Here is a 115,343-nt window from a genome sequence, read left to right as displayed (position 1 = left end):
TGCTTGACCTCAACTTGCCTGACATGGGGGTGGGCGAACTGATCGAGATGATCCAGGGCAATGCGTTGACCCGGGAAGTGCCGGTGATTGTGTACGGCGCGGAAGAGCCACAAAAAAAGGACCAGGAACATCTGAAATCCCTGGCACTTAAGGGTATCGTGAAGGAAGTGCGGTCGCCCGAACGCCTGCTGGATGAGACCTCACTGTTCCTGCATCGCGTGGTTGCCAAGTTGCCGGAGAACAGGCGAAAGATGCTGGAGAAGCTTTACGTTGGCAGCGATAGTCTGACTGGTAAAAAAGTCCTGGTGGTGGATGACGACGTGCGCAACATTTTCGCCCTTACCGCCGCGCTGGAGCACAACAAGCTGGAGGTATTCTCTGCCGAGAACGGTAAGAGCGCCATCGAATTACTGAAAAAGAATCCCGAGGTAAATATCGTGCTGATGGACATCATGATGCCGGAAATGGACGGCTTTGAGACCATGCGCCAGATCCGCAAGATAAAAAAATTCGAATCCTTGCCCATGATTGCACTCACTGCCAAAGCGATGAAAGGTGACCGTGAAAAATGCATAGAAGCCGGTGCTTCCGACTATGTCTCCAAACCCGTGGATGTGGATCAACTTCTGTCGCTAATGCGGGTGTGGCTATATAGGTAAATTGATCCCTTCCGTATAGCGGGTTTAAATAAGGAAGCCACTATGACAGATCACTATTCTGCATCCGTGCGTGAGGCGATTCACGAGATTGTTACTACCCAGTTACAAGAGAACTCGCCGCCGCAAGTCAGGCGAACCAGCGAACGTTTGATCGCATCAGGCTATACCTCTGAAGAAGCGTTCACCTTGGTGGGGTGTGCCCTGTCGCGCGAAATGTTCGAGGTGCTCGGTTCGGAACAGGGCTTCGATGAGGAGCGCTATATTGCGAGCCTGGAGCGCCTTCCCGCCTCGCTGTGGGATTGATGCCATGAAGCAGGTCGGCAGATTCGAGATCACGGATGCCGAGCGTGACCAGCCCATCAGGAAAAACCATCGAGGCGTTCATTTTCGCACCTGAGCAGAATGATGACAATTGCCAAAAGAAACTAATAATACGGGGCCATGGAAACCATAGAACTGCCGTTACTTCTCGAAGCCATGGTTCAGCGCTACGGCTACGATTTTCGTGACTACGCCCCGGCCTCGTTGAAACGGCGTGTACATCTAGCCATGCAGCGGGAGCAAGGAGTACATACCATTTCCGCTTATCAGGATCGCGTCCTGCACGACCCGGAAACCATGGCACGCTTTCTCGATGTGGTGTCGGTAGATGTCACCGCCATGTTCCGGGACCCGGCCTTTTATAAGGCGTTGCGCGACAAAGTGGTGCCGGCATGGCGGGAACTTCCTCTCCTTCGGGTCTGGCATGCCGGGTGCGCCACCGGCGAGGAGGTTTACTCCATGGCTATTATGCTGCATGAGGAGGAGTTGTTGGACAAGGCCAGACTCTACGCTACGGACATTAATCAACGCTTACTGGAACAAGGCAAGGGGAGAATTTTTGCCATCAAAAAGATGAAGGATTACACCAATAACTATCAGAAAGCCGGTGGCAAGTCGGTCTTCTCCGATTACTATACGGCAAGACATGACGACGTAATTTTGCGTGCCTTTCTGGGTAAGAATATTGTCTGGGCGGAGCATAATCTGGTCTCGGACAGCTCTTTCAACGAATTCCATATGGTGCTGTGCCGCAATGTAATGATTTATTTCAACCGCAAGTTGCAAGACCGGGTGCACCGGTTGATCTACGACAGCCTGCCGGTGGGCGGAGTGCTCGGCCTCGGACATGGCGAATCGCTGCAACTTACCCCTTATGAGAACTGCTACGAGGTGGTAGACCGGGCAGTAAAACTATTTCGGAAAATACGATGAAATACGGGCTCGTCGTGATCGGCGCATCGCTTGGCGGACTCAATTCCCTCCGGGGTGTATTGTCTGCGCTGCCTGGCACATTCCGCCTGCCGGTGGCAATCGTGCAGCATCGCAGTTCTGATGCCGACGATACGTTGCAATTCCTGCTGCAGAAAGAATGCGCCCGCCTGGTGCGGGAAGTGGAGGACAAGGAAGCCATTATACCGGGAAAGATTTACCTGGCGCCTGGCGGCTACCACCTCATGGTTGAGGAAGATCATTTTGCACTTTCTACGGAAGCAGCGGTGAACCATGCGCAGCCATCAATAGACTTGCTGTTCAAAACCGCGGCAGAGCACTTCGGGCCTCGTGTCATCGGCGTGGTGCTTACCGGCACCGGCACGGACGGTGCACTGGGCTTGGCGGAAATAGAACACGGCGGCGGCGTGGCGTTGATCGAATCACGGCAGACGGCATTCGCTCAAGAGATGCCAGCGGCCGCCATCGAAGCAACGCGACATGCAATCGAACTCAAACTGGAAGAAATCGGGCCATATCTGGTCAAACTGGATCGAGAGCAGGAGGCGGGATGATGGAGTTGCCCAAAATCGAAATACCGGCGCTGCACAATGGTGGCATTCCATACCATATCGAGATACCGGCGGGCAATCTCGCTTGCGTACTGATCGTGGACGACAATCCGGCCAAGCTGACTTCACTGGCTTCGGTCGTTTCGGGTATGGCGTTGGAGGTGGTGACGGCCACCTCGGGGCGAGAGGCGTTGCGTCAATTACTCAAGCTGGATTTTGCTCTGATCCTGCTGGATGTTTACATGCCGACGATGGATGGTTATGAGACGGCCCAGATCATCCATAGCCGGCCGCGTTCGGCGCACACCCCTATCATCTTCATCACCGCCGAGGCGGTGACTGACGAAGATCGCTTTAAAGGCTACGCGGTCGGCGCGGCGGATTGGATTCTCTCGCCAATCATGCCCGAAATCTTGAAAGCCAAGATCAAGGTATTTGTGGACCTGTTCTACCTCAATCGCGTTGTGCAGCATCAAACGGAGGAGTTAAAAAAACTAAATAATGAGCTGGAGCAGAGAGTTATCGAGCGCACCGCGAAACTTGCATTATTCGCACGCATCTTCGACAGCGTCACTGAAGGTATTACGGTCACGGGTGCTGATAGAAATATCCTGTACGTCAATCCGGCTTTCACCGCCATTACCGGTTACGCTGCGGAAGAGGTGACCGGCACACGCGCGTCGATGCCCCGTTTTATGGATGAGGCATGCTACAGCGAGATATGGCGCAATATCAAAGAGATCGGCCATTGGCAGGGTGAGATGGTGGATAAGCGCAAAAACGGCGAGAATTATACCGAATGGTTGAGCATTAGCACGATGAGGAGCACATGTGGCGAGATCAGCCATTATATCGCGGTGTTTTCCGATATCAGCGAGCGCAAGGCGGTGGAGGAGCGAGTAGCCTTTATGGCACAACACGACTTTCTCACCGGTTTGCCTAATCGTCTCCTGCTACAGGACCGTCTAACGCAAGCGATTGCCCATGCCAAACGTAAACACGGCAAGTTGGCGGTGATATTTCTTGATCTTGATCATTTTAAAACCATTAACGATTCACTAGGCCACCCAGTCGGCGACAAGCTGTTGCGGGAAGTCGCCGATCGCATCAAGGGAGCGGTGCGCGCCAGCGACACAGTGAGCCGGCCGGGCGGTGACGAGTTCATCATCATGCTGCGGGAACCAGAAACGACCGACGCTATTGCCATGATTGCGGTCAAACTGCTGACAGCTATTGCCAGCTCCTATTTGATAGACGGTAGCGAAATCCAGGTAACCACCAGCATCGGTATCAGCGTGTTTCCCGAGGATGGGCGCGACAGCGATACCCTGATCAAACATGCCGACAATGCGATGTATCAGGCCAAGGGAAACGGTCGCAACAATTATCAGTTTTTTACCGAGGAAATGAATCGCCGTACACTGGAACGCATATCACTCAGGACCAAGTTGAGCCACGCGCTGGAGCGCAAGGAGCTTTCACTTCATTATCAGCCGCAGGTGGATTTGCAGAGCGGTCGTATCATTGGCGCCGAGGCACTGCTGCGCTGGCATCAGCCCGTGTTGGGGATGGTCTCGCCGGCGCAATTCATTCCCATCGCGGAAGAGAACGGCCTGATCGTCTTGATTGGCGAATGGGTGCTTCGTGAGGCATACCGCCAGAACCGGGAATGGCGCAAGATGGGGTTGCCGGAAATTACCATGGCGGCCAATTTGTCGGCGGTACAGTTCCGTCAAAAAAATTTCGGCAAAATGATCATGGTCATCGTTAATGAAAGTGGCCTGGCTCCATCCGCCTGCGAACTGGAGATTACTGAGAGTGTTGTCATGCAAGATGCTGGAGCGGCGATTACGCTGCTGCAACAACTTAAGACATTTGGGCTGAAACTATCAATGGATGATTTTGGTACTGGCTATTCCAGCCTGAGCTATCTCAAGAAATTCCCGATCGACAAACTCAAGATCGACCAGTCGTTCGTGCGTAATATGATGACAGATCCAGACGACGCGGTGATTGCCAGCACCATCATCAGCATGGCGCAAAGCCTGAGGCTGAAAGTCATTGCCGAAGGAGTGGAAACGCCGGCGCAGTTGGCCTTTCTAAGGCAGCAGGGTTGCGACGAGATGCAAGGCTACTACTTTAGCAAACCCCTGGCCGCGGAAGAATTCGCGTGCCTGCTGTCCGGGTCGAAGAAATAAGAAGTTAGCCCCATTACCGCTGCACATATCCGTTTCATTTATTACCGTCGTACATGATACGCAGCATGTGAAACATCATGAGCGAGCTAATTCTGACAAGTATGGCTGTCTAGCTCGCTGTGTGTCCCGCATGACTGGCATCGACGTCCCAGAGAAGATTTTCCCGGCCATGATAAGCTATCCACATTTTCTTGGTTTGATGCCGGGAAAATGAGTGCTAGATTTCCTTCCTGATTGTCAGCATTGGAGGAAATCAAAATGTCTTTCATTAAATCCCACAAATCCCACATCGCGGTTATCGTATTGATATCCCTGGTTAGCCTGGGCGCGGCGTATGCCGCATTGCAAACGTTTTCTCCTGGCTCCGTTCGCGATCCTGCCCGCGAATTGTATGCGGATTTGAATGATGCCTTCGCCACCCACTGGAAAGCACGTACGGGCGTAGACATTAATGTCAGATCCGCCCAGAGCAAATCAGGAAAACCGGTACGTGCTGTACTTGATGGTCTCAATATCACAACGCTTACCCTGTCTTATGATGTGGATAAGCTGCGCGAAAAAAACCGGTTTATTGCGCCTGCCTGGAATCAAACCTCATCACAGAACCTGCACGATGTCTCATCGCATGCCTCACCCTACACTTCAACCATAGTATTTGTGGTGCGCAAGGGCAATCCCAAGAAATTGCGCGACTGGGATGATCTTTCGCGACCTGGCATAGAAGTGGTCACGCCTAATCCAAAGATTTCGGACAGTGGCCGCTGGAATTATTTGGCGGCCTGGGGATATGCGCTCAGGCAACCGGGCGGCGACGAAGCAGCCGCACTTGAATTTGTCAGGAAATTATTCGCCAATATCAGATCGCCGGCGACTACCGACTTTGTCGAGCGAGGTATCGGCGACGTGCTGCTGGTGTGGGAGAATGAAGCCCATCTTCTGATCCATCAAGCGAGCGTAGAAGGAGCTGATAAATTTGAAATTGTTACGCCATCCATGTCGATAGTGGCCGAACCCACGGTCAGTGTGGTGAATGCGTCGGCTGATAAGAACGGCACGCGTGAAGTAACTACCGCTTATATCAATTACCTTTATACACCCCAGGCCCAGGACATTGCGGGCAAGCACTATTATCGCCCGCGCGATGCGCAGGCGGGAGCCAAGTACGCAAATCGGTTCCCCCCTCTGGAATTATTTACCGTAGACGAGGTTTTTGGCAGCTGGCAACAGGCCCGGAAAATCCACTTTGCCAAGAATGGAATTCTTGAGCATATTCAGAGAAATTAGCGCTAGTTTCGATTACATATGAACTAATGGGTTCAGGACGAACGATTACCATCTCACCGTGGGTCTTTCCACTTCCACCGTAGCAGCACCCGCAATTGCCTGAATTCCTCCGCATCTATTCCGTCCGGCAGAATCGTTACGCTGCAACCAGAGAATATTCGCAGCGGAGATCGGGAAACTGGAGGAGTCAAAGATTGCATGGATCCGCCGGACTCCAGGATTCTCAGGGGCTTTAGTTCGAGCACTGTCAGATAAGGCGCAACGAAGCTGCTGCCGAGCAGAGTGCAGGTAATTCGCGCCCCGCGCCGGAGTTCGAGCGCACAGATCATTTCGTCCGATAATTCTAGTCCCGTCACGGATGCCGGCGAGCTTAGCAATGCGTAACGTCTTAAATGAAAAACAAGGCTGAGCGCCAAGATAGCGCTTCCTGCCAGTTGCGCTATGGCGGGCAACGTTAGCGGCCACAGTAGCCCGATAGCGGAAAAATGGGCAAGACTCAATGTCATGGCAAGGCGCATGGAGGGTTTCAGCCGGACAATCAGCAAAGGAGAAGAGGGTGATGAAGGGCTAGCCATAGTCCGATTATCTCATTTTGGGCAATTAGCGGTTTATCCGGCGTGCGCATTGGCCGTATAATTGATTCTCGTTCACAGACGGCCTTGATTTGCATGAATCCCCTATGGCAATCCTATCTGCAAAGCCGCAATGCGGTCATCCAGGATGGCCGCGTTGTCAGCTATGGGAATGCTACCGCCGAACTTGCGAGTGTCCGCTCTGATACGGTATTGGCTGACCTTTCGCACTTTAGCCTGATTCATTTTTCGGGGGAGGACGCGCAATCTTTTCTTCAGGGGCAGGTGAGTTGCGACATCAAAGCGATCAATCCCTCTACTAGCGGCGCCACCGCACTCTATGGAAGTTATTGCAACCCAAAGGGCAGAATGCTGGCAAGTTTCCTGATGTGGCACGATGGCAGCGGCTATGTCATGCAATTGCCGTCAGGGTTGCAAGCGGCCATCCAGAAGCGTCTATCCATGTATGTCTTGCGCGCTAAAGTCAAGCTGACCGACAACAGTGATGCGATAGTGTGCGTCGGCACCGCAGGAGAGCATGCCGAGACATTGGTGCGGGAATTCCTGGGAGTGGTGCCTGCTTTGCTTCTAGAGGTGACGCACACTCAACGGGGAAGCGTAATCCGCCTTGGGCAAGATCGTTTTGAACTCCTTGTACCCATCGAGCAGGCGCAAACAGCGTGGGAGCGTTTGAGTAGAAACGCCGCGCCGGTGGGAGCATACTGCTGGGACTGGCTGGATATTAAAGCCGGTATTCCGGTGATCACCCTGCCGACGCAGGAACAATTCGTGCCGCAAATGGCGAATGTGGATATCATCGGCGGGATAAGCTTCCACAAAGGCTGTTACCCCGGTCAGGAAATTGTCGCTCGTACCCAATATCTGGGCAAAATTAAACGCCGCATGGTCCTTGCCAACATCAAGCCGCCGCCGGAAACGACGATTCAAGCGGGAGACGAATTGTTCAGCGCTGATATGGGGGAGCAGTCAAATGGCATGATAGTCAACGCGGCTCCTGCACCTGATGGCGGATTCGATGTGTTAGCTGTCATACAGACAAGCAGCATTGAGGCCGGTAAAATCCAATGGATGTCCTTGGATGGGCCTGCGCTGGAGATCATGCCACTACCTTATTTGGTACCTCACTAACCTAACAGTTTGCCGGATTTGAAGAATCGTAGCAAGAAAGTAATACTTTTCAGCCGATCTCCTTGTTGTCAAATCCACTTCTGCCGGGCGTACGCCAAGAATATCTTGCCGTCCGCCTAGCGCATGTTGAGAAATAAATTGAAATCCTTAAACCCGAATCCGGCGTTGATTACTTATTCTTTCATTTAAAACTATGGTCCATAAAATTTTTACCATTTGATCTCTACTTCTTTGATGGGCTCGTCGCAGGGCACGCACTTCATCGTATCCAACTACCGGATTTGGGTTAAAAGCAAAATGTTATTTCTTCGTTTCCTATTGCTGCCATCAATATTTATGGCATCTACTGTACTAGCCGATACCCTGGAACAACGTGACATCGTGTTCTACTACGGAAGCCGTCCGCCGGTGGAAGATTTGCGTCATTTCGACCAGATCGTCATTCAGCCTAGCCAGATCTTGCCACATGAGAAAGCAGCATTGTTAAATCTGGATTCACTGATATTTGCCTATATCTCATTCGGTGAGATTGCGCGTAATAGCGAGGATATGCCGCACGTCAAGACGAAATGGTCGATTGGCGTAAATCCGGCATGGAATAGCCTGGTGATGAACATGAATGATCCTGCTTGGCACGATTATTTGCTGGAGCACCATTTCGGCCGCCTGTGGCGCGACGGTTACCGCGCGTTTTTCCTTGATACCGTTGATAGCTATCTGATTGTAACGAGTGAAGGCAAACAGCGCGAGGAACAGGAGAAAGGGTTGGTTGCACTGCTTGCGGAAGTGAAACGCCGCTTTCCCGGTTGCAAGCTCATTCTCAATCGCGGTTTTGAAGTGCTGGATCGCGCAGCCCAGTATGCCGATGGTATGGTTGCAGAATCGCTTTTTCACGGTTTCGATCCCGTTACCGGCAAGCACGCACCGACGAAGAAAGAAAACCGGGAATGGCTTCTCAAGCAATTGAAGCGTACGCAAGATGAATTTAACGTACCTGTTACCGTACTGGATTATGTCGAACCGGGTAACTGGGCCGAAGCGGAAAAAACGGCGCGTCAAATTGTTGAACTCGGGTTCATGCCCTGGGTCGCCAACGGCGATCTCACCTGGCTGGGCCAGGGGCGCATGCGTCTGGTGCCGCGCAAACTGCTGGCCATCATAAATGGCACACCCTCGCAGCAGATGGATCATGAACTATTCAAACACGCGGCAATGCCTTTGGAATATCTAGGGCTAGCGCTCGACTACTGGTATATCGATCAGCTTCCCTTGCCCATAGAGCCGCTGGTAGGACGGTATGCCGGTGTAATCACATGGTTGCCTGAAGACAGCCGTGGCCGTTATGACAGCATCTGCGCGCGTTTGAAGTCGGAAGTCGATGCAGGTTTGCCGGTAGTATTCATGGGTTATTTGCCGGCGGGCGCCGCTTGCCGGAACGTAGTCAATTATCAGGGAGAGCTGCAACCCACAACAGATAGACTCAAGCTCGGTACTGTCGATGAACGTCTGGGCCGGCCAGGCACAGCACCCATCGTGGGTAGTGGTACGCCGGATATCCGGGTTCACGATAATCATGAGGCCTGGTTAACGTTGAACAATGGCGCCAACATATTCCATCCGGTTGCTGTGGGCGCATGGGGCGGGTATGCGTTGCATCCTCACATCATGAGCGAGACAGTGTCGGGCCGGCATGAATGGCTGCTCGATCCCTTTTCTTTTTTCAAGGCCGCGCTGCGCCTGTCGGCACAGCAGCCAATATTTGATCTGACGACGGAAAATGGCCGCCGATTGGGAATTATCGAGGTGCGTGGCGACCGTCTGTTCGCCAAAGACGAGCAAGGTGTTGAAGCCATCGATCGGCTCAGGGCATGGATCGAAAAAATTACCACGCCGGTAACATTGGGCGTGATCGAGGCTGAAGTCAGCAGTGAGGAGCAGCGCAACAAAATCCGGCAATTGGCCGCCCTGCCGCAGGTTCGATTGGCGAGCCACACGTATAGTCATCCCTTTTACTGGGGAATATTCGAAGGAAAAACCGACGCGGACCAGCAACCTTATCGCTATAGCGTATTTATGGAGGGTTACGCGGCGGAGATGACGCGCGAGAGCACGGGAACCATTGGATTTATGCAATCAGTGGCGCCCAACTCTCCTCTATTGCTGATCTGGTCTGGCGATGGCAAACCTGGTCCCGCCGCGCTGGCGGCAGCTGAGAAGGGCGCATTGCCACATTATGGCGGAGGGGGGTTGTACTGGCAGAGCGGCACGCTATCCGTTGCGGATCTTTCTCCGGCACTGCGCCCCACTCAGTGGGGCACGCAAGTGCTGACGCCACTGACCGGCGAGCCGCTGTTTGCACAACTCTGGTATGGGGAGGCGCTGAATTTTGGCATAATCAGCGATTGGAACCAGGAGCTCGATCGCGCACGCCGCTTGCGTGCCGCGTCCCTTTCGTTTCACGCCGATGCGCTGTTGCATGCAAATGGCGCCGACCTCCTGGATCGGCTCGCGGACGAGCAGCGTGCGGAAAATGTACTGAATGTGTGGCTCGATGAATACGTCTGGCGTGGACGGGCTTTTCAAACGGCGAGTATCGCGCGCGATCTCGATGGGGATTGGCTGCTTTTCGGGGATACGCTCAGAACGGTGCGATTACCTGTCGCGGAAATGACACCGCAGATCTCAACAGATGTTGTCGGATATTCCGACCGGGATACCATTCGCTATATTCATCTGGCGCGCAATCATGCCGTTCTCAGGCCTGCGCGCGATGGCGCCCCGGCTTTGCGGTTGATTGATGCCAGTGCACCGCTAAAATCATGGCACCTGAATGCCGATGGTTCCGCTACCTTCTTATTTGAGCCACGTGGGGATTTGACGCTCGGGATTCCCGCATCTTGCACCCTAAAAGTAAACGGCGAGGCCTTGAGCTCCCAGCGGCGGAATTCACATTCCGTATATGTTATACCTGAAAGAAACGCCGCAGGGGAATTCAGCCTTGCGTGTTGAAACCCAGCGTGAATCCTTGCTAAACGCACCCGCATTGATGTTCATGAGCGCGGTGCTTTTAATCGTTTTCTGGGTATTGTTTCCCCGCCAGCCGGCATTCCGGGATCCATCCAACCTGTCGGCAAAGGATGCCTTATCGGTTGCCTATCTTCGTGTTTTGGTCCAGTCCGATCCAAATAACGCCCCTTTGCGCTTGTCATTGGTGCAGGTATTGACCGAAGCGGGCCTGACCGATGAGGCGGTCCGCGCCATTGATCCGCTGAAGCAGGCTCCCGAATCCAACCTGAGCTACGAAATCCGCCTTGCTGAGCTCAAGCTGGCATTGCAGCAACTTTACAGGCAGCCTCCCAAGGATGTTGAAGGAACGCTGCGTGCCCGTATCACCGAGCTTATTCCTTCATTGCTACACATGGCGAACAATGACAAGGAACTGGATCAGGTGATCACATTGGCGGAGCAATTTGCCGAACCTTCGGTACTCGCCGAAACTTTTGAGCAGTTGCTTCTCATATTGAATGAAAGTGATGATAGAAAATCGGCTTGGCTGGTTTCAGCTGCAAAACAGCGTATCGCGGCAAATCAGCCGCGGTTGGCCGCACAAGATCTATTTAAGGCTTTTTCGCTTGCGGGATCGGTGACGAAAAAGACGAGGATCGCGAAATCCAGTTTGCGTGCCTATCTTCAGGCAGGCATTGACAACGAGGCTTTGAAGGCCGCAGCGCAGATGTTGGACAACCTCAAAGATAGAGGCGAAAGCGATGCAGAGCTTTTGTTGCTTGGCTCCAATATCGCCGAGCCGCTTGGCGATCGCGAGCAGGCATTGGCGTGGCTGGAAGAAGCGAGCCGTTTATCACCCGGCGATCGGTCGGTCGTTGAACGTATTATACGGCTGCAGGTATCGCTAGGATTGTTGAAAGAGAGCCTCGAACGTGCGGCACAACTGAAAACTTCCGTGGTTGCCGGGAGCGAGCGCCAACGGTTGATTGCTCACATTTATGACTGGAATGGACAGCCCGATGAGGCTCTGGAAATATGGTCGTCTTTTGCGCGCGCCCGGGCCGACAACGAAGCGGAGACACGAGCTTTTGAGCTTGCCCGGGCAAAACCGGATCAAAAAGCCCTGGTGCAATTGCTTGAGGCCATCATGATGCGCCGCAAATTGACCGGTATCGAAGCAGAGGCTTATGTCACCGCCGGCCTTGCCACGGCACAACCCACTCATGTGGAGCAACAATTGCGTGCCCACGCCGAACGTTTCAATAATCCCGTGGAAACGCTGAAAGCGCTCGCCCAGGTGCTGCTTCTTCAAGGGAAACCCCGCGCGGCGCTTGCCATACATCAGGAGATGCCGACCACGCAGGTGGGACAGCAGAGAATGGAATTGGCCCGCCTGTATGAAGAAGCGGGAGACGCGCAGAAAAGCTTTGAGTTACTCCGCGATTTCAACTCGCCTGATCCCGCTTACGCGGAAGCGTACTGGTTATTGCTGGGCAGAGTATCCACCCAATTAGGCCAGGATGCGTATGCCGAGAAAGCCTATGAAAAGGCGCTGACTTTTCGTCCCAAGGATGCGGAGATACTGGAAAATCTGCAACGGTTGGCGACACGTCATCGCGACGATAAAAAAAGCGAGCGTCTTGCGCATTATGGATGGGATCACTTGCGACGCATTGAAGATTTGCAACGCCTCATGCGTTTTTCTTGGAATCGTAAAAATTGGGGAGAACTTGAGCATTGGCTATCGCTGGCGGATGCGATGCCAGCAGCGACGCTCGCACAGGCCCCCGACTACTGGTACTTTCAGTCGATACGCAAAATGGGTAATGGCGAACGTGACGCGGCTCGCCATGCATTAGGTCAGCTTTTGCGCCTGCGGGGTCCCGATCCGGAAATTGCCGAAGCGATGATCTGGGTGTTGCTGTCGGATAAAGTAATCGATAATCCATCGATTGACGCACTCGTTCAACCCTATCGCAATCAATCCGGCAGTCAATCGGCGGTAGGTCCGCCCCTGGCGGAAGCATTGGCGGCGGCGGAGCATACGCTTGGCAAATCTATGCAGGCAGGGGAGTGGTATCTGCGATCGTTGACCACCCGGCCCAGGGATTTCCTATGGACGTTGACATTAGCCGATAATATGGAATGGGCGGGGTGTCCCGCAAATGCCAATCATGTCCGGTTCAGCGCGCTGGAAATGTTTGTTTCGCAGCACTTCAATCAACCGGAAGTGCAGTACCCTGCACGTTTGGCCGAATACTTCCTCGGATCGAAAGACCAGCGGGCGCAATCCAGTAATCTGGATGAATCAAAGAAATGGCAATCAATAAGAGAACGTTGGGGTTTCACAAAAACCATGGATAATGCCCGTCATTTTGCACTGAGGCGTCAACGTGAGCGTCTTCAGTTGCCGGGCTGGGTCACTTTTGCCGATGCATTAAGAGACGGTAACCAGAAAGTTATATCAGCGCAGCTGGCGGCGGTTTCTAATCACTTGCGGCAACAGCCGGGTGGGCCTGTAGCCGGGAATACGCTGCCGTTATCCATTGATGATATTGACCGGGCCGCCCGATGGCTTGGGGGAGAAGCCGCGCCGAATCAAAGTTCGTTAAATGATGAATTGGATATCTGCCGTCAGACATTGGCAAAAATTCGGGAATTACAAGCGGTATCCATCCAGAATCAGGAGCAGACAAAGCCATGAAAAAACCCTGGCTGGAAGGTATTGAAGTCGTTAATGTCAGCAATCCAAGCTCGGCATGGGCGGGATGGTTTGAAACCATTGCGCTGACAGCGATCATGATAGTGGCGTCGTTTGTCACCCAGCAACAGGATCCGTTCCGGCTGGGCGGAGGGTTCCCCTGGCCGGTATTGGGTCCCTTGCTTGCCGGTCTACGATATGGGTTCGTCTATGGTTTTATGAGCGCATTGCTGATATTGGCAATATTGGGCGTTGCCATTAACCAGGAGTGGCAGGCCGCATCCGGGTTTCCGCTGGCATGGGCGATCGGCGTTGTGGTCGTGGCGATGGTGGCGGGAGAGTTTCGAGACATGTGGGGGCGCCGCTTGCACCGGCTTGAAGGCGCCTATCAATACCGCGCAGAGCGTCTTGAGGAATTTACGCGCAATTATCAGTTATTACGCCTGTCGCATGACCGCCTAGAGCAAACCGTGGCGAATAGCGGGTTCTCATTGCGTGAAGGCATTATGCATTTACAATCCGCCCTCGATGCCATCGATGGGCTTACCGAATCTTCGTTGCAAGAACTCATCGAATTCGTGGCGGAATACGGCGCGCTGACACAAGCATGTATCGTGGGTCTGACTGCCGACCGTATCGATACAGCCAGGGTTTTGGCCCGTATTGGGGAAGATTTTACGATCGATGATAATGATCCTGTATTAAAAACCGCGCTCGAAAGCGGTGAAATGGCTGCGGTAAACCTCATAACGGAAAACGCGGTGGATCAAAATGAATTGTTGGCCGCCATTCCGGTGATCGACTCAACGGGCGAAATTCACGCCATACTGCTGGTGAGATCCATGCCGTTTTTTGCATTTAACGAGAATAATCTAAAACTTATCGCGGTACTCGTGGCGCATGGTGTGGACCATCTTCGTTTCGGTGCGGCGACCGCCTCCATCACGCGTTTTATGGTCTCGTTTGAGCGGGTGCATCAGGATTATAAAGAATTCAAGCTCGATGCAACGCTCTTGAGGTTGTCGGGAGATAATGCTGATGTCATGGTTGCTTACGAAAAACTCAGGTCTTCAATACGCGCTATCGACATGATCTGCATGATCCAGGATGAAGGACAGCAAGTTATCTGGATCATGCTGCCATTAACCAATGCCGCGGAGACGCAAGCATGGATGCAACGGGCGGATGGCGTTCTTGCGAAAGTAAGGAGCGAGTTGCTGCCCATCAATGAAATCGATCCGCAAAGAATTCGCTCTCTGGAGCTGCACTGATGGTTCGACTGCCTGTAGTTTTGGGATTAGGTGCCGAGATGCTGGCAGGCATGCTGCTCTGGTGGAGCGCGAGTTATTGGCTTGTACTGGCCGCTGTCATATTGCATGTTGTTTCATCCTATTATCTGGCGCAGGGTTTTTGGCAGTTGCTGCCGCGCCGGTATAAGTTGCCGGTGCGAAGAAGCTTAAGTTTGTTATTCATTTTTCTATTGATTTTACCCATATTCGGCGCACTGGGTTTGCTGTGGAGCATTATCGGTGCCTTGAGACGCCCTCGCAACCGCTCTTCGCACAATGTAAAGCTCGTTATCGTACCGGAGCTGCCATTCACTCCGCCCGTGATCTTTCCGGTGCCGCCCTATAGCCAAGGCGCATTACGCCAGATCGTGCATTTTGCCGGCCGGCCGTTGAAACGGCTCAAGGCGGTGATGGCAACGCGGTATATGCTGCCACGCGAAGCCATGATTGTGTGGTCGAAAGCGACTCGGGACCCGGTGGATGACGTGCGGTTGCTGGCTTACGCCATGAAGGACGATAGCGAAAGAAAGCTGGCGGAGCGAATTCTGGCATTGACCGACGCGCTGCCGGACATTCCGGTTCGTATGCGAAATAGCCACCATAAAACGATTGCCGCGCTATGCTGGGAATTGGTATACCACCGCTTGGCCCAAGGCGCAGTAAGGGAGCATTGGTTGCAGACTGCGCGATATCATATGGAGTTAGTGCTCGGTCCATTGGAGGCCAAGCCCGTGGCTCCCTCTCTTCCCGATAAGCGCGATGGCGACAGCTGGCTGTTATATGGCCGGATCCTGTTGGATTCCGGCAACCTCGCACCGGCGCGGGAGGCTTTTTCCTATGCAAAAGTGGCCGGCATTGATGAGCAGAAGATCCTGCCATGGCTTGCTGAAATTGCTTTTAATGAGCGGAAATTTCTGGAAGTGAGGCGCTGTCTGTCTGCGCTTAAGCGGCCCGGCGAAAAAGGGCGGGAACTGGCGCAGGTGAAAGTATGGTGGGCGCATGAGTAGCGGTGGAAAGACAATGGCGCGACAAAGGGCACAGGTAATGCAAACGAACGGACCAGTGGCTGATATTGCCTTGTTGCTCGAAGGCACTTATCCCTATGTCCGGGGGGGGGTATCCGCATGGGTTCATCAGATTATCAGCGGCTTGCCGGAGATCAACTTTGCCGTTGTTTTTATCGGCGGGGATCAAAAAATGTACGGCCCTCCACAATATCAATTTCCATCCAATGTAACCCATGTCGAAACGCACTATTTGCTGCGCCCCCCCAAAGCTTTAAAAACAAGCGCACGTAAAGGCAATCGCAGGGCTTTCTCAGAAATGGCCGAACTGCATGCGCATATGCGTCAATCGGTTCAATTGTCAGGCGAGGAAATGATCAGCGCATTTTCCCGGCTGGGTTCCGTGGAAGGTGTCAGCGAGGAAGATTTTCTGTATAGCGAAGCTTCGTGGGACTATATTACGCAGCAGTACCGGGAGCGCTGTACGGAGCCTTCATTCGTCGACTATTTCTGGGCTATACGCGCCATGCACGCACCGCTGTTCATCCTGGCGGATATCGCGGCTAAATTACCACCCGTCAGGGCTGTGCATGCCATTTCCACCGGTTACGCCGGATTGCTGGGCGCGATGATTCGACTGCGGCGTAATATCCCATTTGTGCTCACCGAGCATGGTATCTACACCAAAGAGCGAAAAATCGATCTCGCCCAGGCAACATGGATTCATGATCACAGTGATGACGTGTGCAATACCCTGCATGACGAAATGGGGTATATCCGGGGGCTGTGGATCAAATTCTACGAGCAGATCGGCCGCATGGCCTATGCACACGCATCACCCATTGTCAGCTTGTATGAAGGCAATCGCCAGAGACAGATTGCGGATGGCGCCGTGCCGGAAAGAACGCGCGTCATCACCAACGGCATCGACTTGCAAAGGTATCAGACCGCACTCGAGAAACGGCCGGATGGGATTCCACCGATTCTGGGATTGATTGGACGCGTGGTGCCCATCAAGGACATTAAGACGTTTATCCGCACCATGCGAATGCTGGTCAATGAACGATCCGACGCGCTCGGTTGGATCGTGGGTCCGGAAGACGAAGACCCCTCGTATGTGAATGAATGCAAGGAATTGGTCGCGAGCCTTGGCTTGCAGGACCACGTCAAATTCCTGGGTTTCCAGAACGTGACGGAAATTCTTCCGCAACTGGGATTGATGGTGTTGACTTCGATCAGCGAGGCGCTGCCCCTGGTAGTGCTGGAGGCATTTGCCAGTGGCGTGCCATGCCTGGCAACGGATGTGGGGTCTTGTCGCGAGCTCATCGAGGGCAGCGGCGAAGAAGATCGCGCACTCGGTGCAGCTGGAAGCGTGGTTTTTATCGCCGATCCGGAAGGGGCAGCAAAAGCGGCGCTTGAACTGCTCAATAACACGGCACGTTGGCACGCGGCACAACAGGCCGGACTTGAGCGCGTGAAGCGTTACTATAACGACAAACTGATGTTTTCCTCCTATCGAAACCTCTACATGCAGGCGCTTGATGCCGCCGCGCCGCCTTCGCTCATCACTGTACCCGCCTGAACATGACGAGTATCGGTTCTGAAATTCGCAAAATCCTGGAGCGTGACAGCTACTGGTCGGTATTGCGTGCCTATGGCTACGCGGGTCTGGTCAGCGGCGGTCCCTGGGTGCTTTCGATCCTGAGTATCATGATGATCGGCATCCTTGCCGTTACCCTGGGTGTCGCCCAGGGAGAGGTTAACGCTTTCCAGATTTGCGTGACTTACCTGATGGCGGCTTCATTAATCTGGACCGGTGGCATGCAATTGATGTTCACGCGTTTTGCCGCAGATCAGACTTATGCAAATAACAAAGTTGAGGTGCTGCCGAACCTGTTTGGGGTACTGCTGGTCACGATGGGAGGAGGTTTCTTATGGGCGGCGCCTTTCATTTTCTGGTTTTTCGAAGGGCCGTTTGCCCAGGAACTATTGTTGCTGAGTAACTTCATTGTATTGAGTGGCCTGTGGATCACGCTGATCTTCCTGTCAGGAATGAAAGCTTATCGGCGTATCGTCTGGACATTGGTCAAAGGCTATTCTCTTGGCATTGTCGTGGCGCTCGCGGCATCTTCATGGGCATTGAGTGGCTTGTTGCTGGGCGTGCTGGTCGGTCATAGCTACCTGTTATTTTCATTTTTGCACCATATCGTGCGCGAATATCCGGGACACTCCCTGCTCAAATTCGATTTTTTCCGGAATCGCCGCAATTTTTATATCTTGCTTGCGGTCGGCACACTTTACTATCTGGCCATTTGGGTAGATAAATTCATTTTCTGGTTTGTCCCAGTTACCTCCGAGGCCGTCATCGGGCCGCTGCGAGCATCCATTATTTACGATCTCCCCATCTTTCTTGCCTATCTGTTCATTCTGCCGGGTATGGCGGTATTTCTGGTGACCATGGAAGCCGACTTTGCCGAACAGCATGAACGTTTCTACCGTGCCGTGCGCGAGGGCGACACTCTTATGCATATCGAGTATCGGCGCGACCAGATGGTGTATGCCGCGCGGCAGGGCATCTACGAGATTTTCAAGGTGCAGGGATTAACGGTAGTGCTGTGCCTGTTATGGGGCAGGGAGCTGTTGCATGCGGTAGGCATCTCTCCGCTCTACATACATTTATTCTATATTGATGTCGTTGCGGTCAGCGTGCAGGTCCTGCTGATGGCGATACTCAATGTGCTTTTTTACCTTGATGCGCGCAAGGAAGTGCTGCTCATTACGGCGTGCTTCTTCATCACGAATTTGATATTCACCTTTGCCACATTGCATCTGGGGGCGGAGACATTCGGTTATGGCTTTGCCGCCTCGGTAACGCTATCCGCCTTTCTCAGCCTGTTTATCCTATCACGTAAATTCAATCGGCTGGAATATGAAACTTTCATGTTGCAGAACTAATATGTGCGGGACAGGTATTTTTAATACCTACGAGAATGAGGATCAGTAGCCGTGACAACCTGCATTTGAAACCGCCCCCGATCAGCATTTAGCGCGGTTTTGGGCCAGGAATAACTGCGACTATCCGTCCCGTAAACTAGGATTAACTGCCAATAGAAACTGTGTTCTTCCCCATCGACCTGCACTTGATTTTCGCGAATCGGGAATAAGTGTGACTGACGTGTCATTCATTCTAGATCGGTAATCCCGCCGCCAATATGGGATGCCGTAACTCTGCCCTGCGAACGGGGGTCAAGCTGGTCGCTAAACAATGCCTTGCTTTCTGCTAGCTTTGCGTCGAACTGCTCCACCATGTCTTTAAGCCGATAACCATGGCGCATCAGCGTTGTCTCCAAATCGTCGAGTTGCTGCGATAGTACGGTTTCTACAAACCAGCCAGCGTGTCAGTGACTGTTAGCGTTCGTATTACAGATTGCCCAGCCTTCAAGAAATTCGCATGTCTCCCCCTTGTAACATCTTTTTTCAGGGTATAGAATGAAACTAGACTGATCGGTCTAGTTTCTGATGTCTCCCTGGATGTATGAAAACCAAGTGGCATCAGTATTCTCGGTGCCAAGAATGATAAGGAGATGAACGATGACGATGAAACGCGTGAATGGAATCGACCTCGACAGATTGCATGCAACGCGGGACCTTATCCAGGCGGATGCGGATGGATTTCTCGCCACCCCCCAATACGAATCGACTATTGTCTGGGACAACGCCTATCACACAATATCGTGCGTTACGGGCGGTCAGGAAATCATCGGCGACGAACCGGAGCGCTACGGTGGTAGCGGAGCCGGCCTAGCTCCGCAGGATTTGTTGCTCACTGCGGTCGGCAATTGTCTTGCCGCCACCTATGTCGGCGGATTATCGGCTGCCGGCATCGCGGTAAAATCCCTGCGGCTCAACGTGTCCGGTCGCGTTAATTTCCGTGCCGCCTATGGTCTTGAAGCCACCAATTCCGGGTTTGATAGCATCCGGATAAGGGTGGATATCCAGACTGATTCCTCTCCGGACAAGGTGGAGGGGATCCTGGACAAGTTGCTGAAGACCGCGCCCATCCCGGATACGATCATCCGCCCGGTCCCACTCAATGTCGAGATCGCTTGCAAGCAGACCGAACTGGCGGCTGAGCTTTCATAATCACCGAAGGGGAATGGAGATGACCGGTGTATATGATGTCGCAGTGATCGGTGCCGGTCCAGCGGGATTGTCAGCAGCGTATGAACTGAAAAGGATGGGTCTCGATCCGCTGGTATTGGAAAAGACCGACGTGGTGGGGGATGTCTGGCGCAATCATTATGATGGAGTGCGCGTGAACACGGGGCGTTTCTTTTCCCAACTCCCGGGAAATCCGTTTCCCCGCTCGGCCGGCAGCTGGCCTTCGCGTGATGAAGTCGTGCAGGTCCTCGAAACATTTCCCGAACGAGGAGGATTCAAAGTTCGAACCGGAATCGACATCGGGAAAGTGGCGTATGACCGCCAGCGCGGCACCTGGGCCATCTCTAGCCGGGGCGAGGAGACATTCGAATCGCGTGCCGTGGTTGTCGCGACCGGATGCGCGTGCATTCCCGTCATCCCGACATGGGAAGGCATGGAAACCTTTACTGGAGAAATCATTCACTCCTCGAAATTCAAGAATGCTAGAGCCTATGAGGGAAAGGATGTGTTGGTCGTCGGCAGTGGCAATTCCGCTGCGGAAATTGCAAGTAGGCTCGCTGAATACGCAAAATCCGTGACCCTCTCTGTCAGGACGTCGCCCCATATTCTCCACAAGAGTGTTTTTGGCATTCCGCTGGTTGGAATCGGTGTGGCGACGCGCGCGCTACCGGTTGCATGGGTTGATAGCCTCCTATATGCACTACGACGTCTCTTCATAGGGGACCTGACATCTCGCGGTCTTCCATTTCCTACATCCCGAGTATCGCAGCAGTTTGCCCGGACACAGGTAGTGCCGATTCTCTACTATCCCTTTGTGGAAGATATTCGCGCGGGCCGCATCCGCGTCGTTGGTCCGATCAGGAACATCAGTGGGCAGACCATACACGCCTTTCATTCCGTTGAAGCTCAATCTCGGGAGCCGGTAAAGGAAACGATATTGAGCGTGGACGCGATCGTTGCCGGGACAGGTTTTCGCACTGGCATCGCCGAACTGGTCCAGGTTCCCGGTATCACTACCCGGGAGGGCAGACCCGTAGTGCTGGGAGATCAGGAATTTCCGGCCGCGCCCCGTCTTTACTTCATCGGACAGCTCAATCCCCTTAGTGGTCAGCTGCGGGAAATTCGCCTGGAAGCGGGCAGAATCGCGAGAAGAATCGGGAAACAACTGGCCGCCAGAAGCATCTCCGGTCGACAACATCCGCATCAACCCATGCAAGCCGTGGAGGAATAGGGTGACGAAGACAGCACGCAAATCGCCGGAGGAGAAGTTGCTCCTGGCCGCGCGCCGCTTGTTCTGCCGGGCCGGGATACATGCGACCGGCATTACACGGATTCTTGAGGAAGCCGGTGTGGCCCGCGGCAGCCTATATATGCATTATGGCTCCAAGGAAAATCTGCTCAAGGCGGTGCTCGATACGGAAGCGAACATGTGGTTTCACTGGTTCGACCAGGACCTGCCGGCTCTGAAGTGTTCTTCCCAGGAGCGCATCCTTGCCCTGTTCGATCTGCTCGAAAAATGGTTCGCGAAGGAGGATTTCTTCGGCTGCATATTCGTTAATGCCGTGGCGGAGCATGAAAAGGATAGCGGCTGGGTAAGGGATATGGCAGGCACATACCGGGACCAAATAATTGATCGGCTCAAGGCACTGGTCGTGGAAAGCGGTGCCAGGGATCCAGATGTTGTCATCCAGAAACTGGGCCTGATCATCGAGGGTGCGATCATCACTGCGATGGTCACTCAAAGCAGCCAGGCCGCCCATATTGCACGGCTTGCCGCAGAGGATGTTCTGCGGTGCACGGAGTGTTCCCCCTCCCTGGGGAAAGAATCGACTTAGTCGGAATCTTTACAGGAGAAATCTAATGGACAGCATCTGGGCGAATTTATCGACGGGAATGCGGCGTTTCCTGGTCCTGACCGGGGCCCTCGCGTTGATCGTCGCAGTTGGCTTACAATTTCACGTGAGCTCACAAGGGGATCTGTCAAATACCTATCCGAAGGGTTTCCGCGGCGGCACGTGCACCATAGAGTCCGAATTCCTGGTGATTGGCTATTCGGGTTATTTCATTCCTGGAGACTACGAAATTCCCGAGAATGCAAGCAGCGCGATGTCCGTTCCTGTCTTGTGTGGAAATATACCGGGTCCCGGAATACTGGATGTCACGATTGATCTTCTTTACCCCGAATCCGCGCGCAAGTGGCCGCTGGCCATGAGGCTTGCAAAAATGGAAGGCAGCACGCCGTCGAAAACACTGGTGACGATTCCTCCGGGAATTCACGAATTAGGCATCATCACTCAGGTATTGAATATCGGTGAAACCGGTGAATACACGCTTTATCTATCCGGAAAAGATGAGAATCAGGCTGATTTCATGCTGGAAATCCCCATCACGGTGGGAACGACATGGTACGAAGGCATCACTCAATTCTGGCCCATGCTTCTTCTGATCGTGGCAGCAATTCTTTATCAAGTTTTTAGAAGGCTTTGACTACTCAGATTCCTTGTCCTTCATTGGTTGCATTTATTTACAGGAGAATTGTTAATGGCAGCAGGCTATGTTGGCGATGTCGCCATCGCTTACGATCGTGATCTCGGATACGTGCTTTTCGAGCACCACGCCGCGGATATCGCACGACGTGCAACGGAAAGATCGGTCCGCCACATGCTCGAAATTGCGGCAGGCACAGGAATAGTCACCCGGCAATTACGTGACGCACTTCCCAAGAATGCGTTGCTGACTGCGATCGACATCAGTGATTCCATGATGGATGTAGCACGCACAAAGTTTCTTCCCCACGAGCAGGTCACGTTCCAGATCGCCGACGCCACGGCGCTGCCTTTCGACGACGAGGCGTTCGATGCGGTGGTCTGTCAGTTCGGGGTAATGTTCTTCGATAAAGAGGCGGGGTTTCGCGAAGTGCGCCGGACGCTGAAGCACGGAGGACGGTACTTGTTCAGTGTCTGGGACTCCCGGCGCTACAATCCGTTCGCCAGCCTGACTTTTGAGGTGATGAAGCAATTCTTTCCCTCGAACCCGCCCCAGTTTCTCGAGCTTCCCGTTTCCTGCTTCGAAATCGACCCTATCAAGGAAGCGCTTATTCGTTCAGGCTTTGCGCGAATTGTCATCTCGGTACAGCGACGGGAATACGATATTATGGATGTGGCAGCCTTCGCGCGGGGACTGGTGTTCAGCCCGGTCATCGAGGAAATAAGGGAGCGCGGCGAAGTCGAGCCGGAAAAGATAGTCGCGGCGCTGGCGGAAGCGCTGACGAGGGAGTATGGCTCAAATCCCACGCGCTATCCGATGCAAGCCATACTATTTGAAGCAGAAAAACCTTGAGATTCCAACCTGGAGAATGTTGTTCTCATACTTCCTTCAAAATTATCCCTTAGTTGAGAATTGGCTAAGAGTAGCTCGTTTCAATAAATTCCATTTGATCTTTTTCTAAGCGGGGGCGACGGGACAGAGCGAGTCGCGCGAACGGATATTGACGAACCAGATTGGCGCGACCGCAGTCTCTTGTTGGATTGCACTTTGTTAATTCACTCCGCTATTTCTAGTAGTCATGATTGGTTTAGGTCGCGGGTGTATACGAATAAGTCATAATCTCCCACCGGCCAATCGCGGTCCGGTTGTCTGGTAAAACCCAATTTCTCATAGAGCTTATGGGCACTGGACATGGGTGTCTCGGTTGACAGGACGAGAGCCCTCACCCCAAGACTTTGTGCGTGCTTCATGGCGGCGGACATAAGCATTTCGGCGATGCCTTGCCGCCGTTCTTCGGGAGAGACCGCCAGCATCCGCACTTCAAGCTCGTCAGGCTTGGCGATTTCGGAGAATGGGCTTCCATGAATTGCAAGGGTTATCGTGGCGACGATCCGGGCATCCAGTTCGGCAACCAGCAGGGTGGCGTCATTTATTCTCGTGGCTGCATCCCGAAGCCGTGCGGCATACTTGTCGCTGATCGGAAACCCGTCCGCACGATATGCTCTTTCGGTCAATTCGCCTACGGTTGCCGCATCGTTCTCAGTCGCGGCTCGTATAATCAGCGCCATATCATTTCGTCCTCATGTCCTTTATCCCACAACCATTCCGGCGTGAACACGGTCCATCAATCTCCTAAATCTGGCAGTTGTCCAGTAGCGAACTCACCCAAAGGGTGAGGCCCAAAAACAGTAGGCCGTTGTTATTAATCATAACGCTACCCTAACAAATACGCGATCAGGTGCTGGATCGCGGATCATGGCGCCAGACTGACAAATGAGCGGCCAACCGGCGGATCTAGAATAATATCGGCCCTGTCGACTTGTCCGAGGACATATAGTACGCTGTACTCAAATGACACACAGGGCGGATCAGAGAAGGAGGACTCAAAATGGGGTTACTGGTCAATGGCAAGTGGATCGATGAGTGGTACGATACAACGTCGACGGGCGGTAGTTTTGTCCGCACCACCGCGCAATTCCGCAACTGGATCACGTCCGATGGGCACGCCGGACCAAGCGGCGTGGGTGGCTTCGCAGCCGAGCCGGGACGCTATCACTTGTATGTATCGCTGGCCTGTCCCTGGGCGCATCGTACGCTGATTTTTCGTGTGCTGAAAGGGCTGGAGGGCATGATTGGGGTGTCGGTAGTTAATCCCTATATGGGCGATCATGGCTGGACATTCGAACAGGCGCCGGGGGTTGTGGCGGACCCGGTACAGCAGACTCACTATCTCTATAGAGTCTATCTGCGCGCCACCCCCGATTATACGGGCAGGGTGACCGTGCCGGTGCTGTGGGACTTGCGGCGCGATACGATTGTCAGCAATGAATCGAGCGAGATCATCCGTATGCTGAACGAGGCTTTTGACGGAGTAGGCGCTACGGAAGGGGATTATGCGCCCACTCCACTGCTGCCGCAGATCGATGAGATCAACGCGCGCATCTATGACACCGTCAATAATGGAGTGTACAAGGCAGGCTTTGCCACCCAGCAACGAGTTTATGAGAATGCCGTGGAGGCACTGTTCGAATCACTGGATGAGCTTGAGCAGCACCTGTCCAGCCAGCGCTATCTGCTGGGTGATCGCATTACCGAAGCCGATTGGCGGTTATTTACCACGCTGCTTCGTTTTGATGCGGTTTATCATGGCCACTTCAAGTGCAATCTCAAGCGGTTGGTGGACTACCCGAACCTCTGGGACTTTACCCGCGAGTTATATCAATGGCCAGGCATCGCCGCGACAGTAAATATGCAGCACATCAAAGAGCATTACTACCGCAGCCATTCCACCATCAATCCCAATGGAATAGTGCCGGCGGGACCCATTGTGGACTTTAGCCAGCCTCATGGTCGCGATAGACTGCAGGGGTCAAACCCGACCTCATGAGAGGGCGGAATATACGGTCCCGTTCCGATCTCTATAAATACTGCATTATCTCAGCTTTGCCCAGAGCGTGCCCCAGGCGCCACCGCCGCCTCCCCAATTTTCCACATCTACCGAACGCCCCAGAAGCTTCCTGTAAAGAGGAGAAAACCGTCTCGAATTCGTTTTATCCATTACCAGTTCTACACAGTCGGCCAGGAAATAGAGTATGTGCGAACCGGCAAAGCCAATAATTTTGCGCATTTTAAAGTTTCCGTTTGAGTTATGGCTGCCTTTTTACCGACTAGATCAAGAAAAGAGCCCGGGGCGGGATCTCCGCCACCGGGCTGGTCCCCCTTGTAGGGGAGTACTGTCCCCCGCTTTGATTGAATGCATAACTCGTGCCAGAGGTTGCCATTGAATTAAATATTGTTATATAAGAAGTTCTTATGTAAGTTTTTGGGATTTATTCGATTCGTCTTCCAGAAACAGTGTAAATATTCTCGTCATTAATGCTTTTTTAAAATGAGGTGCCTTATCGGAAGCTGCGGTTAGCAAGCCAGAGAATAGAAGCATTAGTAATGAAGGCAGAAACGTATCTGCGCGCGTTGCCTGACTAGAGCGACGAACTCCATATTGAATGCTGCGGCACATTCACGAAGATATTCATTACTGCAACTTCGGCAAGCACACATAGTCTCATCAGAGCAATCCATACAAGAATAAATAGCGAACCAATGAGAGCACTCGTTTTATTGATATTGATATTGATATGTAATACCGGCATCGCCACCGCTACCGGACTCGCCACCGCCGCTGCCCCGCTCGATGTGCCCGATACGATGGAGGAGAGGGTAAAAGCCTGTGTCGCTTGTCATGGAGCGGAAAACAAAGCGGGAAGAGACGGCTATTACCCTCGGATCGCGGGCAAGCCCAAAGGTTATCTTTTCAATCAACTGCGCAATTTCAGGGATGGCAAACGCTACTATCGGCCCATGGCTTTGCTGCTTGCCAATGTGTCGGATCAGTATCTGCTCGATATGGCTATCTATTTTTCAGCACTCAAGCAACCTTTCCCACCGCCGGAACGTCCGGTTTCCTCGCCTGCCGAAATCACGCTGGCTCACAAACTCGTTACTCAAGGCGATCCAGCCCGGAAAATTCCCGGCTGCGTTGAGTGCCATGGGAAGGAGTTGATGGGTACGGCGCCATCCATTCCCGGTTTGCTGGGTTTGCCACGCGTCTACATGATTGCCCAGCTGGGTGCCTGGCAAAGCGGCGGAGTATTGCGCGGGCAGACTGCGGACTGCATGTCCGAAATCGCAAAGCAACTAACTCCCCAGGAGACTAACGCTTTGGCAGCATGGCTGGCCGCACAGCCCGTTCCGGAGAATACCGGCCCGGCTGACGCTCTTTCCCCTGAGATGATTCGGCGCTGCGGCAGCGCCATGCAAAAAAGTGGAGAGGAAGCGGCCATTCCGAAAGCAGCGGCCGCAGCATCCACGCGCCAGACGACGGGAGCTTACCTCGCGCAGGCAGCGAACTGCATGGGTTGCCATACGGCCCAGGGTGGCCGCCCCTATGCTGGAGGCCGCCGGCTGTCTACGCCCTTTGGCACATTTATCTCGCCTAATATCACGCCGGATAAAACAACAGGAATCGGACATTGGAACGAGCAGGATTTCTGGAAGGCGCTGCATGATGGCAAATCGCGCGATGGCCGGCCTTTATATCCAGCTTTTCCCTATACTGAATATACGAAAATCACGCGCGAGGATTCGAATGCCATTTTCGCCCATCTTAAAGCGCTCGCACCTGTTGCGCAAAATAACCCGCCGAACAAGATTGATTTTCCCTACAATTTTCAGCCGCTATTGAGCTTGTGGCGCGCCGTGTACTTCAAGCAGGGCGTCTATCAGGCGGAATCCACAAAAAGCAAGGAGTGGAACCGTGGTGCTTATCTGGTGCAAGGACTCGGTCATTGCAATGCCTGCCACGCGGAACGTAATCCTCTGGGAGCCACTACCGGGGATGATGATTTGGGAGGCGGACAGATCATGGGCTCAAACTGGTATGCGCCATCTTTAACGGCGCGCGTGGAAGCCGGTTCCGCCGACTGGCCGATCGACGAGATCGTGCAGCTGCTCACTACGGGCATTTCCCCGCGGGCCACCACATCCGGTCCCATGGCCGATGTGGTCAGACATGGCCTTCAGTATCTGACGAAGGAGGATGCGCGTGCGATGGCTGTCTATCTGAAATCATTACCCGAAAGCGCGCCGCGTAAACAGCCCGGCCCCCCCGCGCTAACCGAGCAGGTGCAACAATGGTTTCAACAGGGCGCCAAAATCTACGAAAAGCATTGCCAGGATTGTCACGGGACTTCCGGCCAGGGTGCCCCTGGCATTTATCCGCCCCTGGCCGGCAATCGAGGCGTCACCATGACTCCCCCCATTAATGCTATTCGCAGCGTTCTCAATGGGGGTTATCCGCCATCCACAAGAGGCAATCCACGCCCTTATGGCATGCCGCCATTTGCCCAGGTACTGCGCGACGATGAGGTCGCGCTGGTGTTGTCATATATCCGCAATGCATGGGGTAACCGTGCAAGTCTGGTCACCAAGGCCCAGGTCGACAGGAGCCGGGAAGGTATACACTGAAAACTGGAGCAATTCGCTCGAAGCAAAAGCTCGTGCTAGGTCAATATTGGAGCAGAGGCTCGTCCGCAGGATCTATGATCGGATCGCCGGGAGACGGGTCGGGGTCGAAGGGTCGTGGATCCACAGGCTTATCCGGATCGAAGGGCTGGGGATCTTCTTTTCTGGGCTTATCCGGATCAATGGGGCGAGGTGGCACATCCGCAGGTTTGCCAGGTGAACGTTGGGCCGACGGGTCTAAGCAGGTGCGAGAGTATTGGGTCATGGGCAGACGCTGTGATGGGAACAATGAGCAGGCAAACGGGATCACCCCGCCGGCTGACAGGGGGCGCGGCTTAATTAGAGTCCACCTTGCGTTTCAATTGACCACGTATTTCACCGGACTTATTGGCGTCGCTATGGACGTTAATATAAAGGCCCCCTGCCTTGAAGGCATCGTATTGCGCATCGGTCAATTTTGCATCGGGCGGAACTGACCACTCATTTTCGCCAGTCTTCTTGAGCGTAATAATATCAGAGCCGGTCTTACCAACTGCCCCTTCGTGAATATGCGCACCGGTGGCCTTGATATCAGAAGTGGTGATCTTGCCTTTGATGGACTTGTCATCCTCAACTATTATCGTGCCGCTACCGCTGGCAGAAGTCTGGACAGCGGGAACTTCCTGACCGCCGCTCAGATTAACCTTGATTTCACTCGCTGTCGCCATGCCAGCAAAAGCACTGGCTATCAACGCGACAATAACTAGAGTGAATCGCGATTTCCGAATAATTTTCATTTGTGTACCTCCATCAGGTTGAAAAAATTTGTAAATGGTTGTTGGTCGGTTATGGGCTCATTCTTTCTTTTTGTTATTCGTTATCGCCAGTGCCGACAATAATTATATTTCACCCTTAAGGATGAGTCCGTACGGTAGCGTACGTAAGTTAACGATTCTCATTTCTCAAAACTCGCATGCGGCGATTCGATGAGATACCGGGTTTATGCTGGAACTCGAATCCGGTAGTCAGGGGCTGGGGTCAGACGCGATGCTATCGCATACTCCCTGGTTGATAGCTATTTGACCATTTATTTATTTGAGTGGAATGGAAGTCCCCTGGGTCACGGGGACAGCGGTAACGCTATTTTGCGGGTTTCCATCTATCAGCTTGTCTGAATAGGTCAGATAAATAAGAGTGTTGCGCTTGGAGTCGACCACGCGGACAATATGCAGACGCTTGAATAAAATCGACATGCGTTCGGTAAACACATCCTCTTGCCGGGGAAGTTTCTCGGTAAAGTGGAGCGTCTCCTTGACTTGCCGGCAAGCAATTGAGGCTTCCGCCCGATCTTCCGCCAGGCCTATAGTGCCTTTTACTCCGCCTGTCCTCGCGCGGGATACGTAGCAGGTTACTCCGTGGACCTTGGGATCGTCATACGCCTCGATGACTACCCGGTCATCCTTACCCAGCCATCGAAAGGCGGTGTCCACTTCACCGACGAGTTCGGCTTGAGCAGGCATTGAAAATAGTATGCAGAACAATATCGTGGTTATTGCCTTGAGTACGGACTGAATTCGCGTCATTTGATGCTCCTTTTTCAATTATTCTTACGTTACCCGTAGCGAACTTATCAAGAGGATGAAGGCCAGGTTTCGAAATCGCATGTGCCAAATCTTCTAAATACCCTATCAGCTCTAATCCCTGGCTCCTGTGGCAGGTATGACGGATAAATTGGCGATATAGCGAATTGCCGTGGCGCTGGGGAGAAAACAATAGGCCGCACCGCGGCAGGTAACGAAATTGGAAAGACCGGTAAGTTCGATGGGGCGTTTCTGACCTTTGCTCGGGATTAGAAAAGTTGCGCCCGGCATTGAATTATCTCCGATGATCGGGTCCCTGGTATTGCGCAGACCGGGGGCAAAATTTCCCTTGTTGCCCCAGTCTGACATCAGAAATTCGAACTGGTCCTTGAGACTTACGCCGATAAACAGGCCAAGCAGCCCGCGCTCGACATCGTCATCGGGATTGGCTGGATCATAGGGAGGGCCGTAGGGCAAGCCGCGGCGGATTATGCGATGCTTGAGGCCGCCGTTTCCCGCCACCGTCGAGTTGCGTGGATTCATGCGGCGAATGTGCGACCCGAGCGGACAGCGATAGCCACGGTGATCATCAAAGGCGTCGGGTACCGCGTCGCTCGGCACATAGTCGAAACTATTGCGTTGCTCCAGCAGGATGCGTTCGTCCGCGGAATCCGGCGAGAGAGAAAGCGGCACGCCATTTCGCCACCGGCCACAAAGCTTGGCGGCTATCAGTTCCCGGTCAAATCCTGTTTGATGAGCCGCATCCGTCAGAAATTGCTCGAAGCCATGACAGTCCTGCGCAAGAATGCGAAACGCCATAAAGCTGCCATTTCGGCCCAACTCGGGAGGTACCGGCACCAAGTAGGTGAAGTCCGTGTACTGGCTGGGGTACCCCAGCAGAAATTCTCCGGCTGGCGCTTTCGGCAATACATCCGGCATCAGCGGTGGAAGGCCGCCATCAATGGTAGGCTGGGCGAAGCCATCCCGGTAGCCGAAGTGCGCGGTGCTTCCGGGCAGACTTCGGCCGTCATGCAGGGAAAGTTCGCTCATCGCGCCGTCGCTGGAATAATCCGCGCGAAGCTGGCGGGTAATCTGCTCAAGAATGTCTTCCGTTTCGGTGAAGAGGAAGAGCAGGATATGCAGATCGGGACTGGCGAACTGGCCTTTCCAATGTTGAGGGCTGCTTTCGCCCGTATCGCCAACCCGCTCGGCACGGGCCGCTGCGCCGGCCAAAAATTCTTCCGGAAAAGAGCCAAGCGAAGATGCAGGAAGCTCAAGCGCAGCAAGACCCAGATAGGTGAGTCCAACATTCAGGCAGTATTGTGGTTTCGTCGTCCAATCGATGGCGGTGGCAAGCTGGAGATCGCTCTCGCCGCTCACAAGTTTGCCGAGAAACCGCCTGGCGGCTCCCGGCTGCTCAACCTTTAAGGCGAATACACGCAGAACCGGCATGGCATAGGTGCGAAGGATAAAGCCCTGAATATCTGCGTGGGGTAGGTCAGCCATGGTATCAACTCAAGTTTCCATCATATCTCGCCGAGCGCCGCCTGAATGTCCAGCACCGTAGCTTGGGGGTAGGCGCTATAGAAAGGTTCAATACCACCCAGGTCATTAGCCTTGACGTAATTTCCAAAAGCCTCGCGATTCTGTTGAACAGGCAAAGGGGGTGCGCCGTCCATATGTTGGAGCAGCGCGTTGAAAACGTCGCCGATCTCGTCGATGAATTCATTGAGATAGTCTTCGAAGGATCCATCGTACGTGGTGATGATGGCAAGCTTGGTGTTATTTTCGAGGAACACAAAACGTGCGAAGTGCACGATCCTGAGCTTGTCGAGAGCAATCCAGATGGGATTTCTTTCCGGCGGAGCGGCTTGAATTTCAAGTATGCGCGCATTGAGCGCCTGGAAGTCCTCGGGCGAGCGGATGGTCATGATCAAGGTGAGTGGGCTCTGCACCGTTTTTCGAGCGAGCGCGGTGTTAGCGCCCTGTCGAGCGGTATCGGTGCTCCGGTGAAATAATCCCATGAAATTTTCCTCCTGAAGATAGTAATATGCATTCTGGTTGATAGATTGCTTGAACCGATAATCGACCCAATTGCCGGTTTACACTATACCGTCGCGAGCTTTATCAGGGTGCGCTTCGGCGGGTATTTCAGAGGGAGAATCACGGTGCTGCTCGGAAGCCCCGGCAAGCGCTTCTTCGGATGGTTCATCGCGCGATAGGAACGGTTCGATCTTGTCATCCATTCTATCGGAGGCGCGGCGGTTCTGGGTACTTCCATGCAAATGGTATGCCTGGATCAGCAGTGCAATCCCGATCCACCCCGCGATCAGTATGAAGGGGGCCGCAATCAGCAATGGCTCCAGCGATGCGGCGATAGCCAGGCCCAACAATATCACGCCGCCGGACATCATGATTTTAGCTTCCGCCGCGCCGAGAACAAGTCGGCTGGTAAGGGCCGCCCCGACGGTGTTGCTGACGCGGATGGCTCCCGCCGTCAGCTGGCTTGCGCTGCCGCCTTTGCGTCTACCCATGCCACCCCTCAAGGCAGGGGCGGTTGCGGATGATTCGGGCATAGCCACCGGCCGGACACGGTTTTTTCTACCGAGCACGATCTCTGTCGCGTTATCCAGATCCTTTAGATACATTTGCTCCATCTCATACGCAAATCCAGGGTCTTCCACTGCCACATCCAATTCCCAATTGCCAAGCCAACTGGCGATGTTGAGGTTGCTGGATCCCACCCGTGCCCAGCGGCTATCGGCCACAGCCGTTTTGGCATGCAGCATCGATCCATTCCACTCAAATACACGCACCCCGGCTTCCAGCAGCGGACGGTAGCCGGCACGCGAGATAGGGCGCAGAAACTTCAGGTCGCCGTTCGACCCGGGAACCAGTAACCGTACATCCACGCCATCCATCGCCGCGCCTCTCAGCGCTTGCACATAACTGGTGGTGCCTACGAAATAGGCGTCGGTAAGCCAGAGCCTTTTTTGTGCGAGGACCGTGATCAGTTGTTCCAGGCGGTACAATCCCGCCGTTGCCGTGACGCTGGCCAGCACCCTTAAATCAACCGCGCCGGTCGCGGGAATCGATTCCCGCTCCGGCATTTCATCTGCCGGTAATTCGGGCCCGGTTTCGGCCCAGGCCCGGAAAAATGCCTGTACCACGTCGGCTACAATTGGGCCGCTTACCTCCACCCCGGTGTCGCGCCAAGGCGGTATACCGCGTTCGGCGTAGCCCGCCCACATTTGACCCACACATAATCCGCTGATAAACGCGACGCAATTATCCACGCAAAGGGATTTCCGGTGAAGCCGGCTCACCCAGCCCAGCGGGCTATCCAGGCGCGGCGGATTAAAGCATCGAACCTCCACGCCTCCATCGCTCAAGCGGCGCCAGAAGCCGCCGGATGCTTCCGGGAACGATCCCATCCAGTCATAAAGGACTCTTACCCTAACGCCTTCTTTCGCCTTGGTAATAAACGCATCAGCAAACTGCTGGCCGATTTTGTCGTCACGGATAATATAATTTTCGAAATAGATGGTTTCTTCGGCTAAATAAATCGCATCAAGCCATGCGGAATAATTTTCCCCGCCATCCTTGAGAAGACGGATGTTGTTTCCATGGACGAGCGGGGCACCGGCTGCGCGGGAGAAGGCCTGCGCAGCCAGGACGCGTGTTGCGGGCATCGCCTCGCGTGAATGTTCCTTGGGCTTTAATTTGGCCATGTTTTCTTCTTCAGTCCTGGGTGATCCTGCGGCATACCTGTTCCATATTTCCCGGATTCAGCTAATCAGTAACCTCCTCACCGAATTTGAAGTCGACATAGCAACGCATGGCGGCAATCAGCGGAGTGAGCCCCTTTTGCCGATTCCTGCCCGATCGCATATAAGCTGTGCAGTGTTCCGAGCCTGGTTCCAGGCTATGGCTAAGGTTAATGCACTCTTTTTCAATGATGGGTCCGCCTTGACACCAATTGACCGACGGTTCCCAGCGGACGTGATCGATGAGGCAGTGCGAGTCCACTACATGTACTTCCGTCACTTCATTGGCTTTCGCCACCCAATAATCAAGCAATTCGTCTTTAAGCTCGGATACTTTCATGTTTTGCGCTCCGTATGGAAATTCTTAAAATTATTAATCTAAATCCGGCAAGCTTGCTTCCCGACGGAACTACAGCCGTTTTGCTTCCAGCGTATTGCACTGCGCTACATTTCCGCTTTGCAGACCGCGCGTGAACCAATCCATGCGCTGGCTGCCTGTGCCGTGCGTAAAGCTTTCGGGTACCACCGTACCCTGCATCTTGCGTTGCAATGTGTCGTCCCCGATTTGTGCGGCGGCATTAAGTGCCTCCTCGATATCGCCTTGTTCTAGCCATCCCTTGGATCTTTGGGAATGATGTGCCCATACCCCCGCATAACAGTCAGCCTGCAGTTCAACCCGAACCGACAATGCATTTGCCTGTTTTTCAGGCAAGTGTCCGCGCATTTGGTTTACCTCCCCGGAAATGCCAAGAAGGTTCTGCACGTGATGTCCAACCTCGTGGGCGATTACATAAGCCTGTGCGAAGTCGCCGCTCGCTCCCAGACGAGTTGCCATTGTGTCAAAGAAATCAAGGTCGATGTAGATTCTCTGGTCCTCGGGGCAATAGAACGGACCCATGGCGGCACTTCCCTTTCCGCAGGAAGTCATGACCGCTCCACGAAACAGGACGAGCCTGGGGGGGCGATAAGTACCTCCATCCTGTTGCATCACTCCTGTCCATACATCTTCGGTGTCGGCCAGAACCGTCGAAACAAACGCTGCACGCACATCGCCGGGTGGAGGAGAGGATATGGGGCCTTGCTCCTGGATTGAGTTGCCCCCGCCGGACATGATGCTGAGCATGGTGAGTGGATCAACACCAAATATTAATCCGCCTACCAATGCCACAACAATGGTGCCGATTCCAATGCGGCGTCCGCCCAGGCCGAAACCGCCCATGCCGGAGCCTCGGCGGTCCTCGACGTTGTCACTCCGACGGTGGCCTTCCCATTTCATATTTCGAGTCCTAAGTGAGTGTGCCGGTGGCCGGCAGCATGGATGGAAGAAATCTGAAAATTAACATCATATGAAAACTCATAATCACGCATCTGCCCGCTGCATACGCGAATAAAAATATTGGCGCAACACGTGCCGATATGTAAAGAGATATTTTGGAGTGAGACGAGCTTTCATTCCTTGAGGCAACTGGCCGGCTTACCGCGGAAAACAAATCTGTTTTAATTCTTGCGATTATTTTCGCTATTATATGAATATACTCTGGCTCAGCTTGAGTGTGATATCGTGGGCTGATGTGATGGTTATCGCGGGCTCACTTTTTCGTTGGATTTTTCAGGAGGTATAATGAAAGCAGGAAAATTGATTCGTATGGGAATGCTCTTGCTCGTGGTTCCGATGCTATCGGGTTGCTGGCTGCTCGCGGCGGGTGGGGTGGGCGCATATGGTGGCTACAAGATGAAAGAGGAGGGCTACAAGGTGCAGAGTCCCGTCAAAAAAGAGGGTACGGAAAGTACGGAGAAAAAGGACTAAGGATTATCCGGCGATCAGGATTTGGTTTGTACGTGCCGCCCCCATGCCGTAACCCACGCTTCAAAGTCGCCTGCCTCCATGGGACGGGCGTAGAGATAACCCTGGCCCTCCTTGCATAGAACGCTTTGCAGAAACTTCGCCTGCGCTTCCGTCTCCACACCTTCGGCGATGATACGCAAGCCAAGGCTGAGTCCCATGGCTACGATGGCAGTTGCAATGGCTTCAGCGTCGATATTGCCTGGCAGGTCGCGCACAAAGGACTGATCGATCTTAAGGCGATCAACCGTAAACTGCCGTAGATATGCGAGACTTGAGTGGCCGGTGCCGAAATCATCGATTGCAACCTTTACGCCCAAGGCATCCAATTCCCGCAACTTCTGCACCGTAGTGTCGATACCCTGCATCACCACACTCTCGGTAACTTCAAGTTCCAAGCAATTGGGTGGCAACCCGGATTCATTGATCGCGCGCTCCACGACTCTGACGAAATCACTCTGGCGGACCTGCACCGCAGAAACATTTACCGAGACGCATGCATCAAGAATTCCACGGTCACGCCACTGTCGCGCCTGCCGGCAAGCTTCGCTCAGTATCCATTCGCCGATCACGAGAATCAATCCACTATCTTCCGCGATGGGAATAAAACGTGCCGGTGCAATCAAACCCTGCGTCGGATGTCGCCATCGCATTAACACTTCCGCGCCGATGATCCGCTTGGTAGCAAGGTCTATCTGCGGCTGATATACCATATAGATTTCGCCGCGCTGGGCGGCCCCGCGCAAATCGCGCTCAAGACTGAGACGTTCCATTGCCTGCACTGTCATGTCGTCGGAGTAGAATTGATATCGATTCCGGCCTGATTCCTTGGCGCTATACATTGATGCGTCGGCATTGCGTAGCAGCACGTTGGGCTGCGTGCCATTATCCGGATAGATGCAGATGCCGACGCTTGCGGTCACCTGCAGTTCGTGCCCCTCGATTCCATACGGCTGTGATAGCCCCATGATAAGCTTATCGGCGACACGCGCGGCATCCTCCGTAGTCTCGATTTCGCTCAGGAGAACCACAAATTCGTCGCCGCCCACGCGGCTTACGGTATCAACGCTGCGCACCGATGTTTGCATGCGTTGCGCGGCTGCCTTCAGCAACTGGTCACCAATATCATGACCCAAGGAATCGTTGATTGGTTTGAATCGATCAAGATCGACGAATAATACAGCGAGACGGGTGGATTGCCGTTCGGCGCGTTTAATCGCAACCCGCATGCGGTCTGCGAGTAATGCGCGGTTGGGTAGGCCGGTGAGCGAATCGTAGTGGGCGAGATTCAGGATGCGTTGTTCCGAGGCCTTGCGCTCGGTAACATCGCGCGCAAGGACAATGAAACGGGGCTCGTGCCCGGGATCAACATGCTTGCGGGAAACCGAAAGCTCAAACCACAACTTGCCTTGCGCAAATTCCAATTCCAGCTGCTTGCCGGCCGACAGGCCTTTTTCTTGCGCTTCCAGCAACGCCGATACGATAATGTCTACCGCAGCGGAAGGAAGGATATCTGAAATTTTTTTTCCGAGAAGATCTCCAATCGGCATGGTTGGCAGGTCGGTGCGTGCGGAGTGGTAATCGTGACAGCGTCCATCCAGATCGAGCTCGAACAGCAGGTCGGGTATGGCGTCCAGCGTGGCCTGCAATTGGCTTTGAGCAGCCAGGGCCTCGGTCTTACGGCGTTCTTGTTCGGTGATATCGCGGATCATGGCGACGAAGTAATTCACTTTGCCGTCGTCCGTGCGCACACATTTGACACTCATATTGGCAATGACAACGGAGCCATCCTTGCGGATGTAACGCTTGTTCATCGTGTAACCTTCCGATTCCCCGTGCATGACCTTTTCGAATTCCACGATATCTTTTTTGATATCGTCGGGGTGCGTCATTTCCATCCAATTCTTGACAGCAAGTTCTTCGCGAGAATAACCGAGAATCTCGCATAAACGGTCGTTAAACCGCAGCCAGCGCTTGCTGTCGGGAGAGGTAATGGCCATGCCGATAAACGGCAACTCATAGAAATACTTGAGAAGCTTGTCCTGCTCGGCGGTACGGACGAGCAGCGCCAGTTGATGAGCGCGCCGCTGTTGACGCCATAACAACCATACGGCCCCACTTACCGCGGCAATGGCTAATAAAATGGCCATACTGACCCAGAATACCAGGGTCCAGAGATGAGCCAATACTTCGCTGCGATCAATTTTGGATACCAGGTGCCAGCCGGTGCCTGTCATGGGGCGGAACGCGGCCAAGACGGGCTCCCCGCGATAGTCGATTCCGTAAGTCGTACCGCCATGCTGCTCGCGCGCGGCAGCGGCTGCCGGCGCGTCTTTGCTGGCGATCACTGAATGGTGGCCTGGAGTGGTTGTCTGCCCTCCAGTGTCTTTTTGATGGCGCCTGGTATTAAGATAAATAATGGTTTCACCTTGCTGACGTACCAGCAGAGTTTCCGCACTGAGGCTGTCGACCGGCCATTTTCCGACAAGAGGTAGCAGGAATCGTCCCAAATTAGCACGCAAAACCACGACAGCGACAGCATTCTGACTGATTGCCTCGGGAACCAGGGGCACTGCAATATCCAGCCGGGCTGTCCCCTGTTCATCCAGGAACAAGTCACTGCTCTGTATTCGTTTGGTCCGCAACGCGACGGGCAGTAATGCCTGGGTAACGGCGGGCAGTTCATATTTCTCGTCCGGTGTCAGCAAGAGTTCGCCTTCTACATTCAGCAGCAGCACGGACTCATAACTATAAGCATTTTGAACAGCTTCCAACCGATTGCGGATGAGTTGGTTCAGGTGCATATCCCTTTTCTTATGCATGTTCGCGACTCGCTCAATGAGCGCCTGACTCACCGCTATTGCTTCCGCGTCACGGTGCCGCTCCGTCAGCCAAAGCTCGACCTGTTCCGCTTTGAGGTCGACGATTGTTTGTAAATCTGCGTAGGCTTTGCGTTCCATTTCCGGGCCATACACCTTGATGATGCCAATACTCACCAAGGGAGCCACCATCGCCAGAGCGGCAAACATGAGCAACAATCGATTCGACCAAAAATAACCCGAATCCGCGTGGGCTTCCATTAGCTTGGAAGGGTCCTCCCGTTCCCGTCCCAGCCTTAGCAGGAGATAAAGCAGACCGCTGCTCATGACGACAAGTGTCAATTCTCTCGCTACATAGGCACGGCTTCGTAAAATCGGATCGTCAACGGTAAGCGAAATCAAATAGCTTGCAACCACCAGCCAAAGTATGGAAAAGGCGGCATAGAGCAAAACGATAAGCCATGAAGAACGACTCGTCATTTAACGAATATGGGATGAGAAAGCTTTAACCTGGGTTTCAAAATAAAGCTGGAATTTTCCGGTGATGACAATATTCCATGTTGATCAACGATGAAAAAGATATTCAATCCATATAATCCATTAGGCGGCTCTGCGAGCTCAACCAGCAAAATTGTCTTGCCATCATCTCGCGTCCTGATGGAATCCTGGTTGAATTATTATGCGAGTGCATCTTATACTCTATAGTGTATGCGGAGGAAGAATGATGATGAACAGAGCTACTGTAACCCACCCGATTTTTGCCGTTGCATGTATTCTGCCCATTCTGCACATTCCGCCCGCTGGCGCATTTGTTGTGGATTCCTGCCGAAAAATTCTCGCGGAGGGATTTTACAATGAGTACGCCAGGATCAATGCTCGATTTAGAGATCAAGCGATGTACGCGGCGCTGTGTTCATCAAAATTTCAACAAGCCCGTCAAGCAATTAACCGCGCGCAGCAATCCGGTACCAGTGACTCATTCGGTACCTCTTATGGTCTCTTCAGCCAGCGCGGAAGCGGAGCGCATTCAGGCATGCATTCCTCTGAGGACTCATTGAGCGAAGATCGATTCAATCAGTGGAAGAGTGCGTATTGTTCGAAGAATTCGTTGGCTGATTCATCCAGGGCAGCCGAGTTTCTGATGCAGAAGGTTGTCTCCCCATCTGTGGCAAGCGCTTGGTCCGCCTGCATGCGCAAGCGTGAAGGCCTTACATGCTGGGCCACTCCACAGAATAAAGAGATTACGCTGAATGTCAATTGGACAAAGACTGATTCTTTACCGCCCCAGGTGCAACATTCCTTTTTGACAAGAGGCGCTGTTTCAAAGTTTGAGGGCGTTGATGCCCGAAGGATTTTGCCGGTTGGCTACGCGTTAAATACAGAGACGTTGCCGATTCCTATCATTAGGGAAATGGATAGTGCGGTTGTCGCCAGCATTCAGGTGGATCACAAGGGGGAGGAATATAGCTGTAACGTTTTTATCCCCGGTGAGCGCGACTTCGCGCTGACAACGCCTTTCAAGGGAAGATAGGCTGGCTGGAATGCCCTGTTCCGGCCTTAATAAGCCGGCTCGAGGTTGAACTGGTTGCAACTTGTTTTATCGCGGCGTACCAGATCGGGATGCAGGGCTCAGGTGCCGGCACCATATGGCGGCAAGGTCAACAGACGGGAGTCTTCGGTTGGGCCCCCCATGGTGAAATGATAAAGACTCTGCCAGGAATGATCGTTGATTCCAAGCAGTGCGTGCATTTCGTCATCGAAAAAACAGCCAATGCCAGTGGCGCGTATGCCGGCCGCTTCGGCTTCGAGATAGAGCATTTGGCCTAGCATTCCGCACTCCCAAAAAAGATGACGGTAACGCCATGGTTCATTCTCAATGATTGAGAACTGTGCGAGCATTCCCAGCGCAAAGCATGAGTCGGCGGCGATGCCCTGGTGGCAGCAGATCAACTTTGCCGCGTCGCGCAGATCATGCGCAAGCAATAAATACAACGGTAGATGATCCGGGCCGGTCTTCTGCCATAACCAATCGGCGCGCATGGCCCTCTTCATGTCTTGCAGAATCGCCGGGTTTCTCAGGAATATATAGAGTCCCGGTTTCAGGCCCGTTATGCGATGTACCAGAAAGACGGGGTGCACCATGGTTTGGGATGAGCCCAGCGAATTCCATGGGGGCGCAGAATGATCGGCTATCAGACATTCCAACATGCTAAAGAAAGTTGGGGCGGGAATATGCGTGATACCGTCAAAGGATATCGCGCTACGCCGCTGCCGCGCAATGCGGGAGAAACTCATACCAGCGGCACTACTGGCATGCGGCGGGATACGGGCAGGGTAGGTCTGGGCAAGTTCATGCATTTCGCGCGGATAGAGAGTATGAGGTTTGTATGTGGCGTGATGAATCGAATCAATATCCGGCCATGGCACATGAGCCTTGCTTAAAAGATTGGCGCGTCCACGCCATTCGGCACGATCCCGGTTTTCCAGGGCTTGCAGCAGACGGCCCAGGTCGGGCCGGGTATCAGGATCACCGACCCAGAGCAGGGCATCGGCTGCTTCCAATTCGGCGGATGCGGCGGGCTCCATACCCTCATTGCGGTTCAGTCCCAGCAAACCGGCCGTCTCGTCATCCCCAGCGGAAAGAACCAGCCGGGTCTGCCACCCTAGGGCCGCCGCCGCGTAGCTCACCGCGGCGATGGCATGACCACAATCATGCTGGCAATAGCGCCAGGCGCGCATGCCATATTTCCACGCCTCGCGCCAGTGAATCGAGGTTAGGCCAATCAGAATACCCCTGCCCGCAAAGGCTTCGGCCCATTGTGGATCACCTATAGCGGTACGCTGCTCAAGCACATGATTGCGGCTCAAATAGTGATAGACACCCGCCGGCAAGCCTTCCAGGGGTGGGCATAGCAGGTAGCCTTCAGTAGGATGCAGGTTTCCGCTCGAAGGATTGCAACGCAGCGCCCACCTATTGCCGTTATATGACTTCCATGCCGAGAGACCCAGCGAGAGTTCGAAAAGTGTCGCAAGATTGTTGACATTAAAATGGGCCGGTAAAGGCAATTTGCCGCAACGTATGTCGTTGTATTGTGTGCCAAGCGTATCCGCCGTCAAAGAAAGCTTGATCTGGGGAGCGCCGCTGAACTCCCGGAATGGATTTGGCTGATTTACCCAGTCAAGCACGCCAGGGCCGGGCGCATATCGATAGACGTGATGCTTGCTGCGTTCATGGTATTCAAGTAACGCTTGCCATCGCTTGGTGCCTGCTTCGATTTCGGGTTTGGTCATGGGATGCCTGAAACTGTAAATTGCCGTAAGTTCTTTCATACGAGATTACATTAATAGAGAATAGGATTATCCTAAATTCCGTAACGACTTCACCAGAAGGTAAGGGTTAAATAATAAGAAATATTGTTATTACTCATAACACTGAGCTATTTAATGAGCGGTCAACTACCGGATTTGAGGTTATTTGTCGGTATACCAACCATATCCCCAGATATGAACAGCTTGCTGGTTTGCGTACTTATTAATTCATTGGTTATCTGATCCATGTCCGGGAGTAGCCATAACGTGGATGTCGTTGTTGCGGGAGGTGGCCCAGCCGGTGCGGTATGCGCGCTTATGCTCGCGCGCAGTGGCGTAGGCGTATGCCTTGCGCATTGGGACGGCTATAGTACAGGTGGCATCGAACTCGTGTCCGGTCGTGCGCGCCGCATGATTGAGCAGTACTGTCCTGGCTTTTTTCAACAGGAAACCTTCGGAATACCGGGGATGGAAGTCCATGAAACGATATCGCTGTGGGGTACGCCCGAACCGGTTACATTGAGCATGATGTTTAATCCATGGGGCGCCGGTGTCGCGGTGGAGCGTGCGCTTTTCGACCAGAAATTGCGCGACCTGGCGGATGCCGCGGGCGTGTCGGTCATCACCGGCGCCAAAGTCATTGGTATTGACCGCCGCAGCGATCAATGGCAACTTTCGCTGCGCTTGGGCGACGCCGAATGCGATCCGGTATGCGCGCGTTTTCTTGTTCTGGCTACCGGCCGCGCGGCGGCGCCCTTTTTTGATCAGTCACCCGTAGGTGAATCGTCACAGATTGCGCTGATGGCATCCTTAAATCCGCTGACCTGTACGTCCGAGCATACGCTCTACGTCGAAGCTATGGACAACGGCTGGTGGTACGCATTACCTGCTCCAGATTGTGGTCATTTTGCTGGTTTTTGCACCAGCCGTAAGGAGATCAAACAGCGGCGCGTATCTCTGCGGGAATTTTTTTTCGGGGAGCTTCGCCGTACACGGCTGCTTGCTCCTTTGCTGGATAAGACTGATACTCCGGTCAACCTGCGCATAACCGGACGCATGGCTGGCACGCGTGCATTCAGCAAGGCGGCTGGGAATGGCTGGATTGCCGTCGGTGATGCGGCTTATGCGCCCGATCCCCTCAGCGGCATGGGGATCGAGTTGGCAATTGAATCGGCCCAGCTCGGTGCGGGCGCACTGCTGGGGGCAATGCAACGGGGTCTGCACGAGATAGCGGGGCGAAATATATTTGCGGAGTATGAAGAGGCAATCCGCGAGCGCGCCAGCCGGCACAGTAAAATGGCAGCCTACCATTATGGAGGCCTTTGAGGTCTTAGAAGCTTTAAAACTCCATGGAAGCCCATGAAGTTCCTAAAAATCTCCAAGTTCGCTATTCACCTCGTTAGCCTAGCCTCACTGCCAACATGGAAATTGAACCTCCATCGAACCCTTCCACCGGGAAACTTATTTCGTCGCCTTCCTGCCGCTGCGCGAGCACATAGAGTAGCGGCAAATAATGATCCGGCGTTGGGGCGGACAGTTTTGCATCCTGCCCCAGTTTTTCATACTCGATAAGCGGCTCAAAATCTTCTGAGTTGCCGGAGCTTAATGCCTTGCGCACCATATTTTCGAATCGAAGCGCCCAATCGTATGGTTCAATCTTGTGATTTCCCCACGAGTAGGTATGGAGATTATGCACGATATTTCCGCTACCCAGAATAAGCACTCCCGCTTCGCGCAGTGGCGCCAAGCGCCGGGCGATATTATAGTGCCAGACTGCGTTCCGGGTTTCATCGATACTCAGTTGAACAACCGGAATATCGGCATTGGGGAAAATATGCATAAGAATGGACCAGGTTCCATGATCCAGACCCCAACCGGTATCCATTGTGACGACAGTTGGCATAAGCAGATCGGCGATTTCCGCCGCAAGTTTGGGAGAGCCCGGTGCGGGATACTGAACCTGATGAAGTTCCGGGGGGAATCCACCAAAATCATGGATTGTTCGTGGTTTTACCATCGCAGTGACGGCTGTTTGTGGCACATACCAGTGTGCAGATATACAAAGGACAGCTTTTGGCTTGGGAAGCGCGGCGCCAAGCGCCGACCATGCCGCAGTATAAGCGTTGCTGGAAAGTGCGTTCATGGGGTTGCCGTGCCCGACGAATATTGCGGGTATGGCGGGTATGGAGGGATAGCGGCTCATGGGTCTTCCGGTTATGATACTAGGGGCACTACGAACGGCTTCTAGCCCAGTACAGCATAACGAATGTCAAGCCACGATACAAGGTTTCGCCAGCCGGGCGATTTCTTCAACCCATATAGTCCGTTGGGATGCGGGATGATGGCGAGGCAGGTTGCGAGACAGTTTTTGCTGGTTGGGAGAAGTAGAAGTCCATAGCTTGGTCTATGAACGTCTGGCAAGCTGCGGGAGTGGCCGCAGACTGGCCGCCAGCAATCGGGTGGGCTCCCTGAGCCACTCAATGGATTATCTGGGTTCGATAATATGGTTCGAGTCGTTTCTTTTCTTTCCCGGAATTTTTTCAATATTTGTTCCGAGCTTCCGGCCATTTGATCGGTAATGGTTAAGCATTTTTTGCCTGAAGGCCGCTGACCCATAATCGAAAGGGATGACAGTGCAGGATGTTTCTTGATCGAGATGTACTCTCATTCTCTTGATTCCTTAACGTAGTGCGAATAGGCAGAAGAAGGGGGAAATGCGGCGGGCGATTCCGCGGCGGTTTCTTGGCGGAGTTGGTGATCTAGCGGATATAAGCTATTCAAATGCAAGGAATCTCCTGAACAGGTTTTCGACACTTGCCGGGAATGCGAACAATCGATGGCAGCTTTTTTCGGGAGGTGATCCAATAACGCTCCACAGAGGCCTTATATGACTACCTTAAAGCAAAACCTTTACAGGAATATGAAAATCAATTAATTTTTTGGAGTTGCATGCACATTGCCGTTGGATCGGTGTTTACTGTTTGTGTGGCACCGCACAGACGTTTTTTTTAGTGTGGCATTTCATTGCCCGGTACATTCGAGCTGCAAGGTATGGTTGTGTTGGAGTCTAGTCTGGTATGAAAAACAGAGCTGATACGCGCACGCCCCGGAGTTTCTATTCGTCCGTAGATCCGAGTGGGAAGCCCTGGTATCGATCGCGCAGGTTCAGTATTTTCGGTACGGTTTTCCTAATCAGCGCCATTATCGGCCTGATCTACGATTACAGCCGTCCCGCGATTTACCGTAGCAGCGCGACATTATTAACGTCGGCGATGACTGCTATCGACCGGGAAAGCGGCGATCCCGATATTCAGCATGTTGCTATTCAACGTCAGATTTTGCTGGGGCATGAACTGATTGCGGAAACCTTAGCGCGGCTTAAGGCCGCCGATAAGTCCTTGCTTCATCTCACCCTATCCGATATCCAGAGATTGCTCCATGTCGAACCCGTAGCCGATACCAATCTCGTTGAAATAGAGGCTGAAGATTCCGATTCGAAGTTCTTGCCGATACTCATCAATACTTGGATAGATGTATATCTTGACGCACGGAATGAGGAAGTCAAGCGACTGACGAGCGATACGACACGTATTCTTGAAGACGAATTGAAAGGTCTGTCTGATAAAGTTGATTCTGCCCGGACGGAACTGGAGACTTTCAGAATAACCCATGATATTTCCTCGACCGGACGAGAGGAAAACGTGGCATTGGCCCGCCTTAAAGGGTTGACCGACTCACTTAACAAAGCTAATGAAGATGAGGTCAAGGCGAGGGCAAGCGTGGATGCCATAAAATCGGCCATTTCCCGCGGAAAGACTGTCGTCCCGAATGATGAAAAGGGTAGCGTGACCGAGCTTCAATTGCGCTTGCAGAATTTACGCGAGAAACTGGCAGATCTGGATAAGAGATATACCCGCGACTATATCAATCTGCATCCAGAATTTAAATTTATTCCGGAGCAAATCAAGGAACTGGAAACGACAATTAAAAGCAGACACCAGGAAGGCAGGGACGTTGTCCTAGCCGATGCAGAGGTGATTTATGCCGCCGCGCAACAAACTGTAAGGGAAATTCGCGGCCAACTGAATGAGCATAAGCATCAAGCATCGGCTTTCACCACGAAATTCGCTAAGCACGACGCGTTAAAAAGCGATTTGGAAAGTCTGGAAAAACTCTATCGTGAAACGCAGGAGCGGTTGGTGCAGGTCAAAACTGGACAAAAAGAAAAATACCCGCAGGTAACAGTTATTAGCCGGGCATACGAATCCGGCAATCCGGTGAGACCGGACTATGGCCGAGATGCCCTGATAGTGATAGCGGGTTCTTTTTTACTGGGTCTTTTTAGTGTTTGGGTTTTCGAGTATCTGACGCAAAAGAAGGAAGAACAACCCTCGCCGATAGCGGTTTTCGGAATACGTGACTATCCTCCCGCTAGCCGGGAATTGGCTAATTATCCTCAGACCGAGCCCATTCCGTTAGACCATAAAGCAACCAATGCCCTGACGAGTCCGTCGGTGAGAGAACTTTCCAGTCATCAGCTTAGAGTTTTGCTCAATGCTTCAAATCTAAAGGCAAAGCAACTGATCAGTCTTTTGCTCAGTGGTCTGAGTGTTGATGAAGCCACCGCTTTGCAACCCGGTCAGATTGATCTACAGGCGGCAACCGTTTCAGTGCCAGGAAAGACGCCGAGAATTATTTCCCTAAGCGCAGGGCTTAAATCATTGTTTGAGCAATCGGATGGCTACCCTGCATGGAATCCGGATGATCCGGGAGTACGTATCGATCTCTCGGCCGCCCTGGTCTGCGCAGCGGTGGATTCTGGCTTGCTTGACCCACAGGGAATCACCGCCGAAGCCATCCGGCACAGCTATATTGCCTATCTTGTCCGGCAAGGCCTGCGGCTATCGGATCTTGAACAAATTACGGGTTATCTGGAGCCCTCTGTTATTTCAAGCTATAGCGCCTATTCGCCACCCCAGCAAGGTCGTCATATTTACGAAATAGAACTCCTTCACCCCGCATTGGTTACGAATGCTTAACGACGTTCCAAGGGGTAGCTATGAGAGCTTTACGGGGTTGAATTGGCGGTGGTCTGGTTACCCGGCTCTGCCTGATGCAGTAACAAAGCCCGTTCCGGCTCGGGTAAACGGCTTATTTTTTTTACAGTTTCATAAAACTGAGCAATATTTCTGTTCTCCCGCCCCAGGAGTGCCTGAAATGCAGGCACCAGGCGTGTATAGGTGGAGATCGACGCGAGATACGCATTGTTGAGATGTTGGGCCAGCCATTGGTCATAGTTGCCAGATCGGGTTTTGTCGGTGCGCAATCCGGAGAGTTTTTCGCGCAACTCGGCAAAAATGCTCGCCTTGGCTGTGCGTTTTTCTGCGGTGCTTATACCTGAGGCAAAAAGCGCTTCCAGCCTTTTGCGATAATCCAGCATTATTTCGGCGGAAGCGGCCTTCCTTTTTTGTGCCGCCTCAAATGCGGCTCGCTGCGCATCCGTTCCGTTACTGTCCAGCCAGCGGGCTATGCCCTCCAGCTCGACCGTGGTTGCAAAGGATTCATTAAAGGTACTATCACCGGGCACGTACACGACCTGATGGGCGAGTTCGTGAAATATCAGTTGGGCGAGTTCGGTATCGGAATAGCCGAGAAATGTATTGAGTATGGGTTCTTTGAACCAGCCCAGCGTGGAGTACGCGCGCACCCCGCCTACCGTTACGTCATAGCCTTTTATTTTGAGCTCTTCAGCAAAGCGCTCCGCCTCTGTTTTCGAGAAAAAACCGCGATAGCTGACACAGCCTGCCGCAACGAAACACCATTTCTCAAGCTCCAAGGATAACTCCGGAGCGGCGGATACATTCCAGATTGCATAGGGACGTCCGAGATCGGCATAAGTCGTAAAGCTCTGGTTATCAGGAAGTTTTAGTTGCCGGATCGCAAACTCGCGTAGCTTGACCACCATGGTGAGGGAGCGTTTCAATGCCTCATCAGCATCGGGATCGGCGATAATCGCATCAATAGGCCGGGTGCGGTGCCGGATATCAAGATGACCATCCACCGCTTGCGCGTAGTAGCCGAGATTGGCACATCCTCCAAGCAAAACGATAAGGCTTGCGACAACATTAAACCTTAACGCGCGCGAAATCTGCAAAATCATGATGCTGAGGCGGGCGGTTGAACAGTGCTGTGGCGGGTTCACAGAAAAATAAAATTCAAGGGTTTGCGAATCACGGCATTATCTGGAAAATTCGCAGAACAATGGATAAGCAACAAGGAATCAACTATAAGATTTTAGGCCAATGATGCCGGATGGTGCAAAAAATGACCAGATCTCAAAAATGAACATGCCTGACGAGTCAGCGCGGCGGATAGAAGCATCCCTGAATGACTCACATCGAGTACTATCTCATCGCGTGTGGCGGGCATTCTCGTTTCTTCCACCGCAACCACTCCGTCATTGGGATACGGCAACCGGGATATCAGTTTGCCACCGCCTATACTCTTGCGTCCCGCGATTACCCCAAGTTCGTAGTGGTCTCCCCCCTCCGGAATCTTCTGGCTCAGCCACTGCGGCATGCTGCGTCCGAGAATATATCGTCCCGGTGCGGTTCCTGAAAGCCTCGCTGCCACGCAGCTACCGTTATAAGGACTTCCCGCCAGTATAATGCGGCCAACCCGCTGCTGCGGATATTCCGCAAGCATCTGCAGCACCAAAAGACCGCCTAGGCTATGGCCGATAAAGTGTATGCGCGGCGCAACGGTATTCGCAACAAAACGCGATAGCAATAACGCATTTTGCGATAGCGAGTTGCGCATGGAAGGATAGGAAAAAAAGGCAGGATAAAAACCGCAGCGCCGCAGCCGCATTCCCATTAATCTCATTACCCAGCCATGCATCCACAAACCGTGCACGAGCACGACAGTGTCTTGATCGGCGGTCAACCCTGCAATTCTCCTCTACTGACTGATCCACACACTATCTTACCCAGCATAAGTGTAAAGAAAAGTCCCGAATAAATCCCGATTGCGCCAAATTTAATATCACGGGAAGTGTGTCATCATGCGGTGAGCAGTCCATTACCCCTCCAACCGGTAACCGAGCTGCCGTTGGGTGAGCGGCTCTCCGCCCCAATTGCCAGCACACCTTGGCTTACCAGGTTGAATATTGCATCCTTCAGGAAATTGAATGTAACACGGCACACTCGATTGCCCGACGCTAAAAAGACTTATGATGGGATCAATCACGCCTGGGAACATGAAAGCCGTTTATTCCATTTGCACCGCCGGTCATCAGCGAGAGTTCCGTTTGCTTCCGCGGTATTTGTTACCTCTGCATTGGTAAAGTTTTATATGAGGGACCAAGGTACGGGGAGAAGAGGGAGAGATTAATAAAATTTCAGTGGGCGGAGAGAAAATAGCCCGATTTATGATCACGATGCAAGGTGGAGTGGAATACGTGCATCGTCACATCCCCAAGAGTAGATATGAGCCAGGCTTGACGAAGCCCGTAACGAGGCGCTGCCCGCCTCGTTACGGTTATTTCTTAGAGATCAGAGGCCAGCGTCACCGGTCCGTGATCATCACAATGGCCATCGTGCGGGTGGTGGAGATGTCCGTCGACCAGATAGTCAACATGCCCGCCGTGGGGTACAGCCTCGTGCCCGCAATCCGGGCCATGTGTATGCGTTTGCGGGTGGCCTGAGCACTTGTGCTCAGGCGTACAATTTTCAGGGTTGGCGGTTGTTACTTCTATTACATGTTCATCAGTGTGATCATTGTGCTGATGATGCAAATGTCCATCATGCAGATAATCGACGTGACCATTATGCAGGATACCTGTGTGCCCACACTCGGGCCCGTGTGGGTGAGTATGATTTTCGTGCTGTGGCAGGTTACAATTAGTCATCTTCGCTTTCCTTGTTAAGATATGAATAAGGTGCGCAACATTCATCCAGGCTGAAAAAGTAACCACGGATCCAGTCTTGTCCGATTTTATTTTTGCTGCTTCAAGCAATAGCTGAAGCCGGATATCGGATCATGAGCAATTTCCCATTAATAGCGCTGTAGACAACTTATAAATTCGACACGTTTTCGGGCGCACAGTTCCCATTCGTAACGATTAGAACGCAGCAATCAGCTCCGGTGCAAGCGCCTCATGTTCTGGATGAGCCGGCCCAAAAAAATGAAGCAAGTTTTCGCAAGGGAGCGTCTCGGATTGGAAAGAAAAGTATTAAGCAAGCGCATTCTTAGAGGTGATCTGGCAACGGCGAGGCTTTGGCAGTATAGAAATCAGGTCATGCTATCACCGCTATTATGAGAGCGGGAAAGACGTCGCGCAGAATTCAGCCTTGATTAAATTCGGCCCTGCGGCCTATCGGCCTGATCGTAAATGATTTTTTCTCCAGCTGATACCTTTCTAGATCGTTCCAGCGTTCCCGAGTCTTCGATTGACAATGTTGAAACATTTTTTTTTTAAAGACTTCCGCACCGTGGTCAAGTAGAGCAAAAGAAGAGGTTGTGATGGCGTCATCCTGATGATACTTATTCACTTTTTTCCTCCTTTTTAAACAAAGAAAACTTACCCAAGAATCCTACTCCTCCCGTGTGTATGGAGTTTCGCAAAGATATTCTGCCAAAGATAATCCAACCGTAAAAAAATTCTGTGCGATACCGAACTTAGCAGCCTATCAATGCTTACTGTGAAACTGCGGAAATGAGAGTTTCTACCGATTAGTTTGCCTTAACAGTAATATTAGTCTACCAGTGAATGGTGTTAGTTCCGCTAGTCGGAGATCTCCCAGTCGTCGCAATGCCCAGGGCAGGCTTGGAATGCTGCCATGAACTATCCAGGCTTTAATCTCGCACTATTTTATTGTTCACAATAGCTGTGGATAAGTTTGTTGATAAACCTATGAACACGGTGGTTAAGTCATCTTTCTGTAACAATATTTTCTTAGTTGACCATTTTTTGAACTCCATATTTTCTTATAATTAATCAAATACTTATAGGATAACTAAGATTCATGCGGGTTTGACCGGTGCTATTGTGTAATTTTTGTAACGAATGTGGATTACTTTGGAATGTCAAGAGAAATTTTGCTTTTTTTCCAATATCGCAGTGGATATCAATGAAAGCATCTCGGGCCGGGTTGAACTCTGAAGAAGGACGCATAAGAGAAGCCGGATCCCTTCATGAAGACATCGTAAGGTGAGATGAGTTGTGTACGGCGGATATTGCAATAGGGGATGCTTCTTCTCTCCCCCTGTAAGATTTAACAGCTATCGGTGGTTCTTTTCGTGCTGTTTAATACATTCTACTTCCGTTAATGTTTTTCTAGAAAAAGTTATGTACAACAGATAAGCCGGCACCAAGATTTCGGGAAAACCACGGCCGAGGACCCTATCAGGCAATGTTCTGGAAAATGTTCGCCACCCCAATTAAAAAATTGTATGACATTCCTCCAGCTTCTTTCCAAACACAGTGTTGTAATCGCTTTTTGGATAGCGCTTGTCACCTTATCTGTAATTACTACCCTTTCCTATACCGCGCACAATCGGGCGTACGATAATTGGCGCTGGGTGGAGCATACTCAGCAGGTAAGTCTTGAAATCGAGGAGTTGGTATCGTTATATCTGAGCGCGAGAGTGTCATGGCGCAACTTTCTGTCCGCCGGAAATGCCGTCGATTTGCACGCCTATGAAAGTGCGGTCAAGGCGATTCCCCTCAAGATAGAATCTCTATGGGTTTTGACCACCGATCATCCGCAGCAGCAGAATAAAATCAAAACCCTATCCACTCTCTTGCATGACGATATAGCTGTAATTGCTCCGACCATGTCCCTCAAAGCCAGCGGGCAGCATGTCGATCCGGCGGCGCCTTTCGCCCCCAACCTGAATTGGCAGGAAATCAAGCGTGTTGCCGATATAGTTCAAAATGAAGAGAAAGAGCTTCTTACGCGGCGTTCAAGTGAACTAGGGGAAAGTACGGCGCGCCTCGTCCTTATTATCGTGACCGGGAATATCGCCAGCTTGGGCATACTTACTGCTATTTTCTATTTTCTAAAACGGGAAGTGCACCAACGTAGGATCGCCCAAAAGGCTCTCGCGCAAAGTGAACGTCACTTCCGCTTGTTGGCGGAGTCTGAAAAGGCCGCCAATACAGAGCTGGAAAGCTTCAGTTACTCGGTTTCCCACGATCTGCGGGCACCATTGCGTGCGATTGACGGATATTCGCGCATTCTTCAGGAAGACTATGCCGCCAGTCTGGACGACGAGGGGAAACGCTTGCTAGGCGTGATAAGGAAAAACAGTAAGCGAATGGGATCGCTGATTGACGACTTGCTGGAATTCTCGCGGTTGGGGCGTAAGCAGATAACCGCGACGAAGGTCGATATGGCGGCATTGGTGAAGGAGGTGATAGAGGATATACAGCTTGATTTTAAGGAACGCGCTGTGCAGACCTGCGTCCATGAGCTGCCGCCAGCTCATGGTGACCGTGCGCTCATCCGTCAGGTATGGATCAATCTGTTAACCAATGCCTTCAAATTCACTTCTCATGTCAGCCCGGCATATGTTGAGCTAGGAAGCCGGGAGGGGAATGGAATGAATATCTATTATGTCAAAGATAACGGCGCGGGTTTTGACATGCGCTACTACGATAAGCTGTTCGGTATATTTCACCGGTTGCACCGCGATGATGAATTTCCCGGAACCGGTGTCGGCCTCGCCATTGTGGAGCGTGTCATTTTGCGGCACAACGGACGAGTTTGGGCTGAAGCCAAGGAAAATGAGGGCGCGACTTTTTTCTTCGAGCTTCCACAAGGATCAAAAGATGAGTGAATTTGAATCGGTAGAAATTCTCCTGGTTGAAGATAATGCCAGCGATGCCGAGCTTACCATTCGAGCACTTAGAAAGAAAAATATGGCCAATCATTTGGTGTGGCTCAAGGATGGAGCCGAAGCGCTCGACTTCCTTTTTTGTACCGGCAGCTATGAAGGCCGTCTTAACTCGAAACCCAAGCTCATCTTGCTTGATCTCAAGATGCCGAAGGTGGATGGTATCGAAGTCCTGCGGCGCGTAAAGGCAGACGAGCGTCTAAAGGCAATACCTGCCGTTATTATGACGTCCTCGCATGAGGATCGGGATATTATTGAAAGTTATCAGCTTGGCGTAAATAGTTATCTGGTCAAACCGGTAGACTTCGAGCAATTTCTGGACGTTGTTTCTCGTGCGGGTTTATATTGGTTGTTGATAAATAAAGTACCGGAAAAATAAATATGGAAGAGTTACAGGATTCTTAACATGGTCGGCATGATAATCCTGCCATCCTACTTATTACCATGTGCCAATTCTTCCGGGATCTTGCACTTGTCATGGTAATCAAGGGGGACACCAGCGCGTGCCGCCTCGCATTCGTTTTCATAAGTCTTGCCGTCGCAACCGCAAACCGGCTTATATACCCGGGTGCAAATCGTTGGGATGGCCTCGCAAGCTCCCGGTGCCTCGATAGTCTTGCATTGTCCGGTGCCGATTTTACAGTACTGTGCATCAGGGCATATCGCGCCCAGTACGCCGCCACAATTGGATGGTTCAATGGGTTCGATTTCCTTGCAGCGTTCAGTTAGCTCTACGTTGAGAAAGGTTCCTGCCTTGGGACGGATGGAATGCAGTTGCTTGATCAATTCGTTGAATTTTACCGTGGTGGTACCGGAAGCTGCTTCCACGCATGCGGATAACCCGGCCTCCATTGAAGCAGGGTTTCCCGCCCGGGGGTAATATACACGGAATGTATCGATAGTATTGACACCGATGGCCTTTCCAACCGTTTTCCGAACCAATTGCAAGGCCGCGTTATCCAAGCCACCGTAGGTGCTGCCTACGGTGATGTAAATGGCGCGGCTCTCATTCTTGTATTGTGCAGAAGCGGATGTATTGATGAGCACGGCAGCTCCCATCAGTAAAGCATATATCAATGTTTTTATATGTTTTACTCCTACCACCATGCATCATCCTGTCCACTCAGAGCTAATTGCTTCCATAACAGCATCCGAAGCCGGCATTCAATAGCCGGATTTTACTGATCGAAGGCCTAATTCGGTCCGATAGGTCCTCCCTGCTCATACTTCGGATCCTTGATCGGTTTGCCTTCCTTATCCCGGGAGAACTCCGGCACATGGGAGTCTTTGCTTGGTGATGCAGGGTCTTTGCCTCGCTCCATCCGCTTCTTTTGATCGACATACCCGGTATCCATCTCCTGTTTAGATGGGGTGGAGCCGCTTTGCCCGGTTGATCCACTCTGCCCTGTAGAACCGCTTTGTCCCGTGGCCCCACTCGGTTCCGACGTGCCGTACTGCGCATGCGTCACGCCTGCCGTGCCGATACCAAGCGTGGCTCCTAACGTGAGTGCGATTGCCAGTGAACGATTTGCTGATATGGAAGAAAGTTTCATGGCTATTCCTTTTATTCATCCAGCGATATTGCTGTGCTGAAAAGATTACGCAACGTTTTCTAACTCTTCAGTGCGGTAGCACACTGAGCAAATCGGACCAATTCTAAGTCCAGTCGTTGGACGGGATGAAGTGCGCGGTTCTTAAGGTGCAGGACAAAGCGCAACGACAAGTGGGGCAGGGGGAGAAATTCAGCTTCCTGTCTGCCCCTCCGCAGCGGCTAATAGTATCCCTTGCGCTTGGGACCTGTCCCATCTGTTCCCCGATTCTCGTCTCTGTCGTCATATCTTTCAGTACCATCGGTGCTGTACCGGGAATTATCACGGGGGCGCTGCTCACCACCATAACCGCTCTTTTGATCGTCCGGCTTTGTGCCGTAGCTGGATCCTCCGCCGGAAGTGCCTGATTGCGTGGAATCGGTGGGATTCTGCATCGAGCCGCCTTGATCGTAACCCTGTGCATGTACCACCCCGGCAGTGCTGAAAATCAATACGCTCGCCAATGCCAATGATTTTGCTGATAAAATTGAAGAAAATTTCATGATTGTCCCTTTTATTGATCCAGCGAAATCGCTGTGACAGCAATGATACGTAGCGTTTCCTGACTGTTCAGTGCGTTACCACACGGATGAGGTAACCGGGCTAATTCCACCGTCATGGAGAATTTATTTGGATAATCCATTGGAAAGCGAGCCAATATCCGGGCAGGCTCGGAGAACCAATTAATGGATTATTTGGGTTCAATATACGCCTTCGACTGGTCATGGATTCAATGGGCCGGGATAAAATCAAGGAACTACAATTAGTTTCTCAGTCAGATTGCCGTGCAATATTCTGAAAACCTATGCTTTACTTATACTCCTGGGTGCAAACATAACCCAGGCTTATGCATTTAACATTGAAACCAAAGGTGGTCCCAAGATCAAGTCCAATGATGGAAACTTTGAAATGGTCTTTGGCGCTCGCGCCCATCTCGACGTGCATTCGTTCAACGATGACAAAGCAAATCCCGCCTATCCTCCTTTTGGTAGCCAGCTGCCCAACAGCCATCCGGATGACGGATTCAACTTTCGCCGCGGCTATACCGATGTGACGGCCAGATTCCATAATCTGAGTTTTAAATTCCAGAACGATTTTGCCGCCGGCACTTTTCCCGGCAGTCTTCGTGAAGTTTGGGTCGGGGCCAAGCTCGGTCCGGGTCAGCTCACGATCGGCCAGTTCAAGCCTTACCGCGGCATGGAGGAACTGGCAAGCTCAAATGAGATCACCATGATGGAGCGTCCCTCCACCACATCGACCGGTATCTATACCGGGAGGCAATGGTTAATGGGCGTGGGTTACAAGGGGATTTACGCGGACAAGCTTGGCTATGCTGTGGATATTATGAGCCTGGCGCATACCGGTATGCCGATTTCGGGTTCAAGCTATGGCGGCCGCCTGTTTTGGGTACCCTTTTCAGAGGAGGGCAATACCCTCCACTTTGGATTCTCTTACAGTGTGGATAACTCAGGCTCCGAGTCGCTTCCCACGAAGGTTGTCGATGTTTACGGCGGACGCCGCGGAATCAGTCAATCCTTGGGTATTGCAGGCGCCGGTATAGGCCCATCAGGCGATAAGAGGCAAGTCACTTTCGAGGCAGAAGCGGCATATGCGCTCGGACCGGTAACCCTGCAAGGAGAATACGCAAATTCCAGACTCGAAAACACGCATCTGGTAGCCGGTGCGCAGAAGGATTCCACTATACAGGCGTATTATGTGCAAGCCAGCTGGTTTGTGACCGGTGAAAGATCGATTTACAGGAAAGAGCGGGGGGCTTTTGGCAAGCCAAAGCCGATCAGCAAGTGGGGCGCGCTGGAACTTGCCGTCCGTTACGATCTGGCGGAGAATTTAAATCAGAGTTTGACCGCGGACCCGTGCCGCACCGGCACCTCAAAATGCCAGACCCAAGTCATTACGCTGGGTACCAACTGGTATGTTCGGGAAGGCTTACGCTTCATGCTGAATTACTATCTTACCGACGCTGCGATCGGCAATGTTGGGGCGGGCACTCCGGATCGGAGGGATACTCTATCCGTAATTTCTTTCCGTACGCAGCTGAGCTTTTAAATCCAGGCAAGGTTCATCCTAATTTTTCCCACAAATGCTGCATGGAGGAATTATTCAGAAATTCCTTAAGTTCGATGAGTATCTCGGCAGGTGGAATCTCACGCCCGATGGTGATCCTATCATCACCCGCAGCAGCCAGCTTTTTCCAGTGCGCCAAGGTGATACGCCGGCAATGCTCAAAATTGCAGTTGAGTCCGAGGAACAATTTGGTGGTCACCTCATGTCCTGGTGGGCTGGACGAGGCGCTGCTCAGGTATTGGCTCATGAAGGTCCGGTATTGCTCATGGAGCGTGCGGAAAATAATGTTTCACTCAGCAACCTTGCACGCAATGGCCGTGACGATGAGGCGAGCCGCATTATCTGCGCGGCGATAGCCATGCTCCATAAGCAGATAGACCGGCCTCCCCTTGATCTTATCCCGTTAACCCAATGGTTCGAGGATTTGGCGCTCGCCGCAGCGCAGTACGGGGGCATGCTGACCGCCTGCGCAGCCACCGCGCGCGAATTACTGGAAACGCCACAGGACGTTGTGGTGCTGCATGGCGATGTGCATCATGAAAATATTCTTCATTTCGGCTCGCGAGGCTGGCTGGCAATTGATCCAAAATGCCTCTTTGGGGAACGTGGCTTTGATTATGCGAATTTATTCTGCAATCCCGACGCGAAAACAGCGACCACTGCCGGACGCCTGGTGCGGCAAGTAGAGGTGGTGGTTGAAGCGGCAGGACTGGAACGCAAGCGATTGCTGCAATGGATACTCGCCTGGGCGGGACTATCGGCGGCATGGTGGCTCCAAGATGGAGAGTCGCCCGCAAGCAACTTCTTGGTGGCTGAGCTGGCGGCGGCGGAGTTGGCGAAAATCTGACGTCATCATTCCGGCGAACGATCGGGATCAGGCTCTCCCAACCAACGATGTCTTACATCCGTTCGATATATTCACCGCTGTCCGTATTGATCTTTATTTTTTCACCTTGCAGGACAAATGCCGGAACCATGACAACTAATCCCGTCTCCATTGTGGCGGGCTTGTAGGAACTGGTAGCTGTGGCACCCTTAAGATTGGGTTCGGTGGCGGTAATGGTCAGCACTACGCTGGCCGGAAGTTGTACCCCGATGGCGCGCTCGTTGTGAAAATTGACTTGTACGTCGGTATTCGGCAACAGGTATTCATATTGACTCTCGAGGAATTCCTGAGAAAGGTTTAATTGCTCGTAGTTTTCCTTATCCATGAAGATATAGTTATCACCTTCCTGGTAAAGATACGTCATGTCGCGCGGCTCGACGAAGGCACGTTCGACTTTGTCTTCGGTACGGATGCGCTGGTTGGTTTTGGTGCCGGCCTCGATGTCTTTCATTTCCACTTGCATGAATGCTCCACCGCGGCCCCCGACATGGACGTGGTAACATTTCAATACACGCCAGATGCGTTTGTCCCACTCGATCAGATTGCCGACACGAATTTCTGTTGCAAGCACTTTAGCCATTATTTTTCCAGTGAATCAAAGAGCGCGCATTTTACTATAAAAGCCAATTGGGGAGTCTATGCAATCCACGTTTTTGGAAGATTGCCGTCAATGCCAGCGGCTGGCGCATTTTCTGGATGAAGTAAAAGTCCGTCATCCCGATTATTACGCCCGTCCCGTGCAAGCTTTTGGCGACACGGCATCCAAGCTGCTTATCATCGGTCTGGCACCCGGCATGCATGGCGCAAACCGCACCGGCAGGCCTTTTACCGGGGATTTTGCGGGGATTCTGTTATATCGGACGTTGCATAAATTTGGCTTCGCCAGCCATGAGGGCTCGGCTTCCGCAGATGACAATTTGCAGCTCATGAATTGCCGTATCACCAATGCGGTGAAATGTTTGCCGCCACAAAATAAGCCGGAGCCGGGTGAAATCCGTCAATGCAACGGATATCTGGCGGCTGAGATTGCCGCTTTCAAAAAAGAAGGAGGCATGGCGTTACTCGCCCTCGGTGCTATCGCCCATCAGGCGGGATTGATGGCATTGGGGCTCAAGGCCAGGGATTATACGTTCAGCCATGGCGCCGTCCACGCACTGCAAGGTGGCCTCATATCCGATAACGCGGGACGCAACGGCTTGAAATCCGGCGACCTGACGCTATATGACAGCTACCATTGCAGCCGTTACAATACCCAGACCCGGCGTCTGACCACTGAAATGTTCGAGCGGGTATTTGCAAAAATTTGCGCTGATTTGGCTTCCTCTTCAGCAATTCAGCAAGATCGGGATTAACCTAAATCTGGTAATTGAACGCTCATTTAACAGATCAATATTATGATCAGTAACAATATTTCGTATTGTTTGACTCTCTCATCTTCCGGGTGAGGCTGCTACGGGATGAATTGCACAATTTTTGCCGCACATGGCTGCGTTGCAACTTCTTGGAATGGAACGACCATTCCGCGTCGTTGCGCCTTGCCCTGCACCTCAAAAAATGCTCACTTCACCCCGCCCAACTACCAGATTTAGGTTAAACGGAGACTATTCATGCCTTATGTAAATATTCGCATTGCCGGCTCGCTCAGCCGCGAGCAAAAGAAAAAAATTGCACTGGAGATTACCGACACGCTGGAGCGTATCGCCCATAAACCGAAGTCCTATACCTACATCGCATTCGACGAGCTGGCCCATGAAAATTGGGCTATTGCGGGCAATTTGCTGGATGAGGAGGACTGACCGCTTTGCTGGCAGCGTCCTCTTTCGACCCCAGGGCGTTCTGCTCCAGCCTGCCTTCGCAGCCGGGCGTTTATCGCATGATGAATGCCGTGGGTCAGGCAATTTATGTGGGCAAAGCGATTGATCTAAAAAAACGCGTTTCCTCTTATTTTCAGAAAACCGGCCTGGGACCCCGCACCCAATTGATGGTGTCGCAGATTGCGGGGATTGAAACCACGGTCACCCGTTCCGAGGCTGAGGCGCTGCTGCTTGAAAATAATTTAATCAAAACGCTGACTCCCAAATACAACATACTGTTCAGGGATGATAAGTCATATCCATATGTTGTACTGACAGCCCACCGTTTTCCCCGCCTTGGCTTTTACCGCGGGGCGTTGGACAAGAAACATCATTATTATGGTCCCTTTCCCAATGCGGGAATGGTGCGGGAAAGTATCCAGCTCCTGCAAAAAGTGTTTCGCATTCGTACCTGTGAAGATAGCGTTTTCAGGAATCGTACACGGCCATGCCTGCTTTACCAGATCAAGCGTTGCAGCGCGCCTTGCGTGGATCTGATTACTGATGAGGCTTATCGGGAGGATGCGAGAGATGCCGGGCTTTTCCTGCAGGGTAAGCAAACCGAAGTGTTGGAAAGCATTACAAAGAAAATGCAGGCCGCTGCTGATTCCCAGGAATACGAGCAAGCTGCATTGTTTCGCGACCAGATTCAATCCTTGAGAAAAATCCGCGAGAGACAATTTGTCGACAGCGGCAGAGCGCTCGATGCCGACGTAGTTGCCTGCGTTACGGAGAATAACGGCAGCGGTAGAGTTTGTGTCAATCTTGCCATGATCAGGGGAGGGCGGCATCTGGGGGATAAGAGTTTTTTTCCGCAAAATGCGGAAGGGTATGATTTGCCCACCATAGTGGGGGCTTTTCTGGCCCAGCATTACCTCAATCGAGCTACCCCCCACCTCATCATTGTGGGTGAGAAATTTCAATGGGAAGCATTGCAGATCCTGCTTGCTGACCAATCCGGCCATAAGGTTGCCATCAACTCCAATCCCATTGGCGAGCGACGCATGTGGCTCGATATGGCGACAGAAAACGCGCGTCTCGCACTGGGTCAGATGCTAAGCCGTCAGGCCAGCCAGGAGGAGCGCCTGCAAGCCTTGCAACAGGCCCTGGATATGCCGGGACTTGGCCGCATTGAATGTTTCGACGTTAGCCACACCCAGGGCGAAGCCACCATCGCATCCTGCGTGGTCTATGATAATTTCTCCATGCGCAGCAGCGAATACCGTCGCTACAACATCAATGGCGTCACGCCGGGGGACGATTATGCCGCCATGCGTAATGTCCTGTCGCGGCGCTATCAAAAAATTGCCGGAGGGGAGGGCAGGCTTCCCGATCTGATTCTGATTGATGGAGGCAAAGGACAGATAAGCGTTGCGCAGGAAGTGCTGGTTGAGCTCGGATTGAACGACGCGAACCTGCTGGGGGTGGCGAAAGGCGAGGAACGCAAACCCGGTCTGGAACAATTGATTTTCCCGGGGGTGCAAAAGCCGCTACAATTACCAAAGGACCATCCCGGGTTGCATCTGATCCAGCAGATACGCGATGAGGCCCATCGCTTTGCAATTTATGGTCATCGCGCCAAGCTTGGCAAATCGCGTACCCGTTCAAGCCTGGAGCAGATTGACGGTATCGGCGCCAAACGCCGTCAAAGTCTGCTGGCAAGGTTTGGTGGGCTGAAGGGGGTGCTGACCGCAAGTATCGAAGAATTGCAGCAGGCCGAAGGAATCAGCCGTGCGCTGGCCGAGAAGATCTACAAGGAACTGCATTGAATCGCAACCTGGGCACTTTTTAGATTTCCCTTTTAATGGCATATCCCAACCTTTATGCCTTTTAACCTGCCCAATGTACTTACCTGGATGCGCATCCTTGCGATCCCGCTATTTGTGGGCATTTTCTATTTTCCGCCCTCATGGTTGTCTCAATCCGACCAGAATCTGATCGCCACCATTATTTTTACCGGTGCGGCCATTACCGATTGGCTGGATGGTTATCTTGCGAGAATACTCAATCAGACCTCGGCCTTCGGCGCATTTCTCGATCCGGTGGCGGATAAGTTGATGGTGGCGGCGGCACTGATCGTGCTGGTTTACCTGAGCAGACTGGATGCACTTATCGCCTTTATCATCATTGGCCGCGAAATTACCATTTCCGCCCTGCGTGAATGGATGGCGCAAATCGGCAAAGGCAAAAGCCTGGCGGTTTCTTTTCTGGGGAAATTAAAAACGGTGTCGCAAATGGCGGCGATTCCGCTGTTGCTATATCACGAGAAAATAGGGGAAAACTTCGATCCCCAGGAAGTAGGGACATGGCTGATTTATCTGGCTGCCATACTCACTCTTTGGTCAATGGGGTACTACCTTAAAGTCGCGATTCCCCAGGCATTGAAGCATGGTTGAAACCATTTAAACCATGCTCTTACATTGCCTTTCCTTGACAAAGAACCCAGCATCCTTATAATGCCAGCATTGTTTTTCGCGGGAATAGCTCAGTGGTAGAGCACAACCTTGCCAAGGTTGGGGTCGCGAGTTCGAGCCTCGTTTCCCGCTCCAGTTTGCAGGGAAAATGGATTCTTTAGCAAGAGGCCATGTAAATGCAGCTAATGCGCCTTTGCCGAAGTCCGTTTTCCCTTTTCAGTTTTTGCTATTGCATTGTCATGCAACCCATTCTGGTTGCGCAACAATGGCGGGGTGGCAGAGTGGTCATGCAGCGGCCTGCAAAGCCGTCTACGCCGGTTCGATTCCGACCCCCGCCTCCATTGAATCAAAGGCTTACAAAAACATTGAATAGAGATTTGGAAAACGTTTTCCAAATTCAGGATTTATCGCGTTTGTCATAGCTGGATTTCTGTATCGGGGATACTCTTTCTCCGACCCTGGACCGCACATATTTGGCGGTCATTGACTCAGTAGAATGACCCAGCAGCTTACGCGCGTTCGCCATCGTTTCCATATCAGATACAGACTTAGTTCCGAAGATCCTTGAACTGGAATCGAGTGAACTCAATACCCAATTCCGTGGCTTGCTTCTCGGCAAGGTCGCGGGCCTGGTCGAATTGGCTAGGGAAGTATCCGGAAGGCTTTAGCTGCTGACCCTTCGGGTCCATGGAAGAGGCATATTTACTCACTTTTTCTGGTCACAACCAGAAGCGCGGAATCCTGCGGTTCCCGTGGCCTAAAGAATGGATCGGTTGAAGCCAGGCCGTTCAACAGGTGATCGCGGAGCGAGCAGCTGGGGTGGAACGAACCAAGCTGTCTAACCCTGATGCTCGTCTGCTTACCCAAGACTCCGCGAATTATGTTAAAACGCCTGAAATGAATCAGGAGAATAAAAATGAAGGCACTTTACAACTCGGACATATACCCGGATCAAATTCGGGAAATGCTATTGCAATCGGGACAGATCGGAATTGAGATCGCGAACCGGTGGATGATGGGATGGCCAAAGAGAGTGGTGCAGCTGCTGGTAGAGGACATGTACGAGGGGGCATTTCAGTATCAGCTTTTGCAGGAAGAGGACGTGATAGCCAGAGCGTCCAATCTCAGTCATCTCGCGCCAATGGAGATCATCGTGATGTCCGGCCTGAGCTTGGAACCTCCAGAAGTGTAAAAGACTTCACGCCTCTTGCGTCCCAATCCACGGAATTCCTTCATGCCCGTCCCCTCGTAGAATCCCTCTTCAAGCGCCGGGCCGCCGCCAGACAGAATTGCAGATACTTGTCCAACGCTATCGCTCGGGCCCAGCGTATCTACTTTAATTCGCTGCCGAAAGCGAACCCTATGACTGCGTCAAGCGGAACGCGAAAGTAACCGCCTATATTCTGTAGGTTAGGATTTTCACGAGGTTGGTAGTACGTAGCGTCTCGAAGGTGGATAAAAGTAGGGTCGGACGAATCTTGGTTTGTCTCTTGTGGAACTTTGAGATATTTCGCATTTTCGAGATGCATTAAGTATTCGTTTTCGCTGGTAATAAAGCCTGAAATTAAAAGCCCATCAAAAATAAGGGTAACCTTAGTTTCGTGCGGAGGGTCAGTTTCGGCAAGCTCAATCGCAACCAATAATAGAGCAGGGTCCATCCTTATCTTATGTTCCTTTGGGATTAAATTGCGCCGTTGTTATTTTTTAAGGAATCTTGCGTAAAACTATCACATTGAGTGTGGAAATAACCTTATTTTTGTGTTGGGCATTTGTGGGGATTTGCTTTAATTTTACACACCTGCTTGCGTTATTGATTGATCAATTGCCATAAATCCGCAGTCCGGCGAAGCTGTAAGCGTTGAACACGAGGGAAGCGGCCGATGGGGGGAGATGGCGGGGTTACGCGGGCACAAATTGGTTAAATTTGAATGGGGCGATGCATGGCAGCCCGCTGTATTGCGGTACCTATATCGGCACTGCCATACCACGGGCTGGACGGGCGAAGGGACCAAGGGTCAATAACTTGGTTATTGCCGGATCGACAAACTTGCCGCAGCAACTTCTCCGCGCCCGTCATGCTTTCCATATCCAAAGTGCTCTTTGCGCGAAGATCATGCCGCTGAAACCGACTAAGCTCAACGCTGTATCTGTTTTCTGCCTTTGCTTCCCAAACGGTCACGTGTCTCAGTGTTCAGGCATTTTGTATACAGTTAGAATGCCGGCCGGATTCTGCTTCAGATAATATCGATTGCCTGCGTCAAGGCCATAATTTATCTTTTTGTCATTAATGTAAATGAGGATGTTAAACCACGCATCCGCAGATGCTCCGCTAAATGTTGCTCCCATTCCAGGAGGGAGGTGGTGTTTTGTTCGAATCGTATTCGCCGATTCCAAGTAGAAAACGATCTCTCCATTTGTGCGGTTTGCAATATAAACATGGCCTGTCGGGGCACGGGTGGACGGGATGTCAGTGGATTCTTCGTGTGAAAACGAAATGGATGGGATGAGTACCGTTAACCATAAGGACGCAATAAGAGTGTTCAGTTTCATTCGTTTCTCTCTTGATTTAAAAATGGCTTTTCCGAAGAAGCAGTTAACTATGTTTCAACCCAAGAATAGCAGGTGGAACAATTAATACAAGCCATTGATCGGCAGATAACCCGGTTAATGGTTTTCCTTCATCCATTGCCATGGCGGGACAGGGTGTTTGGTTGACCAGATCCCCCGCTTGGCAGCACGGGCCTCCGCTTGTAATTTGTACAATTTCGGATCTTTTGCATGCCCTTCGTATACCCAGGCCATCCCGCGCTTGACTTGTTCCGCGTTGACATCCAAACCATTGCATTTGACTCTGGCTAGAGTGCGCCCATATTGATCCTTCGTTATCGATGTCAATTCCGCTTCGATCCAGAAACAAAGGTCGGAAAGGGATTTTTTTGAACGCTTGGTATAAGGCTGCTTGCTTTCCGGCGCATCAATTTCAGCCAGCCGCACTCTTACCATCTCCCCATCGATTACTATAGTAAGTGAATCGCCGTCGACAATCTGAACTACCTGGGCGCGGATTATCTGGTCGGTAAGGTCTGCGGCTGCCGGGGGGGGCAGAGTAATGATGGTGATAAGGGCAAGAGCAACAGTAATGGGGCGCATTTGACTTTTAACCAACGCGGCAAACCAGAACATTTATGTAAAAGGTGATGCGGCTATTTTTAATGGCCATAGCCGCGATAACTGTTAGCCGAAGGGTAGGGATGGGATCCACCATCCAGCTTCACCAGTTTTTGATTCTATCTTTAAAGCAGAAAGTGCATTTCCAATTTTCACGGGGCATAAGGATTTTTATACCATTAAATTAAATCCTAATCCACCTTGCCATATCAGGTTAGTTTCGGCCACCATTTCAGAAAGCAGGTTGTCCGCCTTTTGAGCAACGTGGTCGCTGCGCAAACCAACTCTCTATCCGATTCTGGTATTGCCTTTTAAATCCCGCTTAACTTGAGAAACCCGGACAGCCCAGTTTAATTCTGGATTTAGGATGACTCAACCGCAAACGTCCTATGCAATAGCACCGCGTCCACCCCTACCCGCTCGCAGCGCTTTGGACCGGCAATCTGTAAGAATCCGAGCAGCCGTTTTTGTGCCGCCACGTGACTGGGCACAACCTCACAGATGAGATCGGTTACGCCATTCATCAGATATGAGTATACATAGACGAAGTGAAACAGCGCACCCATGACCGAGCTGGTCGGTTGACCGGGCATGATGACGAATCTGGATAGCTCCGCCAATTTGCGGCCGGAAAGCCGCATCGCATCCAGTTCATGGGAATATGTTGCGTCCCCGTATAACCCATTGGCGGAATCCAGCCGCATCATCACTGTGCCAACCACCCTGCCGCAACATTCGGCATCGAATACCATGTCTGCGGATGTGATGATGTGATCCGCCGAGTAGCCCTTTCTCAAGTATGATGTTTTAACCAGACATTCGGAGCGATCAAGAGATTTTCCGGCGCTTATGACGTAGGAACCGAAAATTGCTTTCATGTGTCTTCGACCCATCGAGTCGGATGTCAGACTAGCCCGGCGCAGCTTGCAGGGCTGGGAATTTGCCTCCATGTACTCACCTCCCCATGAGCTGTTGGTCTTGGATTGAGATACGTGAGTCGCTCATGTTCGCGGTCACGCACTCTTCCTTATTCCGACATGTCTACCGGTATATGAATTGACACACCATTGAGAAACGCCAGTAGGCATGGCAATCTTCATCTTGATCCACGTTGCAACTCCATGATCAGTAGAGAAATATTCAGGTTGGCCGAGACATTGCCCAGCGTATCTGGCGAAATTAAGATTCCTGATCCAAAGTGCAGGGGTTACGACCCGTCCACTGGCGATTTTTTCCAATGAGTCCGTATGTTTTTTGGGAAAACTAACCCAGGATGGCATTTTACCGATTTTAGGTGCTTTACATACTGGACTAAAGTACAACATGGACAAAACGCTATAACTCGGAATTATCCCCCACACAAGAATATATCCCCTTGCTCGTTAGAAGCGGTCTCTCCACTGGAAAATCATTTGTCAGTACTTAGTAATTTCTTTAGGAGATCATGGGTGGATTTGCGGACTGATTCAAGTGCGCCATGCAGCTCCAGAAGATTCACATCGATATATTTTTCACAATAATGACAAGAAAGTCTCGGCTCGTACTTTAGCCGCGAGATTGTCTCTTCAAATTTTCCGCAACAGTGAGGGCAGATGATTAAGATGGACTCTGAATCGAAATCGAGGGGCAAGGGGGCCTCATTGGATGAGCGAAACATGTGAGATAAACCCGGATAATTCATTGAGCGGTCTACGAGCCTGCTCGCATACTGTCAGTTTACGGCCGGGTGCCTATCGACCGAGCTATGGACTCGCAATCCGCCTCATTATCGTTTCTTATGTGGGATAAAATCTTATCACGGTTGGAAGAGCCCCAGACAAATGGGTTGCGATAGCGATTCACATACGGGATCAGGTGAGATCTATAGTTTTGCTATCAGGTCGTGTGCGTCAAATGGGGCCCTCACTTTGATATCATTGTCAAAATAGCAATAAATGTCACGGGAATGCCGTTGGGGCGCGGGCTTCGCTGAGATGAGATGCGCGTCATCAGGCTGAGAGCCGGTGCGCCAGGCACGAATTCGCGTTGACCAGCGGGTTAGCGCGTCAGGGGTATAGCCACTTGCATAAAGTACTTTGTCACCATGCAGACGGAGATAGATGAAATCGGCCGTGATATCTTCCCGGTAGGGCCACTTTCCCGCCGTATCCGCGATAACCAATGCAATATTGTGCTCACGCAACAGTCGAACGAAAGACTCATCAACGAAGCTTTCGTGCCGAATCTCAATCGCGTGGCGTAGTATGCGGGTGGCGTCGATCGCCAGGCATGTGCGCCCGGTCATACGGGATTCGCGTCGGCGGGCAAGGCTTAACGCCTGGCTGGTATCGCGCGGCAGAAGCTCGAAAAAATGCTTCAGTCTTTCCGGATCATAATGGAAGCTGGGCGGGAATTGCCACAGAATGGGGCCGAGCTTTTCTCGCAGGTTGAATATCCCCGAAGCAAAGAAATTGGCGAGGGGATCGTCGACGTTGTGCAGACGCTTTATATGTGTGATGTAGCGTGTTCCCTTGACGCTGAAAACGAAGCCCGATGGCGTATCGTTATACCAGCGCTCGAAACTTTCCGGCCGTTGCAGCGAGTAAAATGTCCCGTTTATTTCTATCGTCGGAAATTTACCGGAGGCGTATTCGAGCTCGCGATGCTGTGGAAGACCGGGGGGATAAAAAACGCCCCGCCATGGTGGATAGCGCCAGCCGGAAATTCCAATTCGAACTTCACCCATCGCTTGTCAATCCTGTCCGCGAGGTAATTCCTCGCCACCATGGGTGTAGGCAGGCGGTACATAGAAATTGAGCGTGCGCAGCATATCCTTGCCCGTATTGCAAATTTCATGCTTATCGCCGCGTTCGATGAGCATGAGTGAGCCCCCCTTTAAGGGATAGCGCTTGCCGTTCACTGTGGCGATGCCGGTTCCTGACACTATATACAGCCACTGGTCAGCGCCGCGGTGGCGATTGCCGGAACCTCCTTCCGCGTCACCAGGCGGTAACACCATTTCTGCCGCCTGGGAATCCTTATTGCCTATAACGACATGAAATCCACTTCCAAACCCCAGATTTTTCCGCTTCATTCCCGCCTCCTAGGCCACACTATAAATTGGACCACGGGAATACGATACGGTTTCGCGATGTTTCGGGACAATGCTATATTCAAGTGCTCCGCAGGAATCGCCTTGCAAGTTTGAGATCGGTTACGAACTGGCGATATTCATTATCTTTCTCCTGCTCGGGCACGCGCAGCAAAAATGAGGGATGGACGGTAATTAGCAATGACATGTCTGGCGCATACTCTTGCAATTTGCCGCGGTTAGCCATAACGGGTGTTGCGCGGCCCAATAAGGAACGTACGGCCGTTGCACCCAGTGCAATAAGGAGGCTGGGGGCGACAACTTGGATTTCACGTTTCAACCAGGCGTAGCAGGCGGTAATTTCTGCATCGATGGGTTTCTTGTGGAGGCGGCGCTTGCCACGAAGTTCAAATTTGAAATGTTTGACCGCGTTGGTAACATAAACCTGCTCTCGTGGAATACCAGCCGCCGCCATTGCCCGGGTCAAAAGCTGGCCCGCGGGACCGACGAACGGATGGCCTGCGAGATCCTCCTGGTCTCCCGGTTGTTCACCCACGAACATGAGGGTTGCGCGGGATGGACCTTCGCCAAAGACTGTTTGTGTGGCATTTTTCCATAATGGGCAGGCGCGGCAAGTGATAGCCGCCTTGCGTAATGCCTCAATGGTTCCGCCTGCCTGTATGGCTGGATGCAATTCGATTCCTGATGGGGTCTTCATCGCGTGTGGTTCTCATGGGGGAAGAATATTCGCCATAGGCAGGGTGCTCGGTAGGGCATTTTTTATATGTTCCGCAGCGAGCATCGCTGGCGATTAAGGCATTTCGCTAATGTTCCAATAGGCGTCAATCGAGCGCATGACTTCGACGAATCGCCGGTAGTCGACCGGCTTGACCACATAGCCCGCGACACCCAGGTTGAAACTGCTCATTTTGTCCTGTTGTTCTTCGGATGTGGTCAACACAATGACCGGAATACGTTTTAATTGATCATTGTGCTTTACCACCTGCAGAAATTCGATACCGTTCATGATCGGCATATTCAGGTCAAGCAAGATAATGCACGGTTTCTCACTTGCGGGATCTTGCAGATAAAGCAGCGCTTCCTCGCCATTTTCCAGGTGCACAACGGGGTTTGTTACATGAATCTCCTTCAGGGCGCGCATGACCGTCATTGTGTCGACCTGATCATCTTCCACCAGGAGAATGGGTCTATTGGTAGTTTTCACGTTTCTTTTCCTTTATTGGATTAAGCTGAATCCGGTAGTCTGGACAGGTGAAATGCACGGCTTTTGAGTGTGGCGCAAGGCGCAACAGCGCGGAATGGCCGTTCCATTCCAAAGCAGCGAACAACGTAACGCTGCGCGTACAACCGCCAGCTCATTCCGTAGCAGCCTCAACTGAGAGATGAGGCCAATAATACGGAATATTGTTATCAATCTTAACACCGATCTATAAATGAACAGTCACCTACCGGATTTAGGGTCAATGTTTGCTGCGATTTTGGGTAAGGTGAAAAAGAATGTGCTGCCGATACCGGCTTTCGATTCAATCCAGATTTCCCCACTGTACATCTCCACGATTTTTTTCACGAGGGCCAGTCCAACACCGGTGCTTTCTATCCTATCGCGCGGGGCCAGCGTCTGGAATAGCTGAAAAATTCTTTCGAAATGACGGGCCTCGATACCGGGTCCATTGTCGATGATACCGAACTTCCATCGTTCACCTTCAATACTACAGGCAATGCGAATATCGCCGCGGGGCTTATCCATGTATTTAATAGCATTGGAGAGAAGGTTCTGGAATATTTGTTGAATGCGGGTAGGCTCCGCGATGATGCGCGGCAAGGGGTTTTCTATTCTGATGGCAATATTTGCGGGCGGGGACAAGAGATCAATTACCTCATGGACCACCTGTTCGAGATCCAGCTCAACCAGCGCCTCTCTAACGCGGCCTACGCGCGAATATTGCAATATACCATCGATCAGATTACTCATGCGATGCACCCGACTGACAAGCAGGCGCATATGTTCTTTGCCTTCATCATCGAACTTGTCCGCATAATCCGTGGAAAGCCAGTCCGCCAACGCGCCGATGGCGCGTAATGGCGCCTTAAGATCGTGAGATACCACATGAGCGAAATTTCTTAATTCTTCATTGGCGCTTTCCAGTTCGTCCATCAAACGTGCCTTCTGTTCTTCCTCCAGCTTGCGTTTACTGATATCGCGCACAATAGCGACAAACATGCGGTGTTCTCCCCCATGCATTTCGACTACGGCAAGATCCATGGGGAACACTGTACCGCTCTTGCGCAGGCCGGTCACTTCACTGGGTACACCAAGAGCCTTGGGTTTTCCCGCTTCCAGATACTGCCTGAAGTCGTCAGCGTACTCATCCTGTTCCGGCTGCGGTTTCGGGAACAGAAGATTAACATCCCGCCCGATAATTTCGTTCCCCGCATAACCAAAAATTCGTTCGGCTGCCGGATTAAAAGTTTTAATCACTCCCTGTTCGTCAATCGAGGCAACACCATCAATTAGGTTACTCAGTAAAGCGCGGGTATGCGCTTCGCTATCGCGTATTTGACCAATGGTGTCCACCAGGCTATCTCGCATTTCCTTTAGGGCTTGCATAAGCTGGCCGATTTCATCCTTCGAGCGTACCTCGATTTCCTGCATAAAATCACCAACGGCGACGCCCCTAGCGATTTTTACCACATTTTCCAGAGGTCGGAAGATTGCATCGCTGAGTACGACACTGATTAGTGCTGCCAGCACCAGAGCGATTCCTATCGACGCAACCAGAATGTTACGTATGGTTTCGTAGCGGCTCTGCTCCCGGTCATATTCCTGGCTGATTCCATCCAGCTGCAGCTTAAGCAGAGCCTTGATGCTTGCATCGACCGGTGTATAAAGAGGGCGAACCTTTTCTATAAGTATTCGATACGCTTCCCCGATTTCATTTTTACGTAAAGCAATAACCGCCGGTTTTATTCCCTCCGTGATAAATCTATCCCGATCCTCGGCAAATTGTGTGGCGAGCGCCTTTTCTTCCGCACCATGATGGCTCGAAATATAGGCTTGCCAGACCTGCGTCATTTTCGCGAGATCTTGGTCAACCACCGCGGTTTTGGTTCGAATAGTCTCGGGCGTTGGCATCATCAGGGCCGCCGTGACAGCGATTCGGTTCCGCAACAGCAGCGATTCAATTTCAGCGACCTGTTTAAGCGGAATGGCGCGATCATGGTAAACGGTTCTCAAGCCTTCGATCGCATTACTCATGCCGAACAGGCCGAGCATTTCAATTCCTAGCAGAAATACCACCAGGACGGCGAGAATAAGGATCAGGCGTGATCTAATGGTTAAATTTTTAATCATTGATTGGGAGGATGACAAATATCCTGAAAGGTCCGGCCTCAGATTAGGGCAAGTTGCGAGGGAACGCCGGAAAGTATCATGCGGTAAATTTTCAATTTTACTGCAACCCTCATCTCTTGCGAGATTGCTTCGCGGGATCTACGCGAGCCAGATTGGTAATGGGAGCAGGATATGAAGAATTCTTCCGCTCCGCCAGATAGAACAACTCCCTGGTATTCTCGTTAAAAATGATCATAAAAGCCAGTAAGCATTGAATGGGGGGATTGGAAAACTAACGCAGGATCTCCAAGCGCGTTGATGAGCCAGAAAGTACTATTGAAAACCCAATGCTGATATGTACAATGGTTTCAGCTTTGTTTGTGTTCCATGTTTCTGGTCATGCCGTTTCACGATTTGCTGATCATTCTCTTGCCATCTCATCTGGCAGTTAACCCTATAAAGGATAAAAGATCATGAAACTCAGCGCCTTGTTTGCAGGATCACTTTTCATGGCAGTCACTGCCATGTCCACTATCGCCTCTGCCCACCAGATCGTATACACAACTCCACTTGATGGGCTCAGCGAAGCCCCGCCGAATGACTCTCCTGGCAATGGTATGGCGAGGATCACCATTGATTTCGATCTGGTGACGATGCGGGTTGAGGAGAGTTTCAATGACCTTCAGGGAAATGTTACCGCTTCGCATATCCATTGCTGTACGGCTGTACCTGGAGCCGGTACGATCGGTGTAGCGACTACGCTACCCACATTCACGGACTTTCCCTCCGGCGTGGCATCGGGCACTTATGATCGCACCTTCGACATGTCGGATGCGTCAAGTTACAACCCGGCATTCATTGCCGCTAACGGGGGCACGGTCAGCGGCGCATTCAATGCACTGGCGGCAGGACTGGACGGAGGTACCGCCTACGCCAATATTCACTCCAATATTTTCCCGGCCGGGGAGATTCGTGGCTTTCTCGCACCTGTCCCCGAAGCCGAAGCCTATGCAATGCTGTTAGCCGGTCTTGCCATGATAGGCATGGTGGCTCGCCGTCGCCGCCTCTGACTCCGAAAAACGGTTCTGATTGGAAAACAATAAGGAGCCACTGGCTCCTTATTGTTTGATCGTATGCTTATTCCGCATCGGTTTTATGGGTTTTGCCATTTTATAGTAACGGTACCCCTGCGTGATACGGTTGCTTTATTAGGTTGCCGACATTTTGACCGGATTCAAGGGCACATTAATTTCCTTGGCCTTGGATTGAATTGCTGTGGAGGTTCTGCCTAATTTTAGTGCAATACGTCTTGCCGGAACATTTTGCTCAGCGAGAGTTCTTAAAACTTGCTCCTGTTGTGTTGTCCAGGGTTTACCAGAATTGGCGGGTTGCTGCCGTCTATCATGTTGCCGTCTTTCTCCTGATCTTTGTTGATATTCACGTGGCGTGGTTCTTACATGACCCTGCTCTGGAATCGGAGCCGGTTTGCAGATCCCGGATACAATCTGTAGGGCTCTTTGACGAATAGAATCAGATGATTCCCGAGACGCCGCACCCTCGGATAAAGTTTGGAGCAGACTAACAAGCTCTTTCCGAGTGTGGGGGGATAGGCCCGCCATTAGCGCCTCAAGGATGTAATGAGAACGCTGAAGTTCTTCAAGTGAATGTCGCGATATCTGTTGCTTCAATTCAACAATTTTCATATTCTTTGGCTTCCTTGGTTTCTATCCGTAACCCGCGCTGAGTGATGCATTAACAGGCTCACCGGTATATCGGATAGGAGAATAAAACCCGATAGTCAACTTTGGCGGTTCGTTGCATTCCTTTCGTATTTCCGCCTGTCTTTAGTCCCGTGCCATGTTGGATTGTCCATTGTTCTCCGTTCAATAGTTCTTCGGTCTGACCAGAATGGGAAGGCGGCGGAACAGGATAGGTGAGCAGAAGCGGGCTTTCGGATATTAGGAGTTTTCTTCTGAATATTGGCGTTGTGCTTTTCTTTGCTAAATCTTTTAGATAATTCCGCCATTAAACGCACGTCTTCCGGTGCCATAAACCTCATCGCATTTATCACATCGAAAATAAGAGATTCGGTGGATTGATTGGACCACATTCCAGCATTCATGTCGCCTTCCCCGGTAGCGATCCACCTCGGGTAAGCGCCAATCCTGGCTTCAATTTCAATTAAATTTCTTCGTGGGACGCCTCTGCTTTTCCAATTATGGAGCGCCTGCTCCGAGATGTTGAGCAGCGAAGCGACAGCGGCTTCATTCTTGGCTCCCCTGAGCTCTTTAGCCGCTCTCAGCAGGCGTGCGTAGCTATCTTCCATTTTTGTTTAGCTCTCCTTTACTTTTTAATATGCTTTTGTAAACAAATCGTTTAACTATTTAAATTTCCGGCTGCAATTTATCATGATGGCGAATCGGCCACAAATGCGATATTTTATCAGATCGCCCTAGAATTGACGTAAGGCATGGGTAATGAGATCTGTCAAAATGGAACCTGAGTGGAGCCTGAGGCCTGTTTTTGCGCTGCCGGTCTTGCAAGCACCCTGCTGGCATTTTCCATGCTCCCCATTTTATATTAGTAAACAATTCGTTTGTGTGATTATTTTAATGATCTAAACAAGATGTTTATCATGGGCTGTGATGGAAGAGAGAAACACGATAATTATTGGCCCATAGATGCAAAGTCTGAATACAGTAGATTGATTTGCTCGCACGATTGCACTAAATGCTGCGTTCATGCAGGCTGGCGTTAGGCGTTCTGGTATGCGTTAGCGAGCCATCATCCCGAGCAGGGGTAGCAGAATATTGACCGAGGGGTTTCCGCATGAACCAGGCGGTAGCTATCCATGCAGCGAAGATAGGCATCTCGACTCCGAATCTGATCATAAATAGCCGAGGAATGTCCAGATCTGCTGATCTTTCGGCACGTTTTCCCAAATATGGCTTACCGCGCTGATCAGGGAAACATGCTCTGGCACCTGATACACGACAATGAGGCTGATCAGTGTGAAGATCGAGCCCCCATTGCGTATGCACGAAGTTAAGGCTCGCCGCCGCTTTCCACCCCGGCGATCTATCAGAAAAAAATCGGAATCAAGGTTATCTTCCGGAAGATACAGAAGAGAGACTCATCTTGGGAGAGGAATACGTCCAGCATTCCCAATTCGATCAAGAGTATGTTTCCGTAATATTCCTAGACGCCGCGGGTTATGTTGGAGGGAGCGAGGGGCGTTATAGTCGAACGTCATCATAGATCGCGACAGCCCATCGATGCCTAGAGCATAGGTACTGCCAACCTTGAGATTGATCGAGAAATGCTTACTGAATTGCAGTCCCGCATCGTGGGAATCAAAACTGAACAGCGGATAACAGATGAGAAAAAAATGATGCCGGCAAAAAGATTGCTGAGATTGCGGACTACATCTGCGTTCCTGCCGGGCAATGAGCGTTAAGAACAGCGTACCGATCGATGGGGTCCAGGGAATTACTCAAAGCCCACATTTCAAGGCGTTAAGACTCTGTTTTTTTAATTCTCGATTCTAGTCATTATGAATATTATTTCTGAAAATAATATTATTTTCAGCGTGGGTTTGGCAAGGAAGTACAAATTTAATTCGAAAGTGGGGCAATTATTATCACATTCACAAATACATCACGCATAGAAAATGTTTTCTTAACGTTCGGTATGTTAATTTCTCAGCAACCAGAATTTGAATCCTTTATCACGAGATAAATTCGGTGAGTTCACGATGTTTGCATTTTTTCTTCAGTTAGGGGCCTGTTAACGCTATCTAAGTCCCTCTATGACCAACGCAAAATGGATAAAGGTAATGAACATCACATCAAGTTTCTCGCAGCGAGAGAAGATGCACCGGCGTTCCTCCAGCCTCCTGGATAGTCGCTCGATCTCGTTACACCGCAGATACATGACTGTGTCATATCATGAAGACTCGAGCTGATTGAGCTTGGGCGGTGCGGCCGGGATGAAGCCATGATCCAATGCAAACTGCCGTATTTCGCCCCTTCGTAAGCGCTATCCATCACCAGACGATGCCTGTAATTTCCGCAGCAATTGCGGAAACTGGAGAGTTATTTGCCTTTGAGTAGCTGGCTTTCGAAACGTTCAAGTCAAGGGCTCGAGTGCGTGCATGACCGAGAGCCTTAAATGAAGTGGTAGGAAGAACGAATGATCGGAATAATCCTACCAGGTTGACCATTAACAAGAGGAGTTTATTAATGTCTAGTCTTCTGGTGCCGGCGATTCTTTTTTTCGCCCTAGGGATGTTCGCATGTCTCGTCAAATCGGATCTGAAGTTCCCGCCCGATATGCACAAGATGATTGTGATTTATCTGCTGATAGGCATCGGGCTTCATGGCGGCAGGGCGTTCATTAATTCACCGATCGGAGATGCTATGCCTGCGGTGTTCGCAGCGTTCGGGTTCGGGATTGGCCTGCCGATCGTCGCCTATATCATTTTGCGAGGCGTCGGCAAGATTGATCCGCTCAACTCAGCAGCTATCGCCGCACATTATGGTTCGGTGAGCGCCGGAACCTACATGACCGCAGTGGCGATGCTGGGCAGCATGAGCGTAACCTACGAAGCTTATCCCGTCATCATGCTGGCAATCATGGAGTCTCCCGCCATCATGATTGGCCTTGTCCTGGCAGGATATTCCCGGAAGATCATGGGCGGTGCACAAAAGGGTGAGAAAGGAATGTTCAAGCACCTGGCGAGAGAGGCCTTCACCAACGGCAGTATCTTGCTGCTTTTTTTGTCCATGGGTATCGGCTACGTGGTGTCGGAACCGAGCTACAAGAAGGTAGAGCCATTCTTTGAAAACATATTCATGGGTGCATTGTGCATCTTCCTGTGCGACATGGGGATGGAGGCCGGGAAGAGAATATCGGAATTCAAATCAGTGGGCGTCTTCCTGGTCTGTTTCGGTGTACTGATGCCCATAATCGGGGCCACCGTCGGCATGCTGGTTGGCCACTACTACCTTCAATACTCGGTAGGCGGCGTCACCCTGGTAACTGTGCTTGCGGCCAGCTGCTCTTATATCGCGGTACCCCCGGCGATGCGGCTTGCGATACCGGAGGCCAATCCCTCTTTTTACCTGACTCTATCGCTCGGAGTAACCTTCCCATTCAACATCGTGATCGGCGTTCCCACCTATTACGCCATCGCCCAACACTTGGCAGGAGGGGGATAGCGGGAGCAGCACTGGGATTTATGAGTGGATGACATTAATTTCCTGAACTTTTCGAATGCATATTCTGATTCTAAAAATTCGGGTTCCTACCGTGAGTATATTTGAGGGAACAAAGGCATGATTATGAGACCGGATACCTTAATTGCAATGAAACGAATCGAAATCGTCGTGGACGAAGAGGCGCTCGGGGACTTGCTGGGGCTGTGCAGGACGGCGAATGTTCGCGGATACACATTCATCAAACATGCGGGAGGGCTGGGGTCGCGTGGCGAGCGGCGTCCTGACGACTACGCTTTGGAAGAAAAAAATGCCGTGGTGATTCTGGCGTGCGAAGAACAGCAGGCGGAAAGGCTCGTAATGGCGCTGCGTCCACGGCTGAAAGAGTTCGGCGGAATGTGCCTGATTTCAGACTGCAGCTGGGTAATAGGTCCTGCGGCTTCATACTGATGTATTGATGGGAAGGGTGATTCCATCCCATCCATGACATAGGAATTTTGAAAGAGCGCCAGTAGGGCTGGACAGCATGACGTCAGCAAGTAGGGTACTTTCGGGTCTGCTGGATCGTCTATGCCCTGACGTGCCCAAGCTGATTTATCAACAAATTGACTCGAGCAATAAAAATGGCAAGACCTCCAATGGGACGAGAGTTTGTAGAGGCGGCGAAAGAAAGAATCGCGTCAGCTAAAACGGTTGACGCATTGCGTGCGGCTCAGGCATTGCTTCTTCCGCTGGAGTTTGGACTGTCGCTTGAACAGACCGCAACCATTATAGGATTGTCCAAGAGTCGTACGGGCAAGCTACGCACCCGATTCCAGAGAATCGTAGCTGGCCAGGAACAGGTCAAGACAAAAAAAGGCCTGCGCAACCATGCGAGGATGAGCCTGGATGAGGAAGTGCAATTTCTCGCTTCTTTTGTCGCCAAGTCGCAAAATACGGAAACTCTTCCCGTCTCTCAACTGAAGGTGGAACTGGAGCGGGCTGTCGGCCGGTCGGTATCGATATCCACCGTTTATCAGCTGCTAAGGCGCCATGGGTGGTCAAAGCTCGTCCAGTATCCGCGAATGAATGCAACTGTCATGCAGGCCTGGGAGCGGCTGGGCCGTAAGAGATAGCAATCCGGGAAGACTGTGATTGCCCCAATCCTCGAAAAGGTAAATTTGGCTTTTTTTTACTCCAGCCAACCTGTCATCATCCTTTTCCTGCAAAGAGCGGCGCCGGAAAACAGGGTTTTTATAGCACCCTGCCAGGGTACCTCGGCGGAATGCTTAAGCATATGTGGACTTGATTCTCAGCATATGCCCTTCCACAATCCTTGACACCTTGCGCAAGGCTAACTCGTGAAACATCTCCCCCCAATACCGTGGCAGTACGCCAAATATTTTCTTCTTGTGATAGAATTTTTTATGGTGCCAAGCATTTATCATTGCCAGATTTTGCCGGGTTATGCGTCAACCGCTAAAATGGCGGCAGCTCCGATGTAAGCGGCACAATTTATTCAGTATATCAAAGCGCCCGGATGGTGAAATTGGTAGACACAAGGGACTTAAAATCCCTCGGGCCTAATCGCCCGTGCCGGTTCGATTCCGGCTCCGGGCACCAAAAGAGGGTTTCAGTAGGTATCAAGACGTAGCGGAAACACAATTAATACAAGGAATAGAGCGGAAGTTTGTATCACACTGTTTCAAAGTATTTCTTCACATACCCTTCTTCTTGATGGTGTTTTTGCTGGTAGGTTAAATACCAACTAGCGAGATACCATCATGCCTCTTACCGACCCTGCCGTACGCAACGCCAAGTCCGGTAGCAAGCCCTTCAAGCTTACCGACTTGCGCGGTGCCCTTCCACCAGTGCGGGTCAGGCACCATCCCAGCGTCACCGATCCAGCGCGGATAGCTACCCTGTTGCGGGATATCGATGGTTATAGCGGTTCCTTCGTTACCCTGTGCGCGTTGCAGCTCGCCCCACTGGTATTCGTACGTCCAGGCGAATTACGTCATGCGGAATGGAGCGAATTCAACCTCGATACAGCCTTGGAAGACCACATTTTTGTTGCGCAGCCCGAATGTCATTTTGTTGTCGAAGTTTATTACAGCTGAGCTAGTGAAAATCGCATGAGGTGGGGATAAGGAATTGATACGTATATAACTCCTGGCTAGGGCATGTATATTGCTTGCCTGTAGCCAATACCGATATTCTTTTCTGCCGAGATCAAGAAATACCTGTGTAATAAATAACTTTTGTCCTTCTGAAAGAAACCACTTATAGGAATATTTTTCTGTGAAAACTACCCACTCCTTCATATTTGCCACGACCTTGAGTGCCGGCCTTATACTCTCGCTATCCGCATCGGCTGCAAATTATACCGCTCTGGATCTGGGCGAAAATATCGTTGCAACCGGCCTCAATGCCAGAGGGCAGGTGGCGGGTTATATCGTGGGATACTATGACTCTGTAACCTCTGTAGGTTTTATTACCGGTCCGGATGGTGTGGGAAAAACCTTGAATGGTGGTGGGTCTTCCATTGGCGGCATCAATAATATGGGGCAAATGACGGGATCGCAGCAAGTTGGCATTAATTGGACTGATACCCGCGCATTCTATACCGGCGCTAACGGTGTGGGCATAACGTATCTTGAGCCTCTGGGGGGTAATGCTACTGGAGCTGCCGCCATTAACGATAGCGGGCAAGTGGTGGGATTCACCAATACACCGCTCGGATTTTATCAAGTTCATGCATTCATTACCGGACCCGGCGGGGTGGGTATGAAAGACCTCGGCACCCTGGGGGGTGAAAATGTTAACAGCATGGCCACCGCCGTCAACGCTTCCGGGCAAGTCGCAGGGGTTTCCTATTATGACTATGCAGCCCGACACGCCTTTATCACCGGTCCAAACGGCGACGGCATGAAAGACCTCGGCACCCTGGGGGGATACTCCGTCACCGCCACCGCCATCAACGATTTGGGACAGGTCGTAGGGAACTCCTACACTGCCGACGATTATAAACACGCATTTGTCACTGGCCCCAACGGCGTGGGCATGACCGATCTCGGTACCGTGCATGGCGCCAACTCTAGTGAAGCCTACGGCATCAATGCCTTCGGTTGGGTGGTGGGAGAATCTTATACGATAAATAGCGGTATCAGTGATAGTAGACGTGCCTTCATCGCCGGCGTTGATGGCGCAGGCATGACAGATCTCAATAGCTTTGTGAACTTGGCAAACAGTAATCTTACTTTCATCGGAGCACGTGGGATAAATGACCTGGGCCAGATCGTTGCCCAGGCCAGCAATGGCCATACCTACCTGCTGTCCCCTGTACCCGAACCCGCATCCTATGCGCTGATGCTGGCCGGTCTTGGTCTCGTCGGTTGGGTTGCCTGCCGCAGGAAGCAAATTCCATGAGAAACCTGAATTGGCTGGAATTTGCTCTACTTGCTCTGCCTCCCATATGAAACCCGCTTCGGTGGGTTTTTAGTCCATCCGTCCCATAGCAAAATCCCAGCAATCCCGTAGTATTGTGCTGCGGGGCAATGTTTCCCCTTGCATAAGTATCGTCCCGTCCCGGCCAGGAGACTGCGCCGGGTTTTCTCAATACCCCGACATCGCATCCGTGGGGCGCTACCCTCTTTTGCGCCGGCCCGGCAGAACCCCTAACTGCCGGGCTTTTTATTGCCCTTCCCCAGGGATATAAGAGGGGTAGCGGTAGGCAAGTGATGGTATTTCTGATGGTATGTGGTTAATAGGTTTAACAAATACTCGATTATAAATATGTAGTTATGATGATAATTCGATTGAGGCTCAGGCATTGGACCGATCCCATTGCAGGCACAAGCAAACATAACATGCCCGCCCCCTTCAAGGTCTGGAACCTACACTCCAAGACCGCAACAAAAAAGGTAAAAAACTTCTGATTTTTGTTGCCTTAGATCAGGAGAGTGTACCTTTGTCCAATAGACAACAGCATCTGACCCCGTAAGATACGAACCGTGATATTGATTTTATTCACCGAGTAAATAGGGAATGGGGGGGGCGTATGCTAAAAACAATTGCAACCATGCTGGCTATCGGTTTCTTGTCAATGAGTTTAGCTCACGCGGATTCTAAGAACAATGCGAATTCTGGTAAAGCTTGGACTCCTCCACCGGGCCTCCTCTCCGATGAGATGGTCTCCTCCCTAACGTTTGCTTCCGATAAAAGCAATAATGGGAATTCCAATAACAGCAATAATGGGAATTCCAATCCCGGTCGTGGCCATGTCTATCAAGTTCCCGAGCCCGGCACGATCATTCTAATCGGGGCGGGGTTCTTAGGCCTTGCCGCATCGCGAAGGATAAAAAGGCGCGACTAGAAAGCAAAAAGCTTTTTTGCCGCATTGTCTAGCATAAAGCCTGGTACCGTTCTCTAACGTAATCCAAGCCCTGCAAATCCACTGAAACCCTTCAAAAGATTTTTTCCGACTTTTGGTCATAGCATTTACCTCCTTTCCGCGAGGTTGCCGCGTGCCATTCGGTAATATATAGCGTTATTCGATTTGTAAAAAATGTTGGTTATCTTATAGATAACATAATCCTAGTCGTGAAATTCAGATGAGACTCCGGCATCACCCCAGGTTCGGAGCAGCCTCAAGGCCTCCCGTATTGCTGTAAATTCATCCATGGGGCATCTTCGCGCAAACACGGTATTCAACGATGTCATACTGGATTTCCTTGCCCCCACACCTCCAGAAAGCGGCCAAGGCTTCTAATTTGATGTCAGCTTCGACGCCATAAATCTTATCGCCGTTCCTGCATTTAATATCCACGCGTGTTCCCTTTGGCACCGGCAGGCACTTGCCATCGTGTTTAATCCATTCGCTGTTCATGAAAATTCCAATGTTCTATGCAGCAATACGGCGGCTTCTACACCGACTCGCTCACATTGCTTTGGTCCGGCGATAGGAGAAAACCCCAAAAGCCGCCGTTGCCCCGCTATGTGACGCGGCACCACCTCGCAAACCAGGTCGTTGATGCCGTTGAGCAGGTGCGCGTAGTAATAGACAAAGTGGAACATGGCGCCCATGACAGATCTGGTTGGCTGCCCGGGCATGATGGCGAACCGGGATAGTTCAGCTATTTTCCGGCCGCGGCGGCGCATTTCGTCAAGTTCAATGGAATAGGCTTCATCCGCGCATAGTCCACTGATCGAATCCAGTTTCACCATGACTGTGCCAACTACCGAGCCGTATAACTCGGCATCTATCACTGCGTCGGATCCGGTTAATGCGTGATTTGCGACATATCCTTTCCGCCAGTACGATGCGTTGACAAGCCATTCTGACGGCGTCAGCGAATTTCCGATATTTACGGTGTAAGGCCCGAATGTTGTTTTCATTTTCCAGCCACCATGCGGTCATGCGCCGGTTTCCCGGCTCTCATTGCTCCCGGAAGAGTGCTGCGATCAGTGCATCTGTAAATTCCGGGCTGAACCACCTCATCAGATGGGGAGTAAATTTTATTGAAGACTGGATCGGATGGTAGGGTCAGAGAAATGCTTTTTTTATAAGCTGCCATGTTTTCCTCGAATGCGGTTAATGTATGGATACATGCGATTTATAGCCACAGAAAAAGTCGTCCGCGGTCATGAAACATCTTACGGATTTATGGATGAATTGATAATTGGACTGACGTGCACGGGAGAATCAATCGATATGAGACTTACGTCCCATAAGCGAATTGGTCGATATTGGACTGACGTACAACCGAATCGCGATGGGATGGTCGACAAGTCAGGAAAAAGGAGCGGCAGCAATCTGCTGAAACTGGCTGGGAGGAAGCATTGGCGGCCATTCTGGTGCTGGGCGTGCAGGCGGCTGCGCTAAAGAAATCATGAGAGACCAAGCTTCGCGGTAACAATCTATAAATCTGTTTTTTCCGTAATTCTCGCCTATAGTTCTTGTAAGGGTTTCCAATGACTATCCATTTTGGTACGGAATAGCGCCGGAGTGATCGCTGTGGCTGCCCATGGTGCTACGCAAGAGCAGATTCATAGACAATTCTTAGTCCAACCGGGGAGGTTCCATGAAAAAATATCTCATCAATGGGTTTACGCTCGCCGCTCTAGTCATCTGGTTTTCATTTCCGGCGCAGGCGCAGAATTCCGCTAATCTGTCTCCGGCTATTGGCCATAGCAAGGCTCCGCTTTTTTCCTCCAAGGAAAAAATCGTCTTCAACCTGAAAACCAACTTTACGGATCTATGGAAACATCGTGCTATCGCCAACCAGGAAGTACCTGAGGATATTAGGGATTTCGAGGTGCCCGGCCGCCTCGCATGGACGGATAGCACCGGCAAACATGATCTTCCCGTAAAAGTAGAGTTGCGGGGAAATACCAGTCAGTCCGCTTCCGAGTGCCCGTTTCCGAAAATGAGCCTGGGTTTCGAAAAAGATCGTGCAAGCGGCGAAAGAGTCTCAAAAGGAACGCTGTTTGATGGATTGAATTCCATCGGAATAGGTACGCATTGTGGTGGCAAACCGGGTTCTTCCGCACGGTTTCGCCGGGTCTGGGGAGGTTTGTCGCCGCATCGGGAGGCATTGATCTACAAAGTGCAGGAATACCTTTCCATTCCGGGTTTTCAAGTGTTGCCCGCCACTTTCAGTTACACGGATACCAGCACCGGCAAAGGGCCCGTCGAGCCGCAGCCAAGCGGTTTTGCCGTGAATCAGCCTATGCCGGGTTTTTTCCTGGAGGATATCAAGACTTTTGTAAAACAGGCGGACGGGAAAGAGATTCGCGCCGCGGATGCACCTTTTCAGGATTCGGATAAGCCCTATATTTTCACAAGCATTACCGATGCGCCAAAGGATGCGCGGGCAGCCGGTTCCGTGATCGAGCCTATTGATGCAAAGAATATTATTCGTATCATGTTTTTCCAGGCGCTGATCGGAAACCGGGATTGGATCATTCGCATATCCCCCGACGATCTCAGCGCTTCCAGAGGCCTCTGGAATATGAAAGTGGTCGAAGCAAATGGCAAATGGATTGTTTTCCCCTATGACTACGATTTGGCGGGCTGGGTGAAATCCGAGAATTTCTTTGCCGGATTGCCGGGTTTGGCTGATGCCGACTTCTATAAGCCCGCCGATGTTGCTCAGGTCGTAACCGAGCTGAGGCAGAAGCGTCCCGGCATCGAAGCCTTGGTGGATGAGTTGGCCAGCGAAGACAGGGGCGGAGCGAGCAGGGTAAAAGAGCAAATCGAGTCTTTCTACCATGCATTGGATAGAAGATTCCGTTGATTTTTTTATCTAGCTCGGATATTTATAAATGGATGCGCTTCCTCGCCGGTCTTTTAATTTGTAGGGGAATGTGGTTCAGCCGGCGGGCGGATCAATTGCAGGGATGGCGGCAGAATGATCAGATTGATCGCAGCGGGGGCAACCGATGTAGGGCTTAGGCGGAGCAACAATGAAGATGCTTACGCGGTCATGCCCGAAACCGGCATTTTTGCGCTCGCGGATGGAATGGGCGGCGCAGCGGCGGGAGAAGTCGCCAGTTCATATTTTATCGAGACAACACAAGCTGTCTTTGCCGACATGGATTCCGCATCTGAAGAAACTAACTATGGGTTGGTCCAAAAGACGTTCAGGCAGGCAAATAAGCGAATTTTCGAGCATACCGCGCAGCATCCCGATGATGAAGGAATGGGATGCACAGCGGATCTTTTGGCGTTTTATCGCGACCGGTATGTGATCGGGCACGTGGGAGACAGCAGGGTTTACGTGCTGCGGGCTGGCAACTTGCGGCAACTGACCAAGGATCACTCCCTGGTACAGTTGCAAGTGGATCGTGGAATTCTCACGCCGGAGGAGGCAAGAAATCATCCACAAAGAAACATACTTCTCCATGCTCTTGGCACTGATCCCGTTGTATCTTTCGACATGCTGCAAGGCGGAGGACTGGATGGCGATATATTTCTCATGTGTTCAGATGGCCTGACAGACATGATGGATGATGCGAAGATTCAGGATATGCTGGTTTCGGCGGAAACGATTCAACAAAAAGTGAAAAGACTGATTGTGGCCGCGCTATCGGCCGGGGGCAGGGACAATATCACCGTGATTCTTTGTGAAGTGCAAATAAGTGAGCCGGCGGAATCCGGCGGGGGTATCGTTTGATTGGCTTTACTCCCGCCAATGCTTCATTTATTCAATTACCGCGGCGGCAAAAATAATATTTTTCCGTTCCGCCTAAAGTTTCGTGGCGAATGACCGTTGACTGGGTTATACCATCAAACCCCATATAACTTAGCCATAGCTGCCGCGCACAATATCTACCTCAGCCGGACTCCAACGGCCGGCCATCCCTGCCGCTATTCCATGTAGGAAATATTCCTACACGGAATCCCGGTTATTTCCTACGCCTAAATCGGATGGATTCCGGTTTTACGGCACCGCATGACTGCGCACAATGGAGCCTCACATCCAAGGGAGGTAAACATGAACGCAAATGAACTGACAATGGAAATCAAGGAACTCAATCTGACCTACCTGATGCTGGCCCAGCAGATGGTGCGAATGGATAAGGATATGGCAATTTTCCGGTTGGGGATCAGTAAGGACATCGCCGAAATATTGGCGGTTCTGACGCCCGGCCAGATTCTTAAGCTGTCAAACTCCAACATGATGTTGTGCCGCATACGCTTCGACGACAACCTGGTGCTTGGCATGCTCGCCAACTACGGAAAAGAGAAGACCATGATGCAGTCCCATGCAGCCATCCTGATGGCGGGTCAACCCGTCGAAGAAATTTCCTGAAGTACAAAAACAAAAGTTTGTACGAGTCAACAGATAAAAGGTAACCATCATGGCGAAAAAGAGTGTGGTATCGGAAGCCAAAGAGATTCAGACCGCAATCGAGATGATCAATCTGGGCGCGCGCCTGCAGTTGCTAGAGAGCGAAACCAGTCTGAGCCGAGAGCGGCTCATCAAGCTTTACAAAGAATTGAAGGGTGTTTCTCCTCCCAAAGGAATGCTGCCGTTTTCAGCCGATTGGTTTCTGACCTGGCAGCCCAATATTCATTCTTCCGTATTTGCCGATATTTACCGCTATCTGCTGGCGCACGCCGATTGCCGCGGTATCGCCGCCATTATCAAGAGCTACAAGCTTTATCTGGAACACTGCCAGATGAGCGACATGGAACCGGTATTGAGCCTGACCCGTGCCTGGACTCTGGTACGGTTCTTCGAGGGTCGCATATTGCAGACGGCATCATGCACCCAGTGCGGCGGCCATTTCGTTGTGTATACCCACGATCTTTATAACCGCTATGTATGCGGATTGTGCCATACCCCCTCACGTGCCGGCAAAACCAACAAATCCCGTGCGGTCGGGCATACAGGCATCACCGCCGTATCTCCCGCAGCGCCCATCGCACCTATCGCATCCTGAGACCGAGTATTCCTCCCTTACCGGTGGTTGAGAGTTTTTCTCTCCACCGGTTTTTCTTTTCCGCCTCTGCTGTAACCCCGACGATCCATTAGGCGGCTCTCCGAGCCTAGCGAGCATCGGTAGCCAGTTCGCGGGCAATTTTGCCGCCTGCCCGGCGTTCATAAACCCAGTTATGGGCTTCTCCCAGCCGATAAAGCTGTCTCGCAACATGTCTCGCCACATCACGCGTCCTTATTGATTATCCGGATTAAAGTTTGCCGCATATCGGCCGTTACACAGATGAACGTTTCAACAAGGCGCGCCTTTGCGATCGGCGCAATAACCTAAGTCGGGAGTATCGGTAAATGCTGGTCATAGTTGGATGTCTTATTGTTCTCGGGTCGGTATTTGGCGGATTTGTTCTTGCCGGCGGACACCTCGTCGCGCTGTATCAGCCATTGGAACTGCTGATGATCGGCGGCGCCGCGGTGGGAGCTTTTGTACTGGGCAATACGAGCAAGGCGCTAAAGGCTACCTTCAAGGCATTGCCTAAGGTCGTGCAAGGCTCCAGGTACACCAAGATTCTTTATATGGACCTCATGGCGCTACTTTACGATCTTCTCGCAAAAGTGCGCAAGGAAGGATTGATGTCGATAGAAAGCGATATCGAGAGTCCAGCGGAAAGTCCTATTTTCGCCCATTACCCCAATGTCCTGGCCGATCATGAGGCGATCGAATTCATGACGGATTATTTGCGCCTGATGGTGGGTGGCAATCTCAATGCATTCGAGATCGAAAATCTGATGGATAACGAGATCCAGATTCACCATCAGGAGGGTGAAGTCCCAGTGCATTGCATCGCCAAATTGGGTGACAGCATGCCGGCATTCGGTATCGTTGCGGCGGTCATGGGCGTAATCCACACCATGGCATCGGTGGGCCTGCCGCCGTCCGAGCTGGGCATTCTGGTTGCCCAGGCGCTGGTCGGCACATTTCTCGGAATTCTGCTGGGCTATGGTTTCGTGGGACCCTGCGCCGCTGTGTTGGAGCAGAAGCTGGAAGAATCCACCAAGGTGCTGCAGTGCATCAGGATGACCCTGCTGGCCAGCATAAACGGCTATGCCCCCGCGCTGGCGGTCGAGTTCGGCCGCAAGGCGCTGTACTCGACCGAGCGGCCGAATTTTATCGAGCTGGAAGAGCGCGTCAGACAGGCAAAAAACAAATGATTACCCTAATCCGGTAGTTGTAGCGAACTCACCACAAGGGTAAAGGTCAAGTGGCGCAAAAGATCTTTATGGATCATAACGCTAAACCGGCAAATGAGCGGTCAACTGCCGGATTTGGGATGATAGGAAAATGCAGTCATGGCTGACGAAAAACGCACCATCGTCATCAAGAGAATCAAGAAGCATGGCCGCCATCATGGTGGCGCATGGAAGATTGCCTACGCTGATTTTGTAACCGCAATGATGGCGTTTTTCCTGCTGATGTGGCTGCTTGGCGCCACCACCCAAGAACAATTGCAAGGTCTTTCCGAATATTTCCAGACTCCAATCAAAGTTCCTCTCAACAAAGCCAGTGGCAGTGGCGACAGAAGCAGCGTGATTCAAGGAGGCGGCAAGGATACAACACAGCGCGTAGGGCAGGTGAGGAAGGCGAGTGCCGGACCGCGCGATCTGAAGGCGGCGCAGGCTGACCTGGAGCGGCTTGACAGGCGCAAGCTGGAAGTGCTGAAGGGTCAGTTGGAGCAGTTGATCGAGTCTCATCCGACCATGCGTGACTTCAAGGAGCAACTGCTGCTGGACATAACTTCCGAAGGTCTGCGCATTCAAATTGTCGATCACAGAAACCGGCCCATGTTCGCGCTTGCCAAAGCCGAGTTGCAACCCCATACGAAGACCATCCTGCAAAAACTGGGTGGGGTATTGAACGAAATGCCCAACAGAATCAGTCTTTCAGGCCACACCGATGCGACACCTTATGCGAGCGGCGAAAAAAATTACAGCAATTGGGAATTATCGGCCGACCGAGCCAATGCCTCGCGGCGTGAACTTATCATGGGCGGCATGAATGAGAAAAAAATCATGCGTGTAGTAGGTTTGAGTTCGGCGGTGCTGTTCGATAAGAACGACGCCACCAACCCCGTCAACCGGCGCATCAGCGTTATCGTAATGAACAGCAAGGCCGCGGAGGACTTGAGCAAGGAAGGTGGCGTAACGAAGGAAATCAGAAGCAATGCTACCGTGGATGTGCAAGCCTTGCAGCCCGCCGACGCCGCCAGTTAAACGGCACCCGCCAACAAACCCAGCCCGATAGTAATCTCCCAATTTTCGAAAGCAGAATTGCGGCAGAAATTCCATTCTTTTCCTTTGATGGCCGATTCCTGAAGCGTTCAATAATCACGCCTGTAACTAATGGCCGATTATGAACGCATTCTCAGGAGTCAGCAGTGAGCGAAGAGAGTGACCTCGAAAAAACGGAACCTGCATCACCGCGGAAACTGGAAAAGTCCCGCGACGAGGGACAGGTTCCCCGTTCCCCGGAACTTTCCACATTCGCGGTTCTGATCGCCGCTGGCTGCAGCCTATGGCTGATGGGCGGGCATCTCACAAGCCAGCTTTCCACTTTGATGAGAGATGGAATGAAAGTGCCGCGCGATGCCGGCTTCGATTCCAGTCTGCTTCTCGATCGATTGTTCGACCAATCCTTCGGAGCGCTGTTTGCTTTTTCCCCCTACCTGATCCTGATGTTCGTGGTGGCGGTGACCGCACCCATGCTGATTTCCGGCTGGCTCTTTACCTGGAAATCGTTGGAGCCCAAGTTTGATCGACTCAATCCCATCAGTGGTGTGGGCCGCATGTTTTCGCTGAATAGTCTGATCGAATTGGCCAAGGCTCTTCTCAAGGCCGGTCTGATCGGCGGGGCGGGTGTCTGGACGATCTGGCACCACAAGGAAGCGGTACTGTCATTGATTGCCGCGCCGATCGCCGTGGGCGCCGGTCACATGGGAAATCTGGTTGTCATGAGCTTTCTCGCCATAGCGGGCACCATGGTGCTGATCGCGGCAGTGGATGTGCCCTTCAAGCTGTGGGATCACTATCGCAAACTCAAGATGACCAAGGAGGAAGTGCGCCAGGAGAACAAGGAAACCGATGGCGATCCGCAGATGAAGGCTCGCATCCGCGCCAAGCAGCGTGAGGTGGCAAGAAAACGGATGATGGCTGAAGTTCCCAAAGCCGACGTGATCGTCACCAACCCGACGCATTACTCCGTTGCGCTCAAGTATGACGACGGCAAGATGCGTGCACCGCGTGTTGTCGCCAAGGGCTCGCATCTGCTCGCCCTGAAAATTCGCGAGATAGGGCAACAACACCATGTCCCGTTGCTGGAAGCGCCGCCGCTCGCCCGAGCCTTGTATCACCACGCCGAACTGGGCGACGAGATTCCTCAGACTTTGTATAACGCCGTGGCCGAGGTACTGGCATATGTTTACCAGTTGCGCCGTCACCGCGAGTATGGCGGCAAAGCGCCTGCCGCGCCGGATGCTCTGGAGGTGCCTGCCGAATTGGATCCGGAAAACGCGGCATCAAAATGACATTTGATTTATCCGTGAACGACCTGACTATTCTATGAACATGATCGCCAAATTCAACCATGCATTCAGCGGGGTGAACGCTCGCAGCCTGACCGGGCCGCTGCTGATACTCATGATTCTCGGCATGATGGTGCTGCCGCTACCAGCTTTTGTGCTGGACATGATGTTTACATTCAATATCGCGCTTTCCATCATGGTATTGCTGGTCAGTATTCATACCCACAAGCCACTGGAGTTTGCGGTATTCCCGACGGTGCTATTGCTCACGACCTTGTTGCGGCTGTCGCTGAATGTGGCTTCCACCCGCATCGTCCTGATGGAAGGCCATACCGGTCCGGACGCGGCCGGCAAGGTGATCGAGGCATTCGGTCATTATCTGGTGGGCGGCAACTACGCGGTAGGCATTGTTGTGTTCATTATCCTGGTGGTCATCAACTTTATCGTGATTACCAAGGGCGCCGGCCGCATTGCGGAAGTCGCGGCTCGCTTTACACTCGATGCAATGCCAGGCAAGCAAATGGCGATCGATGCCGACCTGAATGCCGGTCTGCTTGGCGAGGAAGAAGCCGGCAGGCGTCGTACCGTTATCGCTCAGGAAGCGGAATTCTACGGCTCGATGGATGGTGCCAGCAAATTTGTCCGGGGCGACGCGATAGCGGGCATCCTGATTCTGTTCATCAATGTGATTGGCGGCCTGATTGTTGGCGTGCTGCAACACGACCTGGACATGGCAACCGCCGCCAGAAACTATACCCTGCTCGCCATCGGAGATGGTCTGGTCGCGCAGATCCCGGCGCTCATCATTTCGACTGCCGCAGGCCTGGTAGTAAGCCGTGTTGGTACGGATGAGGATATCAGCGGCCAACTCGTGAGCCAGCTTTTTTCCCGGCCCCAAGTACTGATTCTGACAGCCGCCATCATCGGCCTCATGGGCCTGATACCCGGCATGCCGCATATTGCCTTTCTACTGCTCGCTGTGGTACTGGGCGGTGGCGCATACATGATGACACAGCGCGAGAAACAGGCTACGGGGCGATTGGCGATTGCACCTGCTGCGCAACCCGAAATCCAGGACGCAAGCTGGGATGATGTAATGCCGGTCGACGTTCTTGGGCTTGAGGTGGGTTACCGGCTGATCGCATTGGTGGATAAGGCGCAGGACGGGGAATTGCTGCGTCGGATCAAGGGCGTACGCAAGAAATTTGCGCAGGAGATCGGGTATTTGCCTCCATCCGTGCATATTCGCGACAATCTGGAGCTGCGCCCCAATGCTTACCGTATTACTCTCAAAGGCGTCGCCATCGGTGCCGGGGAGGTCAACGTGAGCCAATACCTGGCAATCAACCCCGGCGGTGTTTCCGGGAGCTTGCCGGGACTCGCCACCAGCGACCCCGCCTTTGGGCTGCCAGCCGTCTGGATCGAAGCCGGCCAGCGCGATCAGGCCCAGATACTGGGTTATACCGTGGTCGATCCTGGTACGGTCGTGGCGACTCATTTGAATCATTTGATGCACACCCATGCGGCGGAATTGCTTGGCCGCCTGGAAGTGCAGCAACTGCTCGATCGCGTGGCGAAGGATTCGCCCAAACTGGTGGAGGATCTGACCCCGAAACTCCTTCCGCTTTCCACCGTGCAAAAGGTGTTGCAGAACCTGCTCGACGAGAGCGTGCATATTCGCGACATGCGGACCATCATCGACGCCATGGCCGAACATGCCGTCCGTGTACAGGATCCGCACGAGCTGACGGCCTTGATTCGCATCGCCCTGGGTCGCGCGATCGTTCAGCAGATCTGGCCGCAATCCGGCGAGTTGCAAGTCATGGCACTGGATGCCGGGCTGGAAAGGTTATTGACGCAGGCCTTGCAAGCCAGCCCGAACAGCACCGGCATCGAGCCGGGGTTGGCCGATACGCTGATGCGCGAAGCTGCGGGAGCAAGTCAGCGCCAAGAGCAGGTAGGCCTCGTTCCGGTGCTGCTGGTGCCGGCACCGCTGCGGACCTTGCTGGCGCGCTTTCTGCGCAGAGCTCTTCCACAGCTCAAGATTCTGTCGCACGCCGAAGTCCCCGATTCCAGCAACATTAAAGTTACCTCTATTCTGGGAGCAAGAGTATGAGTATTAAAAGATTCTTCGCAAAAACAACACGGGATGCGCTGCGCTTGGTACGCGATGCGCTTGGGCCCGATGGAGCGATAATTTCCAATCGGGCGGTGGACGGTGGCATTGAAATACTTGCGCTGGGCCCTGACGATATCACGGCACTGATGCCTGCGCGTATAGCGGACGGAATCGAAGGTGCTTCAACGCCGGGCAGCGAGGTGCGGCAAGCGAAATCCCAGGTGGAACCGCCAGTCGAAGCGGTGAATCAAGCACAAGCCATCGACCCATTGCCTAAGGAAAATGTTGTTGAAGGAGGAGGGCGGATCGCTACCGGCATCAAAGATTTACCCCGGCTTCATTTTCCCTCTTTCCACGAGAACCGTGGAGAGCAAGCGGAACGCCGGATAATTTCAGATCTCACGGAGGAATCACATCAAACGAAAAGCCAGATGCCGCCGAGGGTGTATAAGGGCAAGGTAATACCGGATTTTGTCAGCGAAGACGAATATGGACAGCCTGCAATGCGCTCACGCAAATTGTCGGGCCCGTCAATGGAGCCGGCAGCGCATCAGGCGACAAGCCGTCGGAAGCTGGCGAATGACCCGGTAACTCCAGAATCCAGGGCCGGCGGCAAAAAGCGGCGTGTCGCAATCAACCCGCGCGAAAAAACCAGCCCGGCTGCCCAAGTTACCCGAGTCCCCCGGGCAGTGGCTGTTCCTGCGAAGAAGCAGCAATTTGCATTTGATCCCCGTCAGATCGCCGACCAGGTAGCCGCAAGCGTACTCAGCGAGATCCATTCGATGCGCGGTACCCTGGAACAACAATTAGCCGCACTCAACTGGAACGAACAGCAGCGACGCCATCCCATACGCGGGCGGGTACTATCCCAACTATTGACAGCGGGCTTCAGCGCTTCGCTTGCGCACGACTTGCTGGATCAACTGCCTGTAGGACAGCTTACGGAATCGCTCATCGGTCAAGAAGGACAGCAGGAAGAGAAGCGCGAGAAAGAAGCGATGAGCTGGGTAAAGACTGTATTGGCGGGCAATCTCCGGACGATCGGCAATGAGAACGAGATGCTGGAGAAAGGGGGAGTTTATGCGCTGGTGGGGCCCACCGGCGTGGGTAAGACCACTACCACGGCCAAACTTGCCGCGCGTTGCGTGGTACGTCACGGCTCGGACAAACTGGCGTTGCTGACGACAGACGGTTATCGGATCGGGGGACACGAGCAACTGCGCATCTATGGCAAGATTCTGGGCGTCTCGGTCTACGCGGTGAAGGATACGCAAGATCTGGTCCTTGCCTTAGCGGAACTGCGGGGCAAGCACATGGTATTGATAGATACGGTGGGAATGAGCCAGCGTGACAAGATGGTGGCCGAGCAAGTGGCGATGCTGGCCGGATGTGGCACCGGGATCAAACGTTTGCTGCTGCTCAATGCGGCATCCAGCGGGGATACGCTAAACGAAGTCGTTCACGCTTACCAGGGCGATGGGCTGGCGGGCGCCATCATTTCCAAGCTGGATGAAGCCGTCACCACCGGCAGTGTGCTTGACACGGTAATCCGCCATCAACTGCCGCTTTACTATGTCGCCACCGGCCAGCGCGTTCCTGAGGATCTGCATTTAGCGGATTCCGGTCACCTGATTGATAGCGCATTCAATAATCTACCCGTCGCTTCCCCTTTTGCTATGCCGGAGGATGCATTGCCCACGTTCATGGCAGGTGTAAAGAGGGGTGCAGCTAATCTGGATAGCAGCGGGGTTCACTTTGGCTAATCCAACCGAGGATCAGGCTGAGGGGTTGCGCCGCCTGCTGGCGCAGGATTCCCCGCATATCATCACCGTCGCTTCGGGCAGCATGGGCACGGGCAAAACAAGTACAGTGATCAATCTGGCGGCAGCTCTGGCGCGTGGCGGCAAGGACGTGCTGATAATCGACGAAAATGCGGGCGCCACGAATCTGGCGGGTACGCTGGGACTCAGTGCTCACCGCGACTTGCTGGACGTGATCCGGCGCGACAAAGCGCTCGATGAAGTGATAATTTCGGGCCCCGACGGAATCCGCCTTCTGCCGGCGGGACGTGGCATGCCAGTCCTTGGGAAGCTTGGTTCACATGATCAGACCCATCTGATCGATTGTTTCGGCGATTTTGCTCAGCCGACCGACGTGGTACTGATCGATGCGGCACCGGGCAGAGCCAGCCGAATGCTATCTCTTACCCTTTCCGATCATGAAATTGTGGTGGTGGTTTCTCCCGAACCGGCCTCGATCACCGCGGCCTACGCACTGATCAAGCATATCAGCGGCGATTGCGGCGTCCAGCGATTCCGGGTGCTGGTCAACAGGGTTGGTATGGAGGCTGAAGCACAATTGATTTTTGACAACATGGCGGGAGTGGCCCACCGCTATCTGGCGGTCTCGCTGGACTTCATGGGCTTCATTCCGCCGGACGATAAGCTCCGGCAATCAAACCGCCGCGGGCGTTCGGTAATTGAGATGTTTCCCGACGCCATATCAGCAGCGGCATTTCGTCACGCGGCGGAGTCGCTCGATCACTGGCCACGCAGCGAGGATGAGAGTAATGCGAATAATGAGAGTAATGAGAGCAAAAGCAAGGGATTGGGAGGCTTCATGCAATGCCTGATACAAAGCAGCCAGAACCAGCGCCAGCGAGCTGGCAATAATGGCGGCCAGAGCGGCTCCATCAGACAAGGCGCCTCCAACTCCAAGAGTCCCGCCAGGCACGATGATCATAGCAGTCCCATCAGACAGATTAATCGTAATGACACGGTAGGCAAAAACCCCAAAGGCCCAATGGTGAGACATGTATAACGCAGCCGGCGTCATTGATAAAAAGCAGTCGCTAGCCGAGTTTGCGCCGCTGGTAAAACGCATTGCCAATCACATGGTTGCCAAACTGCCCCCTAGCGTCGAGGTGGATGACATGATCCAGGTGGGCATGATGGGTCTGATGGAAGCGCTGGGCCGTTATGAGGAGGCTGCGGGTGCGCAGTTCGAAACCTATGCGGCGCAGCGCATTCGCGGCGCGATGCTGGATGAATTGCGCCAGATGGATTGGCTGCCGCGGGGCGCCCGCAAGAGTGTGCGTCAGATCGACGCGGCGGTTCATGCCTTGCAGCAACGTTCAGGCCGCGCACCCACCGAGACTGAGATAGCCGGCGAGCTCAAGGTCCCCGTTGCCGTCTATCAGGAGATGCTGCTGGAAGCGCGAGGGACGCAGCTTATCCATTACGAAGATTTCCTGGAGGAAGGTGACGACGATTTTCTTGAGCGTAATTGTGCCGACAGCGGCGCCGACCCGCTGGCGAGCTTGCTGGACGACAATCTGCGGGAGGTGCTGGTCGGCGCCATCGCCAACCTGCCCGAGCGGGAGAAAATACTGATGGGGTTGTACTATGAACAGGAGTTGAATTTCAAGGAGATCGGGGCGGTTCTCGGCGTCTCCGAATCCAGGGTATGTCAGATACATAATCAGGCGGTGGCGCGGCTGCGCGTCAAACTTAAGGAGTGCGCATGGACTTCAATAGCGTAATCGGTGTCGTTATCGCTTTAATTGCCGTTTTTGGCGGTCAGGTGTTGGAAGGCGGCCACCCAGGTTCGCTCCTCCAGCTTACAGCCTTTACTGTCGTGCTGGGAGGGACCCTGGGAGCGGTATTGCTGCAAAGCCCCGTGCGTCAGTTTGTGCTGGGCATGAAAATGAGCCGTTGGGTATTTATTCCACCGCTGCTCGACGCCACCGCGTTGGTGGAGCATATCGCAACCTGGAGCGCCACCGCACGCAAGGAAGGGTTGCTGGCGCTTGATCCGCATATCGAGGGGATCGACGACCCGTTCGTGAGGAAAGGGCTGCAACTGGTGGTGGACGGAACCGAACCATTGGAATTGAAGCGGGTACTGGAAGTCGAGATCGAAACCTTCGACGATCTCCACCGCCAAGGCGCCAGAGTGTGGGAGGCAGCCGGCGGATATGCGCCAACCATCGGCATTCTGGGAGCCGTGATGGGGCTGATCCAGGTGATGGAGAACCTTGCAGACCCGGCCCATCTGGGTGCAGGCATCGCAGTGGCGTTCGTCGCGACGATTTATGGCGTGGGTCTGGCCAACCTGGCTTTCCTACCAATTGCCAACAAGCTGAAATCACTCATCGCGCGCCAGGTACTCATGCGCGAGATGCTGGTGGACGGGCTCGTGGGAATCGCCAATGGCGAAAACCCGAGACTGATTTCGGGCCGGCTGAAAGGATATGTAGTGTAAGAAAGGTAGCGGCGATTTGCTACGGAGTTATCCGATTTTCCTATGACGGCACAATCAAACCATGACCAAATATCGACGTAATTTTCTCAGAGGCGGCGACAGCAGCCAGGTTCTGCCGGTGGATCAAACCACCGCCTTATGGACGGCATTTCACGCCATCACTACCTTTTTATCCAATGTCAGGTGGAACTCATCTGCCACCCTGAGTGGGCTGAGAACCTCGAGGAAGCGGTTGCCTTGAAGCCCGGCATGCGGCGCAACCATAGGCCGGAAGAGCAGGCAAATCACGAGCGCTGGCTGGTCTCCTATGCGGATTTCATTACGCTGCTGCTTGCGGTTTTTGCGGTAATGTATGCGCTCTCCCAGGTAAACGAGGGCAAATACCGGGTGATGGCCGGTTCACTCATGAATGCCATCGCCAAGGAGCAGGGACACCGCGATAACCTGATCGTGGCACACGAGCCGGCGCCGCCGATTGTGCCAGTCGACGACTCGGCGGCAAAAAGAGCAAGCCGTATCGGGGAGGCGCAACTCCGGCAGCAGGAAAAGATGCGGAGCATCGCTCGCGACATCATGGCGGCATTCGCCCCCCTCGTGAAAGACGGGCAAGTGCGGATGATCCAAAGCGAGCGCGGCGTGCGGGTGGAGATCAACGCCAGTGCGTTGTTTCCGCTCGGCGAGGCGACGCTGCAGGAAGACTCCATCAAGGCGCTCAACGCGGTAGGACAAGTGCTGCGAAGCGGAAAATATGCGATTCACGTGGAAGGGCATACCGATGACATACCCATCATCACGCCGAAGTTTCCTTCCAACTGGGAACTATCGGCGGTGCGCGCCAGCAGTGTGGTGCGGTTGCTGATCGACAATGGCGTTCAGGCCACACGGCTTACCGCCGTCGGTTATGGTGAAAACCGCCCGGTAGAATCGAATGTCAGCGAGGAAGGCCGTGCGCGCAACCGTCGCGTCACGCTGATGATTCTATCTAGTTCGCCCGATGCTCCATCCGATGCCTTTTCTGATGCCGAAGATTTACCCGCCGCCGAACCTGATTCCGCATCCGAGCCCTTGCGGGGTGCATCAGCTTGATCGATTAACCTGAATTCGTTCTGTAGCGACTTACCGCAAACGTGAAGGTCATCTTGGAAAAAGACGTTAAGAATTATTTTATGGGTGGTCAGCTGCCTGACCACCACCAGCTACGGGTACAATAGCCAGTCGGCGCTCTCCCGCCTGACCCACGACCTGGCGGGCACGGCACAGGACAACACCTGGACCTATACCCGCAACCAGGCGCAGGAGATCACGAACCATGCCTGGAGCAACAATGCCTACCAGTGGACGGGCTACGCCAATGGCACCAAGACTTACACCCCCAACGGCCTCAACCAATACACCACGGCGGTCGGGTCTGCGCTCGGCTATGACGGCAACGGCAACCTGAGCAGCTACAGCGTATGGACGTATGACTACGATGCCGACAATCGATTGAGAAGCGCCAGCAAAACCGGCTTTTCTGCCACCCTGGTGTATGACGGCACCGACCTGGTGGCCGAGTACGATGCCAGCAATGCCCTGTTGCGCCGCTACGTGCATGGGCCGGGTATCGATGAGCCGCTGGTGTGGTACGAGGGCACCGGCACCGGCAGCAAGACCTGGCTGTATGCCGACCACCAGGGCTCCATCGCCGCCACTGCCAACAGCGCGGGCACGTCCACCGCGACCTATACCTACAGCCCCTACGGTGAGACGACTGTGGTCAGCGGCGTGCGCTTCCGCTACACCGGCCAGCAGCTGCTGAGCCAGCTGGGCATGTACCACTACAAGGCGCGCATCTATTGGCCTGCGCTGGGCCGGTTCATGCAGACCGATCCGGTGGGGTACGAAAGCGATCTGAATCTGTATGCGTATGTGGGGAACGATCCGATTAATCGTATAGATCCCAATGGTCTTGACACGCTTCAGCTAGGTATCGCCGCTGGCGGCTCGTTTATCGGCATTGTTGTTCCGCAAGTAGGTGCTGGGGTCGCAATCGATACACAAGGGAATATAGGTGGATATGTGTCTAGCGGTATTGGTGTCGGAGTTGGTGTTCAGACTGAAGTTGGTGGAAGCATACAATTTTCTAACGCAAAAACTATTTATGATCTCAGTGGCACATCAAGAAATGCCAGTTTTAGTGCAGGAGCTGGTATAGGCGGATCAGTCGATGCCTTCACCGCCATTAGCCCAAATGGACCGGTAGTGGGGGGTGGTGTCACACTGGGAGTTCGTGTTGGCGCGCCCGCGTCCGCGTCGACTACGCAGACTCTGACGCAGGTATGCGGTTCGCAGGGTTGTGCAGGACCAGCCGCTAATTTCCGTTCATCTCCTGTCGCATCGGTCCCAGTTGCCTCACCTGGTTTGCAGAATCCAAGTAGCTTCCTATCTACCCGAGGCAGTTTCACCGCGCAGAGTTCGCCAACGGGACGACTCAAACCATGATCTCGCGCGGGAAGCCGCTAGAAGCCAACCATGTTCCTAAAGATTAAAAAGATTATTGGGCTTACTGCCGGAATTATATTTGTAATTGCATGGTTCTACGCTGGGAGTCTGGAGGGTGCTTACGTCAATTATCCGAGATTTTCAGATCCCAAGGCAGGCTTGACCGTACCACATGCGGTTAAAGGCATAGTCGTCTTTATAACCAAAGAAGATCAGGAGCTTCTTTCGTGGCTTCTCTGGGTACAGATCGGTTCTGGCGCAGTCGCTGGACTTGTATTTCTTATACACAGAGGAGATCCGTTCAAGTCAGAAAAATGATACTGCCGCCGATCTGCACGCTGGGGACGCCGGGGAAGCAGTTCCAGTTTGATGTCTCGTCAACTGACCTGCAAGGGATGACCTCATCTGTAACCTGAAGCGCGAAGATTGGATCAGGCACGGGATAATGCTAGGCGAATTCATTTTGTTTCTTTTATTTTTATATTTTAACTAGACAACCCCTAAGTAAATACTTTCCTCACGACCCTAGAAACCAAAGAATCAAGTAAGCCCAACGACCAATAATGTTTCAGTTACGTGATTCAACCGGAATCCCCTCCACCCCTTCAAAGGACATCCAACATGAAAATAAAGTTAACGCCGGGCAGCCTCGCGCTGGCCGTGGCAGCGTTTGGCGCGACACCGCTGGCATGTGCCCTGACTCCCGCCCGAATCGCGGCAGGCCCCACCACCTACGTGTGGCTGTCGGGCAGCTCAAGTACTCAAAATTCTGTGTTTCGCAGCGTAATCTCGCTCTGCAACGGCCTGGCCGGCAATGCCGGTGCTAATGACGTGCATATGTACATGGAAGGCACCACGCCGGAGCCGGGCAAGTACCTGGGCGACAGAGGCGCCTATGCCTGCACCATGAGCGCCGCCGCGGGTGCCACACTCTCAGGCAAGAAGGTGGTGGTGTACCACACGGTCGAAGGCGGCTCCTTCAACACTTATGCTCCCCACCTGAGCATGGCGGGCGAGCCCAATCCGAATGGCTACCTGCCGGGCAGCATAAAGCGGGTCAATAATCTGGCAGGGCAGGATGGCGCGGGAAAATGCGCGGCAGGTGCGCCTAACACCACTAATGTGACCCTCAACGGGGTGTCCTACGCCGTCGGCCGTTACAACAACTGCGACGTGGTTACAAAAAGCTTTACCACCACGCTGAAGGGTGACGCGCTAGGCCTCCCTGGGCAGAGCTATCCCGATGGCGGGTTTTCCGATACCGAATACCTGGTCAACAAGCAGAACCTGCTAATAACCAAGGCTCTGAGCACCATTGGCAGCGAAGTGGCGACCAATATCGGCCAAGCCTTCGGTGCAGCCGTGAGCTACCCGCTGTACTACCAATTGCAGAAGAACAGCATCACCAGTGGAGACATCGCCGCCAGCTGCACCGCGGCGCCTTTTACTGCCGCCAGCCCCAATCTAACCCGTGCTTGCCAGCCAGACCTTCCCGCGCAGCGTTACTCCACCGTGGCGAATAAAGACTCCATCAGCGGCGTAGATGGCAGCCTTTTCGGTGGAGCCATAGGTTCTGTAGTCACGTTGGCACGTCGCATACCCACTTCCGGCACCCAATCTGTTTCCAATATGCGTTTTCTCGCCAAGCCATGCGCCACCGGGGTTTCGGGAGGTGCGATGGAGCCCGCCGTTACGGCTGACAGCACAACGACAGCGATAGTGAACCAGCAATCCGGGACCGGCGGCGTAAAGATTGCCTTGAATAACGCAACCGGGGCAGGGCAGTTCGCGATGGGCATCATCTCCATGGAAAACACTCCTGCACCCACGGCCACAGCCGAGCGCTGGGCCTTCGTCAAGCTGGATGGTGTGTCGCCCAATTCCGATACTCAGCAGCGCGCCAAGGCGATGGATGGCGCTTACACCTTCTGGTATGAGCTGTCCGCATTTACCGCGGCAGGGGCCGTCAGTCCTGCCAGCCCTGCCGGAGCTGCGCTGATCGTGGCAACTACTACAATGCTCGGCAATAGTGATCTTCAGGGCATATTTGTTACCCCGGCGTCGAGCGGCAGTGGCCCAACTTCCAAGGGCGCGCGTCTCGGCAACTCCTGCCAACTTGCAATTCAGTAAGCCCTTGTGGAGTGCGTTGATGCCGTATTCCGGCGGCGAAATATCTAGTCCCAAGCACCCTGACGCGGCTTTTTAGATCTGATAATTCACCTTTAAAGGGGGCAGTTCACGGAACGGAATTTAAGGTACGTTAACGTTTTACTCTCCCGGGTATGGGAGAATGCAAAGGGCAATCAGCCTTCGCCAAGCTGGCGTCCGCCGGAGAAGAGCGTGGGCTGCCCATCCGCGCCGTATAGACCGGCGCTACGGGTTGCGGCTTGCAGCACCGAGAGTGCCTGCTGGTTGTAGCGCAGGCGCTGGCCGATGAGAATACCATTGATTTTATTAAGTTGGCTGGCAGTTTCCGCCAATTGAAGCAGTTCCCGCCAGGTATCGGTGGCGTCCGCGCTACCGCAACGCTGTAACCCCTCTTCCATGCCGTTGCGGTCCCGCGTGCAGCCGAGTGTTTCAAGCCAGCGGTTGCGCGTATCGGCCAGCCGAATCAGTTGCTGGGCTTGCTGCGCTTTTTCCCTTGCCAGCGTCAGCAGCGAAGAAACGTCCGCCTGACGCAATGCGCGCTGCTCCCGCTCGAGAAGGTCGATGAAGCTCCGCGTCTCATCACGCTCGCGGGCTATACTAGCTGACGGATCAAATACGGTAGCGCGCATGTCAGGCATGCCTGGTCTGGACCAGGTCGCGCACCGTTTCCAGCAGACGATCCGCGACTTTCTCAGGATTTACGACAAAACGGCCTTCGCTGATTGCCTGCTTGATTTCTTCGACTCGCGCGGTGTTGAATACCTCACCATTGGCGAGGTTTTTCTCGATATTCCGCAATTGCGTGCTCAGCTGAACGCTGTCATTCGAGTTTGCAACACCCTCGGTTTTCTGCCCGCTCTTGCCAGGGCGCGCCGCCGTTTCACTCAGTGATACGGTAGTCTGAAGGGAATTGTCAATTTTCATGGTATGTCTCCTACGGTTGACCTTAAAGAGCTTAACGGCGGTTCGGCGAAAAACTTAAAGGAAACTTAAGATAATCGGGATAAAAAAATAATCCGGCTTGCCACTGCGCTGCGTATAAATAAATATGTTTTTCCCCGCTCATCCACTTCTGATCCTCTTCATGGCGGCGAGCATGGGCTGCGTGCCACGGGTTGTAAACAGCCTTGCGGACAGAACATCCCATCAACTTCAATCTTAATAGCTTACTTCCACTACCGCACCCGGGCGGGCGATCCCGCTGATGACCGGGCCCGACGCGCTTCGAACCTGCACCAGTTGTCCTTCCAGTGCGTTGCCGAGGGCTTTGCCTTCCGCGCTTACACTGAATCCGCGTCCGTGCGAAACCAGTTTTACATTCTGGTTTGCCATCACGGCGGCCTGCGCACGCAGCATATCCTGACGCAATGGGCTGCCGAACGGAATACTCCCGGCCATGGTTCTGCCGAAGGCCTGGTTAACATCGGTCACGATGCCGGGTGGCAGCTGGGTCAGGTCACCCCTGCGAGTTGTCACATCCGCGGCAGTGAGTGTCTGGCCCTGCATCAACGGTTTGGCGCTGACCAGATAATCCGCTATCACTTTCACCGTGGCGCGTACATAAATCGTCCACGGGTGCGGTACCGTGCAATTTACGATTACGGTCGTGTTGCCCCACGGGCGGCTGCCGGACGGTAATGCCGGCTCAAGCGCTGCGCAGGCCGGGAGATTGATCCTTGCATCCATCGCACCAGGCGTGATTTCCACTTGCCCTGGCAGCCCGGCCGACTGGGTACGCAGAAAGTGCACGACAGCTTCCTGTACCAGAAGCGGGTCCTGTTTGCCATGTGTTGAGGCCGACGCCAGTCCGGATCCGGAAAAAATGGCAATCAGACTCAGAGTGACTGACAACCGCCGCAACGTGATATGCATGATGGGATTCCTCCAACGATATTTCCCGGATCGGGTGAGCCGAAGATGGGAGCTATCCTAGCTGGTACTTCCCCCGGCCGGCAGCCGGAAATGAAGCCGGTTTCACCCGCTATTCATTGGATTGCCCGAACGCGGACACCTCTATCATGCTGTCGTCACCGAACCGAATTGACGGAATGAGAACAACGGTGCAAGGACGCTTCACCGCCCCATGCGCACGGAACATCAAAGCCTGAATATGAGGGAATTTTGCCCCGTTGCTTCGCCATTTGAATGGATCCGTCTCCCGATACGATGGCTGATATAGAGATTAACGGCAAGACAACGCACGATTTGAGGAGATCTTATGATCGACAAGCTTGATACGGCATTCCGTTTTTATCAGGACTCCGCCAATTTACGCGCCCACCGTCAGCAACTGATCGCTTCCAATATCGCCAACGCGGACACTCCGGGCTATAAGGCGCGCGACATCGACTTCAATACCGCGCTGCAGGGTGCGCTGACGGGCAGCGGGACAGTTGCGCTGGCGACCAGCGCAGCCCGCCACATTGCCCCCGATACCGGGAGCGCAGCGGGTGGCGCGGCGCCTCTGCTCTATCGAACTGTCATGCAGGGCAGCGTGGATGGCAATACGGTCGATATGGATGTGGAGCGAAGCCAGTTCGCCGACAATGCAATTCATTATGAAGCCAATCTGACGTTTATCGGCAACCAGATCAAAATGATGCTGGCCGCCATTCAGAATTAGGGAGAAGGCATAGCATGTCACTGTTCAATATATTCACCGTCGCCGGATCGGCAATGACGGCCCAGAACCAACGGCTCAACGTGGTGGCAAGCAATCTGGCCAATGCCGACAGCGCGGTGAGTTCCAACGGTCAGCCTTATAAGGCCAAGCAGGTGGTGTTCGTGAGTACACAGCCCGCAGGGGGTCCCGAAGCAGGTAGCCGTGCCAGCAGCGTCAACGGAGTCAGGGTGGGGAAGGTGATCGAGGACCAGTCGCCGATGAGGATGGTGCATGAACCCAGCCATCCGCTCGCTAATAAAGAAGGTTTCGTGGCGATGCCCAATGTGAATGTGGTGGAAGAGATGGTCGATATGATTTCCGCCTCGCGCTCGTACCAGAACAACGTGGATATGATGAATACCGCCAAGACACTGCTGTTGAAGACTTTAACCATCGGACAATAAGGAACCCCCCCATGAGTTCAATTCAGGATACCGGACCCGCTTCCAACCTGTTTACGTCGTACAACACTAAAACCACCGCCAAGCCGGCCGCGGAAGATCCGCAGGACAGGTTCCTCAAGTTATTGGTTACACAGATGAAGAACCAGGATCCCTTAAACCCTCTCGATAATGCCCAAGTGACGACACAACTTGCGCAAATCAGTACCGTGAATGGTATCGAGAAGCTTAACGCCACGTTGCAAGGCATGGCGAGCGGCATTACCGCGGGACAATCCCTGCAGGCCGCAAACATGATCGGACACAATGTGCTCGTACCTGGCTCGGCGTTGCAACTGGCGGGCGGCAGCGGCGTGTTCGGTGTCGATCTGGCGCAGCCCGCGGACAGTGTAAAAGTCACCATACAGGACAGCACGGGCCAGGCGGTACGGGTCATGGATCTGGGTGCGCTGGCGGCCGGACCGCTGGCCTTGCAATGGGACGGCATGTCCGACAATGGCACTCCCGCAGCCGATGGCGGCTATACCATGAGTATCAGCGCGCAACGCGGCGACCAGAAAGTCGACGCGCAAACGCTTGCGTTCGGTACCGTTCAGGGTGTGTCCCAGGGAAGTCAGGGTGTTCAACTGAACGTCGGAGCGCTGGGAACGGCGAACCTGGCGGATATCAAGCAGATTTTTTAAAGCAGGCATTACCCAATTAATTCCGTCTCCGGTCCCTGGTCTCCAGGCGAAGACGCTTACCTAAGGAGTGCATCATGAGTTTTCAGCAAGGCTTAAGTGGCCTGAACGCGGCGGCAAGGAATCTGGATGTGATCGGCAACAACGTAGCCAACACGAATACGGTGGGTTTCAAGCAGTCGCATGCGCAGTTTGCCGATGTTTACGCCAATTCGTTGTCAAGCGGAAGTCAGCCAGGACTTGGCGTCCAGGTAGCCGCGATCGCGCAGCAATTCAGCCAGGGCGGCATTACCGCGTCCAACAATTCGCTTGATATTGCCATTAGTGGCAACGGCTTCTACCGCCTGAGCGACCAGGGTGTCATCAGTTATTCGCGCAACGGCCAATTTCATCCGGACAAGGATGGATATATCGTCAACAGCAGCGGCCTGCGGCTTACCGGTTACACGGCGAATGCGGCCGGTCAGATCAATGCGGGCGCACCGTCCGATCTCCAGATTTCCACGGCCGATTTGCCCCCCCGGGCAACCACTTTGGTGAATGCCCTGGTCAACCTGGATTCGCGCGAGGCCGCGCTGAATCCCGCGGCCTTCGATCCCGCCGATTCTTCCACTTATCACAGCTTTACCCCCATGTCGATTCACGACAGTCTGGGCAACTCGAGCACGGTGTCCACTTATTTCGTCAAGACCGCCGCCAATAGCTGGGATGTATTCGCTGCCAGCGAAGGTGCATTGCTCAATGGCGGGGCCTCCTTGGGCACACTGAATTTTCTCTCCACCGGCGGCCTTGATCCGTCGAGTTCCGCAATATTCAATGTGACGAAACCCGTAACCACCGGTGCGAACTCCGTAGTTTTCGATATGGATTTTACGGGTACGACACAGTTTGGCTCCAACTTTGGTGTCAACGCGCTGGCGGAGGATGGCTATGCCTCCGGCCGCCTTACCGGTTTTGATGTGGGTGCCGACGGCATGGTCCGGGGCAGCTATTCCAGCGGTAAATCTTTAAATCTTGGACAGGTTGTACTGGCCAATTTTGCCAATCCGCAGGGCTTGCAGATACAGGGCGACAATCAATGGACCGAGACTCCTGCATCTGGCGTCCCTCTGGTGGGTGCGCCGAAGACAGGCGGGTTGGGTTCGCTGCAATCCGGTGCGGTGGAGGACTCGAACGTGGAACTGACCTCCGAACTGGTCAATATGATCACGGCGCAGCGCGTTTACCAGGCCAACGCCCAAACCATCAAAACGCATGACCAGTTATTGCAGACGCTAGTGAATCTGAGGTGATGAAGTGACGGAAAGGGGCGGCCCGGCAGCAGGATAAGTTGGCTTCCCCTTTCCCGGCCACGCCCATCTAATACAGGAGCATATATGGATCGCATGATCTACACGGCAATGACCGGTGCCAAGCATACGCTGGGACAGCAGGCGGCCATGTCGAATAATCTGGCGAATGCGAATACCACGGGCTTTCGCGCCGAAACCAGCGTATTGCGCGCGGTGCCGGTCTTCAGCGAAGCCCTGGCAACCCGGGCATTTGTGGTGGATTCAAGCGCGGGCGCGGATTTTCGTTCGGGCACCGTGCAGCAAACCGGGCGCGACCTCGACGTGGCCGTACAAGGGCCAGGCTGGATCGCCGTGCGGCTGGAAGATGGCAGTGAAGCCTACACCCGCAACGGCAACCTGCATGTCAGCGCCAATGGGATATTGCAAACGCGTAACGGCCTGAACATCCAGGGTGAGGGCGGCGTGATTGCAATTCCCCCCGGTTCGACCATCACGGTTGCCAAAGACGGGACCGTTTCCACGGTGGCCATTCGTCCGGGGTCGAACGAGTCGAATGTCGTGCTGACAGCCGGCCGCATCAAACTCGTCAATCCACCGGAAGCTCAGCTTACGCGCGGCGCGGACGGACTGTTCCGGTTTGCCGGCGGTGCGGCGGATGCGGATGCCAATGTCACCCTTCTCAAGGGCAACTTGGAGGGGAGCAATGTCAACGTCGTGGAGGCGCTGGTCGACATGATTTCGCTGTCCCGCCAGTTCGAGACGCATATGAAATTGTTGAAGAACGCCGAAGGCAACGCGCAACGGGCGAGCAGTCTGTTGAGCATGAGTTGATGGCGATTGGGGCGGGAAGAGACATGACCCTAAATCCGGCACTCGACCGCTCATTTGCCGATCTAGCACTTAATCGGCATAAGACCGGAAAGAAACAGTGAATTTACCCCTCTTTTCCGGGCGCTGATTTTGCCCGCCTTGCCATAACATGTCGCAAAAGATGCCGCACATCGTCGACCGCATTTACAAAGGGGGCAGTTCCGCAGTGGCGCCTCCGATGTTTGGGCTGACGGCGCTTAACCTTGACCCAGTATAGATTTACTCTCAGGAGATTTACATGATCCGCTCGTTATGGATTGCCAAGACCGGTCTGGATGCGCAGCAGACGCAGATGGACGTGATCGCCAACAACCTGGCAAATGTCAGCACCAACGGATTCAAGCGCTCACGCGCAGTTTTCGAGGACCTGCTGTATCAGACCTTGCGCCAGCCCGGTGCCCAGTCATCGCAGCAGACGCAACTGCCGTCGGGGTTACAGATCGGTACCGGTGTCAGGCCTGTCGCTACCGAACGCGTCTTCACCCAGGGCAATTTGCAGCAAACCGGGAATTCCAAGGACGTGGCCATTCAGGGCCAGGGATTCTTTCAGGTGCTGATGCCTGACGGCACCACCGCTTACACTCGGGACGGCTCATTTCAATCCGATTCCCAGGGACAGCTGGTGACCTCCAGCGGTTACCAGATTCAGCCGAATATCACCATTCCCGTCAATGCCTTGAGCATTACTATCGGCCGCGACGGCACCGTTTCCGTCACCCAGCCCGGATCCAACACACCGGTTGAAGTGGGATCACTGCAACTGGCAACATTCATCAACCCGGTCGGATTACAGAGCGTGGGCGAAAATTTCTATGTGGAAACTTTCTCCAGCGGCCCGCCCAACATCAATACACCCGGCATCGATGGCGCCGGAGTGCTCAACCAGGGCTATGTGGAAACCTCCAATGTCAACGTGGTGGAGGAACTGGTCAACATGATCCAGACCCAGCGCGCTTACGAGATCAATAGTAAAGCCATTCAGACGTCGGACCAGATGCTTCAGCGCCTGTCCCAAATGTCATAAGCGGTGACAATGGTGAGAACAGCGATGTCTCGGCAATATAAAGATAACCGGATGGGCGCATATTCTTCAGGGAAGCGCAGCGGACCGCTTGTGTGGCGTGGAATACCCATGATCATCATGATGCTCGCGCTTTCCGGCTGCATAAGCCTGCCCGACCCCAAAGCGATCGTGCAACAACCGATGTCCGCGCGCACGGGGTCGGGCGGGCTCCCGCCCGCCAATGGCGCCATTTTCCAGGCGGGTACCCATGACCGCCCGTTATTCGAGGATCGCCGCGCGCGCGTGGTGGGCGACATTCTGGTGATTGTTCTCAACGAGAGGACTAACGCAAGCAAGAAATCCGCCAGCAGCGCCAATAAAAACGGTGCCGTGAATTTTGCCGTCCCGCCCATGATATTCGGGGTGCCCATCACAAAGAACATAGATATGGGAGCATCGTCCACCAACGATTTCTCAGGCAAGGGCGAGGCGGCTTCCACCAATAATTTCACCGGCACGATTTCCGTCACGGTGCTGGAAGTGTTGCCCAATCGCAACCTGCTGGTAAGCGGCGAGAAGCAACTGGCCATGACGCAAGGCACGGAATATATCCGTTTCTCGGGGGTGGTGCGCCCCGAAACCATTATCAACAACACGGTATCGTCGATCCAGGTGGCGGATGCAAAGATCGAGTACAAGGCCAACGGCTATATCGACGAGGCGCAGACCATGGGCTGGCTCTCGCGCTTTTTCCTCACCATCTCACCGTTCTGAGCGAGGCTGATCATGCCGAATGCCGTACCCCCTCCGCCGTGCCGCGCCGCGATGCTTAAACAGAGCCATTTGTTGTTTCTCATGCTATGGCTGGGGTGGGCAGCCATTGCGACACCGGCGCAGGCCGAGCGCATCAAGGATCTGGCCTCGATTCAGGGCGTGCGGGCCAACCAGCTTATCGGATACGGTCTGGTGGTGGGGCTGGATGGCACGGGCGATCAGACCAGCCAGACGCCATTCACCGTGCAGACCATCGTCAGCATGCTGATGCAGATGGGCATCAACCTGCCGCCAGGCACCAACCTGCGGCTGCGGAATGTGGCGGCGGTAATGGTGACCGCCTCGCTCCCGGCATTCGCCCAGCCGGGCCAGGTCATCGACGTGACGGTATCCAGCATGGGTAATGCCCGCAGCCTGCGCGGCGGCACGTTGCTGATGACTCCGCTCAAGGGAGCTGATGGCCAGGTTTACGGCATGGCGCAGGGCAATTTACTGGTCGGCGGTTTCGGTGCTGCTGCCAGCGGCAGCCAGGTTCAGGTCAATCATCTGAGCGTGGGGCGCATTACCGGCGGCGCGACAGTCGAGCGCGCGGTGCCCGTCGCGCTGGGCCAGGACAACGTCATCCGGCTGGAGCTTAACAGTACCGACTTTTCCAATACCAAAAGAATAGTGGACGCCATCAATGGAAAATTCGGCGCGGGTACCGCCGCGGCGCTGGACGGCAGGGCAATCCAGGTGCGGACGCCGGAAGGCAGCGACCAGCGCGTGGCATTCGTTGCCGAAGTGGAAAGCCTGAATATAAATCCGGCGCCGACCCATGCCAAGGTTATCGTCAACAGCCGCACCGGCTCGGTGGTCATGAATCAGGCGGCGACGGTTGATGCCTGCGCCATCGCACACGGAAATCTATCGGTGGTCATCAGTACTGAACCGGTGATCAGCCAGCCGGGGCCGTTCTCCAGCGGGCAGACGGTGCAGGCGCAGCGTTCAACCATCGAAATCAGGCAGGAATCCGGCATGCTCACAATGGTCGAGGGTGCCTCGCTGGCCGAAGTGGTCAAGGCATTGAACGCGATAGGCGCGACACCGCAGGATCTGCTGGCGATCCTGCAGGCGATGAAATCCGCCGGGGCATTGCGAGCGGATCTGGAGATCATTTGATGGCGACCTCGGCCGACCTTTCCGGCAAATTCGCACTTGATGTGCAGGCCGTCAACGGGCTGCGCATCGACGCCAAAAGGACGGACAAGGCGGGACTTGAAGCGGCCGCCAGGCAGTTTGAAGCGCTGTTCATGAACATGATGCTGAAGAGCATGCGCGAGGCGACTTCCCAGGACAGTTTGCTGGATAGCGAACAAAGCCGTCTTTATACTTCCATGCTCGATCAGCAGTTGTCGCAAAGCATGGCTTCACGTGGCATCGGTCTGGCTGACATGATGGTGCGGCAGCTTGGCCGCGGATTGCCCGTGGACCTGCCGCAGGGGGGCATTGCCCCAACTTCCGCCCCGGCTCCGGAATACCTTCAGGCTGAGGTTCCGCCGCGGCCGCAGGGAAACATACCCGCACAACAGCCGCCGCAATCTCCGCAGCGGACGAGCGCGCTGACACAGCAGCCCCCGCAGCCAGTGCAGGCGCCCCAGCAGGCCGCATTTCAGCCGGGACTGCAGTCGCAGGTGGCCGAGTTCCAGAGCAGGCTGATGCCGCATGCGCTCCAGGCCAGCCAGACGACAGGCATCCCCGCGCGGTTTATGCTCGGGCAGGCGGCACTGGAGAGTGGATGGGGTAAGCGCGAGATTCGCGCGGCGGATGGCACGCCCAGCCACAATTTGTTCGGTGTGAAAGCGGGTGCCAGCTGGAAAGGGCCCGTGGTGGAAACGGTGACGACGGAGTATGTCAATGGCGTAGCGCAGAAAAGCGTCGAAAAATTCCGCGCCTATCCTTCATACGCGGATGCCTTCCGCGACTATGCCAATCTGCTGCGCAGCAATCCACGTTATGCGGGCGTCGTGGCGCAGGCGGCGCAAGGGATCGATGCAGCGGGTTTCGCGCAGGGATTGCAACAGGCGGGCTATGCCACTGATCCGAACTACGCGGACAAGTTGACACGGGTCATCAAGACGGCGCAGTGGTCTTGAGGGTTGCCAGTGCCGGCACTGGCGCCAGCTACCGCTAAACATTTTCTGTACGCAGCCGTTAACATGAATATAGCGATGGCCATCGTTATGGGTGAGGAGAGATTGCATGGGTAACGGAATTTTCGGGATCGGACTGAGCGCGCTCAATACCGCGCAGAGGGGATTGCTGGTGACCGGCCATAACGTCAGCAACGCGGCCACTCCCGGCTACACCCGCCAGCAGATCGTTCAGTCGACCAATCCCGCCCAAGGTACCGGCACCGGATTCATTGGCCAGGGGGCGAAGGTCGATACGGTAAGCCGTTCATACAATCAGTTTCTGACCCAGCAGGTCACGCAGGCAAAGACCGAATCCGCGCAGCTGGATACCTATTATGCCCAGATGCAGCAGATCGATAGACTGTTGGCGGATCCAAGCGGCAGCCTCGGCCTCGCGCCGGCGCTGCAGAATTTCTTCGGGAGCGTGCAAGACGTCGCCACCAATCCGTCCGATGTCCCGTCCCGTCAATCGATGCTGTCGGGCGCGGAGGTGCTGGTGCGGCGATTCCAGTCGCTGGACAGCCGGCTCGATGAAATCCAGGACGGGGTGAACACGCAAATAAAGGATAGCGTTTCGCTGATCAATACACTCGCGGCGCAGATCGGCAGATTGAATGAAACCATCAGCCAGGCGGAAGGCTCCTCCCGTGGCCAGCCAGCAAATGATTTGAGAGACCAGCGCGACGAGCTGGTGGGACAACTCAATCAGGAGATTCGCACCCATGTCGTGCAGCAGGACGATGGCTCATACAGCATTCTGATCGGCAACGGTCAGCCGTTATTGGTCGGCACCCAGGTTTTTCAGCTTGCGACCGCGGCTTCTCCGACCGACGCGCGCCGTATCGACGTGACCTATGTTGCCGGCGGCAGCAGCACACCTATCAGGGAATCGACGCTGGATGGCGGCAAGCTGGGAGGGTTGCTGCAGTTTCGCAGCGAATCGCTCGATGCCGCTCGCAATGGTCTGGGGCGAGTCGCCATCGGCCTGGCGGGAACTTTCAACGAGCAGCACCGGCTAGGGCAGGATTTGTACGGTAACCTGGGCGGCGATTTCTTCACGGTACCGACCCCTTCGGTGGCGGCCTCCGCCAATAACAGCGGCAGCGCGGTGATCGGCGCCGAAATCACCAGCTACAGCGCGCTTACCACCAGCGATTATCGCCTCCAATATGATGGCGCCAACTATACTCTCACACGCCTGAGCAATGGGGTGGCACAGGGTGCCCCGCAGAGCTTTGCTACACTTCCGCAGACTGTGGATGGTGTGCGCTTGAGTCTTTCTTCCGGAGCTGCCGCCGCAGGCGACGAATTTCTGATCCGGCCCACCGTGAATGGCGCCGGTCAGATTGGCGTCCTCATTCAGGGCACCAGCCTGATCGCGGCCGCTGCGCCGATCCGTACGGATGCGCCGCTTGCCAATACCGGCAGCGGGCGCATCAGCGCCGGATCCGTCAACACGCCTCCGCCACCCAACTCAAACCTGACGTCGCCGGTAACACTCACCTTTACCAGTGCAACCACTTTCGACGTGAGCGGCACGGGTACCGGAAATCCATCCGGTGTCGCCTTCACGCCGGGCGGTACCATCAGCTATAACGGATGGACCGTGCAGATCACCGGTTCGCCCCAGCCGGGCGATACGTTCAGCATAGGACCTAATACCAATGGCGTGGGAGACAACCGCAATGCCTTGCGATTGGCGGCTTTGCAGAGCAATAACACGATGGCGGGCGGCACGATAAATTACCAGACAGCCTATGGTCAAATGGTCAGCCAGATGGGTAACAAGACCCGCGAGCTGGAAGTGACCAGTGCCGCCCAGACAAACCTGGTAAGCCAGACGCAGGTATTGCAGCAATCGGAGTCGGGCGTCAATTTGGATGAGGAGGCAGCCAACCTGCTGCGCTATCAGCAGGCGTACCAGGCAGCCGGCAAGATAATACAGACCGCCAGCCTGATGTTCGAGACGCTCCTTGAGATGTCGAGATAGGGAAGCATTAAAACGTCTGGATAAGCTTATGTAGGATGGGTGAAGCATAGCGTAACCCATCAAAATTCCACATAAAACAAACTATTAGATCATGACCGTACTCGTGTGATTGTAGTTTGGTGAGGTGTGAAGATAATCCAATGATGGGTTGCGCTACGCTCCACCCATCCTACCGGAAGCCGCGTAGATGCATGCAGCAAGGCACGTGATGAAATGAATAGATAACAGGCCGGGTAGCAAAAAAATAAAGGAGAAGTCACCATGCGCGTTAGCAGCAACACCAGTTATGAACTCGGCATCGCCGCCCTCAATCGCCAGCAAGCCGCGCAGGTGAAGACGCTGGAACAGATAAACAGCGGCAAGCGCCTTCTCACGCCTTCGGATGGCCCGGCAGCCTATGTTCGCGCGCTAGGAGTATCCCAGGCCGATGCCGGCAATGCCCAGTATGCAGTTAACCGGCAGAGTGCCACGAGTAGCCTGGGGATGCTGGAAGGCACCCTGAAGGACGTAGTAAATCTGGTGCAGAATGCGCAGGAACTGGCCGTGTACGCGGGCAACGGTACGCTTAACGACAGCGGACGCACTGCCATCGCCACCGAATTGCGCGGCAATCTCGATGAATTGCTGAGTCTTTCCAACCGTACCGACGCGAACGGGCAATATCTGTTTTCCGGCTTTCAGGGGTCGACCAAGCCTTTCGTCGATACCGGCAGCGGTGTGCAGTACATGGGCGACGACGGCATGCGCCTGGTACAAGCCAGCGATTCGCGCCAGCTCGCGGTGAACGAATCGGGACGGGAGGTATTCGAACGTATTCCGGCTTCCGGTGGCGGGTATCAAAGCCTGTTCAAAACACTTTCCGACTTGATCGGCGTCCTCGAAACCCCTGTCGTCACTGCCACCGACAAGACTGCGCTCGCCAACGGCTTGAACGCAGCCCAGAGCAATTTATCCAGCTCGCTGGACAATGTGTTGCGTGTTCGCTCCGACGTGGGTACACGCATGAATGAGGTGGATACGCTCAACGACACAGGTGATGCATTGAGCATTCAGTACAAGCAGCAGCTTGCCGACCTGCAGGATGTCGACTATGCCCAGGCTATCAGCAGCCTGACCCAGCAGCAGACTTACCTCCAGGCGACACAGCAGGCATTCCTGAAGGTGCAGGGGTTGTCGCTGTTTGATTATCTACGGTAGTAATTGGTTTAAGATCGTTCCACTAGTAATTGATAATTATAATTAATTATAAAGCTATTTAACTGATTCTTATTGTCCGCATTATTTCTCAACGAGACTGGGCCAAGCGCCGGAAAATTTATATCTGGTTGCTATTGACTCCGAAACACGTCAATCAAACCATCGGCGCTGAGTTGATTCAAGATCACGGCAAGGTTTGATAGCTGTAAGATTTTACAGCTATCAAAGGGCTCTATAAACGGATTTAATAGACCCAATCTTAAGCATCCGTAAAAGAAAAATGCTGAACGCTGAAATTTGCTCAAATGAATCAGCGTCCCGGTCTGCCTGGACACGGGCGCCTATCTCCCCCACATAGAGTCCTCATTTTTGCTTAAGAATTCAAGAAGGGCATAGTCGATGGGGTATGACCTGCTTACGGGTTGGGGTTAGGGATGAGCAAAGGCGGGTAGTTGCTTATCATTACTGACAGAGACATCGCCGTACCGATGAAAGAAGCGGATAAGCCAGAAGAAAAAGCAGAAGAATTCATGCGGATGGCGGAAGGGGAAACACAGTCCCTAACCATTGTCGCCAATGCTCCCGGCATGGTGTTTCAGTATGTGCTGGGTGAGGATGCCCAACACACCCTGCCATTTATAAGCGGCCAGTGCCTCAACGTGCTCGGTATCAGCGTCGAGACACTGCGGGCTAACCCCGGGTTATTCATGGATATCGTATTGCTGGAAGACCGGGAGAGTCTGTGGCGGTCGATGGCTCAGTCAGCCACCGATCTTTCGACATGGAACTGGGAAGGCCGCCTGTGGATTGAATCGTTCCATGATGTGAAGTGGGTGAGCCTGCGGGCCAGCCCGCGCCGGGAGAAGGGCATCGGCGTGATCTGGGAAGGTATCATCATCAATATCACGCAAAGCAGGCGCAGGGAGACGGAACTCAAGGAATCGCACGAACGGCTGCGGGAAGTGTCATCCCATATTATTGCGGCGAGAGAGCATGAGCGCATCCGCATTGCCCAGGAGATTCACGATGATCTCGGCGGTAATCTGACTGCCATCAAGATCGACCTGGACTGGCTAGGCCGCCACCTCACTGACGAGGACGCGGTATTACTCGCCAAGATTCACACCATCGATCAACTGGTGGATCGCACCATCGATTCGATACGGCGTATGTCGCGCGATCTGCGGCCCGGCATCATGGATTTTGGTATTGTCCCGGCGATAGAATGGGAGGCGGAAGAATTCAGCAAGCGGCTCGGCATCCCATGCGAGGTCGTATGCGCTCAGGAGGATATTGAACTGGATCAGGATGCCGCGGTCGCCGTATTCCGGATTTTTCAGGAAGCGCTGACCAATATTGCCAAGCATGGACGAGCATCGCATGTTTGGGTACGGCTGGATGCGGATATGTCCGCCAAAGGCTGGTTGGACCTGGAAGTGCGGGATAACGGGCGCGGCATTATGCCAGCGGATACCAAGAAGTTCAATTCTTTCGGCATTCGCGGCATGATCGAGCGTGCGGGCCTGCTCGACGGCAAACTGACGGTCAGCGGTGCGCCAGGGGAGGGCGCCACGGTGCGTTTGTCGATCCCGCTTGGACCGGGGCCACACGATCTTGCGACCTCGCGATCGAACATCTGTCCGTCATAGCTGCAGCCATGAATATCCTGATTGTCGATGATCACGCCATTGTCCGGCAGGGCTTGCGGCAAATCCTGATGGAAAGCGGTGAAGCCATTTTTATCAAGGAAGCGGATTGCGGTTCAGACGCCATCCGGCAAATACGCGAGGGCGAGTGGAATGTGGTGGTGCTGGATATATCGCTGCCGGACAGAAGCGGCATCGAGGTTCTGAAGCAAGTCAAGAAAGAGTATCCGAAAGTTCCCGTGCTCATGCTCAGCATGCACGAGGAAAGTTTGTATGCGATCCGGGCGCTCAAGGCGGGTGCATCAGGGTATATCACCAAGCAGAGCGCGCCCGCCGAGCTGATGGCGGCTATCCGCCAGGTGGCGCGAGGCCGCAAGTATCTTACCGCGACTTTGGCCGAAGCGATGGCGGATAGTTTCGGTGCCGATTATGAGCAACCACTTCACGAGGCTTTATCCGACAGGGAATACCAGACTCTGTGTCTGATCGCGTCAGGCAAGAGCCTTACCGATACGGCTGAGGAAATGTGCCTGTCCGTCAAGACCGTCAGCGTCTATCGCGCACGGTTGCTGGAGAAGATGAAGCTCAGGAACAATGCCGAGCTGACCCATTACGCCATCAAAAATAGGCTGGTCTGATCGAAGAAGCGCGCCCATCGGTCGACGGTGGGAGAACAGGCTCCCATCCTCGACGAAATTGCACCCCTTCCTACTCCCAGCTGCCGTCATGCCGGGTTTGTCGCTTGATCAGCATGCGATCGGAATGATGCATTAACCCGCACGATCCATTGGCCGGCCTCCGCGCGTACGCGAGTGCCCCATCCTCATCTTGCGTCCTCATGGTCCTCATGGTTATCTGGGTTAAAAAATCTTGACAAATCGATTAAATTTATTTTGCGAGGCGCCGTTAATCAACATAACAGCGGTTGATCGCCTCGGATGAATGCAGGTGGATCAAAGTT

The 115,343-nt window shown here is 53.2% G+C and carries 108 protein-coding genes, 3 tRNA genes and 2 pseudogenes (1 of these 113 running past the window's edge); 73 read left to right on the top strand and 40 right to left on the bottom strand.

What is annotated here, in order from left to right; all coding sequences use genetic code 11:
- From SQ11_RS07780 to SQ11_RS07755, 6 genes are all read left to right on the top strand, one after another.
- Positions 1-659 carry the 3' portion of a HAMP domain-containing protein gene (locus tag SQ11_RS07780; RefSeq protein ID WP_041513578.1) on the top strand. Its footprint begins 5,422 nt before the window's first position, so only the last 659 of its 6,081 coding nucleotides appear in the window; its start codon lies off the left edge, out of view; the stop codon is at positions 657-659.
- A gap of 42 nt (positions 660-701) precedes the next feature.
- Positions 702-962 carry a hypothetical protein gene (locus tag SQ11_RS07775; RefSeq protein WP_041513577.1) on the top strand — a complete coding sequence of 87 codons (261 nt, stop codon included), beginning with the start codon at positions 702-704 and terminating at the stop codon, positions 960-962.
- A 138-nt stretch (positions 963-1,100) separates the two neighbouring features.
- A complete protein-coding gene (locus SQ11_RS07770) occupies positions 1,101-1,913 on the top strand; it encodes a protein-glutamate O-methyltransferase CheR (protein WP_041513576.1) in 813 nt (270 codons plus the stop codon).
- Entirely contained in the window at positions 1,910-2,485 is a 576-nt protein-coding gene (locus SQ11_RS07765; RefSeq protein WP_041513575.1) for a chemotaxis protein CheB, read from the top strand. Before SQ11_RS07770 ends, SQ11_RS07765 begins: the two co-directional genes overlap by 4 nt.
- Positions 2,482-4,680: an EAL domain-containing protein gene (locus SQ11_RS07760; RefSeq protein ID WP_052494076.1), complete on the top strand. Its 2,199-nt coding sequence runs from the start codon at positions 2,482-2,484 to the stop codon at positions 4,678-4,680. The genes SQ11_RS07765 and SQ11_RS07760 overlap by 4 nt, the downstream gene beginning before the upstream one ends.
- Positions 4,681-4,938: 258 nt before the next feature.
- Positions 4,939-5,964, top strand: coding sequence for a sulfate ABC transporter substrate-binding protein (locus tag SQ11_RS07755; RefSeq protein ID WP_156972440.1), 1,026 nt, complete (start codon positions 4,939-4,941; stop codon positions 5,962-5,964).
- Between the two features lie 53 nt (positions 5,965-6,017).
- Here the strand turns inward: SQ11_RS07755 and SQ11_RS07750 are convergent, their stop codons facing one another.
- Positions 6,018-6,539 carry a protein YgfX gene (locus SQ11_RS07750; protein ID WP_232297928.1) on the bottom strand — a complete coding sequence of 174 codons (522 nt, stop codon included), beginning with the start codon at positions 6,537-6,539 and terminating at the stop codon, positions 6,018-6,020.
- A gap of 93 nt (positions 6,540-6,632) precedes the next feature.
- Here SQ11_RS07750 and SQ11_RS07745 point away from each other — a divergent pair, with 93 nt between their 5' ends.
- The 7 genes from SQ11_RS07745 (at position 6,633) to pelG (ending at position 18,640) form a co-directional block, all read left to right on the top strand.
- Positions 6,633-7,685, top strand: coding sequence for a folate-binding protein YgfZ (locus tag SQ11_RS07745; RefSeq protein WP_041513574.1), 1,053 nt, complete (start codon positions 6,633-6,635; stop codon positions 7,683-7,685).
- A 336-nt stretch (positions 7,686-8,021) separates the two neighbouring features.
- Complete coding sequence (locus SQ11_RS07740) at positions 8,022-10,694, top strand: endo alpha-1,4 polygalactosaminidase (protein WP_232297927.1); 2,673 nt, start codon at positions 8,022-8,024, stop codon at positions 10,692-10,694.
- Complete coding sequence (locus SQ11_RS07735) at positions 10,645-13,395, top strand: tetratricopeptide repeat protein (RefSeq protein WP_232297926.1); 2,751 nt, start codon at positions 10,645-10,647, stop codon at positions 13,393-13,395. Before SQ11_RS07740 ends, SQ11_RS07735 begins: the two co-directional genes overlap by 50 nt.
- Positions 13,392-14,663 carry a hypothetical protein gene (locus tag SQ11_RS07730; RefSeq protein WP_041513572.1) on the top strand — a complete coding sequence of 424 codons (1,272 nt, stop codon included), beginning with the start codon at positions 13,392-13,394 and terminating at the stop codon, positions 14,661-14,663. Before SQ11_RS07735 ends, SQ11_RS07730 begins: the two co-directional genes overlap by 4 nt.
- Entirely contained in the window at positions 14,663-15,688 is a 1,026-nt protein-coding gene (locus SQ11_RS07725) for a hypothetical protein (RefSeq protein WP_041513571.1), read from the top strand. The genes SQ11_RS07730 and SQ11_RS07725 overlap by 1 nt, the downstream gene beginning before the upstream one ends.
- A gap of 13 nt (positions 15,689-15,701) precedes the next feature.
- Positions 15,702-17,267, top strand: coding sequence for a GT4 family glycosyltransferase PelF (gene pelF, locus SQ11_RS07720; RefSeq protein WP_232297925.1), 1,566 nt, complete (start codon positions 15,702-15,704; stop codon positions 17,265-17,267).
- 2 nt (positions 17,268-17,269) lie between these two features.
- On the top strand, positions 17,270-18,640 hold the full coding sequence (pelG, locus tag SQ11_RS07715; RefSeq protein ID WP_041513570.1) for an exopolysaccharide Pel transporter PelG: 1,371 nt from the start codon (positions 17,270-17,272) through the stop codon (positions 18,638-18,640).
- Between the two features lie 232 nt (positions 18,641-18,872).
- Here pelG and SQ11_RS16780 read toward each other — a convergent pair.
- Positions 18,873-19,068: pseudogene (locus tag SQ11_RS16780) on the bottom strand (AAA family ATPase); the annotation flags it as partial.
- 208 nt (positions 19,069-19,276) lie between these two features.
- Here SQ11_RS16780 and SQ11_RS07710 point away from each other — a divergent pair.
- From SQ11_RS07710 to SQ11_RS07690, 5 genes are read left to right on the top strand one after another with little or no spacing between them, the layout of a single operon-like run.
- Positions 19,277-19,828: an OsmC family protein gene (locus tag SQ11_RS07710; protein ID WP_052494073.1), complete on the top strand. Its 552-nt coding sequence runs from the start codon at positions 19,277-19,279 to the stop codon at positions 19,826-19,828.
- Between the two features lie 19 nt (positions 19,829-19,847).
- Positions 19,848-21,077, top strand: a complete 1,230-nt coding sequence (locus SQ11_RS07705; RefSeq protein WP_232297924.1) for an NAD(P)/FAD-dependent oxidoreductase — start codon at positions 19,848-19,850, stop codon at positions 21,075-21,077.
- 1 nt (position 21,078) lies between these two features.
- A complete protein-coding gene (locus SQ11_RS07700; protein ID WP_041513569.1) occupies positions 21,079-21,681 on the top strand; it encodes a TetR/AcrR family transcriptional regulator in 603 nt (200 codons plus the stop codon).
- Between the two features lie 25 nt (positions 21,682-21,706).
- Positions 21,707-22,333: a hypothetical protein gene (locus SQ11_RS07695; protein ID WP_041513568.1), complete on the top strand. Its 627-nt coding sequence runs from the start codon at positions 21,707-21,709 to the stop codon at positions 22,331-22,333.
- 54 nt (positions 22,334-22,387) lie between these two features.
- A complete protein-coding gene (locus SQ11_RS07690) occupies positions 22,388-23,185 on the top strand; it encodes a class I SAM-dependent methyltransferase (RefSeq protein ID WP_041513567.1) in 798 nt (265 codons plus the stop codon).
- Positions 23,186-23,409: 224 nt separating this feature from the next.
- On the opposite strand, the gene SQ11_RS07685 is transcribed toward SQ11_RS07690, so the two are convergent.
- The gene (locus tag SQ11_RS07685; protein ID WP_041513566.1) at positions 23,410-23,901 is read right to left on the bottom strand and encodes a GNAT family N-acetyltransferase; all 492 of its coding nucleotides are present in this window, start codon (positions 23,899-23,901) and stop codon (positions 23,410-23,412) included.
- Between the two features lie 320 nt (positions 23,902-24,221).
- Here SQ11_RS07685 and SQ11_RS07680 point away from each other — a divergent pair, with 320 nt between their 5' ends.
- Positions 24,222-25,220 (top strand): glutathione S-transferase family protein, encoded by a 999-nt coding sequence (locus SQ11_RS07680; protein ID WP_041513565.1) that lies wholly within the window; start codon positions 24,222-24,224, stop codon positions 25,218-25,220.
- Positions 25,221-25,265: 45 nt separating this feature from the next.
- Here the strand turns inward: SQ11_RS07680 and SQ11_RS07675 are convergent, their stop codons facing one another.
- Entirely contained in the window at positions 25,266-25,460 is a 195-nt protein-coding gene (locus tag SQ11_RS07675) for a hypothetical protein (RefSeq protein ID WP_041513564.1), read from the bottom strand.
- Between the two features lie 473 nt (positions 25,461-25,933).
- On the opposite strand from SQ11_RS07675, the gene SQ11_RS18150 reads away from it, so the two are divergent.
- Complete coding sequence (locus tag SQ11_RS18150) at positions 25,934-27,856, top strand: c-type cytochrome (protein ID WP_306463968.1); 1,923 nt, start codon at positions 25,934-25,936, stop codon at positions 27,854-27,856.
- Positions 27,857-28,188: 332 nt separating this feature from the next.
- Here the strand turns inward: SQ11_RS18150 and SQ11_RS07665 are convergent, their stop codons facing one another.
- From SQ11_RS07665 to SQ11_RS07635, 7 genes are all read right to left on the bottom strand, one after another.
- Entirely contained in the window at positions 28,189-28,629 is a 441-nt protein-coding gene (locus SQ11_RS07665; RefSeq protein ID WP_041513563.1) for a CHRD domain-containing protein, read from the bottom strand.
- A gap of 294 nt (positions 28,630-28,923) precedes the next feature.
- Entirely contained in the window at positions 28,924-29,415 is a 492-nt protein-coding gene (locus SQ11_RS07660; protein WP_041513562.1) for a CreA family protein, read from the bottom strand.
- 111 nt (positions 29,416-29,526) lie between these two features.
- Positions 29,527-30,918, bottom strand: a complete 1,392-nt coding sequence (locus tag SQ11_RS07655; RefSeq protein ID WP_041513561.1) for a hypothetical protein — start codon at positions 30,916-30,918, stop codon at positions 29,527-29,529.
- Positions 30,919-30,938: 20 nt separating this feature from the next.
- Positions 30,939-31,436 (bottom strand): hypothetical protein, encoded by a 498-nt coding sequence (locus SQ11_RS16415; RefSeq protein WP_052494068.1) that lies wholly within the window; start codon positions 31,434-31,436, stop codon positions 30,939-30,941.
- Positions 31,437-31,514: 78 nt separating this feature from the next.
- Positions 31,515-33,143, bottom strand: a complete 1,629-nt coding sequence (locus SQ11_RS07645; protein ID WP_052494066.1) for a phosphatidylserine/phosphatidylglycerophosphate/cardiolipin synthase family protein — start codon at positions 33,141-33,143, stop codon at positions 31,515-31,517.
- Positions 33,144-33,204: 61 nt separating this feature from the next.
- Complete coding sequence (locus SQ11_RS07640) at positions 33,205-33,519, bottom strand: phage protein NinX family protein (protein WP_041513560.1); 315 nt, start codon at positions 33,517-33,519, stop codon at positions 33,205-33,207.
- A gap of 69 nt (positions 33,520-33,588) precedes the next feature.
- Complete coding sequence (locus SQ11_RS07635; RefSeq protein ID WP_041513559.1) at positions 33,589-34,455, bottom strand: neutral zinc metallopeptidase; 867 nt, start codon at positions 34,453-34,455, stop codon at positions 33,589-33,591.
- Positions 34,456-34,800: 345 nt separating this feature from the next.
- Between SQ11_RS07635 and SQ11_RS07630 the strand changes: the two genes are divergently transcribed.
- A complete protein-coding gene (locus SQ11_RS07630; RefSeq protein WP_041513558.1) occupies positions 34,801-34,986 on the top strand; it encodes a hypothetical protein in 186 nt (61 codons plus the stop codon).
- Positions 34,987-35,000: 14 nt separating this feature from the next.
- On the opposite strand, the gene SQ11_RS07625 is transcribed toward SQ11_RS07630, so the two are convergent.
- Positions 35,001-38,321 carry an EAL domain-containing protein gene (locus SQ11_RS07625; protein WP_041513557.1) on the bottom strand — a complete coding sequence of 1,107 codons (3,321 nt, stop codon included), beginning with the start codon at positions 38,319-38,321 and terminating at the stop codon, positions 35,001-35,003.
- Positions 38,322-38,562: 241 nt separating this feature from the next.
- Between SQ11_RS07625 and SQ11_RS07620 the strand changes: the two genes are divergently transcribed.
- Complete coding sequence (locus SQ11_RS07620) at positions 38,563-39,372, top strand: hypothetical protein (protein WP_041513556.1); 810 nt, start codon at positions 38,563-38,565, stop codon at positions 39,370-39,372.
- 98 nt (positions 39,373-39,470) lie between these two features.
- On the opposite strand, the gene SQ11_RS07615 is transcribed toward SQ11_RS07620, so the two are convergent.
- Positions 39,471-41,132: a SagB/ThcOx family dehydrogenase gene (locus SQ11_RS07615; protein ID WP_052494089.1), complete on the bottom strand. Its 1,662-nt coding sequence runs from the start codon at positions 41,130-41,132 to the stop codon at positions 39,471-39,473.
- Positions 41,133-41,396: 264 nt separating this feature from the next.
- Between SQ11_RS07615 and SQ11_RS07610 the strand changes: the two genes are divergently transcribed.
- The gene (locus tag SQ11_RS07610; RefSeq protein ID WP_156972439.1) at positions 41,397-42,476 is read left to right on the top strand and encodes an NAD(P)/FAD-dependent oxidoreductase; all 1,080 of its coding nucleotides are present in this window, start codon (positions 41,397-41,399) and stop codon (positions 42,474-42,476) included.
- Positions 42,477-42,549: 73 nt separating this feature from the next.
- Here SQ11_RS07610 and ygiD read toward each other — a convergent pair whose 3' ends face one another.
- The gene (gene ygiD, locus SQ11_RS07605; protein WP_041513554.1) at positions 42,550-43,353 is read right to left on the bottom strand and encodes a 4,5-DOPA dioxygenase extradiol; all 804 of its coding nucleotides are present in this window, start codon (positions 43,351-43,353) and stop codon (positions 42,550-42,552) included.
- Positions 43,354-44,227: 874 nt separating this feature from the next.
- Here ygiD and SQ11_RS07595 point away from each other — a divergent pair.
- Positions 44,228-46,189 (top strand): integrase, encoded by a 1,962-nt coding sequence (locus SQ11_RS07595; protein WP_041513552.1) that lies wholly within the window; start codon positions 44,228-44,230, stop codon positions 46,187-46,189.
- Between the two features lie 29 nt (positions 46,190-46,218).
- Here SQ11_RS07595 and SQ11_RS07590 read toward each other — a convergent pair whose 3' ends face one another.
- Together SQ11_RS07590 and SQ11_RS07585 are read right to left on the bottom strand one after the other, a co-directional pair.
- On the bottom strand, positions 46,219-47,310 hold the full coding sequence (locus SQ11_RS07590; RefSeq protein ID WP_232297923.1) for an aminopeptidase: 1,092 nt from the start codon (positions 47,308-47,310) through the stop codon (positions 46,219-46,221).
- Positions 47,311-47,444: 134 nt separating this feature from the next.
- Positions 47,445-48,095, bottom strand: a complete 651-nt coding sequence (locus tag SQ11_RS07585) for a triacylglycerol lipase (protein ID WP_041513551.1) — start codon at positions 48,093-48,095, stop codon at positions 47,445-47,447.
- A 484-nt stretch (positions 48,096-48,579) separates the two neighbouring features.
- Between SQ11_RS07585 and SQ11_RS17240 the strand changes: the two genes are divergently transcribed.
- Positions 48,580-48,855, top strand: a complete 276-nt coding sequence (locus SQ11_RS17240; protein WP_156972438.1) for a hypothetical protein — start codon at positions 48,580-48,582, stop codon at positions 48,853-48,855.
- A 640-nt stretch (positions 48,856-49,495) separates the two neighbouring features.
- On the opposite strand, the gene SQ11_RS07575 is transcribed toward SQ11_RS17240, so the two are convergent.
- Positions 49,496-49,702, bottom strand: coding sequence for a hypothetical protein (locus SQ11_RS07575; protein WP_041513549.1), 207 nt, complete (start codon positions 49,700-49,702; stop codon positions 49,496-49,498).
- A gap of 901 nt (positions 49,703-50,603) precedes the next feature.
- Between SQ11_RS07575 and SQ11_RS07570 the strand changes: the two genes are divergently transcribed.
- Positions 50,604-51,992, top strand: a complete 1,389-nt coding sequence (locus tag SQ11_RS07570) for an ATP-binding protein (RefSeq protein ID WP_052494064.1) — start codon at positions 50,604-50,606, stop codon at positions 51,990-51,992.
- On the top strand, positions 51,985-52,428 hold the full coding sequence (locus SQ11_RS07565; protein ID WP_041513548.1) for a response regulator: 444 nt from the start codon (positions 51,985-51,987) through the stop codon (positions 52,426-52,428). Before SQ11_RS07570 ends, SQ11_RS07565 begins: the two co-directional genes overlap by 8 nt.
- Positions 52,429-52,481: 53 nt before the next feature.
- On the opposite strand, the gene SQ11_RS17545 is transcribed toward SQ11_RS07565, so the two are convergent.
- The 3 genes from SQ11_RS17545 to SQ11_RS07550 form a co-directional block, all read right to left on the bottom strand.
- A complete protein-coding gene (locus tag SQ11_RS17545; protein ID WP_198140823.1) occupies positions 52,482-53,156 on the bottom strand; it encodes a Kazal-type serine protease inhibitor family protein in 675 nt (224 codons plus the stop codon).
- 86 nt (positions 53,157-53,242) lie between these two features.
- Positions 53,243-53,602, bottom strand: coding sequence for a hypothetical protein (locus SQ11_RS07555; protein WP_041513547.1), 360 nt, complete (start codon positions 53,600-53,602; stop codon positions 53,243-53,245).
- Between the two features lie 218 nt (positions 53,603-53,820).
- Positions 53,821-54,141, bottom strand: coding sequence for a hypothetical protein (locus SQ11_RS07550; RefSeq protein ID WP_041513546.1), 321 nt, complete (start codon positions 54,139-54,141; stop codon positions 53,821-53,823).
- Positions 54,142-54,547: 406 nt separating this feature from the next.
- Between SQ11_RS07550 and SQ11_RS07545 the strand changes: the two genes are divergently transcribed.
- Positions 54,548-55,705 carry an OprO/OprP family phosphate-selective porin gene (locus tag SQ11_RS07545; RefSeq protein WP_084226775.1) on the top strand — a complete coding sequence of 386 codons (1,158 nt, stop codon included), beginning with the start codon at positions 54,548-54,550 and terminating at the stop codon, positions 55,703-55,705.
- A 13-nt stretch (positions 55,706-55,718) separates the two neighbouring features.
- Here the strand turns inward: SQ11_RS07545 and SQ11_RS17855 are convergent, their stop codons facing one another.
- The gene (locus tag SQ11_RS17855) at positions 55,719-55,922 is read right to left on the bottom strand and encodes a hypothetical protein (protein WP_232297933.1); all 204 of its coding nucleotides are present in this window, start codon (positions 55,920-55,922) and stop codon (positions 55,719-55,721) included.
- Here SQ11_RS17855 and SQ11_RS07540 point away from each other — a divergent pair.
- The gene (locus SQ11_RS07540) at positions 55,854-56,570 is read left to right on the top strand and encodes an aminoglycoside phosphotransferase family protein (protein WP_232297932.1); all 717 of its coding nucleotides are present in this window, start codon (positions 55,854-55,856) and stop codon (positions 56,568-56,570) included. The genes SQ11_RS17855 and SQ11_RS07540 overlap by 69 nt on opposite strands.
- 52 nt (positions 56,571-56,622) lie before the next feature.
- Here SQ11_RS07540 and efp read toward each other — a convergent pair whose 3' ends face one another.
- Positions 56,623-57,189 (bottom strand): elongation factor P, encoded by a 567-nt coding sequence (efp, locus tag SQ11_RS07535; RefSeq protein WP_041513545.1) that lies wholly within the window; start codon positions 57,187-57,189, stop codon positions 56,623-56,625.
- 58 nt (positions 57,190-57,247) lie between these two features.
- Here efp and SQ11_RS07530 point away from each other — a divergent pair, with 58 nt between their 5' ends.
- The 7 genes from SQ11_RS07530 (at position 57,248) to SQ11_RS07500 (ending at position 62,068) form a co-directional block, all read left to right on the top strand.
- Positions 57,248-57,961 (top strand): uracil-DNA glycosylase, encoded by a 714-nt coding sequence (locus tag SQ11_RS07530; protein ID WP_041513544.1) that lies wholly within the window; start codon positions 57,248-57,250, stop codon positions 57,959-57,961.
- A 255-nt stretch (positions 57,962-58,216) separates the two neighbouring features.
- The gene (locus SQ11_RS07525) at positions 58,217-58,405 is read left to right on the top strand and encodes a 4-oxalocrotonate tautomerase family protein (RefSeq protein ID WP_041513543.1); all 189 of its coding nucleotides are present in this window, start codon (positions 58,217-58,219) and stop codon (positions 58,403-58,405) included.
- 8 nt (positions 58,406-58,413) lie between these two features.
- Positions 58,414-60,231, top strand: a complete 1,818-nt coding sequence (uvrC, locus tag SQ11_RS07520) for an excinuclease ABC subunit UvrC (RefSeq protein WP_156972443.1) — start codon at positions 58,414-58,416, stop codon at positions 60,229-60,231.
- Between the two features lie 54 nt (positions 60,232-60,285).
- Positions 60,286-60,858 (top strand): CDP-diacylglycerol--glycerol-3-phosphate 3-phosphatidyltransferase, encoded by a 573-nt coding sequence (gene pgsA / locus SQ11_RS07515; protein ID WP_041513541.1) that lies wholly within the window; start codon positions 60,286-60,288, stop codon positions 60,856-60,858.
- A gap of 78 nt (positions 60,859-60,936) precedes the next feature.
- Positions 60,937-61,011 (top strand) — tRNA-Gly (locus SQ11_RS07510).
- Positions 61,012-61,143: 132 nt separating this feature from the next.
- A tRNA-Cys gene (locus SQ11_RS07505) sits at positions 61,144-61,217 on the top strand.
- 575 nt (positions 61,218-61,792) lie between these two features.
- Entirely contained in the window at positions 61,793-62,068 is a 276-nt protein-coding gene (locus SQ11_RS07500; protein ID WP_041513540.1) for a hypothetical protein, read from the top strand.
- A 139-nt stretch (positions 62,069-62,207) separates the two neighbouring features.
- Here SQ11_RS07500 and SQ11_RS07495 read toward each other — a convergent pair whose 3' ends face one another.
- The 9 genes from SQ11_RS07495 to SQ11_RS07455 form a co-directional block, all read right to left on the bottom strand.
- Positions 62,208-62,534: a hypothetical protein gene (locus SQ11_RS07495; protein ID WP_041513539.1), complete on the bottom strand. Its 327-nt coding sequence runs from the start codon at positions 62,532-62,534 to the stop codon at positions 62,208-62,210.
- Positions 62,535-63,060: 526 nt separating this feature from the next.
- Positions 63,061-63,426, bottom strand: a complete 366-nt coding sequence (locus SQ11_RS07490; protein ID WP_041513538.1) for a hypothetical protein — start codon at positions 63,424-63,426, stop codon at positions 63,061-63,063.
- Between the two features lie 114 nt (positions 63,427-63,540).
- Complete coding sequence (locus tag SQ11_RS07485) at positions 63,541-64,026, bottom strand: thermonuclease family protein (RefSeq protein WP_041513632.1); 486 nt, start codon at positions 64,024-64,026, stop codon at positions 63,541-63,543.
- A 380-nt stretch (positions 64,027-64,406) separates the two neighbouring features.
- Positions 64,407-64,922: a hypothetical protein gene (locus SQ11_RS16405; RefSeq protein ID WP_052494060.1), complete on the bottom strand. Its 516-nt coding sequence runs from the start codon at positions 64,920-64,922 to the stop codon at positions 64,407-64,409.
- Positions 64,923-65,905: 983 nt separating this feature from the next.
- On the bottom strand, positions 65,906-66,769 hold the full coding sequence (locus tag SQ11_RS07475) for a DUF72 domain-containing protein (RefSeq protein WP_041513537.1): 864 nt from the start codon (positions 66,767-66,769) through the stop codon (positions 65,906-65,908).
- 6 nt (positions 66,770-66,775) lie between these two features.
- Entirely contained in the window at positions 66,776-67,117 is a 342-nt protein-coding gene (locus SQ11_RS07470; RefSeq protein WP_041513536.1) for a cupin domain-containing protein, read from the bottom strand.
- A gap of 79 nt (positions 67,118-67,196) precedes the next feature.
- On the bottom strand, positions 67,197-67,832 hold the full coding sequence (locus SQ11_RS07465; protein ID WP_084226768.1) for a UdgX family uracil-DNA binding protein: 636 nt from the start codon (positions 67,830-67,832) through the stop codon (positions 67,197-67,199).
- Between the two features lie 93 nt (positions 67,833-67,925).
- Positions 67,926-68,339 (bottom strand): response regulator, encoded by a 414-nt coding sequence (locus SQ11_RS07460; RefSeq protein ID WP_041513535.1) that lies wholly within the window; start codon positions 68,337-68,339, stop codon positions 67,926-67,928.
- A gap of 237 nt (positions 68,340-68,576) precedes the next feature.
- Positions 68,577-70,487, bottom strand: a complete 1,911-nt coding sequence (locus SQ11_RS07455; RefSeq protein WP_041513534.1) for a Tar ligand binding domain-containing protein — start codon at positions 70,485-70,487, stop codon at positions 68,577-68,579.
- A 452-nt stretch (positions 70,488-70,939) separates the two neighbouring features.
- Here SQ11_RS07455 and SQ11_RS07450 point away from each other — a divergent pair, with 452 nt between their 5' ends.
- Positions 70,940-71,536 carry a CHRD domain-containing protein gene (locus tag SQ11_RS07450; protein ID WP_156972437.1) on the top strand — a complete coding sequence of 199 codons (597 nt, stop codon included), beginning with the start codon at positions 70,940-70,942 and terminating at the stop codon, positions 71,534-71,536.
- A gap of 138 nt (positions 71,537-71,674) precedes the next feature.
- Here SQ11_RS07450 and SQ11_RS17230 read toward each other — a convergent pair whose 3' ends face one another.
- Together SQ11_RS17230 and SQ11_RS16400 are read right to left on the bottom strand one after the other, a co-directional pair.
- On the bottom strand, positions 71,675-72,169 hold the full coding sequence (locus SQ11_RS17230; RefSeq protein ID WP_156972436.1) for a hypothetical protein: 495 nt from the start codon (positions 72,167-72,169) through the stop codon (positions 71,675-71,677).
- Between the two features lie 95 nt (positions 72,170-72,264).
- Entirely contained in the window at positions 72,265-72,792 is a 528-nt protein-coding gene (locus SQ11_RS16400; RefSeq protein ID WP_052494058.1) for a helix-turn-helix domain-containing protein, read from the bottom strand.
- A 1,915-nt stretch (positions 72,793-74,707) separates the two neighbouring features.
- On the opposite strand from SQ11_RS16400, the gene SQ11_RS07440 reads away from it, so the two are divergent.
- The 3 genes from SQ11_RS07440 to SQ11_RS07430 all read left to right on the top strand — a co-directional run bounded on the left by SQ11_RS07440 (position 74,708) and on the right by SQ11_RS07430 (position 76,797).
- A complete protein-coding gene (locus SQ11_RS07440; RefSeq protein WP_041513533.1) occupies positions 74,708-75,685 on the top strand; it encodes a sodium-dependent bicarbonate transport family permease in 978 nt (325 codons plus the stop codon).
- Positions 75,686-75,832: 147 nt separating this feature from the next.
- Positions 75,833-76,132, top strand: coding sequence for a transcriptional regulator (locus tag SQ11_RS07435; RefSeq protein ID WP_084226772.1), 300 nt, complete (start codon positions 75,833-75,835; stop codon positions 76,130-76,132).
- Between the two features lie 173 nt (positions 76,133-76,305).
- Positions 76,306-76,797: a winged helix-turn-helix domain-containing protein gene (locus SQ11_RS07430; protein WP_041513531.1), complete on the top strand. Its 492-nt coding sequence runs from the start codon at positions 76,306-76,308 to the stop codon at positions 76,795-76,797.
- Positions 76,798-76,933: 136 nt separating this feature from the next.
- On the opposite strand, the pseudogene SQ11_RS17850 reads toward SQ11_RS07430, so the two are convergent.
- Positions 76,934-77,073, bottom strand: a pseudogene (locus SQ11_RS17850) (IS200/IS605 family transposase); the annotation flags it as partial.
- A 122-nt stretch (positions 77,074-77,195) separates the two neighbouring features.
- Here SQ11_RS17850 and SQ11_RS07425 point away from each other — a divergent pair.
- The 4 genes from SQ11_RS07425 to SQ11_RS18235 all read left to right on the top strand — a co-directional run bounded on the left by SQ11_RS07425 (position 77,196) and on the right by SQ11_RS18235 (position 80,036).
- Positions 77,196-77,284 (top strand) — tRNA-Leu (locus tag SQ11_RS07425).
- Between the two features lie 161 nt (positions 77,285-77,445).
- Positions 77,446-77,781: a hypothetical protein gene (locus SQ11_RS17540; protein ID WP_041513530.1), complete on the top strand. Its 336-nt coding sequence runs from the start codon at positions 77,446-77,448 to the stop codon at positions 77,779-77,781.
- 181 nt (positions 77,782-77,962) lie between these two features.
- On the top strand, positions 77,963-79,090 hold the full coding sequence (locus tag SQ11_RS16395; RefSeq protein ID WP_052494056.1) for an HAF repeat-containing PEP-CTERM protein: 1,128 nt from the start codon (positions 77,963-77,965) through the stop codon (positions 79,088-79,090).
- Positions 79,091-79,721: 631 nt separating this feature from the next.
- Entirely contained in the window at positions 79,722-80,036 is a 315-nt protein-coding gene (locus SQ11_RS18235) for a PEP-CTERM sorting domain-containing protein (protein ID WP_041513529.1), read from the top strand.
- Positions 80,037-80,336: 300 nt separating this feature from the next.
- Here the strand turns inward: SQ11_RS18235 and SQ11_RS07405 are convergent, their stop codons facing one another.
- Entirely contained in the window at positions 80,337-80,549 is a 213-nt protein-coding gene (locus SQ11_RS07405) for a hypothetical protein (protein WP_041513528.1), read from the bottom strand.
- Positions 80,546-81,058, bottom strand: a complete 513-nt coding sequence (locus tag SQ11_RS07400; RefSeq protein ID WP_052494054.1) for a hypothetical protein — start codon at positions 81,056-81,058, stop codon at positions 80,546-80,548. Before SQ11_RS07400 ends, SQ11_RS07405 begins: the two co-directional genes overlap by 4 nt.
- 686 nt (positions 81,059-81,744) lie before the next feature.
- Between SQ11_RS07400 and SQ11_RS07390 the strand changes: the two genes are divergently transcribed.
- From SQ11_RS07390 to motD, 13 genes are all read left to right on the top strand, one after another.
- On the top strand, positions 81,745-82,959 hold the full coding sequence (locus SQ11_RS07390; RefSeq protein WP_041513526.1) for a hypothetical protein: 1,215 nt from the start codon (positions 81,745-81,747) through the stop codon (positions 82,957-82,959).
- A gap of 114 nt (positions 82,960-83,073) precedes the next feature.
- Positions 83,074-83,838 (top strand): Stp1/IreP family PP2C-type Ser/Thr phosphatase, encoded by a 765-nt coding sequence (locus SQ11_RS07385; RefSeq protein WP_041513525.1) that lies wholly within the window; start codon positions 83,074-83,076, stop codon positions 83,836-83,838.
- A 321-nt stretch (positions 83,839-84,159) separates the two neighbouring features.
- Entirely contained in the window at positions 84,160-84,477 is a 318-nt protein-coding gene (gene flhD / locus SQ11_RS07380) for a flagellar transcriptional regulator FlhD (RefSeq protein WP_041513524.1), read from the top strand.
- A 49-nt stretch (positions 84,478-84,526) separates the two neighbouring features.
- The gene (gene flhC, locus SQ11_RS07375) at positions 84,527-85,111 is read left to right on the top strand and encodes a flagellar transcriptional regulator FlhC (RefSeq protein ID WP_041513523.1); all 585 of its coding nucleotides are present in this window, start codon (positions 84,527-84,529) and stop codon (positions 85,109-85,111) included.
- A 344-nt stretch (positions 85,112-85,455) separates the two neighbouring features.
- Entirely contained in the window at positions 85,456-86,316 is an 861-nt protein-coding gene (gene motA / locus SQ11_RS07370) for a flagellar motor stator protein MotA (protein ID WP_041513522.1), read from the top strand.
- Between the two features lie 138 nt (positions 86,317-86,454).
- Positions 86,455-87,375: a flagellar motor protein MotB gene (motB, locus tag SQ11_RS07365; RefSeq protein WP_041513521.1), complete on the top strand. Its 921-nt coding sequence runs from the start codon at positions 86,455-86,457 to the stop codon at positions 87,373-87,375.
- A gap of 164 nt (positions 87,376-87,539) precedes the next feature.
- Positions 87,540-88,685, top strand: coding sequence for a flagellar biosynthesis protein FlhB (gene flhB / locus SQ11_RS07360; protein ID WP_041513520.1), 1,146 nt, complete (start codon positions 87,540-87,542; stop codon positions 88,683-88,685).
- Between the two features lie 34 nt (positions 88,686-88,719).
- The gene (gene flhA, locus SQ11_RS07355; RefSeq protein ID WP_156972435.1) at positions 88,720-90,798 is read left to right on the top strand and encodes a flagellar biosynthesis protein FlhA; all 2,079 of its coding nucleotides are present in this window, start codon (positions 88,720-88,722) and stop codon (positions 90,796-90,798) included.
- Positions 90,795-92,564: a flagellar biosynthesis protein FlhF gene (gene flhF / locus SQ11_RS07350; protein WP_041513519.1), complete on the top strand. Its 1,770-nt coding sequence runs from the start codon at positions 90,795-90,797 to the stop codon at positions 92,562-92,564. Before flhA ends, flhF begins: the two co-directional genes overlap by 4 nt.
- The gene (locus tag SQ11_RS07345) at positions 92,557-93,621 is read left to right on the top strand and encodes an AAA family ATPase (protein WP_052494052.1); all 1,065 of its coding nucleotides are present in this window, start codon (positions 92,557-92,559) and stop codon (positions 93,619-93,621) included. The genes flhF and SQ11_RS07345 overlap by 8 nt, the downstream gene beginning before the upstream one ends.
- Positions 93,614-94,342, top strand: a complete 729-nt coding sequence (locus tag SQ11_RS07340) for an RNA polymerase sigma factor FliA (protein WP_041513518.1) — start codon at positions 93,614-93,616, stop codon at positions 94,340-94,342. Before SQ11_RS07345 ends, SQ11_RS07340 begins: the two co-directional genes overlap by 8 nt.
- Entirely contained in the window at positions 94,324-95,064 is a 741-nt protein-coding gene (locus tag SQ11_RS07335) for a flagellar motor protein (protein ID WP_041513517.1), read from the top strand. The genes SQ11_RS07340 and SQ11_RS07335 overlap by 19 nt, the downstream gene beginning before the upstream one ends.
- Positions 95,065-95,313: 249 nt before the next feature.
- Positions 95,314-96,150 (top strand): flagellar motor protein MotD, encoded by an 837-nt coding sequence (gene motD / locus SQ11_RS07330; RefSeq protein ID WP_041513623.1) that lies wholly within the window; start codon positions 95,314-95,316, stop codon positions 96,148-96,150.
- Between the two features lie 78 nt (positions 96,151-96,228).
- Here motD and SQ11_RS17535 read toward each other — a convergent pair whose 3' ends face one another.
- The gene (locus SQ11_RS17535) at positions 96,229-96,453 is read right to left on the bottom strand and encodes a hypothetical protein (protein WP_198140822.1); all 225 of its coding nucleotides are present in this window, start codon (positions 96,451-96,453) and stop codon (positions 96,229-96,231) included.
- Between the two features lie 96 nt (positions 96,454-96,549).
- Between SQ11_RS17535 and SQ11_RS16390 the strand changes: the two genes are divergently transcribed.
- The 3 genes from SQ11_RS16390 (at position 96,550) to SQ11_RS07315 (ending at position 99,675) form a co-directional block, all read left to right on the top strand.
- Positions 96,550-97,545, top strand: a complete 996-nt coding sequence (locus tag SQ11_RS16390; RefSeq protein WP_198140821.1) for an RHS repeat-associated core domain-containing protein — start codon at positions 96,550-96,552, stop codon at positions 97,543-97,545.
- Between the two features lie 30 nt (positions 97,546-97,575).
- The gene (locus tag SQ11_RS07320) at positions 97,576-97,863 is read left to right on the top strand and encodes a hypothetical protein (RefSeq protein WP_041513515.1); all 288 of its coding nucleotides are present in this window, start codon (positions 97,576-97,578) and stop codon (positions 97,861-97,863) included.
- Between the two features lie 303 nt (positions 97,864-98,166).
- Complete coding sequence (locus SQ11_RS07315) at positions 98,167-99,675, top strand: hypothetical protein (protein WP_041513514.1); 1,509 nt, start codon at positions 98,167-98,169, stop codon at positions 99,673-99,675.
- A gap of 173 nt (positions 99,676-99,848) precedes the next feature.
- Here the strand turns inward: SQ11_RS07315 and SQ11_RS07310 are convergent, their stop codons facing one another.
- The 3 genes from SQ11_RS07310 to flgA all read right to left on the bottom strand — a co-directional run bounded on the left by SQ11_RS07310 (position 99,849) and on the right by flgA (position 101,565).
- Positions 99,849-100,322, bottom strand: a complete 474-nt coding sequence (locus tag SQ11_RS07310) for a flagella synthesis protein FlgN (RefSeq protein WP_041513622.1) — start codon at positions 100,320-100,322, stop codon at positions 99,849-99,851.
- 1 nt (position 100,323) lies between these two features.
- Entirely contained in the window at positions 100,324-100,617 is a 294-nt protein-coding gene (flgM, locus tag SQ11_RS07305) for a flagellar biosynthesis anti-sigma factor FlgM (protein ID WP_041513513.1), read from the bottom strand.
- A gap of 234 nt (positions 100,618-100,851) precedes the next feature.
- Positions 100,852-101,565 carry a flagellar basal body P-ring formation chaperone FlgA gene (gene flgA, locus SQ11_RS07300; RefSeq protein ID WP_041513512.1) on the bottom strand — a complete coding sequence of 238 codons (714 nt, stop codon included), beginning with the start codon at positions 101,563-101,565 and terminating at the stop codon, positions 100,852-100,854.
- A 346-nt stretch (positions 101,566-101,911) separates the two neighbouring features.
- Between flgA and flgB the strand changes: the two genes are divergently transcribed.
- From flgB to SQ11_RS07235, 13 genes are all read left to right on the top strand, one after another.
- Positions 101,912-102,316, top strand: coding sequence for a flagellar basal body rod protein FlgB (gene flgB / locus SQ11_RS07295; protein WP_041513511.1), 405 nt, complete (start codon positions 101,912-101,914; stop codon positions 102,314-102,316).
- A 14-nt stretch (positions 102,317-102,330) separates the two neighbouring features.
- Entirely contained in the window at positions 102,331-102,759 is a 429-nt protein-coding gene (flgC, locus tag SQ11_RS07290) for a flagellar basal body rod protein FlgC (RefSeq protein ID WP_041513510.1), read from the top strand.
- Positions 102,760-102,770: 11 nt separating this feature from the next.
- Positions 102,771-103,439 (top strand): flagellar hook assembly protein FlgD, encoded by a 669-nt coding sequence (locus SQ11_RS07285; RefSeq protein ID WP_041513509.1) that lies wholly within the window; start codon positions 102,771-102,773, stop codon positions 103,437-103,439.
- 74 nt (positions 103,440-103,513) lie between these two features.
- Entirely contained in the window at positions 103,514-104,728 is a 1,215-nt protein-coding gene (flgE, locus tag SQ11_RS07280) for a flagellar hook protein FlgE (RefSeq protein WP_041513508.1), read from the top strand.
- Positions 104,729-104,812: 84 nt separating this feature from the next.
- A complete protein-coding gene (gene flgF / locus SQ11_RS07275; RefSeq protein ID WP_041513507.1) occupies positions 104,813-105,559 on the top strand; it encodes a flagellar basal-body rod protein FlgF in 747 nt (248 codons plus the stop codon).
- A 277-nt stretch (positions 105,560-105,836) separates the two neighbouring features.
- Positions 105,837-106,622 carry a flagellar basal-body rod protein FlgG gene (gene flgG / locus SQ11_RS07270; RefSeq protein WP_041513506.1) on the top strand — a complete coding sequence of 262 codons (786 nt, stop codon included), beginning with the start codon at positions 105,837-105,839 and terminating at the stop codon, positions 106,620-106,622.
- Positions 106,623-106,730: 108 nt separating this feature from the next.
- On the top strand, positions 106,731-107,375 hold the full coding sequence (locus tag SQ11_RS07265; protein WP_232297922.1) for a flagellar basal body L-ring protein FlgH: 645 nt from the start codon (positions 106,731-106,733) through the stop codon (positions 107,373-107,375).
- A gap of 81 nt (positions 107,376-107,456) precedes the next feature.
- Positions 107,457-108,536 carry a flagellar basal body P-ring protein FlgI gene (locus tag SQ11_RS07260; protein WP_198140825.1) on the top strand — a complete coding sequence of 360 codons (1,080 nt, stop codon included), beginning with the start codon at positions 107,457-107,459 and terminating at the stop codon, positions 108,534-108,536.
- Positions 108,536-109,510 (top strand): flagellar assembly peptidoglycan hydrolase FlgJ, encoded by a 975-nt coding sequence (gene flgJ / locus SQ11_RS07255; RefSeq protein WP_041513504.1) that lies wholly within the window; start codon positions 108,536-108,538, stop codon positions 109,508-109,510. The genes SQ11_RS07260 and flgJ overlap by 1 nt, the downstream gene beginning before the upstream one ends.
- A 106-nt stretch (positions 109,511-109,616) precedes the next feature.
- Complete coding sequence (gene flgK, locus SQ11_RS07250; protein ID WP_041513503.1) at positions 109,617-111,539, top strand: flagellar hook-associated protein FlgK; 1,923 nt, start codon at positions 109,617-109,619, stop codon at positions 111,537-111,539.
- 261 nt (positions 111,540-111,800) lie between these two features.
- A complete protein-coding gene (flgL, locus tag SQ11_RS07245; RefSeq protein ID WP_041513502.1) occupies positions 111,801-112,736 on the top strand; it encodes a flagellar hook-associated protein FlgL in 936 nt (311 codons plus the stop codon).
- A gap of 452 nt (positions 112,737-113,188) precedes the next feature.
- A complete protein-coding gene (locus tag SQ11_RS07240; protein ID WP_041513501.1) occupies positions 113,189-114,385 on the top strand; it encodes a sensor histidine kinase in 1,197 nt (398 codons plus the stop codon).
- Positions 114,386-114,393: 8 nt separating this feature from the next.
- A complete protein-coding gene (locus SQ11_RS07235) occupies positions 114,394-115,020 on the top strand; it encodes a response regulator transcription factor (RefSeq protein ID WP_041513500.1) in 627 nt (208 codons plus the stop codon).
- The last annotated feature ends 323 nt before the right edge of the window (positions 115,021-115,343 follow it).

It is taken from the genome of Nitrosospira sp. NpAV (assembly GCF_000832065.1).
Lineage (GTDB): Bacteria > Pseudomonadota > Gammaproteobacteria > Burkholderiales > Nitrosomonadaceae > Nitrosospira.
The sequence above is the reverse complement of the archived record's forward strand: the minus strand, read 5'-3'. Positions and strand labels throughout refer to the sequence as shown.

Coding starts and splice junctions, on each gene's coding strand:
- SQ11_RS07405 (WP_041513528.1), bottom strand. CDS start 80,549: ATGAACAGCGAATGGATTAAACACGATGGCAAGTGCCTGCCGGTGCCA.
- SQ11_RS07340 (WP_041513518.1), top strand. CDS start 93,614: ATGTATAACGCAGCCGGCGTCATTGATAAAAAGCAGTCGCTAGCCGAG.
- SQ11_RS07625 (WP_041513557.1), bottom strand. CDS start 38,321: ATGACGAGTCGTTCTTCATGGCTTATCGTTTTGCTCTATGCCGCCTTT.
- SQ11_RS07685 (WP_041513566.1), bottom strand. CDS start 23,901: ATGGCGCTGATTATACGAGCCGCGACTGAGAACGATGCGGCAACCGTA.
- SQ11_RS07590 (WP_232297923.1), bottom strand. CDS start 47,310: ATGATTTTGCAGATTTCGCGCGCGTTAAGGTTTAATGTTGTCGCAAGC.
- motA (WP_041513522.1), top strand. CDS start 85,456: ATGCTGGTCATAGTTGGATGTCTTATTGTTCTCGGGTCGGTATTTGGC.
- SQ11_RS07545 (WP_084226775.1), top strand. CDS start 54,548: ATGGTCTTTGGCGCTCGCGCCCATCTCGACGTGCATTCGTTCAACGAT.
- ygiD (WP_041513554.1), bottom strand. CDS start 43,353: ATGAGCCGCTATCCCTCCATACCCGCCATACCCGCAATATTCGTCGGG.
- SQ11_RS07475 (WP_041513537.1), bottom strand. CDS start 66,769: ATGGGTGAAGTTCGAATTGGAATTTCCGGCTGGCGCTATCCACCATGG.
- SQ11_RS07495 (WP_041513539.1), bottom strand. CDS start 62,534: ATGGACCCTGCTCTATTATTGGTTGCGATTGAGCTTGCCGAAACTGAC.
- SQ11_RS07660 (WP_041513562.1), bottom strand. CDS start 29,415: ATGACGCGAATTCAGTCCGTACTCAAGGCAATAACCACGATATTGTTC.
- SQ11_RS07735 (WP_232297926.1), top strand. CDS start 10,645: ATGTTATACCTGAAAGAAACGCCGCAGGGGAATTCAGCCTTGCGTGTT.
- flhD (WP_041513524.1), top strand. CDS start 84,160: ATGAACGCAAATGAACTGACAATGGAAATCAAGGAACTCAATCTGACC.
- SQ11_RS18235 (WP_041513529.1), top strand. CDS start 79,722: ATGCTAAAAACAATTGCAACCATGCTGGCTATCGGTTTCTTGTCAATG.
- SQ11_RS17540 (WP_041513530.1), top strand. CDS start 77,446: ATGCCTCTTACCGACCCTGCCGTACGCAACGCCAAGTCCGGTAGCAAG.
- SQ11_RS07440 (WP_041513533.1), top strand. CDS start 74,708: ATGTCTAGTCTTCTGGTGCCGGCGATTCTTTTTTTCGCCCTAGGGATG.
- SQ11_RS07285 (WP_041513509.1), top strand. CDS start 102,771: ATGAGTTCAATTCAGGATACCGGACCCGCTTCCAACCTGTTTACGTCG.
- pelF (WP_232297925.1), top strand. CDS start 15,702: ATGGCGCGACAAAGGGCACAGGTAATGCAAACGAACGGACCAGTGGCT.
- SQ11_RS07450 (WP_156972437.1), top strand. CDS start 70,940: ATGAAACTCAGCGCCTTGTTTGCAGGATCACTTTTCATGGCAGTCACT.
- SQ11_RS07530 (WP_041513544.1), top strand. CDS start 57,248: ATGCAATCCACGTTTTTGGAAGATTGCCGTCAATGCCAGCGGCTGGCG.
- flgE (WP_041513508.1), top strand. CDS start 103,514: ATGAGTTTTCAGCAAGGCTTAAGTGGCCTGAACGCGGCGGCAAGGAAT.
- SQ11_RS17240 (WP_156972438.1), top strand. CDS start 48,580: ATGATCACGATGCAAGGTGGAGTGGAATACGTGCATCGTCACATCCCC.
- SQ11_RS17545 (WP_198140823.1), bottom strand. CDS start 53,156: ATGGTGGTAGGAGTAAAACATATAAAAACATTGATATATGCTTTACTG.
- SQ11_RS17230 (WP_156972436.1), bottom strand. CDS start 72,169: ATGAAAATTGTTGAATTGAAGCAACAGATATCGCGACATTCACTTGAA.
- SQ11_RS07730 (WP_041513572.1), top strand. CDS start 13,392: ATGAAAAAACCCTGGCTGGAAGGTATTGAAGTCGTTAATGTCAGCAAT.
- SQ11_RS07680 (WP_041513565.1), top strand. CDS start 24,222: ATGGGGTTACTGGTCAATGGCAAGTGGATCGATGAGTGGTACGATACA.
- SQ11_RS18150 (WP_306463968.1), top strand. CDS start 25,934: ATGAGAGCACTCGTTTTATTGATATTGATATTGATATGTAATACCGGC.
- SQ11_RS07750 (WP_232297928.1), bottom strand. CDS start 6,539: ATGGCTAGCCCTTCATCACCCTCTTCTCCTTTGCTGATTGTCCGGCTG.
- SQ11_RS07615 (WP_052494089.1), bottom strand. CDS start 41,132: ATGACCAAACCCGAAATCGAAGCAGGCACCAAGCGATGGCAAGCGTTA.
- SQ11_RS16415 (WP_052494068.1), bottom strand. CDS start 31,436: ATGGGATTATTTCACCGGAGCACCGATACCGCTCGACAGGGCGCTAAC.
- SQ11_RS07320 (WP_041513515.1), top strand. CDS start 97,576: ATGTTCCTAAAGATTAAAAAGATTATTGGGCTTACTGCCGGAATTATA.
- SQ11_RS07430 (WP_041513531.1), top strand. CDS start 76,306: ATGGCAAGACCTCCAATGGGACGAGAGTTTGTAGAGGCGGCGAAAGAA.
- SQ11_RS07630 (WP_041513558.1), top strand. CDS start 34,801: ATGAAAGCAGGAAAATTGATTCGTATGGGAATGCTCTTGCTCGTGGTT.
- SQ11_RS07550 (WP_041513546.1), bottom strand. CDS start 54,141: ATGAAATTTTCTTCAATTTTATCAGCAAAATCATTGGCATTGGCGAGC.
- flgA (WP_041513512.1), bottom strand. CDS start 101,565: ATGCATATCACGTTGCGGCGGTTGTCAGTCACTCTGAGTCTGATTGCC.
- SQ11_RS07490 (WP_041513538.1), bottom strand. CDS start 63,426: ATGAAACTGAACACTCTTATTGCGTCCTTATGGTTAACGGTACTCATC.
- SQ11_RS07390 (WP_041513526.1), top strand. CDS start 81,745: ATGAAAAAATATCTCATCAATGGGTTTACGCTCGCCGCTCTAGTCATC.
- flgM (WP_041513513.1), bottom strand. CDS start 100,617: ATGAAAATTGACAATTCCCTTCAGACTACCGTATCACTGAGTGAAACG.
- SQ11_RS07385 (WP_041513525.1), top strand. CDS start 83,074: ATGATCAGATTGATCGCAGCGGGGGCAACCGATGTAGGGCTTAGGCGG.
- motD (WP_041513623.1), top strand. CDS start 95,314: ATGCGGCGCAACCATAGGCCGGAAGAGCAGGCAAATCACGAGCGCTGG.
- flgJ (WP_041513504.1), top strand. CDS start 108,536: ATGGCGACCTCGGCCGACCTTTCCGGCAAATTCGCACTTGATGTGCAG.
- pelG (WP_041513570.1), top strand. CDS start 17,270: ATGACGAGTATCGGTTCTGAAATTCGCAAAATCCTGGAGCGTGACAGC.
- SQ11_RS07465 (WP_084226768.1), bottom strand. CDS start 67,832: ATGAAGACCCCATCAGGAATCGAATTGCATCCAGCCATACAGGCAGGC.
- SQ11_RS07775 (WP_041513577.1), top strand. CDS start 702: ATGACAGATCACTATTCTGCATCCGTGCGTGAGGCGATTCACGAGATT.
- SQ11_RS07235 (WP_041513500.1), top strand. CDS start 114,394: ATGAATATCCTGATTGTCGATGATCACGCCATTGTCCGGCAGGGCTTG.
- SQ11_RS07470 (WP_041513536.1), bottom strand. CDS start 67,117: ATGAAGCGGAAAAATCTGGGGTTTGGAAGTGGATTTCATGTCGTTATA.
- SQ11_RS07705 (WP_232297924.1), top strand. CDS start 19,848: ATGACCGGTGTATATGATGTCGCAGTGATCGGTGCCGGTCCAGCGGGA.
- flhA (WP_156972435.1), top strand. CDS start 88,720: ATGAACATGATCGCCAAATTCAACCATGCATTCAGCGGGGTGAACGCT.
- SQ11_RS07620 (WP_041513556.1), top strand. CDS start 38,563: ATGATGATGAACAGAGCTACTGTAACCCACCCGATTTTTGCCGTTGCA.
- flhF (WP_041513519.1), top strand. CDS start 90,795: ATGAGTATTAAAAGATTCTTCGCAAAAACAACACGGGATGCGCTGCGC.
- SQ11_RS07765 (WP_041513575.1), top strand. CDS start 1,910: ATGAAATACGGGCTCGTCGTGATCGGCGCATCGCTTGGCGGACTCAAT.
- SQ11_RS07335 (WP_041513517.1), top strand. CDS start 94,324: ATGGACTTCAATAGCGTAATCGGTGTCGTTATCGCTTTAATTGCCGTT.
- SQ11_RS07265 (WP_232297922.1), top strand. CDS start 106,731: ATGATCATCATGATGCTCGCGCTTTCCGGCTGCATAAGCCTGCCCGAC.
- SQ11_RS07755 (WP_156972440.1), top strand. CDS start 4,939: ATGTCTTTCATTAAATCCCACAAATCCCACATCGCGGTTATCGTATTG.
- SQ11_RS07725 (WP_041513571.1), top strand. CDS start 14,663: ATGGTTCGACTGCCTGTAGTTTTGGGATTAGGTGCCGAGATGCTGGCA.
- flgK (WP_041513503.1), top strand. CDS start 109,617: ATGGGTAACGGAATTTTCGGGATCGGACTGAGCGCGCTCAATACCGCG.
- flhC (WP_041513523.1), top strand. CDS start 84,527: ATGGCGAAAAAGAGTGTGGTATCGGAAGCCAAAGAGATTCAGACCGCA.
- SQ11_RS07760 (WP_052494076.1), top strand. CDS start 2,482: ATGATGGAGTTGCCCAAAATCGAAATACCGGCGCTGCACAATGGTGGC.
- SQ11_RS07595 (WP_041513552.1), top strand. CDS start 44,228: ATGAAAAACAGAGCTGATACGCGCACGCCCCGGAGTTTCTATTCGTCC.
- flgF (WP_041513507.1), top strand. CDS start 104,813: ATGGATCGCATGATCTACACGGCAATGACCGGTGCCAAGCATACGCTG.
- SQ11_RS07610 (WP_156972439.1), top strand. CDS start 41,397: ATGTCCGGGAGTAGCCATAACGTGGATGTCGTTGTTGCGGGAGGTGGC.
- SQ11_RS07740 (WP_232297927.1), top strand. CDS start 8,022: ATGGCATCTACTGTACTAGCCGATACCCTGGAACAACGTGACATCGTG.
- SQ11_RS07770 (WP_041513576.1), top strand. CDS start 1,101: ATGGAAACCATAGAACTGCCGTTACTTCTCGAAGCCATGGTTCAGCGC.
- flgC (WP_041513510.1), top strand. CDS start 102,331: ATGTCACTGTTCAATATATTCACCGTCGCCGGATCGGCAATGACGGCC.
- SQ11_RS07710 (WP_052494073.1), top strand. CDS start 19,277: ATGACGATGAAACGCGTGAATGGAATCGACCTCGACAGATTGCATGCA.
- pgsA (WP_041513541.1), top strand. CDS start 60,286: ATGCCTTTTAACCTGCCCAATGTACTTACCTGGATGCGCATCCTTGCG.
- flgG (WP_041513506.1), top strand. CDS start 105,837: ATGATCCGCTCGTTATGGATTGCCAAGACCGGTCTGGATGCGCAGCAG.
- SQ11_RS07315 (WP_041513514.1), top strand. CDS start 98,167: ATGAAAATAAAGTTAACGCCGGGCAGCCTCGCGCTGGCCGTGGCAGCG.
- flgB (WP_041513511.1), top strand. CDS start 101,912: ATGATCGACAAGCTTGATACGGCATTCCGTTTTTATCAGGACTCCGCC.
- motB (WP_041513521.1), top strand. CDS start 86,455: ATGGCTGACGAAAAACGCACCATCGTCATCAAGAGAATCAAGAAGCAT.
- SQ11_RS07435 (WP_084226772.1), top strand. CDS start 75,833: ATGAAACGAATCGAAATCGTCGTGGACGAAGAGGCGCTCGGGGACTTG.
- SQ11_RS16405 (WP_052494060.1), bottom strand. CDS start 64,922: ATGAAAGCAATTTTCGGTTCCTACGTCATAAGCGCCGGAAAATCTCTT.
- efp (WP_041513545.1), bottom strand. CDS start 57,189: ATGGCTAAAGTGCTTGCAACAGAAATTCGTGTCGGCAATCTGATCGAG.
- SQ11_RS07695 (WP_041513568.1), top strand. CDS start 21,707: ATGGACAGCATCTGGGCGAATTTATCGACGGGAATGCGGCGTTTCCTG.
- SQ11_RS07400 (WP_052494054.1), bottom strand. CDS start 81,058: ATGAAAACAACATTCGGGCCTTACACCGTAAATATCGGAAATTCGCTG.
- SQ11_RS07655 (WP_041513561.1), bottom strand. CDS start 30,918: ATGGCTGACCTACCCCACGCAGATATTCAGGGCTTTATCCTTCGCACC.
- SQ11_RS16400 (WP_052494058.1), bottom strand. CDS start 72,792: ATGGAAGATAGCTACGCACGCCTGCTGAGAGCGGCTAAAGAGCTCAGG.
- SQ11_RS07455 (WP_041513534.1), bottom strand. CDS start 70,487: ATGATTAAAAATTTAACCATTAGATCACGCCTGATCCTTATTCTCGCC.
- SQ11_RS07525 (WP_041513543.1), top strand. CDS start 58,217: ATGCCTTATGTAAATATTCGCATTGCCGGCTCGCTCAGCCGCGAGCAA.
- SQ11_RS07565 (WP_041513548.1), top strand. CDS start 51,985: ATGAGTGAATTTGAATCGGTAGAAATTCTCCTGGTTGAAGATAATGCC.
- SQ11_RS07640 (WP_041513560.1), bottom strand. CDS start 33,519: ATGAAAGTATCCGAGCTTAAAGACGAATTGCTTGATTATTGGGTGGCG.
- SQ11_RS07645 (WP_052494066.1), bottom strand. CDS start 33,143: ATGGCCAAATTAAAGCCCAAGGAACATTCACGCGAGGCGATGCCCGCA.
- SQ11_RS07665 (WP_041513563.1), bottom strand. CDS start 28,629: ATGAAAATTATTCGGAAATCGCGATTCACTCTAGTTATTGTCGCGTTG.
- SQ11_RS07570 (WP_052494064.1), top strand. CDS start 50,604: ATGACATTCCTCCAGCTTCTTTCCAAACACAGTGTTGTAATCGCTTTT.
- SQ11_RS07485 (WP_041513632.1), bottom strand. CDS start 64,026: ATGCGCCCCATTACTGTTGCTCTTGCCCTTATCACCATCATTACTCTG.
- SQ11_RS07310 (WP_041513622.1), bottom strand. CDS start 100,322: ATGCGCGCTACCGTATTTGATCCGTCAGCTAGTATAGCCCGCGAGCGT.
- SQ11_RS07675 (WP_041513564.1), bottom strand. CDS start 25,460: ATGCGCAAAATTATTGGCTTTGCCGGTTCGCACATACTCTATTTCCTG.
- SQ11_RS07555 (WP_041513547.1), bottom strand. CDS start 53,602: ATGAAACTTTCTTCCATATCAGCAAATCGTTCACTGGCAATCGCACTC.
- SQ11_RS07500 (WP_041513540.1), top strand. CDS start 61,793: ATGAAGGCACTTTACAACTCGGACATATACCCGGATCAAATTCGGGAA.
- SQ11_RS07745 (WP_041513574.1), top strand. CDS start 6,633: ATGAATCCCCTATGGCAATCCTATCTGCAAAGCCGCAATGCGGTCATC.
- SQ11_RS07690 (WP_041513567.1), top strand. CDS start 22,388: ATGGCAGCAGGCTATGTTGGCGATGTCGCCATCGCTTACGATCGTGAT.
- SQ11_RS07635 (WP_041513559.1), bottom strand. CDS start 34,455: ATGAAATGGGAAGGCCACCGTCGGAGTGACAACGTCGAGGACCGCCGA.
- flgL (WP_041513502.1), top strand. CDS start 111,801: ATGCGCGTTAGCAGCAACACCAGTTATGAACTCGGCATCGCCGCCCTC.
- SQ11_RS07260 (WP_198140825.1), top strand. CDS start 107,457: ATGCTATGGCTGGGGTGGGCAGCCATTGCGACACCGGCGCAGGCCGAG.